We start from the raw sequence: 112,283 nt of genomic DNA on the forward strand, positions 1-112,283 counted from the left end.
ATCCTCCTGGAACGCCACGTCCACGACCGTGCGGTCGCCGACATCGCCACCAACCTCGGCGTGCGGCCCCACGCCGTGACCATGCGGTTGCGCCGGGCCGAAGAACGCCTCGCCGGCGCGTTCGCCGCAGCCCACGCCCAAGGCGTCAACGAACCCGAGTGCCGCAGCACCCGCGCCGCCATGCACGACTACCTCAAGGACCGGCTGCTCCCCCGCCGTCGCGCCCGGTTCGAGGTCCACATGGACGGGTGCGCCGAGTGCACCAGGGCGTTCGTCGACGTCCGCGAGGTGTCCTGGATGCTCCGCGACCTCGGACAGCACGTCATCGCGGGGGCGGTCGCCACCGGAGCCCTCGGCGCTGCGGTCGGCGGAGCAGCGGCCGGGGCGGCGGGTGGAGCAGCGGGCGGAGCGAGCGCGGGCGGGGCAGGCGCAGCGGGGGCGGGCGCGCCGCGCCCGTTCGGCAAGAAGGAGGCGGCGATCGCCGCGGGTGTGCTCGCGGCGCTCGCCCTCGGGGGTGGTGCCGCCGCGCTCGTCGCCAATCAGGCTGATCCGCCAGCGGCTGAGTCTGCTCCGGTTCCGGGCGCTGGTGGGGCTGGCGGTGGCGGTGCTGGTGGCGGTGCTGGCGGTGCTGGTGCTGGCGGTGAAGGCGCTGGTGGTGGCGAGGGTGCTGGCGCGGGCGACGAGGGCGCAGGCGGCGGTGCTGTTGGTGAAGGTGCCGGTGCTGATGGCGCTGGCGGTGAGGGCGATGGTGTTGATGGTGGCGGCGAGGACGTTGCTGGCACCGGCGAAGGTGCTGGGACCGGTGGTGCCGGCGAGGGCGCCGGTGGTTCCACTGAGGGCGATGGTTCCAGTGAGGGCAGCGATACCGGCGGCGGCGGCGATGCCAACTCCGGCACTGGTGGCGGCGCAGAGGGCGGCACTGGTGACGATGGCGTGAGCGAGGGTGATGGCGCAGGTGACGCGGGTGCGGGTGACGGTGGCGCGGGTGACGGTGGCGCGGGTGCAGGCGACGGAACAGGCGGGTCCGGCGACACGAGCAGCGGTGGTGACGGCGGTGACGGCGGTGGCGGTGGTGGCGGCTCAGCGAACGGTACGAACAGCCCGCCCGAAGGCGGAGCTGGGCCTGACTCTCGACCCGGGACCAACTCCTTCGAGGGCGACGGCACTGAGGGTGGCGGTGCCGACGGTTCCGGAACCGCCAACGACCCGCTCCCCGATATCGGCGCGACGGTGACCGACTGGCTCGCCGAGTTTGGCATCGGCGGGGAGCCGTCCGACGAGCAGGACAGCGGATCGGACAACCCCGGAACCAGCTCCGCCGACGGCGGTGACACGGGCGGGAGCGACGGGAACGGCGAAGACGAGGGCGGGAGCGGTTCGGGCAGCGATAACGCCGGCGGGCGGTCCGCTGCAGGAGGCGATCCGAACAGCGGTGGCCGGGACGGAACTGGCGACGGCACTGGCACCGGCACCGGCACCGGCACCGGCACCGGCACCAACGACGGCAGCACGACCGCCGACGGCGCGGAGATCGGCATCGGGGCCGAGGTGACGAACTGGCTCGGCAAGCTCGGCGCCATCGGGATACCCGGCTTTCTGCTGATCGTCCTGATCCTGTGGCTCTGGGAGCGGTGGACCCGCGCAGAAGAGGGCTAGGGGCTCGGTCCACAGCGGCGACGACGAGCGCGACGACCGCCTCGGCAGCTGTCCCGTCACCGGTTCTCTGGGCGGGGTCCGCTGTTCCGGAAGGTGCCAGGTAGGCCGGAATATGTTCGGCTGGAGACCGGTTCTGCGGGCTGTGCTGGATGTTCAGCCAGCCTGGGTGACCTAGACAGCAAGGGGACAACATGCGCATCGATCTGACCGGCAGGACCGCGCTCGTGACCGGCTCGACCCAGGGCATCGGCCGCGCGATCGCCGCCACGCTCGCCGACGCGGGCGCCCGGGTGGCGATCAACGGGCGCCGCGCGGAGGGCGTGGCGGACACCATCGCCGAGCTCCGGGCGGAGTCCGCGGACCGCGAGCTGGTCGCCGCGGCCGGCGACGTCACCACTGCGGACGGCGCCGCGGAGGTGCTCGCCGCCACCGGCGACGTCGACGTCCTGGTCAACAACCTGGGCATCTTCGGCAGCGTGCCGCCGCTCGAGATCGACGACGACGAGTGGCGCAGGTACTTCGACGTCAACGTGCTCGCCGCCGTCCGCCTGATCCGCTCCAGCCTGCCGGGCATGACGGCGCGCGGCTGGGGGCGCGTGCTCAACATCGCGAGCGACTCCGCGATAGTCATCCCCGCCGAGATGATCCACTACGGCGTCTCCAAGACGGCGCTGCTGGGCGTCTCCCGCGGCTTCGCGAAGGAGGCCGCGGGCACCGGCGTCACGGTCAACTCAGTCATCGCCGGCCCGACGCACACCGGCGGGGTCGAGAAGTTCGTCTACGAGCTCGTGGACCCGGCCCTGCCCTGGGACGAGGCCCAGCGCGAGTTCATGCGGCTGCACCGCCCGCAGTTGCTGCTCCAGCGGCTCATCGAGCCGGAGGAGATCGCGAACATGGTCGCCTACCTCAGCTCACCGCTCGCCTCGGCGACGACGGGCGCCGCCGTCCGGGTCGACGGCGGATACGTGGACTCGATCCTCCCCTGACTCCCCTCGGGCAACCCGGACACCGGCCCGGCCCGGCGCCTCAGCCGAGCCGCTCCCGCAGCCAGCGGTGCGCCCGGCCGAGATAGGCCACCGACACCTCGGCCTCCGCGCCGAGGGACTCGAAGGCGTGCGGGCCGCCAGGGACCACGTCGAACGTGGTGGGGACGCCGTCGGCCGTCAACCGTTCCGCGTACGCCTTGTTCTCGTCGTGGAAGAGGTCGATGTCGCCCGTGCCGATCCACGCGGGCGGGAGGCCTGTGAGGTCCGGGCGCCGCGAGGGAACCGCGTGGTCGGGCACCTCTGACGCGCCTGCTGTGCCGAGGTAGGCACTCCAGCCCGTCCGGTTGGAGCGGTTGTTCCAGAGGATGTGCCGGACCGCGTCCAGCTCGCGGTTCGCGGCGGTCCGGTCGTCGAGCATCGGGCAGAACAGCCACTGCGCCACCGGCTGGGTGCCGCGCTCGTCGTGGATGCGCTGCACGAGCGCCGCGGCCAGTCCCCCGCCTGCGCTCTGACCGCCGACCGCGACACGCTCGGGGTCGATCCCGTGCGCGGCCGCGTTCTCCTGCAACCAGTCCCAGGCGTCCAGGCAGTCGTCCAGCGGCAGCGGGAACGGATGCTCGGGTGCCAGCCGGTATTCCGCCGAGACGACGACCACGCCGAGCTCCTGAGCGGTGGCGAAGCACGCGCGGTCGTCCTGGGCCGCGGAGCCCATGACGAAGCCCCCGCCGTGGATCCACAGCAGCGCGGCACCGGATCCCCCACCCGCTGGGGTGTAGACGCGTACGCCACCGGCGTTGCCGAACCGGACCTTCTCCAGGGTCATCCCCGCCGGCGCCCTGCCGTCGGGGATCTGCAGCGGCAGGCGTTGCAGGAGCCTGAGCAGCGCCGGGCTGCTCGCCGGCGTCGTCCGCATGAACCAGTAGGCCCGCCGGAGCTCCGGGTTCACCTCGGAGAGCTTCATGTCGTCGCTCCGATCACAACAACCACTTCGTCAGCCATGGTGCTCCCTCGTGACTATCGAGACTTCGCGTCTCGTAAGTGCAGCGTAGCCCATAGGATCGGCACATGACAGCCACGAGGACCGGGCGCCCGCGGAGCGAGGCGACGCGGCTGGCCATCCTCCAGGCCGCCGCGACCCTCACCACGGAGCTGGGCTACGACCACGTCACGATCGACGCGATAGCGTCGCGCGCCGGGGCCGGCAAGCAGACGATCTACCGGTGGTGGTCGGCCAAGTCGATGGTCGTCGCGGACGCCGTCATCGAAGGCCTCCTCCGACTCCCCGCCCTGGACCTCCCCGACACCGGCGACCTGAGCGCCGACCTCAAGGCGTGGACCACCGCGTCGGCAGCCAAGATGGGCGACTCCCGCTTCCTGCAGGTGGTCCGCGCGCTGGTCACGGCGGCGACGGGCCCCGAGCAGGACGCGAGCCGGCTCTACGAGCACATCATGCGGCCGACCTACGAGCCCCTGGTGGCCCGGCTCAGGCGGGGGCAGGACGCCGGCCAGCTGAGCACCGCCGTCAGCGCCGAGTCAGTCGCCGACGCACTGCTCGGCACCCTGCTCTTCCGGGCGCTCGCCCGGCTCCCGATGCCCGAGACGATGACGGGGATCATCGACGCCCTACTAGCTCCCCCTCCCCCGCCGTCCTCCTCGTAGCAGTACTTCGAAATATTTCGAACGCACTACCCCATCGCTGCCCCTCGCCAACGGCAGTGTTCTCTTCGTCGAAAACGTTGCCCATCCGGCCGCCGCTGGGCTAGATTCGAAGGCGTGCCAGCGAAATATTTCGAAAGAACTGCGGGCAAGCGGCCCACCCTCGCGGACGTCGCCGGGTCCGCCGCCGTCTCGATGCCGACGGTGTCCAAGGTGCTCAACGGACACTCCGACGTCGCCGTGGAGACCCGCGCACGGGTCAAGGCGGCGATCGAGGAGCTCGGCTACGTGCGCCGCGGCACGCGCGGACCGCTGGCCCAGCGCAGCATCGAGGTGATGGCGGACCAGCTCACCACCCCGTACGCGATGGAGGTGCTGCGCGGGGTGACCGACGCCGCCGAGACGGCCGACGCCGACATCGTCATCAGCCGCTTTCACCGGGCGGCGCCCGACACCGGCTGGCTGGCGCCGGGCGACTGGGCACGCCGTCTGTCGAGCGCCGGTCGCACCGGGGCGATCATCCTCACGGCGGAGCTCAGCCCCGAGCACGTCTCCGGGCTGAGCCAGGAGCACCTGCCCGTCGTGGTCATCGACCCGCTCGACCTGACCAACCCGGACGTCCCGAGCGTCGGATCGACGAACTTCACCGGCGGCATGTCGGCGACAGAACACCTGCTCGGCCTCGGCCACCGGCGGATCGCCGCGCTCGGCGGGCGCCCGCAGTCGGTCGCGGCGACCGCCCGCGTGCACGGGTTCCGGGCCGCGCTCGCCTCGGCGAACGTCCCCGTCGACGAGGAGCTCGTGGAGTTCACGGGCTTCGACTACGACTCCGGCTTCGCGGTCGCCGACCGCTGGTTCCGGTCCGGCCTCCGGCCGACCGCGATCTTCGCGGCCAGCGACACCCAGGCCATGGGGGTGCTCGCGGCGGCCCGCCGGCACGGGCTCGACGTGCCGCGCGACCTGAGCGTCGTCGGCTACGACGACACCTACCTCGCGGCGTGGTCCACGCCGCCGCTCACCGCGGTCCGGCAGCCGCTGTGGGAGATGGGGCGCGTCGCGCTGGACAGCGTGCTGGCCCTGGCGGCCGGCCAGGAGCCGGTCTCGCGCCACATCGAGCTCGCGACCGAGCTGGTGGTCCGCGGCTCGACCAGCCCACCCGCCGACAGCCCACCCGCCGACAGCACGCCCGCCGAACAGTAGCCATTCCACCAACGAGGGCACGACCCGGCTCAACGGAGACCGGCGTGCCCAGAACGGAGGTCAGAGTTGACCACGGAACAGACCACCACGCCTGACCGGACGGCGTCCGGCGGCACCGGGAAGCCGGGCGGCACCGACCAGCCGGACAGTCGCCTCCTCGCGGCCGACTGGCCGATCGCGGCCAGCACCCTGCCGTTCCCCGCGGTGACGCCGGACGGCCGGTCCGCACAGGACGACCCCGCTGTGTGGCACGAGGTGTTCACCGACATCGCCGACGCCGGGTTCGACCACGTCGACCTGACGGACTCCTGGTTGCGGCCGGGAGACCTGGACGGTCCAGCGCTCGACCGGCTCGCCGGCACGGCGCGGGACCTCGGCCTCGGCCTGGCCTCGGTCTCGGCGATCCGGCGCAGCGTGATCGACACGAAGGACGGCGACGCCAACCTCGCCTACAGCCACCGCACGATCGACGCGGCGGCCGCGCTGGGCATCGGCGTCGTCTCGGTGGGCCTGCACCAGGCACTGACCCCGCAGCAGAAGGAACAGCTGTGGTTCTGGACCGCTCCCGGACACCACGACGACCCGGACGACTGGCCCCTGGCCGTGGCCCGCTTCCAGGAGCTGGGCCGGCATGCCGCCGAGGTGGGCGTGCTGCTGTCCCTGGAGATGTACGAGGACACGTTCCTCGGCACCGCCGACTCCGCCGTCCGCCTGATCGAGGACATCGGCCTGCCCGAGGTGGGCCTCAACCCGGACATCGCGAACCTGGTCCGCCTGCACCGGCAGGTCGAGCCGTGGCAGGAGCTGGTCGAGAAGACGCTCCCCTTCACGAACTTCTGGCACGTCAAGAACTACTCGCGCGACGAGGACCTGGAGCGTGACGCCTACTTCGCCGTGCCCGCCCCCATGCAGTTCGGCCTGATCGACTACCGGTCGGCGTTCCGCACGGCGCTGGCGAACGGCTTCCAGGGCGTGATCTGCACGGAGAACTACGGCGGCGACGGGCTCAGCGTCTGCGCGGCCAACCGCGACTACCTCCGCCGGCACGTGCTGCCCAAGCGGCACGGCTACGCGCTCGGCACCAGCCGGGTGCGCCAGCCCGGCCTGACCGGAGCGGCCCGATGACGCGGGTGCTCGACACCGCCGAGGGCTTCGTCCAGGACGCCCTGGCCGGGTTCGCCGCCGTGCACGGCGACCTGGTCCGCAGGGTCGACGGCGGTGTGGTGCGGGCCGACCCACTGCCGGACGGTCACGTCGCGGTCGTCGTGGGTGGCGGGTCGGGGCACTACCCGGCCTTCGCCGGAGTGGTCGGCGCGGGGCTGGCCGCCGGCGCCGTCTGCGGCAACGTCTTCACGTCGCCGTCGGCGGGACAGGCCTACCGGGTCGCCCGCGGGGCCGACGCCGGGGGCGGCGTGCTGTTCAGCTACGGCAACTACGCGGGCGACGTCCTGCACTTCGGCGCGGCGCAGGAGCGGCTGCGCGCCGAGGGGATCGACACGCGCACCCTCCTGGTGACGGACGACATCGCGAGCGCCCCGGCCGACCGGATCGCCGACCGGCGTGGCATCGCGGGCGACTTCGTGGTGTTCAAGGTGGCCGGCGCGGCCGCCGAGCGGGGCGACTCGCTCGACGAGGTGGAACAGCTCGCGATCGCGGCGAACCACCGGACGCGGACCCTGGGGGTGGCATTCGGCGGGTGCACCTTCCCCGGAGCCGACGGCCCGCTGTTCACGGTCCCCGAGGGCATGATGTCGGTGGGGCTGGGCATCCACGGGGAGCCGGGGATCCGGGACGTGCCGATGGGCTCGGCAGACGAGATCGCCGAGATCCTGGTGTCCGAGCTGCTGGCAGACGTGCCTGAGGACCGTGGCGACCGGGTCGCCGTCCTGGTCAACGGGCTGGGGACCGTCAAGTACGAGGAGCTCTTCGTGCTCTACGGCCAGGTCGCCGCGCGGCTCGGCCACGCGGGCCTGACCGTCGTCGAACCGGAGTGCGGCGAGCTGGTGACGAGCCTGGACATGGCCGGTGTCTCGGTGACGCTGTTCTGGCTCACGGACGAGCTCGAGGAGCTCTGGCGGGCTGCCGCGTACACGCCCGCGTACCGCAAGGGGCGCGTCGAGCGGCACTCCTTCCCCGGCGGGGCCGACGGCGCACGTGCCGCCGCGAGCGCCGACCCGGCGCCGTCCGGCTCCGAGCCGATCGAGACCGCCTCGCCCGCGTCGGTCGCGCGGGCCGACCGCGCGCTGGTCCTGCTGGCGGCGATGCGGGTGACGCTCCACGAGCACGAGGACGAGCTGGGCCGCATCGACGCGATAGCGGGCGACGGCGACCACGGCGTCGGCATGCGCCGCGGGATCGACGCGGCGCTCGACGCGGCGACCGCTGCCCGGGACTCCGGCCTGAGCACTGTGCTGCGAGCCGCGGGCGAGGGCTGGAGCGAGATCGCCGGCGGCACGTCGGGCGCCCTGTGGGGCGCGGCGCTGACGTCGCTCGCGCCCGCGCTCGACCGGGACGACGTGAGCGTGGCCCACGTCGCGGCCGCCGCCCGTGCCGCCCTGGACACGGTGGTGCGGCTGGGCCGGGCGACGGTGGGTGACAAGACCATGGTCGACGCGCTCGTGCCGTACGTCGAGCGGCTGGAGGCCGCTGCGGCCGCCGGTCTGCCGCTGGTCGATGCGCTTGCCGCTGCGGCCGCGGACGCCACGGCGGCCGCTCGGGCGACCTCCGAACTGCGGCCCGCGCTCGGCAGAGCCCGGCCGCTCGCCGAACGGAGCCTCGGCCATCCCGACGCCGGTGCCACCTCGTTGGCGCTCGTGCTGACCGCCGTCACCCAGACCGCCATCACGCAGACCAGCATCACGCAGACCAGCATCACGCAGACCAGCATCGCTCAGACCAGCATCGCCCGGACAGAAGGACGTACCCCATGACCGACCGGTTGCGCCTCGTCGTCGGCAGCGACGACGCAGGCTTCGAGTACAAGGACGCGCTGAAGGCGCAGCTCCTGGCCGACCCGCGGGTCGAGTCGGTGACCGACGTCGGGGTGAGCGGCGAGGAGCACACGGACTACCCGCACGTCGCGGTCGACGCCGCCCGCCGGGTCGCGGCGGGCGAGGCCGACCGGGCCCTGCTGTTCTGCGGCACGGGCCTCGGCGTCGCCATCGCGGCGAACAAGGTGCCGGGCATCCGCGCGGTGACCGCGCACGACAGCTACTCGGTGGAACGGGCCGTCCTGAGCAACAACGCCCAGGTGCTGACCATGGGGCAGCGCGTGATCGGGCTGGAGCTCGCCAAGCGGCTCGTCTCGGAATGGCTCGGGTACCACTTCGACGAGGCCTCGCCGTCGGCCCGGAAGGTGGCGTCCATCGGAACGTACGAGGAGGAGAACGCATGAGCGAGCACATCGCGATCGTCGGGTCGGGGTACATGGGGGGCGGCATCGGGCAGGTGCTCGCGCTGGCGGGCAACGAGGTGCGGCTCGCCGACGTCTCGGCGGAGGTAGCGGCGGGCAACCTGGAGCGGATCCTGCGGGAGACCGCGGAGTTCGAGAAGGAGGGCCTGTTCCCGGAGGGCGCCACCGAGACGGTCCGGGCCCGGCTGAGCGCCGCGGCGTCCGTCGAGGAGGCGGTGGAGGGCGCCCGGTTCATCGAGGAGGCGGTGCCGGAGATCCTGGAGCTCAAGCACGCGACGCTCGCCCGGATCAGCGCGGCCAACCCGACGGCGATCATCGGCAGCAACACGTCGACCATCTCGATCACGCAGCTCGCCGAGCAGGTCAGCGCGCCCGAGCGGTTCCTGGGCGTGCACTTCAGCAACCCGGCGCCGTTCATCCCCGGCGTCGAGCTCATCCCGCACGCCGGGACCTCCGAAGCGGTGCTCGAGCCGGTCGAGGCGCTGCTGGCGCAGGTCGGCAAGCGCAGCGCGCGGCTGACGGACGCCACCGGGTTCGTGCTCAACCGCCTGCAGTACGCCCTGTTCCACGAGGCGACCAAGCTCGTAGACGAGGGCGTCGCGTCGGTCGAGGACATCGACATGATCGCCCGGACCACCTTCGGGTTCCGGCTCCCGTTCTTCGGGCCGTTCGCGATCGCCGACATGGCAGGGCTCGACGTCTACGCGTTCTGCTATCGCTCGCTGCAGACGACGTTCCCCGAGCGGTTCGCGACCCCGCCGATCCTCCAGGAGCGGGTCGACGCGGGACACCTCGGCACCAAGAGCGGCGGCGGTTTCCGCACAATCGACCCGGAGCGGACGGCGGAGCTGGTCGCCTACCGCAACAAGGCCTACGCCCGCATGCAGGACCTCCTGACCGACCTAGGCCCCTCCCCCCTGGACGACTGACCGCTGAGTGCTGGGTATTCGCCCTTTCTGACGGCGCAGAAGGGCAAATACCCAGCACTCAACGGTCTCGGGCGGGCTACTTCTTGGCGGCCGTGGCCTCTTGGCGGTGGTCGGCGCGGTCTTCCCAGAAGGTCGCGTTCTCGATGCCGAGCCGCCGCGGGTCGAACTGCGGGTCCAGGCCCCGCTTCTTCTGCTCGCGGTAGTCCTTGAGCGCCTTCAGGGCGGGGCCCTGGAGGAAGAGGATGCCGATGATGTTCAGCCAGGCCATCGAGCCCACACCGATGTCGCCGAGGCCCCAGGCCGCGCCGGCGGTGGTCACGGCGCCGTAGGCCACCGAGACGAGCACCAGCGCCTGCAGCACCCGCAGCAGGCCCCGCGCGACGAGACGGTTCTTCATCTTGCGGGTGAGGTAGGTCAGGTTCGTCTCGGCCATGTAGTAGTACGCGACGATCGTGGTGAACACGAAGAACGCGAGCACGATGGCGATGAACGACGGGCCGGCGCCCGGGAACACCGAGTCCAGGCCCTGCTGCACGAAGCCCGGACCGGGCTCGACGTCGACGCTCAGGCCGCCGTGGCCCTCGTGGATCGTCTCGCTCGGCCAGGTCTCCCCGGCGAAGGTGTTGAACATGCCCGTCGAGATGATGATGAACGCGGTAGCGGAGCAGACGAACAGGGTGTCGACGTACACCGCGAAGGACTGCGCGAAGCCCTGCTTGGCGGGGTGCGAGACCTCGGCGGCGGCAGCGGCGTGCGGTCCGGTGCCCTGGCCGGCCTCGTTGGAGTAGATGCCGCGCTGCACGCCCCACCGGACGGCCAGACCGAGGATCGCTCCGAACACCGGCTGGACACCGAACGCGCTGCCGAAGATCAGCTCGAACACGCGGGGGATCTCGCTGAAGTTCATGAAGAACACGATGGCCGCGATGAGGATGTAGAGCAGGGCCATGGTGGGAACCACGATCACGGCGAAGTGCGCGATGCGCTTGACGCCACCGATGACGATGAAGGCCAGCAGGATCACCAGGCCGACGGCGGTGACCCAGGTGGGCACGCCCCACGCGGTGTTCATGGCCGAGGCCATGCCGTTGGCCTGGACGCCCGGCAGGAAGAAGCTCATCGCGAGGATGGTGACCGCCGCGAAGACGATCCCGTAGGTCAGCGACAGGCCACGGGCCTTGTGCTTGTACGCCTTCTCGAAGTAGTACGCCGGGCCACCGCGGTACTCACCGGTGTCCGGGTCCTTCTCCTTGTAGATCTGGCCGAGGGTGCACTCGATGAACGAGGTGGCTGCGCCGAGGAACGCCGAGGTCCACATCCAGAACACCGCACCCGGGCCGCCGAAGGCGATGGCCGTCGCGACGCCGCCGATGTTGCCCATCCCCACGCGACCCGCGAGCGACATCATCAGCGACTGGAACGAGGAGGTGCCGTTCTCCGACTTCTCGCCCCTCTTGAGCTGGCTGAGCATGTCGGGGATGTGCCGGACCTGGAGGAACCCGGTGCGGAGGGAGAAGTACAGACCGGCGAGGAGGCAGAGGGCGATCAGCGGGATCGACCAGATCAGCTCGTTCGCGGCGACTATGCGGTCAGCGAAGCTCATAGGTGCTCCAGGGTCGGAGGATTCGGACATGCGCACGGGTGAAAAAGACCTGCCGCCCGCGGGCGGCACACTAACGTGCGCGCGCGTTCCGGCACGAACGCGCGCACACCCACGCCCGCCACCGCGCACCGGACCGCCGAAAGAAAGGTGAAAGTGGCGGTGAACTTCTCACCGCAAATCGGCGGATCGGGTGATGGACGTGCGTTGCGGGCCGCGGCTCGCAGGTTCAGCGCTTACGGTCATCTCATCCTGCCCGTCCGCCCGCAGCCCACCGCCCCCGAAGGAGCCCCGTGCAGCTGTTCGACCTGGTGCTTCTCGTGGTGCTGTTCATGGCCCTCATGGCGGGTCTGAGCCGTGGCCTCCTGGCCACGCTCGGCGGCCTGATCGGGCTCATCGTCGGCGGCGTCGCCGCCTTCTGGGCGGTCCCCGCCGTCAACGACCTGCTGCCCACCTCCGAGTGGCGCGGGCCGGTGTCCGTCGCCGTCGCCATCCTGCTGCCGCTGTTCTGCGCGTCCGTCGGGGCGGGGATGGGGCGGAGCCTGCGCCAGGGCGTGGACCGCACCTCGCTCCGCCCGCTCGAGCGGCTGCTGGGCGGGGTCGCGAACGTGGGCGTCGTCGCCCTCGCGCTCTCGTTCGTCGGCAACGCGGTGAGCGCCACCGGTGCCCCCGGCGTCGCCTCGGCGGTCTCGTCGTCCGCCGTCCTGCGCACGATCGACGAGCTGACGCCGCCGGCCGTGGGCCGGCCGCTCGCCGAGATGCGCTCCATCGTGCTCGACGACGGCCTCCCTCGCCTGAACATCCTGATGGTGCCGCGCGACACGCCGGTCGTGCCCGCCGTCGACCTCGACAACGACGCGCTGGAGGCCTCCGCACAGTCGGTGGCCCGGATCTCGGGCATCGCGTACGCGTGCGGCAAGAGCTCGACCGGGTCGGGCTTCGTCGTGGCGCCCGACCGCCTGGTGACCAACGCGCACGTCGTCGCGGGCGTGGACCTTCCGGTCGTCGAGCTGCCCGGCGGCGAGGTCCGGGAGGGCCGGGTCGTCTACTACGACCCCGTCGACGACCTCGCGGTGATCGCCGTCAACGGGCTGGCCGCCGACCCGCTCGACATCGCGCCGACCCTGTCGGTGGGCGACGACGCCGTCGTTCAGGGGTACCCCTACGGCGGCCCGTTCACCTCGGGCAGCGCCGGGGTGCTCAGCGTCAGCACCACCCGCGTGCCGGACTCGTACGGGCGCGGCGCCAACGACCGCGAGGTCTACTCCCTGGCCGCCGAGGTACGCCCCGGCAACTCGGGCGGCCCGCTCCTGACCACCGGCGGCGACGTGGCCGGCGTCATCTTCGCGCGCGACGTCTCCGAGGAGAACATCGGCTACGCGATGACGAGCGCCGAGCTGCTCCCGGTCGCCGACCGGGCCACCGAGCTGGACACCGCGGTGTCGACGGGGCAGTGCGCGAGCTGACCGGCTGAGGAACGGTCGAGGAGAGTGTGACCGTGCCGCCGGGTCAGGCCGTCGCCCGGTAGACGAACCCGGCGAGCGGCGCGTGCACCTTCCAGCCCAGCGCCTCGTACAGGGCGCGACCCTCGGCGCTCGCGCCGAGCACGCCCGTCGAGGCACCCCGTGCGACGGCGCCGTTCGCCAGCGTGCGCATCACCAGGCTGCCCAGGCCGCGGCGCTGGTGCGCGGGATCGGTCTCCACCTGGTCGACGACGGCGCTCTCGCCGGTCACCGCGATCTGTCCGCGGGCGGCGACCGCGCCGTCGGTGGCGAGCACGCGGACGAAGGTCACGCCCGCCCTGGTCTCGGCGGTCAGCGCGTACCCGTCCGGGGCGCGCACCTCCGACGGACACAGCTGGGTGGCCATGAGGAAGGTCGGCGGCCCGGACGTCCAGCCGGGCGGGAGCCAGGACGCGACGAGCTCAGGGGCGACGAACGCCTTGAGCCACGTGTTCGGCACCGTGACCGATCCGGCGACCTTGCGGACGGCGGCCTCGGCGGCGGGCTCATCGGCGTCGAGCAGCACGTACCGCGCCACGTGGTGCGGCAGGCCGACGTCGATCCGGAAACCCTCCGCCTGCTCGACGGGCGGTTCGGTCCCCCGCGAGAGAGCCCAGCCGAGCACCCAGTGGCGTGCGAGCCGCTTCACCATCACTCCCCCTGCGTCCAGCGTGCGTCCGGCGCCGACCTGTCCGGCGGCAGCCCGATGCTACCGAGCGGTCGAGCGGTCGCCGTCCAGCATCTCCTCGAGCCGCCCGGCCTCGACGTTCGCCCCGAACGCCGGCGTGCCGGGCTCCATGCGGACTCCCTCGGCGAGCTTTCCGACGACCACCGGGTCGAAGCCCAGCGCGTCCACGAGCGCGGCCACCGCTGCGACGTCGGCCTGGTCGTCGCCGGCGATCCCTATCGCTTTGCGGCCGGCCGCGCCCGCCGGCCGGGCTCCGTCCTCGAGGTCGTGGTAGCCCATGTGGTTGAACGCCTTGACGACGCGCGCGCCCGGGAGCGCGGCCTGGACGAGCTCGCTCGTGGACTCCCCCGCCTGCAGGATCCCGTCGCGGGGCCCGTCGATCTCCCACCAGTGGTTCATCGAGTCGACGACGAGCTTGCCCTCCAGCACCCCGGCCGGGATCGACCGGTACTTGCCGAGCGGCAGGGCGAGGACGACGGCGTCCGCCTCGCTGGCCGCCGTCTCCCCGTCGACCGCACGGGCCCCCGGGGCGAGGACCTCCACGGTGAGCGCGATCCGGGCCGGGTCGCCGGAGCCCGCCACGAGCACGTCGTATCCGGCGGCGACGGCGAGGCGGGCCAGCACGGTGCCGACCTTGCCGGCGCCGAGGATGCCGAGGGTGCCGAGGGTGCGCACGGGAGCCTCCGCCATCAGGCCACCTCGACCTTCGCCGGCTGCTCGGCGAGCAGCTCGCGGACCATCGGGATGACCTGCGTGCCGTAGAGCTCCACGGCGCGCAGCCGGTCGCTCGCGCGCACCGTGCCCGCCGAGGAGTAGATGAGGTCGAACCGGCCGACGTCGAGGGCGCCGATGGCGCGGGCCATCTTGCGGGCGACGGTCTCGGGCGAGCCCACGTAGAGGGAGCCCTCGGCGACGTCCGCCTCGAACTCCTCGCGACGCACGGGCGGCCAGCCGCGCAGGGCGCCGATGCGGTCGCGGATCACCTTGTAGCCCGGGTAGAACAGCTCCATCGCCTTCTCGTCCGTCTCGGCGACGAAGCCCGGCGAGTGCATGCCCACCGGGTAGGAGGTGGTGCCGAGCTCCCTGGCCGCCCGGCGGTAGAGGTCGACGTACGGCACGAACCGCTCGGGCGCCCCGCCGATGATCGCGAGCATCAGCCGCAGCCCGTACTGGGCGGTGCGGATCACCGACTGCGGCGAGCCGCCGACGCCGACCCAGGTGGTCAGGCGGCCCGAGTCCGTCTTGGGGAAGACGTCCGCGTTCTCCAGCGACGGCCGCAGCTTGCCCTCCCAGGTGACCGGCTTCTCGTCGAGCAGCTTCACGAACAGGTCGATCTTCTCCTCGAACAGCTGGTCGTAGTCGCGCAGGTCGTAGCCGAACAGCGGGAACGACTCGGTGAACGAGCCGCGCCCGAGGATGACCTCGGCCCGCCCGTTGGACAGCGCGTCGACGGTCGCGAACCGCTGGAAGACCCGCACCGGGTCGTCGGAGCTCAGGACGGTCACACCCGAGGCGAGCTTGATCTTCGAGGTAGCGGTCGCGATGCCGGCCAGCACCGTCTCCGGCGTGGAGATCGCGAACTCGGGCCGGTGGTGCTCGCCGACGGCGATCACGTCGATCCCGATCTGGTCCGCGAGCACCGCCTCCTCGACGGTGGCGCGGATCGCCGCGCCGTGGGACATGACCTCGCCGCGGTCGTTCCGCGGCAGGTCCCCGAAAGTGTCGATGCCGAACTCGATGTCACCCATCTCGATGTCGCCCATGAGGACTCCTCCACGACTGCACTGCACATTTGATTGACGTGTCAATCATGTACCCGATATGGTTGACACGTCAACCAGTGGAGGTCACCGTGACGCAGGACACGCCGTCCCGCCCGAGCCGAGCCGGTACCCGGCAGTCGCCGACGGCGGACGAGCTGCGCATCTGGCGCGGGTTCATCGAGACCGCGCAGGCGCTGAACACGCGGCTGGCCAGCCGCCTGCACGAGGAGTCGGCGCTCTCGCCCGGCGACTACGCGGTGCTGCTCGCCCTGAGCGAGGCGTACGGGCGCCGGCTGCGCTCCTCCGAGCTCGCGGACGCCGTCGGCTGGGAGCGCAGCCGGCTGTCCCATCACCTCCGGCGCATGGAGGGGCGCGGCCTCATCCGCCGCGACGACTGCGCCGTCGACTACCGCGGCGCCGAGGTGGTGCTCACCGACGAGGGCGCCCGCGCCTTCCGGAGCGCCTCGGTGCCGCACCTGCGCGCGGTCCGCGAGCTGTTCGTGGACGCTCTGACCCCGGCCCAGCTCAACCAGATCGAGGAGCTGACGGCAGCCCTCCGAACCGCCCTCCGTTGAGTGCTGGGTATTTGTTGGGATCTGCGCCGCGGGCCAACAAATAGCCAGCACTCAACGAGGTGGCGGGGTCAGGGCGACCGCCAGCTCCTCCAGGAGGTCGTAGCCCTCCTGCATGCCGCCCTCCATGCCCGAGTCGATGATCAGGTCGCGCAGCTCCTTGCTGGAGGTGACCGTGCGGACCGTGAGCGTGGTGCGCCCGTCGTGCTCGCTGAGCGTGTAGTGGTTCAGGGTGGGCTCCGAGTCGCCGTCGGGCGCTCCCTCGTAGACCTCCGTCTGCACCATGCTCGCCGGCGCGTCGATCTCGCGGAACTCGCCGTGGAAGCCCACCTCGAACCCGCCGTCGGCCGTCATGACGTACCGCCACGTGCCGCCGACGCGCAGGTCGACGGACGCGCTCGTCACGGTCCCGCGCTGCCCGGCCCACCAGCGCTTGATGAGGTCGGGCTCGGTGAGCACCTTCCACACGAGGCGCCGCGGTGCGTTGAACTCCCGGGTGACCAGGATCTCGGTGTCGCTGGGCAGCGTCAGGACCGCACTGCCCTTGGTGGTGGTAGCCATGTCAATCTCCTCTTCCCTGTTCCTCTTCGGTTGCCGTTGATGACTCAGATGGCGCAGACCCCTCGGACACCGCTCGGGTGAGCTCGTCGAGGACGTCGTCGACCAGGTCGAACCGCTCGTTCCAGAGCCGCTCGTACCCGACCACCCAGTCGTGGACCGCGCGCAGCGGCGCGGCGTTCACGCGGTACAGGCGGCGGCGCCCGTCGTCGCGCACGTCCACCAGCCCCACCTCCCTCAGGACCCGCAGGTGCTTGGACACCTGCGGCTGGGCGAGCCCGAGCAGCTCGGTCAGGTCGCCCACCGCGAGCTCGCCGCCGGCCAGGGCGTCGAGGATCTCGCGACGGCGCGGCTCGGCCACCGCGTTGAACGCGTCGGTAGTGGTCGCTGCTCGTGCCATGGCTCAAACATATACCCATATAGGCATGTGTCAAGAGGCGGAGTGTCCGTGACGCCGGGTAGCGTGAGGGGCATGACGACGACCTCGGAGAATTCGCAGTACCTGCGCCTGCTGGGCGAGCAGGTGGGCCACGAGCTGGCCGCGCACCTGCAGTACGTGGCGATCGCTGTCTGGTTCGACAGCCACGACCTGCCGCAGCTGGCCGCGCACTTCTACCGGCAGGCGCTCGAGGAGCGCAACCACGGGATGATGATCGTGCAGTACCACCTGGACCGCGGCCTGCCCGTGCAGATCCCCGGGACCCCCGCGGTGCGCAACGACTTCGCCGACGTGATCGAGCCGCTCCAGCTCGCGCTGGACCAGGAGCAGCAGGTCACGCGGCAGATCGAGGCGATCTTCCGCGCGGCGCGCGAGGAGGGCGACGCCCTGGGCGAGCAGTTCCTCATGTGGTTCCTCGAGGAGCAGGTCGAGGAGGTCGCCGCCGCGACCACCCTCGTCACCGTCGCCAAGCGTGCCGGCGACAACCTGTTCGACCTGGAGAACTACGTGGCGCGCGAGACGATCGGCGACGCGGGCGAGTCCGCCTCAGCCCCGAGGGTCGCAGGCGGATCCCTCTGACCCACCTCACCCGTTGAGTGCTGGGTATTTGCCCCCTTTCTTGCTCGGGAAGGGCAAATACCCAGCACTCAACGGTCTGGGGTCGAGCGGGCGTAGCGGGCGGTCAGACAGCGGAGGTGGGCGACCAGCTCCGGCGGGCCGGTGACGTCGAAGTCGGCGTCGAGCAGTCCCAGGTGCGCACCGAGCGTCTCCACGGAGTCGGCGCCGGTGTCCAGCACGCACGTGTGCTCGTCGACGCGTTCGACGACGCCCACCGCCGGGCTGATCCGTTCGCCCACCACCTCGGCGGGGGCGTGCACGGTGACGCGCGCCCGGTAGCGCCAGGCGGCGGCGGAGACCCGGCTCGACACGTACGCCGCGACGTCGTCGGGCAGCTCGCGCGGAGCGAACCGCGGGCCGGTGGGGATGCGCGGCCGCATCCGGTCGACGCGGAAGGTCCGCCAGTCCTCCCGGTCCAGGTCCCACGCGAAGAGGTACCAGCGACGGCCCCAGCTGACCAGCCGGTACGGCTCGACGGCGCGCACGGTGGCCGCGCCGGAGTGGTCCGCGTAGTCGAACCGGAGCCGCTCACGGTCACGGCAGACGGCGGCGAGCGCCGTCAGGATCTCCGTGTCGACAGACGGTCCCGCGTCGTCGCGGGGTACCGGCACCGTATAGGTCTGCAGCGCGCTGACCCGCCGACGCAGCCGGGACGGCAGCACCTGCTCCAGCTTGGCCAGCGCCCGGAGCGACGCCTCCTCGATCCCCGCGATGGCGCCGCCCGTCGCCGTCCGGAGCCCGACGGTGACCGCTACCGCCTCGTCGTCGTCGAGCAGCAGCGGCGGCAGGTCCGCGCCCGCGCCGAGGCGGTAGCCGCCGACGTTCCCTCGGGTGGCCGCGACCGGATAGCCGAGGTCGCGCAGGCGCTGGACGTCGGTGCGTATGGTCCGCCCGCTCACCCCGAGCCGCTGGGCCAGCTCGGTACCGGTCCAGTCGCGCGGGAGCTGGAGGAGGGAGAGCAGGCGCAGGAGCCGCGCCGAGGTTTCCAACATGGCCCAAGATTCGCACGCCATGAGGAAGCAGATCTTCCTAATGGGCCGTCAGAGTTGAGACATGGACATCAACGAGAACAGCATCAACGAGTTCCGTATCGACATCCCCCAGGCCGACCTCGACGACCTCGACGAGCGTCTCGCCCGCGTGCGCTGGACCAACGAGCTGCCCGACGGCGGCGGCGACTACGGCGTCCCGCTCGAGTACCTGCAGGGCCTCGTCCGGCGCTGGCGCGAGGAGTACGACTGGCGCGCCTGGGAGGCGCGGCTCAACCAGTACCCGCAGTTCACCACGACCATCGACGGGCAGAACGTGCACTTCATGCACGTCCGCTCCCCCGAGCCGGACGCGACTCCCCTGCTGCTCACGCACGGCTGGCCGACGACGGTCGTCGAGTACCTGGACGTGATCGACCGGCTGAGCGACCCGCGGGCCCACGGCGGCGACCCGGCCGACGCGTTCCACCTGGTGATCCCGTCGGTGCCGGGCTTCGGCTTCTCGGGCCACACCACCGACAAGGGCTGGAGCCGGTACCGGATCGCGAAGGCGTGGACCGAGCTGATGCGCCGCCTCGGGTACGAGCAGTACGGCGCGCACGGCAACGACGGCGGCTCCCTCATCTCGCCGGAGGTCGGGCGCTGCGACCCCGAGCACGTCCTCGGGGTGCACGTGACCCAGATCTTCTCGTTCCCGTCCGGCGATCCCGCCGAGCTGGAGGGCCTGTCGCCGGAGGACCAGAAGAACGTCGAGTTCCTGGCGTGGTGGCTGGAGAACGGCGGCGCGTACGACAAGCTGCAGTCGACCGCCCCGCAGACGCTCTCGCACGCGCTGGCGGACTCGCCGGTGGGACAGCTCGGCTGGAACGCGCAGCTGCTCGGGCCGAACCTCGACCCCGACTACGTGCTCACGAACACGACGATCTACTGGCTCACCAACACGGCGGCATCGTCGGCGCGTCTCTACTACGAGGACTTCCACGCCACGGACAAGCCCAGCGAGCCGACCACCGTGCCGATCGGGCTGGCCAACTTCGCCTGGGACTTCCACTCGATCCGCGCGTTCGCCGAACGGGACCACAAGAACATAGTCTCGTGGAACGTGTACGAAACGGGCTCGCACTTCGCGGCGCACGACGCACCCGACCTGCTGATCGACGACATCCGCGGGTTCTTCCGCCGGCTGCGCTGAGCAGGGGCGACGGAGCGGGTGTCGCGTAGCCCACCCGAGTTGCGCGACACCCGACTCGTGGAACTGTTACCCAGCGGGTCGAAACACCAGGTCGAAACACCAGGCATCGAGAGGGACGGGTTCGCATGACGACCACGGGTGCTCCTCGGGTCGACCAGCTGCGCACGAAACCGGATGCCGAGCCCGATGCCGCGCCGGCCCCAAAGCCGGCCACCGCGCAACCGACCGCCATCGCCCAGCTCCGCTCCGCACTGGCCGACCTGGCCGACCCTGCCGAGGCTCATGGACGGTCCGCCGCCACTCGCACCCGGGACGTACGCCGACCCGAGTGCCGCGTCGCACGTGCCGCCCTGCACGACTACCTCCACGGGCGCCTGGCGCCCAGCAGGCGTCACCGTGTCGAGCTCCACCTGGACGGCTGCGCGGGGTGCACGCGCGCGTTCATCGACGTCCGCGAGGTCTCCTGGACTCTCCGCGGCCTCAGGCGACGGCTCGTCGCCGACGGTCACCGGGGCGGGCGGCACCGCGCACCCCGGGCCGGCGCCAACCCCGACGCACAGGGCTGAGCCGCCACACCGACGGACACGGCCACACGATCTCCAGGTTCGCCATCATGCCCATGTCCTCGTGCTCGGCATTGTGGCAGTGGAAGAGGAACCTGCCGCGATACCCGTCGAACCGCGTGATGATCTCGACCCCCTCGCCAGGTCGCAGGGAGACGGTGTCCTTGAGCCCCGCGTCGTGTGCCAGGGGCCGGCCGTTCCCGCGCGAGAGCAGCCGGAAGCCGACGAGGTGCAGATGGACGGGGTGGTGCACGTCCGCGATCAGCCGCCACACCTCGACGTCGCCGAGCCGGGTCGTGACGTCGGTGCGTGCCGGGTCGAACGGGAGCCCGTCGATCAGCCAGCCGTGGCCACCGTTCATCCGCCCCGCGCGGAACGCCAGGTCGCGCACCCGGACGGCGTCCGCGCGACGCCAGGTGGGCAGGTCGGTGGCGAGCGTGCCGGGGACGCGGCTGTCGTCGGCGGCCCGGCGGACCACACGGAACGCCATCACCTCGGCGGCACGTCCGGTGCCGACCCGGTTGACGAGCCGGACGCGGTTGCCGACCGGCACCGCGGAGAAGTCCACGACCACGTCGTAGCGCTCGGCCGGGGCCACGGGCAGACGCCGGTGGACGACGGGCGCGGCGAGCAGCCCCTGGTCGGCGCCCACCTGCACGAGGTCGAGCCGGCGCCCGGCGTCGTCGACGAGCTCCAGCTCGTAGTGCCGCGCGTTGGAGGCGTTGAGGATCCGCAAACGGTAGCGCACCGCGTCTACCTCGTGGACCGGCCACGGGGCGCCGTTGACCAGGACGACGTCGCCCACCACCCCGGCGAGAAAGGGCTCGTGCACCCCTGGCCGGTCCCGCAGCGTGGGGTCGAGCGACGGGTAGTCGAGGCGGCCGCCGGCGGAGAACGCACGGTCCGTGATCATCAGCGGCAGCTCGCGCGGCCCCGAGGGCAGGCCGAGCGCGTCCTCGACGTCGTCCCGCACGATGTGCAGGCCAGCCAGGCCGCGCCAGATCGCCGGAGCGGTGAAGTCCATCCGGTGGTCGTGGTACCAGAGCAGCGTCGCCCGCTGGTCCATCGGGAACGTGTAGTCGCGTGTCACGCCGGTCACCACCGCGCGTGGGTCGTGCATGCCGTGGCCACCGTGTGCGCCCTGTTCACCCTGTGCGTCCTGCACGCCCTGGCGCCGAGGGTGATCGGTGTGCGCGCCGGCGTCGGGCCAGCCCACCGGGAGCACGAGGTCGGTGGGATATCCGTCGGACTCGGCGGGAGTCCGCCCACCGTGGAGATGCACCACCGACGGCACGGGCAGCTCGTTGTGATGGGTCACCATGACCGGACGTCCGCGCCGCGACTCGATGGTCGGTCCGGGGAAGGTGCCGTCGTACGTCCACACGGGGGTGGCCACGCCAGGCAGGATCTCCGCCGTCGCCTCCCGCTGGGTGATCGCGTACCGGTCCACCCCGCCGGTCGTGCTGATCGGCCGCAGCACCTCCGGAACGGGCAACGGCACCTGGAACGACGGCGGCAGCGGGAGCGCGCTGCGCAGGAGCGCACCGGTGCTCGCTGGACGGCGCGCCTGCACCGCCGCCGTCGTCAGCCCCGTGGCCGCCATCAGCCCGAGCGCCCCGCCGATACCCAGCGCCTGCCGCCTGGTCACATCGAGGGCGGAGGCCTGGTTCTCGCCGCGCTCACGCATCGCGGACCTCCGGGTGCTGCTCGCGTGCAGGCTGCGCGGCGAGCGGCCGCCGAGAGAGCGGCCGGAGCCAGACGGCGATGAACTGCACGACCAGTCCGGCGACGGTCAGCACCCCCAGCGGGATGTGCAGCCAGAGCGCACCCTCCAGGCCGGCGAAGTACTGGACGGTCTCGGCGACGACGACCACCAGCGTGGTGCAGAACGGCCAGGCGCGCCGGAGCAGCACCCAGAGAACGATCCCCACGATCAGCTGGACGTAGCCGATGGTGGTGACCACGTCGGCGCCGACCGCATGCCGGCTCAAGGCCTCGAAGTCGCCGGTCAGGTACACGCCGGCGAACACCGGCTGGCCGATGATCGCGATCAGGTGCGCGCTGACGACTGCCCGGAGGACCCAGCCGACGGGCCTCGTGCCGGGCTCGATCCTGGGCTCGCTGCCAGGCTTGGTCCCAGCCTCGGCAAGGGCTGTTGGCGCACTGGTCACCATGCAAGTTCTCTTTCGCTCGGGCTACGTTCTGAAGACACGACACTATGATCTGAGCGTTATCTTTCCCACTACCAATATCGCTATGGTGTTATGACGCCGGAGGCATGATGGAGCTGAACTCCCTCGCCCACTTCCTGGTGGTGGCGCGCCTGGAACACCTCAGCCGCGCGGCCGAGGAGCTGCACGTGGCCCAGCCGTCGCTGAGCCGGACCATCGCCCGGCTGGAGGGCGAGCTCGGTGTGCCACTGTTCGACCGCAGCGGCAGGCTCCGGCTGAACGACGCGGGCAGGCTCTTCCGCGACCACGTCGAACGGGCTCTTGGCGAGCTGGAGGCCGGCCGGCGCGCCGTCACCGAGGCCGCGGGCGACGGTCTCGGCACCGTACGACTGGCCTCCGAGACGTTCCTGACCCTCACCGGGCCGCTGGCGACCTACAAGCGCGCCCACCCCGACATCGAGATCGAGCTCCGCTGGTCCGCGGCCGAGGACATGGCCCGCCTGCTGCGCGCGCAGGAGGTCGACCTGTGCGTCACGTCGCAGCCGATCCACGCCGAGGGTGTGGAGGCGGCCCTCCTGTTCGACGACGCAGTCGGGCTGGGCGTGCCGCTCGACCACCCGCTGGCGGGGCGCGCGTCGGTGACCATCGACGAGATCGCCGACCTGCCCTTCATCACCGGACGCGACGGGCACTGGATCCGCCGGCTGCTCGAAAGGCTCTTCGCCGCCCGGGACCGCACACCGCGGATCGTCTGCGAGAGCGACGAGCCGAGCGCCATCGCGGCCCTGATCAGCGTGGGGCTCGGCGTCGGCCTGGTTCCGGGCTTCGCCCGCCGCAGCGGCTCCGCCGTCCCCGGCGCCTGGATCGCCGTCGACGACCCGGACTGCCGGCGCAGGGTCACGGTGCACTGGGCGGCGGGCGCGCGCCTGTCGGGCGCCGCCCGCCTGATGCGGACCACGCTCACCGACTTCGACTGGAACCCCGGCGAGTCTGCCGAACGCACGTGACGGGTGGTCCCGTCACAACCGGCAGCCGTGCCACGTCAGGTCATCGTGACGAATTCACCGGACCGAAGGGACGACGAACGATGAACACGGGAAACGAAGTGATCGGCATCGTGGGCGGCGAGGTAGAGGGTGAGGCAGCCAGCGGGGCAGGCGAGGCGCAGATCCGACAGCAGGTGGACGTGCTGGTGGAGCGGATCGAGGCCAAGGATCTCGACGGACTGGGCCGGCTCTACGCGAGCGACGTCGTGTCCTTCGACGTCGAGCCGCCGCTGCAGCACCTCGGCCGGGACGCGAAGCTGCGGAGCTGGACGAGCGCCTTCACCTTCTTCCGCGACGTGCGCTACGAGCTGCGCGACCTGGCCTGCACGGTCGACGAGAACGTCGCCTTCGCGCACGGCTTCGGCAGGCTGAGCGGCACGCTGGCGAGCGGCACGGAGACAGGCACAGAGACGGACGGCATGTGGGTCCGGGTCACGCTCTGCTTCCGCAGGGTCGACGGCGAGTGGCTGATCACTCACGACCAGGTATCCGTGCCGTTCGACGTCCGCAGCGGCAGAGGCGTGGCGGACCTCGAGCCCTGACCGGCCCCCGCGAGGCTCACCCGGCGTTCTTGCCCTCTGCCGGGATGAGCCGCCACGCGACCAGGGCGGCGACCGCGGTCAGCACGGCCGCCACCACGCACGCGACCTGCAGGGAGGCGACGAACGCCTCCCTCGCCGCGTCCAGCACGTCCGCCCGGTCGCCCGCGACCGCTACCGCCGAGGCGAGCGAGTCGCTCGCCTGTGCCCGGTCGGCGGCGGTCAGGTCGGCGGGCAGAGCGACGCGCGCCTGGTAGCCCAGGGTGACGAGCGAGCCGAGCACCGCGACGCCGAGTGCGACCCCGAGCTCGTAGGCGGTCTCCGAGATCGCCGAGGCCCCGCCCGCCTTCGCGGGCGGTACTGCGGAGACGACGGCGTCGGTGGTCAGGGTCATCGCCAGCCCGACCCCCAGGCCGGCGGGCACGAGGGCGAGCGCGAGCCACGCGTAGTGGTCGGCGCCCTCGGCCACCGCGATCGCGACCATGCCGAGCGCCGTGACCCCGAGGCCGAGGGCGATGGCGGGGCCGCGGCCGAACCGCGTGATGGACCAGCCCACCACCACGACCACGACGATGGACGCGATGGTGGCCGGCAGCTCGGCAACACCGGCGACCAGCGGCGAGTACCCGCGCACGAGCTGCAGGTACTGCGAGAAGAAGAACAGCATGCCGGTGAGCGCGAAGATCGCTATCAGGTTCGCCGCAACGGCTCCGCTGAACGCGGGGATCTTGAAGAGCCCGACGTCGAGCAGCGGGCCGCGTCCGTCCGCGACCAGCCGGGCCTGACGCCGCACGAATCCGAGGCCGGAGAGCACCGCGAGCGCCAACACCCCGACTGCCAGCGCGTCCACGCCCTCGGAGGCCGCGTGCTTGATCGACCACACCAGAGGCATCACCGCCGCGAACGACAGCACTACCGACAGGACGTCGAGGCGTCCGGGCTCGGGGTCCTTCGCCTCGGGCAGCAGTACCGCGCCCGCGATGACCAGCACGATGACCACGGGGACGTTCACGAGGAAGACCGAACCCCACCAGAAGTGCTCGAGCAGCGCGCCGCCCACCAGCGGCCCGACGGCGGCGCCACCACCGGCCGCTGCCGACCACACCGCGATGGCCCGGCTGCGCTCGCGCGCCTCCGGGAACAGCGTGCGGATGAGCGAGAGCGTCGAGGGCATGATCGTCGCGCCCGCCACGCCGAGCAGGAGGCGGGCGAGGATCAGGATCTCGGCGCTCGGCGCGAAGGCGGCGAGCGCCGAGGCCGCGCCGAACGCCGTCGACCCGATGAGCAGGAGGCGCTTGCGCCCGACCCTGTCGGCCAGCGTGCCCATCGCGACGAGGAGCCCGGCGATGGCCAGCGAGTAGATGTCGCCGATCCAGAGCACCTGGGTGGCGGTCGGTGCGAGGTCGCGGGTCAGTGACGGGACCGCCAGGTAGAGGACGGTCCCGTCGATGGCGAGCAGGCCGACCGCGAGCACGAGGACGGCGAGCGCGGCCCACCGGCGGCGCGTGGAGAGGGCGGGAGATGAAGCGGTCACCCCACTACTGTACCGTCCAGCCGGTACAGTTCTTGTCGGCGGGATCTATAGTCCATGCCGAGCAGTGCGTGTCGAGAGCAGAGGGTGAGGTGCTGGCCGGTGGGTCGGACGGCGGGCAGGGACCCGGAGCAGACGCGCGCCGCGCTGCTGGACGCGGCGAGCCGCCTGGTCCGCGAGCGGGGGATCTCGACGACCCTTGACGACGTCGCACGCCGCGCCGGGGTCTCCAAGGGCGGGCTGCTCTACCACTTCGCGAGCAAGCAGGAGCTCCTGCTGGCGATGGCTGCCGACTGGCTCGAACGGTTCAGGGTCGCGGTGCTGGCCGCCGTCCCCCCGGACGACGACGCCCCCGGGCGCCTGGTGCGCGCCTACGTGCGGGTGTCGATCGAGGGTGCGCTGGACCCGGCAGCGTCGCGCGACGCGCTGGTGGTGATCGCGCACCTGTCGACGGTGGACGCGGTCACCGAGCTCGCACGCGCCGACGCGCAGCGCTGGCAGGAGGACCTGCGGGCGGACGGCCTCCCCGAGGACGTCCTCTCGCTCGTCCTCGCGGCCGCGGACGGCGTCAGCGCCCAGCCGGTCTGGGGCATGGAGCCCGCGCCGGAGGAGCTGACGCGGCTCCGCGAACACCTGCTCGCGCTGACACACGTCGACCGCTAGCGAACGCCGCCCGGCCCCTCAGCTGAGCGCGTCGGAACGACCGGCTTCGATACGGGACCACTGGGCGATGGGTCGTCCGTTCGTCACCCAGTGGTGCTTGCCGGGTTCTTCGCTCCAGGGCTGGGGCCAGCCCTCGGGCGAGTCCTCCCAGGTCTCCTGGCGTCCGTAGACGGTCATGTCCAGCAGCCCGTGGGTGGGGGTCATGACCTCGACGCCGCGACCGCCGGTGTAGTACGTCTCGAACACCCGCTCGCCGTCGCGGACGTAGCAGACGAGGTGGTGGACCTGCCAGTCGCGACCCTCCAGGAGCTGTGCCGCGGTCTTCTCGGCCGAGTACCACGGCATGTCCAGACCCAGGAAGTCGCGGTAGCGGACGCTCTCCTCGTACGGGCCCTTACAGAGGGTGGCGTACGTGATGTCGCGGGAGTGGAGGTAGGACAGCTCGCGCACCTGGCAGTTGAAGAACGTGCAGCCCTCGCACTGCTCCGCGGCGGGCCGGCCCGGCCACCAGGCGTGGAAGTAGGCGATGAGCTGCTTGCGGCCCTCGAAGACGTCGAGGATCGTGACCGGCCCGTCCGGACCGATCACCTCGATGCCGGCGTCGACCTCCACCATCGGCAGCCGACGCCGCGCCGCCGCGATCGCGTCCCCTTCACGGGTGTGCGCCTTCTCGCGTGCGAACAGTGCGTCCCGCGCCTCCTGCCAGGTCTTTCTGTCGACCACGGGCGGGAGGGCCGGGTCGGGTGTCTGGTCGTTCATGGTCGGCCTCCGAACAGGTCAGCCAGTGAGATCCACTGGTCACGGGTACCTACGGCGCGTTGCGTCATCATCGTCTCCCGTCGCCGCAGGGCGCGTCTCCCGAACGTCGCACACCAGCTCACGGCCACACATCCGCCCGGTGGCGTACCTCCGCCTACGCCCCTCGCCGTACACACTCACACCCGCCGCGTCGAGCCACCTCCCCCAGGTGTTACGGCGCCAGGCGCCCGGTCACCATGCGGCCGGCTCGACGACGCAGCCGTGCTACTTCCCCGCGTCCGTCTCGTCCTCGCCGCTACCGATCCAGGTGTCCGCCAGGGCTTCCGAACCGCGGGCCAGCAGCGCGACGTCGGCGCCGACCAGCACGAAGGACGCCCCCGCCTCCAGGTACGACCGGGCCACCGCCGGGTCGAAGGCGTTGACGCCGACGGGCTTGCCCGCGGCGCGCACCGCCTCGAAGGTCGCGCGGACGGCTGCGGTGACGTCCGGGTGCGTCTGCTGTCCGAGCACGCCCATCGAGGCAGCCAGGTCGGACGGGCCCACGAAGACGCCGTCGACCCCGTCGACGGCCGCGATCTGCGCCGCGTTCTCGACGCCGGTCGTCGACTCGACCTGCACGAACAGCGAGACGTGCTGGTCGGCGTCGGCCATGTAGCCCTCCACGCGGTTCCAGCGCGCGCCCCGGGACAGCGCGCTGCCCACGCCGCGGATGCCGCGCGGCGGATAACGCACCGCCCGCACGACGGCGGCCGCCTGCTCGGCCGTGTCGACCATGGGCACCAGCAGGTTCTGGGCGCCGAGGTCGAGCAGCTGCTTGAGCACCACCGCATCGTCCGACGGCGCCCGCACCACCGGCGTGACCGGGTACGGCGCCACCGCCTGGAGCAGCGCCGACGTCGTCTCCAGGCCGATCGGCGAGTGCTCGCCGTCGATCAGGAGCCAGTCGAGGCCGGCGCCCGCGCAGATCTCCGCCACGAGCGGGCTGCCGGTGCACACCCACATGCCGACCTGCGGCCGGTCCGAGCCGGCGATGCGGTCGCGGAACGTGGGCGGGAGGGTCAGACGAATCGGCACGAGACGGTCCCCAGCTCTCGGTAGTCGGCGAGCACGGTGTCGCCAGGCTCGATCCACACGGGCCGCGTGAACGAGCCGGCGAGGACGATCTCCCCGGGTTGCAGCGCGTCGTCGTGCTGGGCGAGCTTGTTCGCCAGCCAGGCGACCCCGGTGGCCGGGTGGGTGAGGACCGCGGCGGCCACACCGGACTCCTCGATGGTCTCGTTGCGGTAGAGCAGCGCCGAGACCCAGCGCAGGTCGGTCTCGCCGACGCGCACGGGGTTGCCGCCGTAGACCATGCCGCCCATGGCCGCGTTGTCGCTGATCGTGTCGACGATGGTGCGCCCGGACATCTCGATCCGCGACGACAGGATCTCCAGGGCCGGCACCACGTACTCGGTCGCGCGCAGGACGTCGAACACCGTGACGTCCGGCCCCTTGAGCCCCTCGCGCAGCACGAAGGCCAGCTCCACCTCGATCCGCACGTTCGAGAACCGCGAGTGCTCGATGACCGAGCCGTTGTCGAAGACCATGTCGGCGAAGATCGCGCCGTAGTCCGGCTCGGTGATGCCGGTGGCGGCCTGCATGACCTTCGACGTCAGCCCGATCTTGCGGCCCACGGGGCGACGTCCGGCCTCGATGCCGCGCCGGCGCCACGTGTTCTGCACCGCGTAGGAGTCCTCGACGGTCATGCCGGGGTACCGCGTCGTCAGGAGCGGCACGGTGGTGCGGTCGGCCTCCGCGCGGGCCAGCTCGTCGGCGATGGTGGTGATCGTCGCGTCGTCCAGCATGCGCTCCCCCGCCCCCGTCACAGCTGGTGCCCCAGCTTGTACTCGCCCTGCTTCCACGACGGCAGCACGTCGTCGTCACCTGCGCGGGCGGAGTCCTCCGGCCGCGTGTAGGAGAACCCGTCGGCGCCGATGGTCACCGCCATCTCGGAGGTGTCGGTCCGCGCGACGACCGGCTGGGGCTTGCCGTCCAGGTCCAGGACGAGCGACGCCTCGGTGTACCAGGACGGCACCACGGGGTTGCCCCACCAGTCACGGCGCTGGTTGTCGTGCACGTCCCAGGTCACCACCGGGTTGTCGGGGTCGCCCGTGTAGTAGTCCTGCGTGTAGATCTCCACGCGGTGCCCGTCCGGATCGCGCAGGTACAGGTAGAAGGCGTTGGACACGCCGTGGCGGCCCGGGCCGCGCTCGATGTGGTCGGACAGCCGCAGCGCGCCGAGCTTGTCACAGATCGCGATGATGTTGTGCTTCTCGTGCGTCGCGAACGCGACGTGGTGCATGCGCGGGCCGTCGCCGCCTGTCATCGCCGTGTCGTGCACCGTCGGCTTGCGGCGCATCCAGGCGGCGTACGTCGTGCCCTCGGCGTCCTGGATGTCCTCGGTGACGCGGAAGCCGAGGTCCTCCATGAACTTCACGGCGCGCGGCACGTCCGGCGTCACCTGGTTGAAGTGGTCCAGGCGCACCAGTGCGCCGGGGGTGTGCAGGTCGTATCGCCACGCGAGGCGTTCGACGTGGTCGACGTCGTAGAAGAACTCGTACGGGAAGCCGAGCGGGTCGATCACCCGCACCGAGTCCCCGATGCCCTTCGTGAAGCCCTCGGCGCGACGCTCGACGCGACAGCCGAGCTCGGTGTAGAACGCGACCGCGCGGTCCAGCTCCTCGGGGCTGCGCACCCGGTACGAGAACGCGGCGACGGCGGCCACCGGACCCTTGCGCAGCACGAGGTTGTGGTGGATGAACTCCTCGAGGCTGCGCAGGTAGACCGCGTCGTCGTCCTCCTCGGTGACGACCAGGCCGAGCACGTCGACGTAGAAGCTCCGCGAGGCGGCCAGGTCGGTGACCACGAGCTCCATGTAGGCGCACCGCAGGATGTCCGGCGCGGGCGCCAGGGGCGTGGGGATCGGGTCAGCGGCGATGATGGGCGCGTCGCTGGTCACGACGGGCACGGTCGTGTCGGTCATCTTCAGGCTCCCTTGCCGAAAGTCGGGTTGTGCACCTTGCCGAGCGTGATGTGCACGGCCTGCTGGTCGGTGTAGAAGTCGATCGAGCGGTAGCCGCCCTCGTGCCCGAGGCCGGACGCCTTGACCCCGCCGAACGGCGTGCGCAGGTCGCGCACGTTGTTCGAGTTGAGCCAGACCATGCCCGCCTCGATGGCCTGCGAGAAGTTGTGCGCGCGCTTCAGGTCGTTGGTCCACACATAGGCGGCCAGCCCGTACCTCACGCCGTTGGCCAGCGCGAGCGCCTCTTCCTCGGTGTCGAACGGGGTGATCGCCACGACCGGGCCGAAGATCTCCTCCTGGAAGATCCGGGCCGACGGCGGCACGTCGGCGAAAACCGTCGGTGCCACGTAGTTGCCCGTCTCGAAGCCCTCCGGACGCCCGCCGCCCGCCACGAGCCGGCCCTCGCTCTTGCCGATCTCGATGTAGGAGACGACCTTGTCGTAGTGCTCGGGGTGCACCAGCGCGCCCACCTCGGTCCGCGGGTCCTGGGGGTCGCCCACCACGACCCGCTTCGCCTGCTCGGCGTAGCGCTCGACGAACTCGTCGTAGACCGCCCGCTCCACGAGGATGCGGCTGCCGGCGGTGCAGCGCTCGCCGTTGAGCGAGAAGACGCCGAAGATCGTCGCGTCGATCGCGGCGCCCAGATCCGCGTCGGCGAAGACGATGGCCGGCGACTTGCCGCCCAGCTCCATCGACAGGCCCTTCAGGTGCGGGGCGGCGTTGGCGAAGATGAGCTGGCCGGTGCTGCTCTCCCCCGTGAACGAGATCAGCGGCACGTCCGGATGCTTGACCAGGGCGTCACCTGCCTCCTCGCCGAGGCCGTTGACCAGGTTGAACACGCCGGCCGGGAGTCCCGCCTCCTCGAAGATGCCCGCCCACAGCGACGCCGAGAGCGGCGTGAACTCCGCAGGCTTGAGCACCACGGTGTTGCCCGTCGCGAGCGCCGGGCCGAGCTTCCAGGACTCCAGCATGAACGGCGTGTTCCAGGGCGTGATGAGGCCTGCGACGCCGATCGGCTTGCGGTTGACGTAGTTGATCTGCCGGCCGGGGACCTTGAAGGTGTCGTCCGCCTGCGCCACCACGAGGTCCGCGAAGAACCGGAAGTTCTCGGCGGCGCGGCGGGCCTGGCCCAGCGCCTGGGTGATCGGCAGGCCCGAGTCGAAGCTCTCCAGCTCGGCGAGCCGGGCGTCGCGGGACTCGACGATGTCCGCGATCCGGTGCAGGATCCGTGAGCGCTCGCGCGGGAGCATCCTGGGCCAGGGACCGTTCAGGAAGGCGTCGCGTGCTGCCGCGACGGCCAGGTCGACGTCGGCCTGCTTGCCCGCCGCCGCCTGCAGGTAGACGTCGTTGGTCACCGGTTCGAGCACGTCGAAGGTGTCGCCGTCGGCGGAGTCGACGAACTTTCCGCCGATGTAGTGCTGGATGCGGCCGGGCAGGTCGGCCGGCACGTGGCGGGGCGCCTGGTTGGTCGGCTCGTCGGTCACGGTGTCTCCCTGAGTGGTGTCGGGCGGGGCACTGATCTGTCGGCCCTGTCTGCCCTGTCGGCGCGGGCGTCCAGGAAGGCCTGCATGGTCGCCCAGCGGTGGTTGCGTGCGGCGATCTCGACCTCGAGCGGGTCGGCGCCGCCGGCGATCAGGTCGAGGATGTGGGCGTGCTCGGCCACGGAGTCCCTGGCCCTGCCGGGTACGAACGCGAACGTGGAGTCCCGCAGGCCGGACAGCTGGGCCCAGCCGCGGTGCACCATGTCGAGCAGCAGCTTGTTGGGGCACGACTCGAACAGCACCGAGTGGAACTGCCGGTTCAGCGCGGTGAACGCGTGGGGGTCGAAGTGGTCGAGCACCGCGCGCAGGTGGTCGTTCACCTCGGTCGCCCGCTGGAGGTCCGCGGCGGAGATGGCTCGTGCGGAGAGACCGGTGGCGGCCCCCTCGACGACGCCGAGAGCCTGCATGGCATCGACGTAACCGTGCTCGTCGACCATCGCGACCCGCGCGCCGACGTTCCGCTCGTAGGTGACCAGGCCCTCTGCCTCCAGCCGCCGGATCGCCTCGCGCACCGGCACGACGCTCATCGCCAGCTCGTCGGCGATGCTCTGCAGCACGAGGCGGTAGCCGGGGCTCAGCTCGTGGAGCGCTATGCGGTCGCGCAGGTAGTCGTACGCGAGCTGCGACTTGCTGAGCGCGCCGGCGAACGCGGTCTCGACGGCCGACGCCGTCCCGTCGCCGCCGGTCATCACGACTCCCCCTGCCCGTCGGGGGACGGGGCCCGAGATGTCTCGTACCGTGCCCGCCACTCGGCGTTCGGCGGGAAGAGCCCGTCCACCGGGTGGCCGGCGGCCACCTGCTGCGCGACCCACGTGTCCTGCTCCTCCTGGGCGATCGTCGCGTCGGCGACCTCCTCCGCCAGGTGCGGCGGCACGACGACGACGCCATCCGCGTCGCCCACGACGATGTCACCGGGCAGCACCGTCGCTCCGCCGCAGGCGACCGCGACGTCCGTGTCCCACGGGACGTGCCGGCGGCCGAGCACCGCCGGGTGCGGACCGCCCGAGAAGACGGGGAGCCCGGTCGCGGCCACGGCCTCGAAGTCGCGCACACCGCCGTCGGTGACCACGCCCGCCGCCCCGCGCACGTGCGCGCGCAGGGCCAGGACGTCGCCGAGGGTCGCCGACCCCTTCTCGCCGCGCGCCTCGATCACGATGACCTCGCCGGCGCCGACGGTGTCGAACATCCGCTTCTGGGCGTTGTAACCACCACCGTGCGCGGCGAACAGGTCCTCCCGGTTCGGCACGAACCGCAGGGTCCGCGCACGGCCGACGATCGTCGCGCCCGGCACGTTGGGCCGCACGCCCTCGATGATCACGTTGTCCAGGCCACGCTTGCGCAGCTGGGCGGAGAGCCCCGCGACGGGCGCACGCCGCAGCTTGTCCGCGAGCTCGTCGGTGAGCGCGAACGGCTCCTCCACGGCACCCGGCTCGGGCTCCGGCGTCAGGCCCGCCGCCTCGCGGCTCCCCCACGCCTCCGCCCGCTGCATGTCGTCGACCTTCGGTCCGGCGCCGACGTCGGAGAACGGCACGTCGCCCTGCACCACCGTCGTGACCAGGCGGCCCGACGTCGGCGCGCCGGGCGCCGCCGGGGCGTCCACCTCGACCTCGACGACGTCGCCCGGCACCACCACGCTCGATCCGGCGGGGGTGCCGGTGAGCACGACGTCACCGGTCTCGAGCGTCAGGTGCTGGGACAGGTCGGCCACGATCTGCGCGAACGGGAACAGCAGCGCGTCCTCGCCCGTGGTGTCCTCCTGCACGAGCTCGCCGTTGACCCAGGTGCGGACGCGCAGCCCGGCGGGATCGACCACGCGGGCGTCGATGAGCGCCGGGCCGACGGGCGTGTAGCCGTCGCGGCCCTTGGAGCGCACGTTCGAGCCCTTGTCGGCCCAGCGCAGGTCGTAGACGCCGAGGTCGTTGGCGGCGGTCACGGCGGCGACGTGGTCCCAAGCCTCCTCGACGGGCACGTGCCGGGCAGGCCTGCCGATGACCAGCGCGACCTCCCCCTCGAACGCGAGGAGCTCCGTGCCGGCCGGCCGCTCGACCACACCTCCGGTGGCGGCGAGCGAGCTCGTCGGCTTGAGGAAGTACGACGGCGCGGCGGGCCGTCGTCCGCGCTGCTCGGAGCGCGACAGGTAGGCGATGTGGACGGCGACGATCTTGCCCGGCCGCTCCGTGAGCGGACCGCTCGCCGCCGGCGTCCGCGTCGCAGCGGCCTGCGGTTCGGTACTTGCGTCGGTACCCATGAGCTCCCTTGCCCGTCGTTCCGCCGGTCTTCCACAGCTTCCGATGTGACCCCTGGCGCTTTGTATCTCAAATCGTATATGGTCCGTGGGAACCCGGCAAGGCCGCCCCGGCCGAGCCGCCCACCACCGGCCCGCCAACGACGGCAGGCCCGGATGACGAGGGAGTCATGCGATGTCACGCCTAGTCCCGGACGGACCCTCCGCGGCCCGCACCCCCGAGTCCCGCGAGCGCCGCCGCGTCGTCCTCGCGACCATCGTCGGCACGACGGTCGAGTGGTACGACTTCTTCATCTACGCCTCGGCCGCCGGGCTCGTCTTCGGCCAGCTGTTCTTCGAGCCTGCCGGTTCGAGCCTCGGCACGCTCCTGGCGTTCGGCTCGGTGGGCGTCAGCTTCCTGTTCCGCCCGCTCGGCGCGTTCGTCGCGGGGCACCTCGGCGACAAGTACGGACGGCGTGTGGTGCTCGTCCTGACCCTGGTCCTGATGGGCGTGGCCACCGCCCTCATCGGTCTGCTGCCGACCTACGCCCAGATCGGCGTCGCGGCACCCGTCCTGCTGGTGCTGCTGCGGATCCTGCAGGGCATCTCGGCCGGCGGCGAGTGGGGCGGCGCCGTCCTCATGTCCTGCGAGCACGCACCGGTCGAGCGGCGCGGCCTGTTCGGGGCCTCGCCCCAGATCGGTGTCCCCCTCGGCCTGCTGCTCGCGTCCGGGGTGCTGGGCATCATGAACGCCGTGGCGCCCGGCGAGGCGTTCCTCGCCTGGGGCTGGCGTGTCCCGTTCCTCCTGAGCGTCGTGCTGATCGGCATCGGGTACTGGGTGCGCCGGAGCGTCGAGGAGAGCCCGGTGTTCGTCGAGATCGCCCAGCGCGCGGAGACCACCCGCCAGCCGCTGCTGCAGCTCTTCCGCAGGCACACGCCGCTGGTGATCGTCGCCGCCCTCGTCTTCGCCGGCAACAACGCCGTCGGCTACATGACCACGGGCGGCTACATCCAGCGGTACGCGTCCGACCCGGCGGGTCCGGTGGGCCTCGACCGGGGTCCGGTGCTCTGGGCGGTGACGATCTCCGCCGTCGTCTGGCTCGTGTCCACGTGGTTCGCGGGCGCCGTGTCCGACCGCCTCGGCCGGCGCACCACGTACGCGATCGGCTTCGTGGTGCAGCTGGCCGGTGTGCTCGCCCTGTTCCCGCTGGTCAACGGCGGGACGTTCGGCTCGCTGCTGCTCGGCCTGAGCTTCCTGTCCGTGGGCCTCGGCCTCACCTACGGGCCGCAGGCGGCGCTCTACGCCGAGCTGTTCCCGGCTTCCATCCGGTTCTCCGGCGTCTCCATCTCCTACGCGATCGGGTCGATCCTGGGTGGCGCCTTCGCGCCGACGATCGCCACGGCCCTGGTCCAGGCGACGGGCACGACGACAGCGGTGACGATGTACCTGGCGGGCATGACGGTGATCGGGCTGGCGGCGGTCCTCATGCTGCGCGACCGCACCGGCATCCCGCTGGGGCCGGACCACGAGGAGCTGCAGGCCGCCAGCCCGGTCTACGGCCTCGCCAAGGCCTGAGCCGCACCACGAGCAGAACGGAAGAACGATGCAGTTCCACCATCACGGCTACGTGTCCGGCGACCCGCGCGTCCAGCCCGCCGCCGGCTACGGTCTCGAGCGCCCCGCCGAGCTGCCGGACGAGGTCGACGTGCTCATCGTCGGCAGCGGCCCGGCCGGCATGATCGCCGCCGCGCAGCTGGCGCAGTTCCCCGGCATCCGCACCCATGTCGTCGAGCGGCGGGCCGGACGCCTCGAGATGGGCCAGGCCGACGGCATCCAGGCACGCAGCGTCGAGACGTTCCAGGCGTTCGGGTTCGCGGAGCGCATCACCGCGGAGGCATACCGGATCACCGAGATGGCGTTCTGGAAGCCCGACCCCGCCAACCCGGCGAACATCGTCCGCGGTGCCGTCCCGCCGGACGACGCCCACGGGATCAGCGAGTTCCCGCACCTGATCGTCAACCAGGCGCGGGTGCTCGACTACTTCGCCGAGGTCGCGGCGAGGGCACCCGCCCGGGTGACCCCGGACTACGGGCTGGAATTCGTCGGGCTCACCGTCGCGGACCAGGGCACGCATCCCGTCACCGTCACCCTGCGACACACGACCGGACCGCAGAAGGGCGACACCCGCACGGTGCGCGCCGGCTACGTCGTCGGCTCGGACGGGGCGCACAGCGCCGTCCGGCAGGCGATCGGCCGCAAGCCGGTGGGCGACCGGGCCAACCACGCCTGGGGCGTGATGGACGTGCTCGCGGTGACGGACTTCCCCGACGTGCGCACCAAGTGCGCCATCCAGTCGCACGACGGCGGTTCCATCCTGCTCATCCCCCGCGAGGGCGGGTACCTGGCCCGCTGGTACGTCGACCTCGGCGAGGTGCCGCCGGGTGAGGGCGCCCGCATCCGCGCGACGTCGCTGGACGAGGTGATCGCACGGGCGAACCGGATCATCCACCCGTACACGCTGGACGTGAAGGACGTGCCCTGGCACAGCGTGTACGAGGTGGGCCACCGGGTCACCGACGGGTTCGACGACGTACCCGACGAGCTCACCGGCATCCGCACGCCCCGGGTGTTCCTCACGGGCGACGCCTGCCACACGCACAGCGCGAAGGCCGGGCAGGGCATGAACGTCTCGATGCAGGACGGCTGGAACATCGCCTGGAAGCTGGCCCACGTGCTCACGGGGCGGGCGCCGGAGTCCCTGCTGGCCACCTACTCGGCCGAGCGGCAGGTCGTCGCACAGAACCTGATCGACTTCGACCGGGAGTGGTCGCGCCTCATGGCCACGCCCCCCGAGGACCTGCCCGACCCGACCTATCTCGAGGACTTCTACGTCAAGACCGCCGAGTTCCCCTGCGGGTTCATGACGCAGTACCAGCCCTCCATGATCGTGTCCGAGCCGGTCCATCAGCACCTCGCCACGGGCTTCCCGGTGGGCAAGCGGTTCAAGTCGGCCCCGGTGGAGCGTGTCGCCGAGGGCAACCCCGCCCACCTCGGGCACCACGCCCGCGCCGACGGCCGGTGGCGCGTCTACGCGTTCGCCGACGCGGCGGCGCCCGGCGAGGCCTCGGCGCTGCGGGAGTGGGCCCAGTGGCTGGGCACGGCACCCGGGTCGCCGCTGCTGCGCCACACCCCGGCCGGCACGGATCCGGACTCGGTGCTCGACGTCAAGGTCGTCTACCAGCAGGACCACTTCGGCGTGGAGTTTTCCGACGTGCCGGAGGTCTTCAAGCCCCGGGTCGGCCCGTTCGAGCTGGTCGACTACGAGAAGGTGTACGCGACCGACCCCGCGCAGGACATCTTCGAGCTGCGGGGCATCGACCGGGGCGGGGTGGTGGTCGTCGTGCGGCCGGACCAGTACGTTGCCGCTGTGCTCCCCCTGAGCGCGACGGACGAGCTCAGCGCGTTCTTCGCCGGGGCACTGCTCCAGCCGGACGCCACGCCCCGAAACACGAACCTGCCCACGAACGCGCCGACGAAGGAGAACACATGACCGACACCCGCGAGTCCGACCTGCTGGACTCCGTCCCCGACGGGCTGCTCATCGGCGGCGAGTGGCGGCCCGCCGCGGCCGGCGCCACGCTCACGGTCGAGGACCCGGCGACCGGCAAGACGATCAAGTCCATCGCGGACGCCGGCGCGGAGGACGGCATGGCCGCGCTCGACGCCGCCGTCGACGCCGCGGCCGCGTGGGCCGCCACGCCCGCCAGGGCCCGTGGCGAGATCCTCCGCCGCGCGTTCGACCTCCTCCAGGAGCGCAGCGAGGACTTCGCCCTGCTGATGACCCTCGAGATGGGCAAGCCGCTCGCGGAGGCCCGCGGCGAGGTCGCGTACGGCGGCGAGTTCCTGCGCTGGTTCTCCGAGGAAGCCGTGCGCATCACGGGCCGCTACGGGCCCAACCCCGAGGGCTCCGGCCGCATCATCGTCAGCCAGCACCCCGTGGGGCCGTGCTTCCTCATCACGCCCTGGAACTTCCCGCTGGCCATGGCCACGCGCAAGATCGCGCCCGCCCTCGCGGCCGGCTGCACCGTGGTGGTCAAGCCCGCGGCACTGACGCCGCTGACCACCCTCTACCTCGCGAGGCTGCTGCAGGACGCCGGTCTGCCCGACGGCGTGGTCAATGTGATCACGACGTCCAGCTCCGGCGCCGTCTCCGAGCCCATCATCAGCGACCCGAGGCTGCGCAAGCTGTCCTTCACGGGCTCGACGCCCGTGGGCCAGAAGCTCCTGGCGCAGGCGGCGCCGGGCGTGCTGCGCACCTCCATGGAGCTGGGCGGCAACGCCCCCTTCGTGATCTTCGACGACGCCGACCTGGACCAGGCCGTCAAGGGCGCCCTCGCGGCGAAGTTCCGCAACATCGGGCAGGCGTGCACGGCCGCCAACCGCTTCATCGTGCACTCCTCGGTCGCCGGCGAGTTCGCCCGCAGGGTGACCGCCGCGGTGAACGACTTCGTGATCGGCCGCGGCACCGAGTCCGGCGTGACCATCGGCCCGCTGGTGGACGACAAGGCAGTCGCGAAGGCCGAGGCGCTGGTCCAGGACGCGGTGGCCCGGGGCGCTGAGCTAGCCACCGGCGGCTCGCGCATCGACGGGGCTGGCAGCTTCTTCGAGCCCACGGTCCTGACGGGCGTCACGCCGGGCAGCGACATCCTGCGCGAGGAGATCTTCGGCCCGGTGCTCGCCATCGCCACGTTCGACACGGAGGACGAGGCGGTGGCGCTGGCCAACGACACCGAGTACGGGCTGGTGAGCTACGTCTACACCGAGAGCCTGTCGCGCGGCCAGCGCATGATCGAGCGCCTGGAGACCGGGATGATGGGCCTCAACGTCGGCGTCGTCTCCAACGCGGCGGCGCCCTTCGGCGGCTGGAAGATGTCGGGCCTGGGCCGCGAGGGCGGCGCCGAGGGCATCCACGAGTACCTCCAGACCAAGTACACGCTGACCCCGGCCTGACCACCGCCCCACAGCTGTCGCGAAGTAGAGCGCCTGTCCGAGTCTCCCTGGGCACTCCAGCGAGACTCGGACAGGCGCTCTACTTCGCGGTCGCCATGGGACGGGTAGCTACTGGACGTCGACCCAGTAGCTGTTGGTGTTCAGCTGGCCGTTACCGGTGAAGACCTCGGTACCCGCCTGAACGCTGCTGAGGTACTTGCTGTTGCTGATCCACCCCCGGTTCACGAGGTTGCCGGTGAAGTCCCGCAGGTTGAGGTTCACCGAGTTGGTGTTCGAGGTGCGGACGAACGAGAACACGTTCCACCCGTTGCCGTTGCCGGCGTCGATCCAGCCGCGGTACAGGTCCCAGGTGCCGCCGCCGATGTTGACGGTCGCCTGACGGGTGCCTGCGGGGCCTGCGCCGCCCGACTTGTACGGCCAGATCATGATCTCGTCGGTGGGGTTGCTCGACGCCCCGGGGTTCGACTGGTTGTGCAGCCAGAGGTCGTAGGCGACGTTCATGGTGCCCGAGCCGGTCACGCCGTAGTCCCACGTGGTCGGGACGCTGCGGTTGGCGCTCAGCTGCACCGGAAGCTCCGTGCCCGAACGCTGCCAGCCCCAGTGCCAGCCGAGGACGACGCTGGAGTAGCTCTTGACCGAGTTGGACTGCCCGCTCCACTCCCAGTTGGTGCCCCAGCCGATCGTGTCGCCCGACTGCCAGTTGTCCCACACGCACTGCCATCCGGAGCCGGACCCGCTGCCCCAGAGGTTGTTGACGACGTAGTACTTGCCCATCGCGATGTTGCCGCCGCTGGCGCAGGTGCTGGCGGCCTGAGCCGGCGCGGCGGTGGCCACGACGGGAACCACTGCGAGGCACAGCGCGGCGACGACGCCAGTGATCCGGTGTTTGATCGATGCGGTTCGACTCTGACGCATCTCGGTCCTTTCGGTCAGGTCTCGTCGGGCCCTCATTGGCGCGACGAAATCCGCTGAAAAGCGGGTGAAACCAATGATGGGGTGAAGTTTCAGAAATGTCCATCGTTTGGCATGAACTCGTCGAAGCGCTTCCGCGCGGAGAGCGGCTGAGAGGGCGTAGCTATACTTCGGAGCGTCAAGGCGGACGCACCGCCTGCGCTCGAAAAAGGGGCGCGCGGCAGCCCGCGAGCCGGGCCGCACGGGACACATACGGACCGCACCACTCATCCGTCACTGTTTCCCTGGAGGCCCCGTGCCCACCGTGTCCGCACACGTCGCCCGTACCGTTGCCCGCCACGTCGACCACGTCTTCGGGGTCATGGGTAACGGCAACGCCTGGTTCCTCGACGACCTCACACGCTCGACGCAGGCCAGGTTCACGGCCGTCCGCCACGAGGCGGGTGGTGTGGTCGCCGCCGACGCCCACTTCCGCGCGTCGGGCCGTATCGCCGCCGCCACCGCCACCTACGGCGCCGGGTTCACCAACGCGCTGACCGCGCTCGCCGAGGCCGCCGCGGCCCGCGTGCCGCTCGTGCTGCTGGCCGGCGACGAGCCGACGTCGGGCCCGCGGCCCTGGGACGTGGACCAGATAGCGCTCGCGGCCGCCGTCGGCGCCCGCACCTATACCGTCGGTCGTGCGGACGCCGCGGCCACGAGCGTCATCGCCATCGAGCACTCCCTGACCTACCGCGTGCCCGTCGTGCTGGCCATCCCCTACGACGTCGCCGCGCTGGAGGCCGGGCCCATCCCCGACGCGCCGGAGCCCACGGTCCCCGCGCCGATGGCCCCGACCGGGCCGTTCGACGCCGCCGCCATCACCGACCTCGCCAAGCACCTCGCCACCGCGGAGCGGCCGCTGCTGCTCGCCGGGCGGGGCGCCTGGCTCGCCGGCGCGGGTCCGGCGCTCGGCGATCTCGCGGAGGCGACCGGGGCGCTGACCGCCACCACCGCGCTGGGGCGGGGAATCTTCCCCGACGGCCGGTACGACCTCGGCGTCGCGGGCGGCTTCGGCGCCGAGCGGGCGATGGAGCTGGTGCGCGAGGCCGACGTCGCCGTCGTGGTCGGGGCGTCGCTCAACCAGTTCACCATGCGGTTCGGCGACCTGTTCGCGCCCGGCACCCGCGTGGTCCAGGTCGACACCGCGCCCGCCGCTACGCACCGGCACGTCGGGGGCTTCGTCCGGGGCGACGCCGCCCTCGTGACCCGCATCCTCCTCGACGAGCTGAACACCCTGACCGCCAAGCCGTCCGGCTGGCGCGAGACGGTGGACGTCGCAGCGGCCCGGCGCTACGACACCGGCCCCGCCGACGGGATCGCCCCCGACGGACGCCTCGACCCCCGCACCGTCGCACACCGCCTCGCCGACCTGCTGCCCGCGCAGCGCGTGGTCGTCTCGGACGGCGGGCACTTCATCGGCTGGGCCAACATGTACTGGCCGGTCGCCTCCCCCGACCGCATGGTGATGGTCGGCACCGCCTACCAGTCCATCGGGCTCGGCTTCCCCAGCGTCGCGGGCGCCGCGGCGGCCCGGCCCGACGACGCCGTCGTGCTCACCACCGGCGACGGCGGCGGGCTGATGGCGCTCGCCGACCTGGAGACCGCGGTGCGCACCGCCGGCGGGCGCGGCATCACCGTCGTCTGGAACGACGCCGCCTACGGCGCCGAGGTGCACGTCTACGGGCGGCAGGGCATCACGAAGGAACCGATGCTCATCCCCGAGACCGACTTCGCGGCGCTCGCGGAGGCGGTCGGCGCGGAGGGCGTCGTGGTCCGCTCCCTCGCCGACCTGGACCGCCTCGCGACGTGGGCCGCCGAGCCCGTCGCCGACCGCCGCTTCCTGCTGCTCGACTGCCGGGTCTCGGGGGACGTCGTCGCCCCGTACCAGGAGGAGATCCTGCGGGCGAACCGCACGCGTTAGCGCGGTCGCCGCCCCAGCGCGGCCAGCGTGTCAGGACCCGGCGTGCACGCGCCCGAGGAAGTCGCGCGCCAGCCCGACGACCTCGTCGAGGTTCGTCTCCAGCGCCCAGTGGCCGCCGTCGAGGAGGTGCAGCTCGGCGTCCGGCAGGTCGCGCAGGTAGGCCCGCGCCGACCCCTCGGGCATGTAGCCGTCCTGCGGGCCCCAGGCGATGAGGGTCGGGGGCCGGTGCTCGCGCAGGTACGCCTGGTAGCGGGGGAACCAGTCGAGGTTCTCGCGCAGCCCTTCCATCAGCCCGACCATGACGCCGCGGCGTTCGGGGGTCCGGAGCTGGGCCCACGCCACCGTCCACAGCTCGGGCGGGATGCGCTCGGCGAGCTCGTCCCGCACGTCGTTGAGGAACTCCTCGCGGAATCCCTCCTCGGTCACCGCGTTCTCCAGCACCGCGTGCCCCTCGGGCGTCGGGTTCTTCCAGTAGTCCCGCAGTCCCTGGTACTTCGGCCCCAGCTCGTCCTCGTAGATGTCGCCGTTCTGGATGATCAGCGCGGCGACCCGCTGGGGCGCCCGGATGGCGAGGCGCAACCCGATCTGGGAGCCGTAGTCGTGCAGGTACAGCGCGTACCAGTCCAGGCCCAGCCGGGTGCAGAACGCGTCGAGGAAGCCCGCGTACCCGTCGAAGGAGTAGTCGAAGGTCGCCGGACCGGGCGTGCCGCTGTACCCGAAGCCCGGGAAGTCGGGGGCGATCGTGCGCCAGCGGTCGGCGAGCGCCGGCATCAGGTTGCGGAACTCGTACGACGAGCAGGGATAGCCGTGCGGGAGCAGGAGCACGGGCCCGTCCGGGGGTCCGGCCTCTCGGTAGAACACCCGCACGCCGTCCAGGTCGAGCGTGCGGTGGCGGACGGCGCGGTCCGTGTCGGCGTGGTCGATGTCGGTGCGGTCGGTGGCTGAGGGTGATATCTCCATGATTCTCACCATCGCGAGCCACCGCGTGGCTCGCAACGGGGTGCGGGGGGCCACAATCGCGAGGCCCTGCCATGATGAACGGGTGACCGCCTACGACCTGCACGTCACTGAAGCCGACCCGGCCCGGGTCGTCACGGTCCTGCCCGGGAGCGGCTACACCGCCATGGGTCCCCTGCTCTGGTACGCGCGCAGCGCGCTGCGCGACCTGGGCTGGACGGTCCGCACCCTGGAGTGGGCGGCCAGGCCGTCCTTCGGCTCGGCGCGCGAGACGTACGCGGAGATCCTCGACGGCCGCGGTGCGCCGGGTGAGGACGCGCTGCACCTGGTCGTGGCCAAGTCCCTCGGCACGCTCGCCATGCCGATGGCGGTCCGCCTCGGCCTGCCGGGCGTCTGGCTCACCCCCGTGCTCACGAGCGAGCAGGCGCCCGACGTCCGGGAGACGGCCGCCGAGCTGGACGAGGACCACCTGCTGATCGGCGGCACCGCGGACCCCCTGTGGGACGGCGAGCTCGCGGACGGCTCGGAGGCCGACGTCCTCGAGGTGGAGGACGCCGACCACAGCCTCGAGGTGCCGGGCACCCGGGCCGAGAACCTCGCGATCCTCGATGAGGTCGTCAGCGCGATCGAGGAGTTCGCGGGTTCGTTCGGCGAGGAGTGACGGTCGCCCTGGCTAGCCCGCCGCCACGGGCGGGATGTTCTGGTTCAGGTGGAAGACGTTGTCCGGGTCGTAGCCGGCCTTGACCGCCGCGAGGCGCGCGAGCTTCGCGGGCGGGTAGGCCCGCTGGACGCCGGCCGCGCCGTCGTCGCCGAGCACGTTGACGTACACGCCGCTGGCGAAGGGTTCGAGGCGGGCGGCACTGGCCCGGGCCGCCGCGATGCTGTCGGCGTCCTCGGCCGGGTCGGTCCAGCCGGTGGCCGCAACGTACTCGAAGCGGGTGTCCCGCTGGCTGAACGCGGCGTCGTCGTCCGGTACGTCGGCGATGGCGCCGCCGTACGCCTGGAGACCTGCCCGGACGCCGGGTTCGGTGGCGAGCAGCGCCTCGATCGCGCCGAGGGACAGGTCGGTGACGTAGTGCCCCTTCCAGTAGCGCCGCACGGCGTGGCCCGCCGTGCTGTCCTCCCGGGTCTGGAGGTCCAGGTAGGACAGCTCCTCGACCCGGCGGTCCACTGGTGTGCCGAGTGCCGATTCGAGCTCCGCCGCGTGCGCCAGACCCTCCGCCGGGTCGCCGACCCACACGAGGCCGAGCGCGACCACGCCGTCGTGCACGCCGGCGGTGTAGGTGGCCGCCCGCGGGGCCTGGGCGGCGAGGTCGCGCCACCGGGCGACCGTCGGCGCTGCTCCCCCGACCGGGAAGTCGAGCTCGACGCTCAGCGCGCGGGTGCCGACGTCGTGCAGCCGGAACTCGAACTCGGTGACGACGCCGAAGTTGCCGCCCCCGCCGCGCAGTGCCCAGAACAGGTCGGGCCGCTCGTCGGCCGAGGCGCGGATTACCTCGCCGGCCGCCGTGACGACCTCGTAGGAGACGACGTTGTCGCAGGCCAGACCGCACTGCCTGGCCAGCCAGCCCATCCCGCCGCCCAGGGTGAGCCCGCCGACACCGGTGTGCGACACGTTGCCCGCCGTCGTCGCGAGCCCGTACGGCTGCGTCGCGGCGTCGAGCGCGCCCAGCAGGGCGCCGCCCTGCACCCACGCCCGTTTGCGCTCCGGGTCCACCCGGACCGCGCCCATCGGCGTGAGGTCGATCATGAGCCCGCCCTCGGGAACTCCGTGCCCGACGACGCTGTGGCCCCCGCAGCGGACACCGACCTCCAGGCCTTCCCGCCGCGCCAGCGCGAGCGCCGCCACCACGTCGCCGGCGTCCCGGCAGCGGACGATCAGTGCCGGCCGGTGGTCGACCATCGCGTTCCACACCGCGCGGGCCTCGTCGAACCCGGCGTCGCCCGGGCGCCGGACGTCGAGCCCTGACACCGCGGAGCCGTCGATCGTGTCCATGCTTCGCTCCTCCTCGAGCGGGGCCCCTCGTGCGGGCGCCCCGGTCCACAAGAGACCGTCCGAGGGCGGAGGACTCATCGCAGTCGGCTGCATCGGAATGGCCCGAATGACGTTGCCGCCGCCGGTCCCGCTTGGGACCATGGGGCCGTGACCGCGCCGACGATCGACGAGAGTCCGGATCCGCCCCTGCGTCTGCGCCCGCCACGGCATGCCGTGGACCCGCGCGCCGTCGGCTGGTGGTCGCTGCAGCTCGTGCTCTGGACGGCAGTGCCCGTCGTGATCCTCGGCGTGCTGGGCCTCCTGATCCCTCCCGCCCGCCTGTGGCTGCTCGTCCCCGCCGGGATCCTTGCCGTCCTGGGGGTGCTGGCCGCCGTCGCCCTCCCCCGGCTGTGGTTCCGCCACCACCGCTGGGAGGTCACCGAGCAGGCGGTCTACACGCGCACCGGCTGGTTCTTCCAGGAGTGGCGGGTCGCGCCGCTGTCCCGGATCCAGACCGTCGACACCGTCCGCGGGCCGCTGGAGCAGCGCTTCGGGCTGGCGACGCTCACGGTGACGACGGCCTCCGCGAAGGGGGCGGTGAAGGTCGAGGGGCTCGACGCCGAGACGGCCGCCGACCTCGCCGCCGAGCTCACCGTCGCCACGCAGGCCACGCCCGAGGACGCGACCTGAGCGCCGACGACCTGAGCACCGACAACCCAGCGGCCGGCGACCCGGTGGCCGACGACCCGGCGTGGGAGCGGTTGGACCGCCGGGCCTTCCTCGCCGGCGGCGTCTACACCGCGCTCCCCACCGCGGGCGCGGCGCTCATCACGGGCTACTGGCTGGCCGTCGGCAGCACCGTCGGCACGGCCCTGGCCTGGGTGCTGCCTGCCTTCGTGGTCATCACCGCCGCCGGGGCCGCGTCCGGCGAGTGGATGTGGCGCGTCACCAGCTACCGCGTCGATGCCGACCGGTTCCACGTGCACACCGGCACCATCTGGCGCAAGCGTCTCGCCCTGCGCCGGGAGCGGATCCGCTCGGTCGACCTCACCGCGGACCCGGTGCTGCGCGTGCTCGGCGCGGTGACCGTGCGCGTGGGCACCGGCGAGAAGGCGGGGGCCGAGGGCACCGTCACGCTCTGGCCGGTGCGCCGCGCGTCCGCCGAGGCGCTGCGCGCCACCCTGCTGGCGCACGCCGCGCGGCCGGACGCCGACGGCGGCGCCGACCCGGCCGACGGGTCGCTGGCCCGGTTCGACCGCGGGTGGATCCGGTTCGCCCCGCTGTCCTTCCTCACCCCGGCGCTGGGGGCCGCCGCGGGCGGCGGCACCCTCCAGGTGGCCGAGTGGTTCGGGATGCAGCAGCGGGTGTTCGACGTCGTCGGGTCGTGGTTCGGTCTGGCCCCGGTGCTGCTCGTCGCCCTCGTGCTCGGCGTCGCCCTGCTCCTCGTCGGCGGCGTGGCCACCCTCGCGCTCTGGGTCGAGACCTGGTGGAACCACACGCTGGACCGTCAGGCCGACGGCACGCTGCAGGTGCGGCGCGGCCTGCTCACCACCCGGTCGATCACGCTGGAGGAGTCCCGGCTCCGGGGGCTGGAGGTCGTCGAGCCGCTCGCCGCCCGCCTGGCCGGCGGCGCGCGCGTTGACGCCGTCGCCACCGGGCTCACCACGGACGACGAGGACAAGACGGAGAGCCGGACCCTCCTGCCCACCGCGCCGAAGGAGCTCGCCGACCAGGTGGCCGCGAAGGTCCTCCGCGAGCCGGCACCGCCGACGTCGGCACCCCTCACGGCCCACCCCGAGGCGGCCAGGGGACGCCGGCTGCGCTGGGCGCTCGGCACGGTGCTGGTGACCGAGGCGATAGTGCTCGCGCTCGGGGCGCTCCTCACGCCGGTGCTGCTCCACGTGGCCTGGATCAGCGCTCTCGTGCTCTTCCCCGTGGCGGTCGTGCTGGCGAACGACGCCTACCGCGCGCTGGGCCACACCTTCACCGGCGCGTACCCGGCCGGCTATCTGGTGGCACGCAGCGGCACCGTCCGGCGCGCGACGGTGGCGCTCCAGCGGCGCGGCATCGTGGGCTGGACCGTCCGGCAGTCGTGGTTCCAGCGCCGGGCCGGGCTCGTCACCGTCGTCGCCACCACCGCGGCCGGCACCGGCGCGTACGCCGTCCGCGACGCGGCAGAGGCGGACGGTCTCGCCCTCGCGGACGCCGCCGTCCCGGGCCTGCTGCGGCCGTTCCTGATCGGTGCCGACGCCGAGCCGGAGGTCACCCCGCTGAGCTGACGGCTCCACGGAGCCGACGGCTCAGTCGGGTCAGACGCCGACCTTCTGGCGCACCACGGCGACGGCCTTGCCCATGTTCACGCTCCAGCCGACGCCGAACACGCGGGGCCCGACGACGTGCTCGGCGTCGGGGTTCCACAGCCGTTCGCGGGCGCGCTCCAGGGTCGGGACGCGCAGCTCGTAGGGGACGACCGACGCGATCTTGCCGTGCCAGGTCCGCTCCTCCTTCGGCCTGCGCAGCTCCTTCACGACCGCCGCGGCCGTCAGCGCGATCGCGACCAGCGTGAGGAACTTCTTCAGCCCTCCGCCGCCGTGCGCCGCCTTCTCAGCATGGTCGGTGTGCTTCTTGCGACCCATCGTGGTGCCTCCCGTGCTCTTGGTACAGCCATGTCCGCCTGCACGACCATCCTGGGGCATGTGCCCGCCACTGGCCTCTGCAACGCGCGCAGGTGCTCAGCGGACCCGTACGGCGCCCGGCTGGATGGTGATGCCGACCCGGGTGGTCTCCCCGAGGTCCTCGCCGTCGATCTCGAAGACCCGCGGCTCCATGAGCTCGAGCCGCAGGCTCCGCACCCGCAGGTGCGTGGCGCTGTCGCTGCTCTCGGCCACCTTGCCGCCCGTCGCGAGGCGCTTGATCCCGTTGTCCCAAACCAGGTTCCGCATGGTGTCGAGCCAGCCGACCGCGCCGTCCGCGCTCAGGAGGAGCAGGTCGAGCTCACCGTCGGAGGGGTCGGCGTCGGGCAGCAGGTTGAAGCCGCCCTGGAGCATGCCGCAGTTGCCGACCAGCAGCGTGTGCACGCTGTCCCCGTCGTGCGCCTGTCCGTCCGCGGTGATCCGGACCTCGAGGGGGTCGCTCGCGGCGAGCGCGCGTCCCATCGACTCCACGTAGGCCAGCCAGCCGACCTTGTCCTTGAGGTCGTCGTCGGTCTCCGTGATCATGTGGGCGTCGAGGCCGAACCCTGCCATGACCGCGAACGCGTGGCGTTCGGGTCCGCCGGCGAGGTCGATCTCCAGCCAGCCCACGTCGATGGCCCGCGCCTCGCCGCCGAGCGCCCTGTTCAGGGCACCGGGGATGTCGTTCAGCGGCACGCCGAGGTTCCGGGCCAGGAGGTTCCCGGTGCCGAGCGGGACGATCGCCAGCTCGGTGCCGGTGTCCGCCTCCGCGAGCCGTTCGGCGACGGCCCGGACGGTCCCGTCGCCGCCGGCGACCACCAGCAGGTCGGCGCCCGCCGCGAGCGCCTGCGCCGTGACGCCCTGGCCCGCGTCGTCCTCGCTCGTCTCGAACCAGATCGCCTCGAAGTCCGACCCTGCCGCGGAGGTCGCCTGGTCCAGCCCGGACTCGAGGTCCCGCCTGGTCGTCTTGGACGGGTTCCAGATGATGCAGACGCGTTGTGCGGTCATATCCGCATGTTTCCACAGCCACCGGGTGCGCTCGACCGGAGTGTGCTGGTCACGGGTCCGGCACCGCCTCGGCGAACCGGCGCGCGAGCGCCCGGACCGCCTCGCGGAGCTCGGGCCCGCCCTCGACCCGGAACGGATAGGGCACGCTCGCCAGCCATTCCTGCGCGTACATCGCCGGGTTCCGCGTGCTGCCGACCAGCACGCACCCGTCGTCGACCGCTTCGAGGCGTCCCATCTGTGCGCCGACCCAGGGGGCGACGTCGGCGAGCGGGGCGTCGAACACGACGCGGGTGGTGAACTGCCATCCGGTGCCCAGGTGCTCCTCGAGCGCGGCCACGGGATCGAGGCCGTCGGGCGGCGTGAACCCCCGGTCGGTGTGCTCGACCGCGTGGACCCTGTCGACGCGGTAGGTGCGGGTGGCGCCCGCACGGTGGGAGTGGCACAGGAGGTACCAGCGCCCGTAGCGCACGACGACGGCCCACGGGTCCACCTCGGCGACCCACTCGCTCCCGGACTCGCCGCGGTAGGTGACCAGCACGCGCCGTCGGGCGGCGATCGCGGCGACCAGCTCGCTGGTGACCGTGGTGTCGGGGCGGGCGGCGAACCGGTCGGGTGCGGCGGACGCGTGCTCGCGCAGCGCGGCGGCCTGCCTGCCGACGTCCTCGGGCAGCGCCCGGATCACCTTGCCGAGCGCGGTGTCGACGAGGTCGTCGCCGTCGGCGTCGGGGTGGCCGTCGAGCACCGCCATGACCAGGCCGAGCGCCTCGGTCTGGGTGAACGAGACGGGCGGGAGCCGGGTCCCGCGTCCGAGGCGGTAGCCGCCGTGCGGCCCGCGGGCCGAGGAGACGGGGATGCCGGCCTCGCGCAGGATCTCGACGTAGCGCCGGGCGGCCCGCTCGGTGACGCCCAGCCGGTCGGCGAGCTCGTTCGCCGTCGTGCCGGGGCGGGTCTGCAGGACCTCCAGCGCACGGAGCGCACGCGCGGTGGGGCTGATCTCGGAGGGCACACGTGCAGGCTACGGCCATGTCCAGCGGTCAGGTCCGGAGGGCGTGTCCGGAGGGTGTGCCCGGCGCGCGTGCGAGTGAGTCCGGCACGGGTCACGGTGAAGGAACCCGACGAAAGGAGAGCCTCGTGGCCAGCATCACGAAGTCGATCGACGTGCATGTCCCCGTCCGCACGGTCTACAACCAGTGGACGCAGTTCGAGGAGTTCCCCCGGTTCATGGAGGGCGTCGAGGAGATCCGCCAGCTCGACCCGACCCATACCCACTGGAAGACGAAGGTGGGCGGGGTCGAGCGGGAGTTCGACGCCGAGATCACCGAGCAGCACCCGGACGAGCGGGTCGCGTGGACGAGCAGGACCGGGCCGCAGCAGGCCGGCGTGGTCACGTTCCACAAGCTCCAGGACGATCAGACGCGGGTCACCGTGCAGCTGGACTGGCAGCCCGACAACGCCACCGAGAAGGTGGGCAGCGCCCTGAACTTCGACGACCGCCGGGTCCAGGGCGACCTCGACCGGTTCAAGGAGTTCATCGAGTCGCGCGGCACCGAGACGGGCGCCTGGCGCGGCGACGTGAGCTGACCGTCCTGCGCTGAGACGTGCGATGACGGAATCGATGACCGTCCCGGACCGATGGGTCCGGGACGGTCATCGTGCGTGACGGCCGGTGTGCGCGTCCGTCAGCGCACGACCTCGAAGATCTGCTTCTGGACGCCGTTCTTGTACGCCTCGTGCTCGACGAGGCGGAGCTGCTGGGCCGCCTTGTCGGCGTCGCTGAACAGCGGCTTGCCCTGACCCAGCAGCACCGGGAACACGAGCAGGTGGTACGCGTCGATGAGACCCGCGTCCGCGAGCGCCCGGGTCAGGGAGACGCTGCCGTGCACCTGGATCTCACCGACGTCCGAGTCCTTGAGCTTTGCGACGTCGTCCAGCGAGCGCAGGATGGTGGTCTCGCCCCAGCCCTCGGTCAGGTCCGCCTCGGTGAGCGTCGTCGAGACGACGTACTTGGGCAGGGTGTTGTAGCGCACGAACTCCTCCATGTCGGGCCACACGGGCGCGAACATCTGGTAGCTGGCACGGCCCAGCAGCAGCGCGCCCGCCTCCTCCTGCTCGCGGCCCTTGAGCTCGTACGCCTCCGGTGCCGGGGCGACGGTCTTGAAGGTCCACGCGGTGTCGTGCAGCTCGGGGTCCCCGCCGGTGGGGTCGACCTTGCCGTCGAGCGAGACGAAGTGGGTGGCGACGATGGTGCTCATGGGGGTTCTCCTGGGTAGTGGTTCAGGTAGTGGTGGCCGGCTCGGCCCTCTGCCAACTCTGACGACGGGGGACGGAAAACTCATCGGCCCTCGATCCCGAAACAATCCGGAAGCAGAACGTCCGGAACTGGTTCTAGCGTGGTGCTCAACGGCATCCTGCCGCACTCACCACGGGAGAGAAATCATGGACATCCTGCTCATCGGTGGCCTCTGGCTCGACACGTCCGCCTGGGACGACGTGGTCCCCGAGCTCGAGGCGCTCGGCCACCGTGCCGTGCCGGTCGCGCTTCCCGGTCAGGGCGACGGTTCGACGACGGCGACGCTGGCGGACCAGGTCGCCGCGGTGCTCGCGGCGGTGGACTCGTCAGCCGGAAAGCCGCTCGTCGTCGGCCACTCGGCCGCCTGCACCCTGGCCTGGCTCGCCGCTGACGCGCGCCCGGAGAAGATCGCCGGCGTGGTGCTGATCGGCGGGTTCCCGTGGGACGACGGCAAGCTCTACGCCGACCTGTTCGAGATGACCGACGGCGTCATGCCGTTCCCCGGCTGGGGGCCGTTCGAGGGGCCGGACTCCGCCGACCTCTCCGACGAGGTCAAGGCTGCCCTGGCGGCCAAGGCGGTCCCGGTTCCCGAGGGGGTCGCCCGCGGCGTGGTGCACCTGACCGACGAGCGCCGGTTCGACGTGCCGGTCGTCGTCGTGTGCCCGGAGTTCACCCCCGAGCAGGCGAGGCAGTGGATCGACGCCGGCGACGTGCCGGAGCTCGCGCGGGCCAAGAACGTCGAGCTGGTCGACCTGGACTCGGGCCACTGGCCGATGTTCACCCGCCCAACGGCCCTGGCCACCCTGCTGGCGAACGCAACCCCCTGATCCCTCTGTTGAGTGCTGGCTATTTGCGCTATTTCCTTGTCTGGAGGCGCAAATAGCCAGCACTCAACGCTTCAGGCCGAGGGAGCGGAGCTCCAGGTCCGCAAGCTGGCGGACGGCGGCCGGGTCGCCGGCCCGCCACGCGGCCACCGGGTCGTCCGAGATGCGGGTCAGGGACCTCAGCGGCTGGTTCGCCAGGGCGCGCAGCGCCAGCAGCTGCGGGTCGGCGCCCGCGAACCGCCGGGCGGCGGTCGCGCGCCGGATGAACCGCACCCGGAACGGCACGTACAGCACGGCGAGCAGCAGCACCGGGATCAGGAACACCGCCAGCCCGACGAGCAGCGCGACGTCGGCCACCGTCTCGGCCTGGGACCGGCCGGCGGCGGCCAGGCTCTCGGCGGCGGAGGCCGCGCCGCGGAACGGCGCGGCCAGGTTGTCCCCCACGCCCGGGATGCCGCCGATCCGGCCCTCCACGTCGTGGAACCGTCCGGCCATCTCGTCGGCCGCCGACGCCGTCGCCAGGCCGGGCTGCCCGAGAGTCAGCGTCGCGTCGTGGGTCGTGCGGCCCGCCCAGGCCCAGCCCGCGATCCAGGCGAGCATCATCAGGTCACCGAGCACCTGACGGGCGCACCGGGCAGGCGCTACCGCGTACAACCTCATGGTCTGGTCCTCCGGACGTCGGCGAGTCGCACGCCGCACCGTAGCGGAACCGAGCCCGTTTCGGGAGCCACCGCGCGACCGATCTGTGGTTGCATACTCCCCGACTTTGTTTCCGACATTGCGGAGGTATTGCCCATGACCACCAACGACGAGCTCACCCGTACGTTTGCCGAGTTCGACGGCGACGGCGACGGCCGGATCACCGCCGACGAGTTCCGTCAGGCCATGGCCACCCGCGGTGAGGAGACCTCCGACAAGGACCTCGAGCAGATCTTCGGCAAGGCCGACAACGACGACGACGGCAAGATCAACCTCGCCGAGTTCACCGAGGCCTGGGACGCCTGAGCGCACGAACCGTGAGCACGGGAGCTGGCCATGGCGCGTGACGGCCTTCCCCTCGCCGACGACGGGAACTTCGACCAGGTGGTGCCCGCCGGCCCGGTGGCGCGGTCGTTCGCGTACCTCTGGGGGACGATCGGGCTGCTGGTCGGGCCCGCGCTGATCGTCGTCCTCGCCGTGGTCGGCGAGCTGCAGTGGCAGGGGATCGTAGGCGGCGTCGTCACGACCTTGGCGGTGGGTGGCATCAGCGCCGCGTCGCTCCTGGCCACCGTCCGGATGAAGCGGCGGACGGACCGGCTGGCGCGCAACGGCCGGCCGGCTACCGCGCACGTCGTCGGCTCCCGGACGGTCTCGATCGGCGAGGAGACCGGGACGGAGCTGACCCTGCGGATCAGCGGCCCGGACGTGCCGGAGTTCGAGACCACCCACCGCGGCACGGATCACCGCATCGGCGCCCTCGGCGACGAGTTCCCGGTGGTCGTCGACCCGTCCGACAACATCTTCATGATCCTGCCGCGCGGGTCGAGGGCCTGAGCAGGGACCTGGGCAGGGCCGCTCTCCCCGTTCCGCTCTACGCTTGCCTGTCAGCGTCCCCGGCGGAAAGGAGCCCCACGTGGCGTGGACGTCGCTCGCCCTGGACCTCCTGGGCGTCTTCTTCTTCGCGGTGTCGGGCTCGCTGCTCGCCGTCCGGCGCGAGTTCGACATCGTCGGCTCGCTTCTCCTGGGCACCTGCGTGGGCCTCGGCGGAGGCATCCTGCGGGACGTGATCATCGACGCCGGCGTCCCGCGCGCGTTCGACTCGCCGATCTACCTGGTCCCGCCGGTCGTCGCAGCCGTGGTCGTGTACTTCTTCGCCCACGCCGTTCAGCGCTTCCACAACCTCCTGCTCACCTTCGACGCCGCGGGCATGGCGCTCTTCTCCGTCACCGGCACGCTGGTGGCGCTCGCGGCGGGCATGAACCCGACGGCGGCCGCGATCCTCGGCGTGGTCACCGCCGTCGGCGGCGGCGTGATCCGCGACGTGGTCGCCAACGACGTGCCGCAGATCTTCCGCGCCCGCGGGCTGTACGCCATCCCCGCGCTGATCGGGGCCGCGCTGACCAGCCTCGCCTCCTGGGCGGGCTGGTTCGGGGTCGGCACCGGGACCGCGATCGCCGCGGTGGTGTTCGCCCTGCGGATGGTCTCGCTGCGGTACCGCTGGGGAGCGCCGCCCGCCGGCGGCCACCACGGCACGCCGCAGCTGCCGCCGGCGGTCTGAGCCGCTTCCCGGGATGCCGAATATGACCGAGATGCGAGTAACCGCGAACAGGGGCACTGTCGTATCAGCACGGCGCGACAATGTGCCGTGAGGAGGAAGGAGATCGATATGCCTACGTGGCTCATTCTCATCCTGGTCGGCGTTGCGCTCGTCATTCTGGGTGTCGCCACGGAGATCGGCCAGTTCCTCATCTGGATCGGCGCGATCGTCCTCGTGGTCAGCCTGGTCATCGGCCTGATGGGCCGCACCCGGACCTAGCGCCGGTACGCACCAGACCTCTCCAGGCCGCGATCTGCCAATGCCCCCGGCAGGTCGCGGCCTGGGCCGTCCCTACGACGTCAGACCAGCCCTTCCTTGCCCAGCACCTCCTGGGCGATGGTGAACGCGCGGTTGGCGCTCGGCACCGAGCAGTAGACCGCGGCCTGGAGCAGCACCTCCCCGATCTCGTCGACGCTCAGCCCGTTGCGCACGGCAGCGCGGACGTGCATGGCGAGCTCGTCCCAGTGGCCGCCCGCCACGAGCGCGGTGAGGGTGATCATGGAGCGGCTGCGCCGGTCGAGGCCCGGCCTGGTCCAGATCTCGCCCCACGCGTACCGGCTGACGAGATCCTGGAAGTCGGCGGTGAACGGCGTGGTGCCCGCGACGGCGCGGTCCACGTGCGCATCACCGAGCACCTCGCGCCGCACGGTGGTGCCGGCGTCACGGCGCTGGTCCTCACTGCGCTCGCTCTCACTGCGCTCGCCCTCGTCGGCTCCGACAGCATCGGCACGCTGGGTCATGCCGCCACCCACCCCTCCACCAGATCCCTGACCAGGGCGGCGATCGCCTGCGGCCGCTCGGCCGGCGCCAGGTGCGCCGCCCCGTCCAGCACCCTCAGCCGGGCCCCGGGGACCGCCTGCGCGATCTCCGCGAGCTGCGCGGGCGTCGTCGCCCGGTCCGCGGCGCCCGCTATCGCCACGACGGGGACGCCGACGACGCCGAGCCGCCCCCGCAGGTCGTGGCCGCCCAGCGCCCGGCACACCGCGGCATAACCGAACCGGTCGGCGGTCTGCAGGTCGGCCAGGAGCCGGAGGGCTACCTCCGGTGCACGGTCCAGGAACCCTGGCGCGAACCACCGTCCGGCCGCCGCCTCCACCTGGGTCGGGGTGCCCGCCCGCTGCACCAGGTCGGCGCGCTCGGCCCACCCCGCCGGTTCGCCGAACCGGGTCGCGGTGCAGATCAGCGCCGCACCGAGCACCCGGCCGGGCGCGTCCAGCAGCAGCCGCTGGCCGACCGCACCGCCGACCGAGACCCCCGCATACCAGAACGGCGCCCCAGCATCGCCGCGCCGGGCCTGTGCCCGCTCGACAACGCCGAGGACGACGGCAGCGAGGTCGCCGACGGTGAGCCCGTCGAGCTCACCGGGCGCAGGCGGCGGTGCGGTGCCGTGGCCGGGCAGGTCCCAGCCGACCACGTCGAGGTCAGCACCCAGCAGCCCCGCCACGTCCGACCAGAGCGCCGCTACCGACGTGCCCAGCGAGGGCCCGAGGACCAGCAGCGGGCGTGTCGCGTCGCGCAGCGTGAGCTCGACGGCGCCCAGCCGGGGCCGCGCGGTCACGGCTCCTCGCCCGCCCGGCGCCCGCGGGCAGGGCCGCCGGCGGAGTCGTCGAACCGGCCGAGCACCCGGTCCACGACCGCGGCCGCCGCCCCGACGTCGGGCGCCCGTCCGACGTCGGGCAGGCCGGCGCGCAGGTTCCGGTCGACGGCGTCGGTGTCCACCTCGAGACCCTCCAGGAGCTCTGCGACGGCGTGCGCCGATGCCACGGTGTGCCGGGCGAGCTGCTGAAGGGCGGGCCACTCGGCGTGCCACGCGCCGTCCGACCGCTCGTCGACGGCGAGGCCCGCGGCCGCCAGCACCTGCGCCGCCAGGTGCGGCGCGGCGATCGCCGAGCGCCGCACCAGGACCGACAGCACGGGGTTGCGCTTGTGCGCCATGGCCGACGACGCCCCGCGCCCCGGCGCGGCCGGCTCACGCAGCTCGCCCACTCCGGGCCGGACACCCTGCAGGACGTCGTTCGCCACCTTGCCGAGCACCACGCACACCTCCGCGAGCGCCGAGGCCAGCCGGACGAAGGGCGTGCGCGTGACGTGCCACGGGCCCGGCCCGACGGGGAGCCCGAGCTCGTCGCCCCAGGCCTCCACCAGCGCGAGCGGGTCGCAGTCGGCGACGGGGTCGCCGTCGGCCAGGTCGCTCACGCCCGACAGCTCGCCGGCCGCTCCGCCGTAGGCCAGCGGCAGGGCCTCTGCGGTCTCCGCGAGGAAGGCCCTGGCCGGGTCGAGGCCCTGGAGCCAGCCCGCGAACCGGGCGCCCAGCGTGGTCGGGACGGCGGCCTGGGCGAGGGTGCGGCCGAGCGCCGGCCGGCCGCGGTGGTCCTCCGCGAGGCGGGCCGCGGCGGTGACGGCCCGTCGGAGGTCGGCTCGGATGTTGCCCGCCGCGTCGCGCAGGACCAGCACGAGGGCCGTGTCGAGCACGTCCTGCGACGTCAGCCCGGCGTGCACGAGCGGGGCGAGGTCCGGTCCCGCCGCGTCCCGCAGCTCGGCGACCAGCGGGATCACCGGGTTGCCTCCGTCGGCGCTCGCGCGGGCCACCCGGGTGGCGAGGTCCAGCGCGGCGGCGTCCGGTCCGGCCAGGCGTTCGACGACGGCGTCCAGCCCGCCGCCGCCCCGGTGCCTCGCGAGGACGCGCACCCACGCCGCCTCGGTGCGCAGCATCGCCCGCAGCACGGCTACGTCGTCGGTCACCGCGGCCGGGGAGCCGGGGGCGAGGTCCGCTCCGGGGGTGAGCAGGCCGACGTCAGGCATCGATGCCGTCCCGTCCGGCCGCGGCGGCCGCCGCGCCCGTGTCGGGGGCGGGTGCGTCCGTGCGGTCGTACGTGAGGAACACGGTCTCCTCCTCCCCTGGTCGCCCGCCCTGGAGGCGGATGTCGAAGCGCAGCGAGCAACTGACGCCGTAGCGGAGCGAGCCGTCCGGCTCGTCGTGGGCGAACAACGTCGCCCGTCGCTCGGGTCGGAGCGAGCCGAGCAGCGCGTCCGGTTCCGACGCTGCGGCGTCCGGCAGGTAGGCGCGCGTGAACAGTCGGTCCTGGAGGCCGCGTGCGAAGACGGTCACGGCGAAGAACGGCGCCCGGCCCGGCTCCGTGGCGCCCGGGCGCAGCGTGCGGAACCAGTACCCGCCCTCGCGGTCGGTCTCGGCGCGGCCCCAGCCGGTGAAGGTGCCGTCGCGCAGGATCGAGCCGCTCCGGCGCACGACGGCGCCCGCCGGGTCGGCCTGCCAGATCTCGATCAGCGCGTCGGGAACCGGTACGCCCGCGCCGTCGTACACGGTCCCGTGCAGGCGGACGGCGCCCGGGGCGCCCGCCTCGACCAGCTCGTTGCCATGCGGATAGGGCAGCGCGTAGCCGAAGAAGGGGCCGACGGTCTGGCCGGGAGTCGGTGGGAGCAGGCGCCGTGCTGCGGGATCACTCATCGCCGTCCTCCGGTTCGGTCCAGGTGCGGCGCGACCCGGTCAGCACGATGTCCCAGCGGTAGCCGGTGGCCCACTCGTGCTCCGACAGGTCGTGGTCGTAGGCCGCCACGAGCCGGTCGCGGGCTCGGGCGTCCTGGATGGACTGGTAGATCGGGTCCAGGGCGAAGAGCGGGTCCCCGGGGAAGTACATCTGCGTGACGACGCGTTGCGTGAGCTCCCGCCCGAACAGCGAGAAGTGGATGTGCGCGGGACGCCACGCGTTGAAGTGGTTCCGCCATGGGTACGGGCCTGGCTTGATCGTCTGGAACCGGTACCAGCCGTCGTCGTCGGTCAGCATCCGCCCGATCCCGGTGAAGTTGGGGTCGATCGGCGCCGGGTGCTGGTCGCGTTTGTGCACGTACCGGCCCGCGGCGTTCGCCTGCCAGACCTCCACGAGCTGACGGCGCACCGGCCGGCCCTCCCCGTCGACCACCCGGCCGCGCACCACGATCCGCTCCCCGATCGGCTCTCCGTGGTGCTGGACCGTCAGGTCCGCCTCGAGCGCACCGATGTCCCGCTCGCCGAAGACCGGGGCGAACAGCTCGATGGTCTCCGGGTCGGCGTGGTGCAGGTCCTTGGTCGGGTGCCGCAGCAGCGAGCTGCGGTAGGGCGGCCAGTCGAGGCGTGGGCCGGACTCCGGCGTGGCGCCGCGGTCCAGGCCCTCCTCGTAGGCGCGATGGGCCGCCTCGATCTCGGCGCTGAGCTGCGCCTGCGGGTCGAGCGCGCGGGAGGCGTTCGTCGTCATCGTGTCCCCCTGTCGAGCCGGTCCTGGGCGGCGAGCAGCACCGGGGTGTTGTCGCCCGCGTAGACGTCGTACCCGCCCACCCGCTGCACCACCTCGAAGCAGACGCGGCCGACGCGCGGCGTGTAGAAGTGCCAGAACTCACCGGTCGCCGAACGGTCGAACATGAGCTGGTGCTCGCGCAGAAGGGTCAGTGTCGCCTCGTCGAGCCCGAACCGGGCCCGCAGGTCGTCGTAGTAGTTGTCCGGCACGGGCACCGGCCGGAGCCCTCGCTCCCGGGCCCGCCGGGCGACCGCTACGACGTCGGTGCAGGCCAGCGCTATGTGCTCGGGATGCGACACCCCGACCGGCGCGACGTTCAGCGAGAGGCGCACCGCGCCGCTCGGGGTGCGCATGACCTGGCTGCGGACCAGGCCCTGCGGTCCGGCGGCCTCGGTCGCCGTCGGCTTCTCGAGCCCCAGCACGCTGGTGTAGAACAGCACCGCCTCGTCGTGAGCGTCCCAGCCGTGCGAGACGTTGACGTGGTCGATCCCGGTGATCTCCCCCGCGCCGCCGGTCCGGCCGCGGTCGAACTCGGTGGCCCAGGCGGGCTCCTCGCCGTCCTGCGTCCGGTCGCGGCGGTCGTTGAGGAACACCTCCAGCCCGCTGGGTGCCACGAATCCGGCGAGGTCCTGCTCGCCGTCCTGGGTCCTGCGGGGTGCGGCGCGGACCGCCAGGGCGCGGGCCCGGTCGCCGGCCACCGAGGCGTCGGCGACGCCGAAGCCGATGCCCGCCAGGTGCGGGTCCAGGTCCCGCGCGTGCTGCTCGTTCAGCACGATCCGGGCGTCGCCGGACGACCACAGCCGGACCGGCTTGGTGCGGTGCTGGCCGCGGAAGGTGAGGCCGAGCTGGTCGAGCAGCACCTCGACGCCGCTCGTGTCCTCCGCCTTGATCTCCACGTAGTCGTACCCGCTGGGCACGTCGACGTCGGCGATCCGGTGGAGGCTCGCCCGGCCGCCGCCGTCGGCCGCTCCCCCGTGGGCGGCCGCCCCGCCGTCGTCGGCCAGGAGCCGGGCCGCCCGGTCCTCGAGCCAGACCAGGGAACGCAGCGCGTGCTCCGCCGTGCGCACGGTGTCGGTCTGCCGGAAGACGTCGTTGAAGACCTCCAGCGAGAGCGGGCCGGTGTAGCCCGCGCGGACCAGGTGGGTCACGAACCGGCCGAGGTCCCACACGCCCTCCCCCGGGAACAGGCGGTGGTGCCGGCTCCAGGAGAGCACGTCCATGCTGAGGTCGGGCGCGTCGGCGAGCTGGACGAAGAGGATCTTCTCGCCGGGGATGTCCTCGATCCCGGCGGGGTCGTGGCCGCGGGAGAGGATGTGGAAGCTGTCGAGGCAGACGCCGACGGCCTCGTGGTCGGCGAGCTGCGCGATCCGCCAGGAGCGGCGGTAGTCGTCGACGTACCGGCCCCAGGCCAGCGCCTCGTATGCGACCCGGATCCCGAAGGATGCGGCGAGGTCGCCCAGGCGGCGCAGCTGCTCGGCGGCGACCTGGTCGGAGCCGACGGTCGCCGTGCCCACGTTGCTGCAGACCAGCACGGTGCCGATCCCGAGGCGGCGCATGGTCGTGAACCGTTCCCGTGCCCGGCGCAGGTTTTCCTCCAGCAGGTCCGGGGTGACGCCCTCGAAGTCCCGGAAGGGCTGGTAGAGGTCGAGGCTCAGGCCGAGCCGGTCCGCGAGCGCCCGGATCTCCTCGGGGCTGCGGTCGTTGACGACGAGGTCGGGCTCGAAGATCTCGACGCCGTCGAACCCGGCGTCGGCGCACGCGTAGAGCTTGTCCTCCAGGCTGCCGCTGAGGCAGACGGTGGCGATCGACCTGTGCATGTCAGCCCTCCGTCACGAGCTGGTCGAAGTGGGCGTGCATCCGGTCGGTGTCGGGTTCGAGGCCGGTGATCAGGCGCAGGCTCTCCGCCGCCTGGCCGACGGCCATGCCTCCGCCGTCGAGCGTCGGCAGGCCGCGGGCCCTGGCGCGCCGGAGGAGCTCGGTCTCCAGCGGCCGGTAGACGACCTCGGCGACCCAGGCGCCTTGACGGAGCCGGTCGACGTCGAACGCGACGCCCGGGTGCTCGGCCATGCCCACCGGCGTGACGTGGACGACGCCGTCCGCCCGGGGCAGCCAGACGTCGAGCGAGCCGCCGCTGCCGCGCAGCGCACCCGAGAAGCGGTCGACCATCGCCTCGACCGCCGCCGGGGCGACGTCGTGCACGACGACCGGGTCGAACCCGAGGTCGAGCAGCGCCGACGCGGTGGCGAGCCCGGCGCCCCCCGCGCCGATCTGGAGCACGGTTCCGCCGGACCGGCGGTCACCGGATCCGCGGTCGCCGGACCCACGGTCACCGAGAAAACCCTCCAGAGCGGCGCGGAAGCCGGTGACGTCGGTGTTGTGCGCGGTGCGCCGGCCGTCGCCGAGCAGCACCAGGTTGGCGGAGCCGAGACGGCGCACGACCGGGCTGAGCTCGGCCACGTGACCCAGCACCGCCTGCTTGAACGGGTGGGTCACGTTGGCCGCGTCGAAACCGGCGTCCTCCAGCCGTCGCAGCTCGGCGCCCAGGTCCACCGCGCGGCGCCCGCTGAGGTCGACGGTCCGGTACTCGTAGTCCAGGCCGAGCCGCCGCGCCTCCGCCATGTGCAGCGCGGGCGACAGCGACGGCTTGATGCCGTTGCCGAGCAGGGCGACCCGGTAGCCGCGGCTCACGGCGCGCCCGTCCTCTGCGCTGCCGGCACCGGCTCTCGTGGTACCGGCGCTGGTGGTACCGGCGTCACTGTGCGGAGCCCCGGATGGCCTCGTAGACGGCCAGCGAGTCGCCCTCGAGGTTGGCGCGGAACCACTCGTCGGTCTGCTGCGCGAAGGCCTCCTGGTCGACGTCGTCGACGATCTCGACGGAGCCCTCCTGCTCCCACTTCTCGAGGATCTCCCGCTCGGCCTCCTCGACGCAGCCGGGCATCTGCTCGACCGCGGCCGCCACTGCCTCCTCGAGCGCGGCCCGCTGGTCGGCGTCCAGCTCCGAGTCGAAGGTCGGCGCGGCCACGATCAGGTTCGAGTTCTGGCCGTGGTCCGACATGCTCACGTAATCCTGCACCTCGACCAGGTTGCTCGCGTCGATGTTGGTCAGCGGGTTCTCCTGACCGTCCACCACACCCTGCTGCAGGGCCAGGTACAGCTCCTCGTAGGCGACCTCGGTGGCCTGGGCGCCGAGCGCCTGCGCGTTGAGCAGGTACTGCGCGGACCCCGGGAAACGCATCCGCAGCCCGTCGAGGTCGGCGGGCTCCCGGATCGCCTCGTTCGCGGTGAACTGCCGGGCGCCGGCCGACCACGCCCCGAGGATCGACACGCCTCCGGAGGCGGCCTTGAAGTCCTGCTCCAGCTGGTCGGCCGAGCCGTCGGTGAAGAACCGGACCAGGTGGGCGCCGTCGTCGAACACGTAGGTCGCGTCCACCACCCCGGCCGGCTCGTAGACGGCCGCGAGCGCCGAGGCGCCCTGGATGTCGATGTCGACGTCGCCGGACTGCACCGACGCGATCCGGTCGGCGTCCCCGCCGAGCTGGCTGTTGGGATACACCTCGACGGTGATGCCGACGTCGGCGGCCTCTGCCTCCTCCTTGATGACCTGCGCGCCGCAGGTGTGCTGCGGCTGGTCCTCGGTGTAGCTGTGGGCGAGCGTCAGCTCGACCTGGCCGCCGGCGGCGTCGCCGCCGGGGTCGTCACCGGAGCCGCACGCGGTCAGCAGCGCCAGGGGCAAGATCGCGGCCGCGCTCGCGGCGGTGGTCCTGGAGCGGTTCGGACGGAGGTTCATGGTGGGTCCTCTCGGTTCACGCCGACGTCGTCGTCGGCTGACGGTCCTAGGAGCTAGAGGCCGAGCTGCGCCGGCAGCCAGGTGGCGATGCCGGGAAAGAAGATGATCAGCAGGCAGCACAGGAGCAGCGGCACGAGGAAGGGCAGCGCTCCCCGGAAGACCTCGCCGACCGGGACCCGCTGAGTGGAGCTGAGGACGTAGAGCACGGTGCCGACCGGCGGCGTGAGCAGCCCGATCATGAGGGACAGGATCATCACGACGCCGAGCAGGATCGGGTCCACCCCGAGGCTGGTGGCGATCGGCATCAGGATCGGCACGACGAGCACCAGGGTGGCCGTCGCGTCGATCACCGTGCCGAGCAGCAGCATCAGGAGCATGACCAGCAGCAGGAAGACGGTGCCGTCGTCGGTGATGCCGAGCACGAGCTGCGCCAGGTCCTGCGGCACGCGCTCCTTGGCCAGGACGTACCCGAGCAGCGCCGCCGACGAGACGATGAGCATGATCGACGCGGTCGTCAGCACCGTCTCGACGAAGATCTTCGGCAGGTCCCTGACCTTCAGCCGGCGGTAGCCGAAGCCGAGAACCATCATGTACGCGGCGCCGACGGCGGCGGCCTCGGTCGGCGTGAACAGTCCGCCGAGGATGCCACCGAGGATGACCACCGGTGCGCCGAGGGGCAGCACCACCCGCTTACCGGTCTCGGCGACGCGCGCCCAGGAGAAGCCGACGTGCCGGATCTCGGGCTGCCTGCGCACCAGCACGAACACCACCGCGCACAGCCCGACGACCATCAGCAGCGCCGGCACCACCGAGGCGGCGAAGAGCGCGCCCGTCGATACCGAGGCCTGCCCGGCGAAGATCACCGCCGGGATGCTCGGCGGCATGACCGGCGCGATGAGCGCGGACGCCCCGACGACGCCGAGGCCGAACCTGCGGGAGTAGCCGGCACGCAGCATCGGCGGGATCTCGACCTTGCTCAGGGCGGCGGCATCGGCCACCGCGGAGCCGCTCATCCACGAGAACCCGAGGCTGACGCCGACGCTCACGTACCCGAGGCCGCCCCGGACCCGGCCGAACAGGGCAAGGGCGAAGTCGAAGAGGCGGTCCGCGATGCCCGCGTGGTTGGCGACCACGCCGAGCAGGACGAACAGCGGGACGGCCAGCAGGACGAAGTTGCTGGTGGCGTCGGTGACCAACCGCATCGGGAGGCCGAGCGACTGGCCCTCGACCAGGAGGTAGCCCAGGCCGGGGCCGAGGAAGGCGAACGCGACGGGGACCCGCAGGGCGAGCAGCGCCAGGATCGCGACGAGGAGCAGGAGCACCGTCATCGGGCGACCTCGCCCTCGTCGTGGTCGGGCGACGGCACACCGTTGCGGGCGACCTGCACCGCGCCGACCGCCGCCCGGACCGTCGTGCTCACCAGTCCGACCAGCACCACCGCGTAGACCCAGGACATCGGCAGCCCGAGCGCGGGCGATGTCAGGAAGCCGGCGGAGGAGACGAGCTCCCAGCACGCCCAGGTGAACGCGGCGGCGATCAGCGCGACCAGCACCATCGCGAGCGTCTGCACGACCCGCACCACGGCAGGGCTGGGCAGGCTGTCGACCAGCTGGAGCGCGATGTGGCCGTTGCGGGTGACCAGCACGCCGGCGGCCGCGAAGGTCAGCCAGATCAGCGCGAACTGCGACAGCTCACCGGTCCAGACGACCTGCGGCAGCGGCAGGTAGCGCTGCACCGCCTGGAACAGGATGAGCACGAAGATCATGGCCCCGGCGAGGCAGCCGATGGTCAGCTCGACGGCGGTGAGCAGCTGGATGAGCCGCTTGAGGCCCGGGTCTCTCATACGTCGTCCACGTACATCGTGACGGTCCCCTTCCGTCCGGCAGCACACGGCGGCGTGTGGTGCGGTCATCACCACACGTCGGCGTGTGGCGTCGTCACTGCGGCGACAGTAGAAACCGCCCGACAACTTGTGCAAGCAGTTGCCAAAATTGCCGCGCCTATGGCTAGATGCCCAGGTGCAGCCCACGATCTACGACGTCGCGAAGGCGGCAGGCGTGGCCGCGTCAACGGTCTCGCGCACCTTCAACAAGCCCGGCCGGGTCAACGAGGCGACCCGGCAACGGGTCCTCGACGCCGCGTCCGAGCTCGGGTACCAGCACAGCCCGCAGAACCGCGCACTGCCGGGCGGGCGGCACCGCACCATCGCGATGGTCCTGTCCGACATCACCAACCCGCACTTCTTCGAGCTCATCCGCGGCGCGGAGCAGCGCGCCCGGGCGTCCGACGTCACGCTCGTCATCGTCAACGCCGAGGAGTCGCAGCGGGTCGAGGAGGCTCAGATCCGCGACCTCGCCCCCACCGTCGACGGGTTCGTCCTGGCCGCGAGCCGGCTCGCCGACGACGACCTGGTCGCCCTGGCCGGCAGGCACCGCGTGGTCCTGCTCAACCGCGAGCTCACGGGCCTGACCAGCGTGGCGCTGGCCGTCGGCGCGGGCTGCCAGCAGATCCTGGAGCACCTGGCCTCGCTCGGGCACCGGAGCCTCACCTACTGCGCCGGGCCGCCCGGGTCCTGGATGGGCGCCGTGCGGTGGGCGGCGCTGAGCGCCGGGGCCGAGGAGCACGGCATGACCGCGCACCGGGTCGGCCCGTACACGCCGAACGTCGCGAACGGGGGCGTCGCGGCCGACGGTGCGCTGCGCACCGGCGCGACGGCAATCGTCGCGCACAACGACCTCCTGGCGTTCGGCGTCATCCGCAGGCTCACCCAGCGCGGCGTCCGCGTGCCCGACGACGTGAGCGTGGTCGGGTTCGACGACATCTTCGCCGCCGACTTCGTGCACCCGTCGCTGACGACGCTCGGCGGGCCGGGCGCGCATGCCGGCCGGCTGGCCGTGGAGCTCCTGATCGACCAGTTCGCCGGGCGCTCGGTGCGGGACGCCGAGCAGATCCGGCTGCCTACCGAGCTGGTGCTGCGCGAGTCGTCGGGTCCGGCGCCGCGGGGGTCCTGACGCCGCCCAGCTGCTGAAGATCCTCATGATCATCTTGACCGCGGGACACCGCCGGCCACAGATTCGATCCCGATTGGCCCGGCGCGGCATCCTCACGCCGTCGCGCACCGTAGCCCGGTGGCGGTCGCCCGGGCCGGACTGGAGTCATCGTGGAATCGAACCGCATGGAATCGAACCGGGTGGAACCGAACCGCGTGAGATCGAACCGAGCGACATCGAACCGAGGTCCGGGGCTCGACCGGCGAACCCTGCTCCTGGGCGCGACGGTGCTCGGCTCGGCCGCCGCCCTGGGCCTCGCCGCCCCGGCCCGAGCGGCGGTGCCGGGCTTCCCGTCCTTCACCCGCCTGGGCGCGGCCCTGGACAAGTCGGCGCTCGCCTACAACCCGACCGGCGAGCTCATCTTCCCGTCGATCCTGCACGTGGCCGGGCGGGTGCAGAACCCCCTGGGCGCCTGGTACATGTACTACGCCCCGCACGACGCGCCCGGCGGGATCTGCCTCGCGTACGCCGACTCCCTCGCGGGCCCCTGGCGGGAGCACCCGGGCAACCCGATCATCGCCCGCACCTGGTCGCCCCACTACTCGGTGAGCCACGTCTCGAGCCCGCACGCGGTCTGGAACGCCGCGGACCGGAGGGTGTACCTGTACTTCCACGGTGAGAACACCACCACCAGGGTGGCCACCTCCGCCGACGGGCGCGGCTTCACCTACGGCGCCACCGTGCTGACCACGGGGATGCTGCCGTCCAACGTCAGCGAGTCGTCCTACGCGCGGGTGTTCCCGCACCCGTCGCGGCCCGGCATGTACGTCATGCTGTTCATGGGCAACCAGGCCGGGACCCGGAAGATCTTCATCGGGTGGTCGCACCAGCTGGCCTCGGGCTGGCAGTTCAAGCCCGAGCCGCTGATCTCGCCCGCCGCGGGCGAGGGCGGCCAGCTCTCCGGAGCCCACTACTGGTCCCGGAACGGCGGCGGCCATGTGGTCTACCACAGCGGCAGCGGCGCGATCCACGTCGCTGACGTCGGCACGAGCTTCGACCGCGAGAACCACCTCGGCGTCCTGTACACCGAGCCGGTGGCGACCCGGGCCGCTGCGCCGAGCTTCGCCGAGGAGAACGGCAGGCTCCACATGTTCTACGAGGCGGGGCAGCGCGGGAACACCAACATCGCCGTCGCGCGGGCGAGCTGATCACGCTGCTCCGGCCCGGCTCGAGGGAGCGCCGGGCCGGAGCGGCGCCCCCTCGGACTCGCGGGTAGCACCGGCGTAGTCGCACAGTGGCGGTCAGCTGCTCCGTACCGGGAGCTCGGGTGGCTGCCAGCGCCAGGTGGGGTTGCCGTCCGGTGCGAGGCCCTTGCGCCAGACGGCGGCCGGCATGAGCCGGACCATTGCCATCAGGAGGCGCTGCCCGGCGCTGGAGGCGGTCCGGGCACCGTCACTCCGGGCACCACGGGCGGTGGCCTGGTCGCGCGGCCGACGTTCCGCGTCGTATCGGGCTAGTGCGACGTCGATCGTGGGTTCGGTCGCGAGGGTGTGGGCGAGCACCACCGCGTCCTCGAGGGTGTGCCCGGCGCCCTGCCCGCGGTCGGGGCTCATGGCGTGCGCGGCGTCACCGAGCAGCACCGCTCGCCCGCGGACGTAGGTGCGCAGCGGCGGAAGCTCACGGATGTCGGTGCGGATCACCGCCGCTTCCGGCGTCGCGCGGATCAGGTCGGGCACCGGCTGGTGCCAATCTCCGACCCGGTCCAGAGCGGCGGCCTTCTCGTCGTCGTACCGCACGCCTGCCGTGGGTTGGGACGTGAGGAGCGCCCAGTACGCCCGTCCTCGCGACACCGGGTGGATGAGGAGGAGGTCGCCGTTCCCCATGGTGACGCTCCCGGTGAGGTCGCCCGGCAGGCCCGCGACGTCGGTGACGCCGAGCCACGCGGTGCGTCCCAGATGGCGGGGCGGCTCGGCGTCGGGCCAGAGAACGGTGCGGACGGCGCTGTGGATCCCGTCCGCGCCCACCACCAGGTCCGCCCGGTGCTGCGCACCTCCCGCGACGACGGTCACGCCGCCGTCGTCCTGCCGCACGTCCGTCACCTCGGCATCCGTGTGCAGCCAGTCGGCGGGCACGGCGCCGAGCAGGACGCGGTGCAGGTCGGCGCGGTGGAACGCGAGCAGCGGCGTCGGGTCGCCGGGCCGGGCGCGCTGCAGGTAGCGGCCGTCGGACCGGCGCAGGTTGCTCGCCGAGCAGGTCGGCACGCCGACGGCGCGGGCCTCCGCCTCGACGCCGAGCTCGGCCAGAGCGCGCAGCGCGTTGGGCGCCTGGGACATGCCTGCGCCGACCTCGCCGAGCTCGGGAGCACGCTCCAGCACCGTGGCGCGCCAGCCGATCCGGCGCAGCGCCACTGCGGTGGCCAGCCCGCCGATGCCGCCGCCGACCACTATCGCGTGTCCGGTCATCGCTTCTTCTCCTCGTCGTCGTGCTCGGCAGCGCTGGTGGTGAGGGTCGCTGGGGTGAGCGGTGGGGCGGCGGCGAACGCCGCGGCCATCCACTCGAAGGTCCGGTGCGCCTGACGCACCCGGTCGTCGTTGCCCGGGCCGACCAGGGTGATGCCGTCGCGGCTGAGGTCGAGGAACGACGCCATGGCCTCGATCTGGCGCCGGACCACGATGGACCACGCGTCGTCGGCCATCCGGTAGTACGTGGTGCGGTTGCCCGGCCTGGTGCGAGAGCTCAGGAAGCCCATGGTGGTCAGCAGGCGCAGGTTCGACGTGAGGGAGGCGCGGCTGGCACCGATCGCGTCGCTGATCTGCCCCGCCGACTGCTCCGGCGGGTCGCACACCATCAGCCAGCCCAGCACCCGTCCGGCGATCGGAGGGACGCCGTCGCGGGCCAGATACATCGATACGCGCTCGACCCATTCGAGCAGGGGGTCCTCGGGTTCCATGCCACCTCCAATGTCAGTTGTTTCACTATCAACTGAAACTCGCGCGCGGTCAAGTGACCTGCCCTGCGGTAGACCACCGGGCGAGGGGCTACGGTGGCTCGGGCACCGAGGTGGTGAGGGCGCGACGCGTGACGTCGGGTGACGAAGAAAGGTGGCAGTGGTCGGATGAGGTTCAGCAGCTCGGTAGGTCGCGAGAAGAGCCGCGGTGCCGCGCTGCGGCGACGGCCTGGCCAGCTCGTGATCGTCGGCTTCGTCGGCGCGATAGCGGTCGGCACGCTGCTCCTGCTGCTCCCCGTCTCGGCCGCCGGTGAGCCGGCGTCGTTCATGGAGGCGCTGTTCACCGCGACATCGGCCGTGTGCGTGACCGGGCTGATCGTCACGGACACTCCAGTGTTCTGGTCCGGGTTCGGTCAGGCGGTGATCCTGGTGCTCATCCAGCTCGGCGGGCTGGGTGTGATGACTGTCGCGTCGCTGCTCGGCGTCCTGGTCTCGCGGCGCCTGGATCTCAGCTCCCGGCTGGTCGCCGCGGCGTCGACCCGCACCGTGGGCCTCGGGGACGTGCGCCGGACGCTGGTCCGTGTCGTCGTGATCGCGTTCGTCGTGGAGGCCGCCGTCGCGCTGGTCCTGACCGTTCGCTTCGCCGTCGCCTACGACGAGCGGCTCGGCCTGGCGCTCTGGCACGGCGTCTTCCATGCCGTCTCCGCCTACAACAACGCGGGCTTCGCCCTGTTCTCGCTGTCGCTGATGGACTTCGTGGCCGACCCGTGGATCTGTCTTCCGATCGCTGCCGCCACGATCATCGGCGGCCTGGGGCTGCCGGTGATCCTGGAGCTGCTGCGCGAACGGCGCCGGCCGGCGCGCTGGAGCCTGCACACCAAGATCACGCTGCTGATGACCGGGTTCCTGCTGGTCGGTGGCACCGGGTTCTTCCTGGTCACGGAGTGGGACAACGCCGCGACCATGGGTGCGCTGGACACCGGGGGCCGGGTCCTGGCCTCGTTCACGCAGTCCGTCCAGGCGCGCACTGCCGGGTTCAACTCGCTCAACACCGGTGAGATGCACACGGAGACCTGGCTGGGCACGATCATCCTGATGTTCATCGGCGCCGGCTCGGCGGGAACAGCCGGCGGCATCAAGGTGACGACATTCGCCGTACTGGCGGTGGTGATCTGGTCCGAGCTGCGCGGCGACCCCGACGCCAGCGCCTTCGACCGGCGCATCTCGCTGGCCACCCAGCGGCAGGCGCTGACCCTGGCCCTGCTGGCGGTAGCGATGGTGGTCCTCCCCTCCCTGTGGATGACGGCGTTGTCACCGTTCCAGGTCGACGAGATCTTGTTTGAGGTGACGTCCGCGTTCACCACCACCGGCCTGTCCACGGGGATCACCGCACAGCTCGCCTGGTACCACCAGGTAGTGCTCTGTGTCCTGATGTTCGTCGGGCGGCTCGGGCCGATCACGCTCGGCACCGCGCTGGTCCTCCGGGCCCGCGGGCGTCTGTACCGACTCCCGGAGAGTGCGCCGATCATCGGCTGAGACAGGGCTTGGCGAGCACAATGTTAGTGACTAACATTGTGGGATGGTCACGCCTCGCACCCTCCGCACCAGGGCCCGCATCCTCGACGCGGCGCTCGACCTCTTCGAGCGCCAGGGCTACGACGGCACGACGGTGAGCCAGATCGCGGAGGCCGCCGGCGTCACCCCGATGACGTTCTTCCGGCACTTTCCGACGAAGGACGCCGTGCTCGTCACTGATCCGTACGATCCCCTGATCGCCGAGGCCGTCGGCGCCCAGCCGGCCGGCCTTCCGCCGCTGGAACGCACGCGCCTCGGCCTGCTCGCCGCGCTCGGCGACATCACACCCACCGAGGACTCGACCGCGAGACGCCGTGTCGCTCTGGTCGCCACGTCCCCTTCGCTGCGCGCCGCGATGGTGATCGGCACCGAGGCCACCCAGGACGCGATCGTCGAGCGGCTCGTGGCCGACGGCGTCGATCGCCTCGACGCCGCGATCTCGGCGTCCGCCTGCCTCGCCGCCACCACTGCCGCTCTCCTGGCCTGGGGGTCCGCGCCGAGCGACGTCACCCTGGCCGACCTCGTCCGCCGCGCCCTGGCACAGCTCGCCCCGGCAGGAGCGGCTTCATGACCGCGCCCGCCCTGCTGCTCGACGACGTCTCCCACACCTTCGGCGGCCGAGCAGCCCTCGATCACCTCACGCTGACCGTCCTGCCCGGCCGGGTCACGGCCCTGATCGGCCTCAACGGCGCGGGCAAGACGACGGCGCTGCGCGCGCTGACCGGCCGCCTGCGCCCCACGCAGGGTTCGGCCAGGATCCTCGGCCACGAACCGGATGGCATGCCGGCCGACGTCGCCAGACGGTTCGGCCATGTGGTCGACACACCGCTCGTCTACCCGGAGCTGACCGTGACCGAGAACCTCCGCTGCGCCGCCCGCCTGCACGGCCTGGCCCGGCGGGCCGCCGGAGCAGCCGCCGCCGCCGTCGGGCGAACGGGGCTGGACCCGTGGCGCCACACCCGCGCCGGCGCGCTCTCGATGGGCAACCGCCAGCGCCTCGGGATCGCCGGGGCGACCCTCCATCGGCCCGCGGCGCTGATCCTCGACGAGCCGACGAGCGCCCTCGACCCGCAGGGCGTCGTCCTGGTCCGCGAGCTGGTCCGCGGCCTGGCCGACGACGGCGCGGCGGTCCTCGTCTCCAGCCACCACCTCGACGAGGTCGCCCGGGTCGCGGACGAGATAGTCGTGCTGCACGGCGGGCGCGACGTCGGGCGGCTGGAGCCCGGCGGCACGGACCTGGAGCAGCGGTTCTTCGCCATGGTCCTGGACGCCGACACCCGCACAGCGGACGCTCGCACAACCGGCACCCGGAGCCTGCCATGACCACCGGGTCCGCGCTCCGCGCCGCCCTGGCCGTCGAGACGCTCAAGCTGCGCCGTTCGACCGTCGCCCGTATCGCGACGGCGCTGCTCGTGCTCCTCGTTCCGCTCGGCAGCATCGGGATGGTCGCGCTCGCACGCTCACCGCAGGCCGTCGGCCCGACGGCGGCCAAGCTCGCCGACTACGCGACCGGCGATCTCGCGACGACGCACCTGCTGGTGTGCGCCCAGGTCCTCTCCGTCGCTGCCCTGGCCGCCGGCGGGTTCTTCGTCGCCTGGTCGTTCGGGCGCGAGCTGGAGAGCGGCACCGCCGGGGCACTGTTCGGGCTCGCGGTGCCGCGCGGCACCGTCGCCCTGGCCAAGTGCCTGGTCGCGCTGGCCTGGATCGCGTCGTGCGTGGTGCTGGCCGTCGCCCTGACCACCGCGGCCTCGGCGGTCGTCGCCGGGACATCGGGCGAGCCTTTCCCGGCCTGGGCCGGGGTGCGGGACGCCGTCGCCGCCGGGCTGCTCGGCGGCGGCCTGGCTCAGCCGTTCGCCTGGGTGGCGACCGTGACGCGCAGCCAGCTCGGCACGGTCGGCGCGCTGGTCGGCATGGTCGCGCTGACCCAGATCGTGGTGCTGCTCGGCGGCGGCACCTGGTTCCCCTACGCCGCGCCGTCGCTGTGGGCGGGCATGGGCGGAGCGGAGGCCGCAGCCGCCGTCGGCCCGCCGCACCTGATGCTCGCCGCGACGATGGCCCCGCTCGGCGCCGCGGCCGTCGTCCACGCCTGGCGGCGCCTGACCGACGTGTGAGGCGCCGACCGGGGCGGGTGGCTCAGTGGGTCTCGCGGTCCTTGGCGTCCCCGATGTAGCCCTCGACCACGTCGTCCACGCCGTCGAGGTTCATGTCGGCGTTACGGGCACGCCGGGCGTCCCAGCGCAGCGAGGCCGCACCGAGGATCGCGGCGAGCACCGAGGCGCCGAGGATCGCGATCTTCGCGCCGTCGGCGTGCTCGGCATCGCCGAACGACAGCTCGCTGATCAGCAACGACACCGTGAACCCGATCCCGGCCAGGAGCCCGACGGGCAGCAGGTCGCGCACGCCGATACCCGCGGGCAGCCGCAAGGGGGTCAGGCGCGTGACCAGGGCCGTGGCCCCGAGCACGCCGACGAGCTTGCCCAGCACGAGCCCGGCGGTGATCGCGAGCACGACCGGCTGGCCGAACATCGCACCGGGTCCGTCGCCGTCGACCAGGGAGACGCCCGCGGCGAAGAACGCGAACACGGGCAGTGCGAAGCCCTGGGAGAAGGGCCGGACCGCGTGCTCGAACGCGTGGGTGCGGGACTCCGGCTCGCCGCGCATCGCGATCGCCGGGACGGTGAAGCCGAGCAGCACGCCGGCCACCGTCGCGTGCACACCGGAGGAGTGCATCAGCGTCCACGCGACCGTCGCGAGGGGCAGCAGCACGAACCAGCGGGGCGTGCGCGAGCGGACGTGCCAGGCGAACAGCGCCACGCACACCAGCGCGCCGGCCAGCGGCCACCAGTGGATCGACTCGGTGTAGAACACGGCGATCACGATGATCGCCAGCAGGTCGTCCACCACGGCGAGCGTGAGCAGGAACGTGCGGATCGCGACCGGGAGGCCACGGCCGAAGATCGCCAGGACACCCAGAGCGAACGCGATGTCGGTGGCCGTCGGGATGGCCCACCCGTGCAGCGCGCCCGGGTCGCCCAGCGTGAGCAGCACACCGGCGTAGACCAGGGCGGGCACGGCCATGCCGCCCACCGCGGCGATCATCGGCACACCGGCTTCCCGCGGGTTGCGCAGGCTCCCCGCGACGAACTCGTGCTTGAGCTCGACACCGACCACGAAGAAGAAGATCGCGAGCAGCCCGTCGGCGGCCCAGGTAGCCAGTGACAGGTCGAGGTGGACGGGGATCGGGCCGAGGGTGGCGGGGCCGACCACGGCCTCGGACAGGGACGCGTACGCCTCGCGCCACGGGGAGTTGGCCCACAGCAACGCCAGGAGGGCCGCACCGATCAGGAGTGCACCGCCGGTGGTCTCCCGCGAGACCCAGGTACGCAGTCGTCGGGAGAAAGGGAGGGTGGGGGTGGTGTGGGGCACAAGGGTCCTCTCGGGCCGGTGGGGTCGTCCAAGCTGGACCGCCCGTCGGCGGTCCACGCCGACCAGACTTCCCGGCACACCTGTGGTCCACCCTACCTGGCTGCTCGGAGCGGGCCGTCAGGACAAGAGCTGGAGCCGGCGCTGGAGCAGCGCCGAGACGGGACGCCAGGACGCAAGGCGCAGCGGTAGGTCACGCACCCAGAGACTGAACCGGTCGGTGGGCGCGTAGAGACCCTTGATCTGGCGGCCGAGCTTCTGCTTGCGCTCGGCCTCGGGCCTGATCTCGGCGTCCCACTCGCGCAGCGCCACCGGCAGGTCGTCCGGGTGACGCTCGAGCGCCGCGCCCAGGGCGTCGGCCCCGGCGACGGCCAGCGCGGATCCGTAACCGGCGAAGAGGGTGACGCACCAGGCGGCGTCGCCCAGCAGGACGACCCGGCCCCGGCTCCAGCGGTCGACGACGATCTGGCTGATCGTGTCGAAGTACACCGACCCGGCTCGGGTCAGCTGGTCGAGCACGCTCGGCACGACCCAGCCCATGTCGCCGTATGCACGGGGCAGGGCGACCTGCGGGCCTTCGGCGAGCTCATCCATGGGCCGCTCGGTGCGGTAGCCGAAGAACGCCACCGCACGGTCTGCGCCGAGGCTGACGACAGCCAGCGTGCGGCCCGTGTCGGTGAGCGAGGCGGTCACGCCGGGTTCGATGCCGGCGGGCAGCGTGTCGAGCGCGAAGACGCCGGCCATGTGGTTCAGGTCCAGGCGCACGTCGTCCTCCGGTCCGAAGACGAGGCGCCGGGTCGCCGAGTGGAGGCCGTCCGCGCCGACGAGCAGGTCCGCCCGCTCGACGGTGCCGTCGGAAAGCGTGACGTCCACGCCGTCCGGGTCCTGCTCGACCCGGGCGATGCTCGTTCCGAAGCGGATCTCCACGGCACCCGATCCCTGGCCGGGCGCCTGGGCGGTCACCGCCCGGTAGAGGACGTCCTCGACATCGCCCCGCAGGAGGTTCAGCGACCGCTCGCCCACCAGCGCCCGGACGGTGCGACCAGGCACGGAGAACCGGGTGCGGCCGTCGGGCCGCACGTAGTCCATCCGGTCGGGTGTGATGTGCCGCTTCGCGAGCTCGGGCAGGATGCCCATCCGCTCGGCGGCGTCGTAGCCCACGCCCGCGAAGGCCACGGCGTACCCGCCCGAGCGGCGCGACGGCGTCCGCTCGACCACCAGGACGTCCCAGCCGGCCTGGTGCAACCGCAGCGCGGCGCTCAGCCCGGCGATCCCGGCTCCGATGACGACGGCGCGAGGGCGGTTCGTGCTCATGACCGGTCTCCTTCGTGAGTGGTCAGCCCTGTCGCCACCATGTCGACGAGCAGGTCCAGGGACTTGCGATAGGTGCCGGAGTCCCCGGCTGCGATGTGAGCAGTGTTGAACGGCATGAGCAGCACCGACTGCAGCACCCCGACGACGACGCGCGGGTCGTCACCGACCAGGTCGCCGCGCCGTTGCCGGTCGCTCACGTATGCCGTGAGCGCGGTGCCCGGGTTGCTGTCCCCCATGGCGGCGATCCGCTCCGGTTCGAGCCGCCCCGCGACGGCCGTCATCTCCTCCGGATGGGTCACCAGCCGGCGCCACAGCGGGTTCGTCTCGAACACCTCGAGCGTCGCGTGCAGGAACCGGCGCAGGCCCTCGCGCACGTCGTCGGTCGACAGCAGCGCCTGGTCGATGACCTGGTTCTTGACCTGCCCCGCCTCGTCCAGCATGAGCTGGAGGTAGAGCGCTTCCTTGGAGTCGAAGAACTGGTAGAAGGTGCTCTTCACGATCCCGGCCGGGGCCACCAGCTCCTCCAGTGCCGTCTTGCGCAGCCCTTGCCTCGTGAACAGCTCCCGGCCCGCTGCCAGCAGAGCCTGACTGATCCGGTCCCGCTCCTGTGTCGTGAATCCTCGTGGCACCGCAGGCCTCCTCTCGATGCGACCATGAAAACACATCCGCCATTTGTTTTGACGCGGACGATCGGCAGGTCTACTGTCACTACTGGTGTGCCGGGAAGCCTGGTCGGCGTTCATGTCGTCGACCCCGAAGGAGCTTTCCGATGAAGGCACTGATCATGACCCTGGGCACCCGCGGTGACGTCCAACCGTTCGTCGCACTGGCACAGGCGCTGGGCGCCGCCGGCCACGAGGCGGTCCTGTGCGCACCGCACCGCTTCGAGCAGCTCGCCACCGGGAACGGCATGCCGTTCGCGGGGGTCGACGACGGCCCGCTGCGCCAGCTCGACACCGCCGCCGACGCAGGCGAGGCGTTCGGCGGCGGCATCCGGACGCGGCTGCGCCAGGTCCGCGAGATGCCCTCGATGTTCGACCAGGTCCTGGCCGACTCCTGGCGGGTCGCCGCCCACGGCGCCGGCAAGGACGCGGACGTCGTCATCCACAACGGACAGATCCTGGCCGGCCAGCACGTCGCCGAGGCACTCGGGATCCCGGCCGTCCTGGGCCTGCCGCTGCCCATGTACGTCCCCACGCGCGAGTACCCCTGGCCGGGCCAGTCGCTGCCGTTCGGCCTGCCGGGCTGGCTGAACCGAGCCACGTTCGGCGGGATGCGACTGCCCGCTGCGATGTTCGGCCGCGTGATCGACCGCTGGCGCCGGGACACCCTGGGTCTCTCGCCCAGGCGGGGACGGCACGATCCGAAGCTGCGGCCCGACGGCGGTCCGGCCCCGGTCCTGCACGCCCACAGCCCGGCCGTGCTGGCTCGACCCGAGGACTGGCCGGCAGGGGCAGAGGTCACCGGGTATTGGTTCCTCCCGCCCGAGCCCGGGCTGCCGGACGCCGTCGAGCAGTTCCTGGCTGCCGGTCCCGCTCCGCTGTTCGCCGGGTTCGGCTCGATGTCCGGACTGGCCCCGGAGACCAGCACCCGGGCGGTGGTCGAGGCCGCGGCCCTGACCGGCCACCGGCTGGTGATGGCCACCGCCTGGGGCGGGCTCGACGCCGAGGCAGCGCGCGCCGCGGCCGCCGAGCGCGGCGTGGAGCTGCTCGTGGTGGGCGACGTGGACTATCAGCGGCTGTTCCCGCGGATGGCCGCCGTCGTGCATCACGGCGGAGCGGGCACCACCGGCACCGCGTTCATGGCGGGCCGGCCCCAGGTTGTCTGCCCGTTCGTGGCCGACCAGCCTTTCTGGGGGCGCGTGACCCACGCGCGTGGCGTCGCCCCGATGCCCCTGTCCCAGCGCAGGCTCACCGGGCCGGCGCTGGCCGAGCGGATCACCGAGGCGTGCGCGCCGGCGGCGACGGCCGCGGCTGCAGAGCTCGGGGCTCGCATCTCCCGGGAGCGAGGACTGGACCGGGCCGTCACCCTCATCGAGCGCACCGCCGAGGCCGGTCGCTGACCTTCGAGCCTGCGCTCGCAGCAGCGAAGGTCTACAGCGATGTACTACCGCCTAGGATCTCGCCTCTCTACAGTTCGCGCGGGAGCGCGCCGCCGTGAGAGCCGGAACAGTCCTGGGGGGACCTGTGCTTCGCATTCACTTCACTGCCACCGACCTGGTGCGCACCCGGGTCGGGACCCGGCTCGATCCGATGTGGGAGCTGGTCCTCAGCGTCCACCAGGTGGCCCGGCCCGAGTCGTACTTCGGCTCGTGGAGCAGGCTCGCCCGGCGCAGGCTCGTCCAGGCCGGGACGATCCGCGACGCGGAGCTGCTCGCGGTGCTGACCCCCGCGCGCGGCTACTTCCCCGACTTCCTGACGCCCGCGGCCCTGCCCACTCAGTTCGAGGCGGGCGTCGAGACCGTGCTGTCGACCAGCAAGCAGCGGCTGCGGGCAGAAGTCGGCAGGCTCGACGGCGGCAGAGGCGCCGGGCCGTGGCTCGACGACGTGGCGGCGGGCCGCCCAGCAGCACTGCACCGGCTCGGCGTCGCCATGCGGCGCTACCACGGGACGGTGATGACGCCGCACGTCGACCAGGCGGCGGAGATCACCGGGCGCTGGGTGGCCGGCCTGGCGCACCGGACGCTCGCGCACGGCGTCGACGCGGTCCTGAGCACGCTCGGCCCGAAGACCCGCTGGCGGGCGCCGGTCCTGGAGGTCGACTACCCCGTGACCCGGGACGTGCACCTCGATGGCCGCGGGCTGTCCCTCGTCCCGACCTTCTTCGGCATCAACCACCCGATCACCCTCGCCGACCCGGAGCTGCAGCCCGTGCTGGTCTACCCGGTCAGCCGCGAGCCGTTCTGGCGCCCCGACCGCCACCCCTCGGACCGGCAGCAGGCCGACGCCCTGAGCGAGCTGCTGGGACCGACCCGGGCGGCGGTGCTCCGGGTGCTGGACACCGAGCTGTCGACCACCGCCCTCGCGGCACGGACCGCCACCTCGCCGTCCAGCGTCAGCCGGCACACCGCGGTGCTCCGGCGAGCCGGGCTGATCACCACCTGGCGCAGCGGAACCAGCGTGCTGCACCTGCGCACCACCATGGGGAACGAGCTGGTCCACGGTCGCTGACAAGGCGCGGGCTCGTGGCAAGGCTTTGCAGCAGGGTGCATTTGGTTGCCGCGGACGGGCACATTTTCTACGTTGCGTCTGCCCGATTTCACCCTTTCCGACCCACGGAGACGCAGCCTGTCATGAGCCTTCCCCAGACCCGAGATCCTGTGCCATCGCGGCGCCGGCGGCGGGAACGTCGTAGAAAGCCCCTGTTCCGCGTGGTCGCCATCGGCGTGACCGCCGCCGTGAGCGGCGTCGCCCCCGTGCCGGTGCTCGACACACCGGACGCGGTGGCCCACTCGCACACGGAGTTCTGCTCGGAGCTCGTCGGCCAGTCCGAGGAGTACATCTACGAGGAGTTCCCCGAGGAGGGGGCGGAGCCCGTCGAGGCCGAGGCCGAGAGCTACACGTACGACACCGAGCTGGACGCGATCCTCGACTCCTACGTGGAGCCGACCAGGGAGTACCTGGACCGGGTGCCGGACGAGTGGGCGGCCGAGCCGATGGACAGCACAAAGCGCCTCGAGTGGAGCTACAAGACCCATCTCGCAGGGAACCCCGACGCCCGGTTGTCGTGGGACCAGTGGAAGGGTCTGTACGGGAGGGTCAACGACGACCAGAGCAGGGGCCTCGCCTACGAGCGGACGGCGCTCTCGACCCTGTTCCCGTTGGACACCGCCGACTGGCTGTGCCGGGACACCCGCCTGCAGAACGGCCAGACGACGAGCGCGGTGAACAACCGGACTCGCCAGTTCATCAACGTCTCCCCCGGAAACACGATCTCGACGGCCCGGCTCAACTCGTACAAGGACCTGACCACCGCCGGCTACAAGGCGCACCACGTCTTCAGCACCACGCCGAGCGCGACCACGGCGCAGCAGGTGCGTGCCTCCGGAGCCACCTACTCGGTCACGCGGGCGTCCGGGTCGAACCCGCCCCCGCCCCCGCCCAGTGGCGGCCGCGCACCGTTCAACCCACCTTGCCCCGCTGGGCGAGCATGCGCGCCGGCGAGGCCGACCGGCGGTGCCGTGAACTCCCTGGCGCGCACCTCGGGCACGAGCGCGAGCAACGCCGTGAACCTGCGCACCGCCGGCAACCAGCTCATGAACTCCTCGCCGCGCCAGTTCCGACCGCCGTTCCCCCTGGGTGGCATCGACTGGACATCCCTGGAGCTGCGCTACGTCTCCGACGACCCGAGCACGCAGGAGTTCGACTACGCGTTCTCTGCCGCCGAGATGCCGGAAGGCGCCGACCCCTCGTTCGGCGGCGAGGCGACGCTCAACCTGTCGTCGGACGCGCTGTTCACCTGGCTCGCCCTCGAGCGGGACCAGTTCTGGGTGAATCTCAACCCCGACCAGCCCGACACGATCATCGACGAGCAGTTCGCCACGACCGAGGCCGGCCGGGTCCTGCTCGAGTCGGACTTCCAGCTCAAGAGCACCCTCTACGACAACTTGAACCCGGAGACCGAGTCGGGGCGCGAGTTCTTCGAGTCGCTCGAACGCGGCCCGAACGGCGAGCTCTGCTGGGGCTCGCACCGCATGTGGATCGAGCCGCTGCCGGCGTCCGCGCGGGAGGACGGCGACCAGCTGTACATCCTGGACTCGCCGCTGAACGTCCAGATGGAGCCCTTCGAGGTCTCCACGCCTCCGGGGTCGGGACCCACCTGTGAGGAGCTCGTGCCCGAGGACGTCATGGATCGCAACCTCCAGCGGCTCATCGACAGCATGGTCCCGCTGATCGAGGAGGCGGTGAACACCGCCCCGGAGTACGCGGACCTGCGCCGCGTCTACACCGCCCGGATCGCCGCGGAGTGGCTGCGGCAGCGCGACGCCGTCCGGCCCGGTGCGTTCCACGACATCATCGACAGCGGCGACGTGTCGCACTGGCCCGTGCGGGAGGGCTGGGACCCGCAGGACGTGTACGACGAGTTCATCGAGGCGACGAAGACCGTCCAGTTCCGCTACGAGTACGAGCACGGCGGCATGGACTACTACATGGACGTCACCGGCGGCATCGCGTTCCCGGACGCCCCACGTGACCCGATGCCCGCGGCGCAGTTCGAGCGGGAGCACCCGACCCTCCCGGCGACCGTGCAGGACGCGAAGTTCGAGGCGAGATCGGACCGCGACGTCGACCCGGAGGCGGACGCCGGGACCGCCTGGCTCGGCGGCGGCACGCTGCCCGAACCGGACCCCGACCCCGACCCCGAGCCGACGCCCACCCCGACCGGCGACGGCCCGGGTGACGACGGGCCCGGCACCGACCGGCCCGGTGACGACGCACCAGGTGACGGCTCCGGCGACCGACCCGACACGAACGATCCCACCCCGGACGCCGCAGACCGTCCGGACGACGGCGAGCTGGCCGCCACCGGGTTCTCGGGCGGCTGGCCGATCTGGGCGGCGCTCGCGCTGGTGCTGGCCGGCGCGGCCCTGATCGTCCTGCGTTCCCGGCTGCACGCGAGACAGCAATAGCATCACCCGCCCTTCCCGCCGGCCCTCGTCGGCGGGAAGGGCGGCACCTGCTGCCGGCGCGGCCCTGCGGCTGGCACGGACCCAGCCCGGGTGCGGCATCGGGTGGAACATGCTCGCGGGTGTCGGCATGGTCGAGCCGGTGCACGGCACGTACCTCGGGGCGCGCACCGACGACGCGGCGCTGACCGCCGCCCACTACCTGTGCGAGAGCGGCGGCGACGTCACGAGCGACGACGGGTGGACCACCGCGCTGGCGGTCTACAACCGCTCGGTCTCGTACGCCAACGACGTGGCCGACCTCGCCGGGTCGTACGCGGAGCGGCCTCAGGCCTCGTGACGCACGCGCCGGTCAGCGCGAAGCGTCCATCAGCGTGCGCAGGACCGTGACGACGCCGTGCTCCGCCAGGGTCCCGGTGACCTCGTCCGCGGCATCGACGACGGCAGCGGGCGCGTGGCCCATCGCGACGCCGCGCGCCGCCCACGCGATCATCTCCAGGTCGTTGACCCCGTCCCCCACGGCCATGGTCCACCCGGGGTGCACCCCGATCCGCTCGCGGATCCGCTCGAGGGCCGTCGCCTTGCTCACGTCGCGCGGCGTGACGTCCAGCCAGTCGGAGCCGGCCGGGGTCGGCGTGACACCCAGCGCGCGCAGCGGCTCGATCAGGTCCAGGACGCCGGCGGCCCGGAGGATGACACGCGCCGCGGGCACGTTCCACAGCTCCGGGTCGGGGACGCTGCGCTGCTCCCCGTTCACCAGCCTCGGGTCGAAGAACCGGTTGACCCGGTAGCCCCAGCCGATCTCCTCGACGCCCACCTGGACGCCGGGGAGGGCAGCGCGAGCGAGGCGGACCACCGGCTCGACGTCGAAGGCGTGCACCGTCTCGAGCCGGAACCCGCCGGACAGGGCGGCGCCTACCCGCGCGACCACCGCGCCGTTGGACGCGACGACCCAGCCCGGGTCGATACCCAGCCGGCGGGCGACGGGCAGGACGCCGACCAGGGACCGGCCCGAGGCCAGCACCACCTCGTGTCCGGCCCGCCACACGTCCTCCACCGCCTCGACGGTCACGGCGGGAACGGTCATGCCGCCCGGCGACAGGGTGCCGTCGATGTCGAGCGCGACCAGGGCGCCGGCTTCGGCGCCCCTTCCGGTAAAGGTGCCAGGAACGGGCACAGCTGCCCGGTGCGGGTCGGTGGTGGACGGCGTCACGGTACCTGTCGTCGGCGTCATACCTCTCAGACGTACTCGGCGCCCGGATGTCACAGCACTTCCCGGATCGCTCGTCCCGCGGCCCTCAGAGGAAGGTCCAGTTCGGCATCCTGGAACCCTTCGGGAGCTGGGGTGCGCCCGGGCCGTACACCCAGTTGACGTCGGCCGGCCCGGCGAGCTCGCGCATCCCCCACGGCATCTCCTCCCCCTCCCGGAGGACAGGTTCCAGCCTGGTGATCAGAGCCCTCATGAAGTCGGTCCCGCCGCGCACGACGGCCTCGACCGGCATGGCGTCCGGCGAGACGCTCTCGCCGCCCGCGAACATTCCCGGCGGCGGGGAGACCGGCACGAACCACCCGTTCTCCAGGCGGAGCACCAGCACCCGGTAGCCGTGCCGGGTCGCCGCTCTCGTCGCGGAGCCGCCGGAGTTCCGGGTGCCGAACCAGGCGTCGGTGACGTCGCGGAGATCGACGGTCAGCTTGTCCCTCCGGCCGAGGTACAGGTGGTCCTCGGTCAGGCGAAAGTGCGCCCGGTCGATGAAGCGCACGATCTTCGGGTGCGCCCAGCGGACCGCCAGAACCACGGCGGCCACCCAGAGGACGATACCGACCACCCCGAACACGGGTTGCGCGGGGGAATCCCCGAACGCGACGAGCGGCAGCACGAGCACAATGGTGGCCGCCATGGCGCCGAGATTGCCGGCGGCGGCGTACAGCAGCCAGAACGCCGGCCAGCCGAACAAGCCTGGCCTCACCTGGGCGAGCGTCATGCGGATGATTATGACCCTATTTGCGCGCTATTTACACCCTATTTGCCTGTGATTTACTCGTGATCTTGCCCCCGCAGCCACGCGGTCATGCCGCCCTCGACCGACCGGGCGTCGAGCCCTGCCTCACGCAGCTGCCGCGCCACGCGGTCGGACCGGGCTCCGGACCTGCACAGCACGTGCACCGGGCGGCCCGCCGCCCAGGCCGTGACGTCGTCGACCACGGCGCCCGCCCGGTCCCCGGCGAAGGCGCCCGAGGGGACCGGCCGCGCGCCGGGCAGGGCGGCGAGCTCGATCTCCCAGGGCTCGCGCACGTCGAGCACGGCGGGCTCCGGACCGGCCGCGCGCAGCGCCGCCAGCTCCCCTACCGTGGTCCGCACACCGGCCGCCGCACCGTCCGAGGCCTCCGTGCCGTCCGGCAGCAACAGCCCGCAGAACACCGCGTACGGGTCGGTCTCGTCGGTCCCTGTGCCGGTGCTGTCGAGCAGCGCCGTCACGGGCTCCCGGGCCGGATCGCGCCGGACGGTGAGGTGCCGCCAGGTCAGGGCCAGGGCGTCGTACGTCGCGAGCCGCCCGAGCAGCGTCTCACCCAGCCCGGTGACGAGCTTGATCGCCTCGGTCGCCATGACGGACCCCAGGGTGCCGCACATCGCGCCGAGCACGCCGCCCGTCGCGCAGTCGGGCGAGGCGCCGGCCGGTGGTGGCTCAGGGAACACGTCCCGGTAGGTCACGCCCTCCACGCCGGCCGGTGGAGCGCCCCAGAACGTCGCGACCTGTCCCGTGAACCGGTAGATCGCACCCCAGACGCACGGGATGCCCAGCACCTCCGCGGCGTCGGAGAGGAGGTAGCGGGTGGCGAAGGCGTCGGTCCCGTCGAGCACCAGGTCGTAGCCGGAGAGCACGTCCAGCGCGTTGGCGGCGGTCAGCCGCTCCCGGTGCTCGACCACGCGGACGTGCGGGTTGACCTCCGCGACCGTCGCGTGTGCCGAGGCGGTCTTCGGCGACCCCAGGTCCGAGACGCCGTGGATCACCTGACGCTGCAGGTTCGACGTCTCGACGAGGTCGTCGTCCACGATGCCGAGCGTGCCGACGCCCGCCGCGGCGAGGTAGAGCAGGGCGGGGCTGCCGAGGCCGCCCGCGCCCACCACGAGCACCCGTGCGCTCGCCAGCCGGCGCTGCCCCTCGGTACCCATCCCCGGCAGCACCAGGTGACGCGCGTACCGGGCCAGCTCGTCGCGGTCCAGCTCGCGGCCGGGCTCGACGAGCGGCGGCAGCGCGGTCACAGCGCGAGGTCCAGGTTGTCGCCGACGGCGACCAGCCCCCCGACCGGGGACGACGCCAGCGCGCGCTCACGCCGCGGCGGCCGGCCGGCGCCGGCCGCCGCGTGCCCCGCCTCGACCGCGAGCCGCATCGCGTGCGCCATGCGCACCGGGTCGGCCGCGCGGGTCACGGCGGTCGCCAGCAGGACGCCGTCGCACCCGAGCTCCATCGCGAGCGCCGCGTCCGACGCCGTGCCGATCCCCGCGTCCAGGATCACCGGGACCGACGCCGCGCCGGCGATCGCCTCGATGTTGCGCGGGTTGGCGATGCCGAGCCCGGAGCCGATCGGCGAGCCCAGCGGCATGACCGCCGCGCAGCCGACGTCCTCCAGACGGCGCGCGGTGATCGGGTCGTCGTTGGTGTACGGCAGCACGGTGAATCCGTCGTCGACCAGGATCTTGGCGGCCTCGACCAGGCCGATCACGTCGGGCAGGAGCGTCACGTCGTCGGCGATGACCTCCAGCTTGACCCAGTTCGTCGCGCACGCCTCGCGGGCGAGCTGCGCGGTGAGCACCGCCTCGCGCACGGAGAAGCAGCCCGCGGTATTGGGCAGGGCGCGGATGCCCAGGCGCTCGAGCAGTCCCCAGACGGACGGGTCGCCGGCGGCTGCCGGGTCGGCCGACGGCCGGGGCCGGGACACGCGGCGCATCGCGACGGTCGTCAGCTCCGTGCCCGAGGCCACGAGCGCGTCCTCCAGGGCGAGCAGGCTCGCCGCTCCCCCGGTGCCCATGACCAGCCGCGATCCGAGCGTCGTGCCCGCGATGGTGAACGGTGTGTCGTTGGTGCCCAGCATGTTCAGCCTCCCTGCACGGCGGTGACTACCTCGACGCGGTCGCCCGGCCGGACGTACGTGGTGCCCCAGACGCTGCGCGGCACGACGGCGTCGTCCAGCGCGACGGCGACGCCGCGCGCCGCGCCGTCGACCACGAGGCCGGGCAGCAGGCGGGCGACCAGGTCGGCGATCGGCAGCGGCCCGTCGAGCGGGTACTGCTCGCCGTTGACGACGGCGGGGCCGGGTGCCGCGGGAGCCTGCGCCCCGGTGGTGGCGGATGCCGCGGACGGTGCTGTGGTCATGCTGTGCCTCCTCGTTCGGTCCTGGGTGTGGTCCCGGGTGTACTGCTGTATGCGTCGGCGAACCGGCGCGGGTCGGCGTACCGGGCAGCCGCCTCGACGGCGGCCCTGACCTCGGGCCCGCCGGGCGGTCCGCCTCCCGGCCCGTCCGCCGGCCGCCCCGCCCCGCCGAGCGCCTCGTCGACGGCGGCCGCCGTCAGCGGCGTGAGCAGGATGCCGTTGCGGTAGTGCCCCGTGGCCAGGTAGAGGCCGTCGGCCGCCCAGCCCAGGAGTGGTGCGTTGTCCGGGCTGCCGGGCCGGGATCGGGTGACGGCCTCCAGGAGGACGGCGTCGTCGAGCTCGGGCAGCAGGGCGCGGACGTCACGTAGCAGCGCGAAGACGTCGCCGGCGCGGGTCAGGTGATCGTCCTCGCGCTCGTCCGACGTCGCGCCGACGACCAGCTCGCGCCGCCCGTCGGGCCGCACCCGGCGGGGCACCGCGTAGACGGGGCGCCCCTGCACGGTGCCGCGCACCACCACGGCCGGCGACTGGTCGGCGGCGGCGTCCAGGCGCAGCGTCGTACCCGGTACCGGGCGGGTGGGCGCGCCCGCGAACAGGGCCGCGCTCGCGTGGCCGGCGGCCAGGACCACGGTCCCTGCGGGGTACGCGGTGCCCGCATCGTCGAGCGCGCCGACGACCGCACCGTCCGCCCAGGTCAGCGACATCGCGGCGCGAGGCACGAGCGTCGCACGCGCGGCGGCCACGGCGAGCGCCGCGTGCACCGCTCGCGGGTCCACCTGATGGTCGCCAGGGACCCACGCCGCACCCGCCACCCGGGGCCCGACGCCGGGCTCGCGCCGCCGCGCCTCGGCGGGCGTGATCTCCACGGAGCCGAGACCCAGCTCCCGGTGCAGGGCGAGCGTCCGGCGTAGCTCGACCAGGTCGTCGCCGTCGTAGGCGAGGGCGAGGGTCCCTGCGGTGTCCAGGCCGACGGCGCCCGGCGGCAGCCCCGCCGCACGTTCGAGCGCGTCAGCGAACTGAGGCCAGAGGGCGAGCGAGGCCGTGCCCAGCCGCGCCTGCGCCTCCTCCCCGAAGCCCGCCTCCATGACCGGCGCGAGCATGCCCGCGGCGGCGTGGGTGGCACCGTCGCCTGGCGAGGGATCCAGGACGACGACGCTCGCTCCGGCCTCCAGCGCACGCCAGGCAGCGGTCAGGCCGATGATGCCCCCGCCGACGACGAGGACGTCCCACGCGTGACTGCCCACGTGGCTGCTCGCACGGCTGCTCAAGTGTTCTCCCTTCGCTGGCATGACCCAGATCAGGTTCGACGGTCGGCGCCCTGCGCCCTCTCAGCCCCGTCCGGGGCTCCCGTGCACGCGACAACCTTAACCCCGCCCGGCAGCCGCTCCGGGACGCCTGCGCACAAGGCGACCGCCCGTCGGTGCGTCGACCTAGACTCCCGCCCATGGACCCCCGCACCCGGCTCGCCGACGCCCGCCTGTACCTGTGCACGGACGCCCGTCAGGACACGAACGACCTGGAACCGTTCCTGCACGCGGCGCTGGAGGGCGGCGTCGACGTCGTCCAGCTGCGGGACAAGTCCCTGGAGGCGGCCCGCGAGGTGGAGCTGCACGCGCTCGTCGCCCGGGTGGCGGCCGAGCACGGGGCGCTGTGGGCGGTCAACGACCGGGCCGACATCGCGCGGCTCACCGGCGCACCGGTGGTGCACATGGGCCAGGGCGACCTGTCCAGCGATGCGGTGCAGACCCTGCTCGGCGAGGGCCCCGTGCTGGGCCGCTCCACCCACTCGCTCGACCAGGCGCTGGCCGCCGAGGCCGACGCCCGCGTCGACTACTTCTGCGTGGGGCCCGTGTGGGCCACCCCGACCAAGCCGGGCCGCGCGGCCGTCGGCGTCGACCTGGTCCGCGACGTCGCCGCCAAGGACCCGGGCACGCCCTGGTTCGCCATCGGCGGGGTCGACGACGCCCGCCTCGACCAGGTGCTCGACGCCGGAGCGCGCCGCGTCGTCGTCGTGCGCGCCATCACGCAGGCGGACGACCCGCGGGCCGCCGCCGCCGGTCTGCGTCGCAGGATTACGAACGCGGACCGGTAGCGCGCGGCCCACGGGCCGTCGGTGGTCAGGCCGTCACGACGTGACGCGCTGCCAGACCTGGTTGGTCCCGCCGTTGCACGTCCACTGCTGCGCCTTCGCACCGTTCGCGGAGGAGAACGCGGCGATGTCGAGGCACTTGCCGCTGTTGCGGTTGACGAGCTGGACGTTCCCGCCGGTCACCGCCTGGACCCGCCACTGCTGGTTGGTACCGCCAGTGCACGTCCACTGCTGGACCGTCCCGCCGTCGGCGGTCGAGCTCGCGTTCACGTCCAGGCACCGGTCGCTGGCGCCGTTCGTGACCTGGACGTAGCCGCCGGCGACCGCCTGGACCTGCCACTGCTGGTTGGCGCCGCCGGTGCACGTCCACTGCTGGACGACGCCGCCGTCCGCGGTCGAGCTCGCGTTCACGTCGAGGCACTTGCCGCTGTTGCGGTTCACCAGGCGTTCGGGCCGCTGCTCGACCAGCGTCCAGTCCTGCGAACCGTCCGAGGCGGCAGCCTGGAGCGTGAGCTGGCCGCCCGCGGTCGCCCCGGTCAGGTACAGGCCGGTGCTCGCGGCCGCCTGCAGCCGGGTGTACCCGTCGCTGGTGGTCACGCGGTTCCAGATCCCGGACTCCGTGTCGTCCACCCACTGGCCGACCTTCTGGCCGGCCGACGGCGTCCCCGTCCAGATGCCAGCGGCCCGTCCGCCGGACTTGTTGAGCAGGGCCACCGCACCGTTGGGCTTCGTGACGACGTGCCAGAACTGCGTGTCGCCGTCGGACGCCGACCCGGCAGCCTCCAGGACGACGTCGGGGACGTCACCGTTGCCGATGTTCGCGTCGTTGCTGTGGTTGCCCGTGCCGATCACCTGGCCGGTCTTCCGGTTGACGAGCTGGTAGTACGCGCCCGCCGAACGGCCGAGGTCCACCTCGCCGTACCGGATGATCGCGTTGCTCGCCGGACCGCCCCACGTGCCCTGGAGGATGGACACCCGACCGGTCCGCGTGACGTACTGCAGGGACCTGCTGTAGCCGGCGCCGACCGTGGTCTGGTACTCGGTCCACTGGCCGGTGCTCGAACCGGTGCGGTTGACCCAGACGTTGCCGCTGCCGCTCGCGTTGTAGACGATCCGGCCGTCCGGCAGCGGGATCATGACCGGGCTGCCGCCCGTCGCGAGCCCTCGCGAACCGCTGCTGACGGGCAGCGTGTCCACTCCCGTCCCGTCGACGTCGCCGTCGGCGAAGAACCGCAGCGGGTCGCTCGCGACCTTGAACCGGGTGTTCGTCCCGCCTCCCCAGTACTCGAAGGTGAGCAGCCACTTGCCGTCCGACGTCGGTGCGATGGTGGTCATGCCGGGGCGGCCGCCGCCGATCACCGACTTCCCGCCGACGTTCTGCGTCGTGCCCGCGACGTCCACGACGGGGGCGCTCCACGCCGCGCTCGTGCCGTCCCACGTACGGTGGGCGAGGATCTGGCCGTGCGAGTCGGTGGCCGTGTCGTTCGCCGGGTCCAGCCGCGCGACGCCGGTCGCGGGGTCGTAGCCGAGGTAGTCGTTCTCGTCCGAGTAGTACGTGACCAGCTTGCCGTCACGCACGATGAGGAACGGCTCCCAGACGGGGTCGACCTGCCGGTACGTGTTGGCCGCCGCGACGTTCGTGCCGATCGCCCCGGCGCTGCCGCCCTGCCAGCCGCCCTTGGCGATGATGTTGACGACCTTCCACGTCACGCCCTGGTCGGCGGACGAGAACAGGGCGATCGCGAGGTCCTTGCGGTCGCCGTCGTTGTTCGGGACCCAGTTCGGGTCGGCCGCCTTGTGCTCGGTGTAGTAGTGGTCCTCACCGGTGACGAGGCTCGCCACCAGCAGCGTGCCCGCGGCGACGTTGCCGACGGTCTGCGGCATGACGTAGAGGTAGGGGCTCCCCCAGTTGCTCGTGTACTTCGCGTAGGCGGGGTCGCTCGAGAGCTCCGCCGGCGGACGGACGGACGAGAGCGACTGCCACGTGGTGCCGTCGTCGTCGCTCTTGTAGATCGGCAGGGTGCCGCCGGTCGCGGCGCCGCTCGTGGGATTGACGGTCGCCTTCTCGAACGCGGCGACCAGGCGCCCGCTGGGCAGCTCGGCGGACTTCGGGTAGACGGCGCAGTTGCCGCGACCCTTGAGGCACTGGTCCGCGTCGGTGAGCTGGTACACGATGCCGCCGGTCGGGCGGTACGCCTGTGCGATCGCGGTCGGCACCAGCGCCGTCACGAGCACGGTGAGAAATGCGGTCAGGACGAGCTTGGATCTGGACGTCATGCCCCCTCCTCGGGGATGTCATCGACCCGTGCACGGCACGGGATCTCCGTACGCGACGCCGTCCTTGGCGCCGCGCCTACTCCAGCCGCGGGGGCCCGACGTCGGCGTCGGGCCCCCGCGGCGCTCAGCGTCACTTGTTGACGCTGAAGCCTTGCGAGCTGCCGTAGGTGACGAGCTGCTCCTGCCAGGCCTGCAGGCCCGCGTTCAGGTCGCTCTTGTCGGTGTAGGCCGCGCCGACGGTGTCGGGGAAGACGCTGTTGGCGTACACCTGGAACGGCAGGTACTCCCAGCCCGGCGCGACGTTCTCCGAGGCCTCGACCAGCACCTCGTTGATCTGCTGGCCGCCGAAGTACTCGGGTTCCTCGGCGAGGAACTCGGGCGAGCTCAGGTGGGCCGTGGTCGAGGGGAAGCCGCCCTGCTCCAGGAAGACGTCGACACTCTCCTCGGAGCTGTTGAGCCAGCGCGTGAACGCCGCGGCGAGCGCCGGGGCGTCGCTCTGCTTGATGACGGACTGGGCGCTGCCGCCGTTCTCGGCGGTGATCGGCGAGCCGTCGTAGCTGGGCAGCGGTGCGACGCGCCACTTGCCGGCGCCGTCGGGCACTGAGCCCTCCAGGATCCCGGGCATCCACGCCCCGGTGACGATGCTCGAGATGGTGCCGTCGCCCAGCGCCTTCCACCAGTCGTCGCTCCAGGTGGGGATGTCCGCGAGCAGGCCAGGCTCCAGGAGCTGGTTCCACGTGTCGGCCCAGAGCTTGGTGCCCTCGTCCTGCAGGTTCACGGTCACGTCGGTGCCGTCGGTCTGGTACGGGCGGCCGCCGGCCTGCCAGATCAGCGGCTGCGCGAAGCCCGGGTCGCCGGCGTCGTTGGTGATGTACTTCGACGGGTCGGCGGTGTGCAGCTTCTCGGCGGCGGCAATGTAGTCGTCCCACGTCGTAGGGACGTCGATGTCGTGCTCGTCGAAGATCTCCTCGTTGTACAGCAGCACCATGGGGCCGGAGTCCTGCGGCAGGCCGTAGATCGCGTCGTCGGCGGTCACGGCCGACCAGGTGGAGGCCGTGTACTGGTCCTCCAGGTCGCCGAGACCGTAGCCCGACAGGTCGAGCAGGCTGTCCGAGAGCACGAACTGCTGCAGCGCGTAGTACTCGATCTGCGCGACGTCGGGAGCGCCCGAGCCGGCCTTGATCGCGTTCTGCAGCTTGGTGTACTCGTCGGTCGCGGTGCCCGCGTTGACGACCTCGACCGTGACGTTCGGGTACTCCTTCATGAAGGCCTCGGCCTGGGCCTCGCCCGACGGGGTCCACGTCCAGTAGGTGAGCTCGCCGCCTTCTTCGAGGGCGGCGTCGAGGTCGGCGGGCGAGCCGGCGGGCGCCTCGGCGCCCGGGGCGTCGGCCGCGCCACAACCGGCGAGGGTCAGGGCGGTCACCGCGGCGGCGGCGAGCGCCGCCGCGGCCTTGGTGCGGGGGGTGCGGGGTGATCTGGTCATGGTCTTTCCTTCACATCTTTGTGGTGGGGCTGGGACGGGATGTCGGACGGCGGGGTAGGCAGGGGCGGCGGGCGGGGCGTCAGTAGCGGCGGGTCACTGCTTGACGCTCCCGGCGCTGAGGCCGGACTGCCAGAAGCGCTGGAGGAGCAGGAAGATCACGACGATCGGCACGATCGTGATGAGAGAGCCGGTGACCACGAGGTTGAAGATCGGCTCGGCGGCGACGCCCGCCGCCTGCGCGCTCCACTGGTTGAGCCCGACGGTCAGCGGGTACCAGTCCGGGTCGGTGAGCATGATCAGCGGCAGGAAGTAGTTGTTCCAGGTCGCGACGACGGAGAACAGCGCGACCGTGACGATGCCGGGGGCCAGCAGGCGGATCGAGATGGTGAAGAAGGTCCGCATCTCCCCCGCGCCGTCGAGCCGGGCGGCCTCCAGGAGCTCCGTGGGTACCGAGTCGATCGTGTAGACCCAGATGAGGTAGAGCCCGAACGGGCTGATCAGCGACGGGATGATGATCGACCAGGGGGTGTTGGTCAGCCCGATCTGGCTGAACAGCAGGAAGGTGGGCACGGCCAGGGCGGTCCCCGGCACCGCCACGGCACCGAGCACGACGGCGAAGTACGCGCCGCGCCCGGGGAACCGGAACTTGGCCAGGCCGTAGCCGGCCAGCGTCGCGAGGAACGTCGCGCCGCCTGCGCCGACCACCACGTAGAGCAGGGTGTTGGCGAGCCAGCGCAGGAAGATGCCGTCGTCGTGGGTGACGGTGGCGACGATGTTGTCCCACAGGGCGAAGGAGTGCCCGAACGAGAGCCCGAACGTCGAGAACAGGTCGCCCTGGGTCTTGGTCGCGTTGACCACGAGCCAGACGATGGGCACGAGCGCGTACACGAGGAACAGGACCATGAGCAGCGTCATGGCGACCGACTTGCGCGGGCGGGTGACCGAGTACGGCCGGAGGGCCCTGCCGGTGCGGGTCGTGCCCGTACGGGCCCGGTCTGAGCGTGCGCTGGGATGGATGGTACGAAGACCGGTGGACATCAGCGGTCCTCCTTTCGAGAACCGCGCATCTGCACCACGTAGGCGATCACCGCGGTGATGACGCCCATGATGATCGCGACCGTGGCCGAGTAGTTGTACTGCTGCCCGGCGAACGACAGGTTGTACGCGTACATGTTGGGCGTGAAGCTGCTGGTGATGACGTTGTTCGCCAGCGGCTGCAGCACGTTCGGCTCGTTGAAGAGCTGGAAGCTGCCGATGATCGAGAAGATCGTGGCGATCACTATCGCCCCGCGGACGGCGGGCAGCTTGATGGCCCTGACGACCTGCCAGCCCCGGGCGCCGTCGATCTCGGCGGCCTCGTACAGCTCGGTGGGGATCGTCTTGAGGGCCGAGTAGAAGATCACCATGTTGTAGCCGACGAACTCCCACGTGACGATGTTGCCGATCGACGCGGTGATCCACTGGCGTGCGAACGGCTGGAGCACGTCGCTGCCGAGCCACTCGTTGATGCTCGCCGTCAGGCCGAAGTTGCCGCTGTACAGGAATCCCCACATGAGGACCGCGACGACTGCCGGTACCGCGTAGGGCAGGAAGACCACCACGCGGAACAGCCCCGTGGCGTACAGGCGCGCGCTGTCGATGGCCAGGGCCGCGACCATGGCGAGGACCAGCATGATCGGCACCTGGATCAGCAGGAACCCGAAGACCCGCCCGAAGCCCTCCCAGAAGCTCGGGTCCTGGAACGCCGTGACGTAGTTGCCGAGGCCGACGAACCGGTTGCCGCCCACGAGCTGGTTCTGGAACAGGCTCAGCCACAGCGCGTAGACCAGCGGCGTGATGAACACGAAGACGAACACGAAGGCAAACGGCCAGGTGAACAGCCAGCCCGTCCAGTCCCTCTTCCGGCTCATCGGACGGCCTCGCCGACGAGCGTCCGGCAGCCCCACGGCCCGAGGACGAGCTGCGAGCCGGTGACGTGCGCGGTGTCGGCGCCGGGGTCCCGGACGTCGGCAGCGAGGACGAGCTTCTCCTCGCCCCAGCCCCAGTTGAAGACGAACCAGACGCGTCGCCCGTCGGGCAGCGTGCCCGAGGAGACCGTGACGGCCGGGCCGCGGTCGCCCGTCAGCAGGTCGCCGATTCCCCGGGGAGCGGCCCACCGCACGACGGCGGTCGCGAGCGCGGGCGACGGGACCGTGCCGACGGTGGTGACCCGGCCGCTGCCGTGCGGGTGGGTGACCACCGCCGGGAAGTCGCCGAACCGCGGGTGCTCGTACGCGGCAAGGGTCTGGGCGCCGTCGGGGATCAGTCCGTCGACCCAGCGGCGTGCGGAGGCGTCCGCCTCCAGGACGAGCGGGCTGCCTCCGGTGGCCACCACCTTGAGGTCGGCATCGAGGTTGGAGAACTCCTCGTACCAGACGCCCGCGGCGTCGTGCAGGCCGTCGGGTGCGGTGGCGACACGGGCGCGCGCCTCGTCGTCGGCGTAGGCGGTGCGCGGCCCGAGGACCAGGTGGCCGCCCGCGGCGGCGTACTGGCGCAGCAGGTCCAGGTCGAGGTCGGTGGTGATGTACAGCCCGGCCGCGACGAGCACCGGGAAGCGGCGGGCCAGCTCCGGCGCGCCCAGCTCGTGCGCCTGTGGCAGGTGCAGGATGCGCGCCTGGCGTCCGGCGTCGGTCACGCCCCGGTAGAAGGAGTCGACGATCTGCTCGTACGACTCGTCGTCGGGCTGCCCGTCGGTGGCGAGCGGGGGCATGAACTGCAGGGCGAAGCGGCTCGGGTTCGACCAGAGGATCGCGACGTCGGCGTCGGGCTCGTACCCGTCGAGCGTGGTCCCGAGCCCAGCCAGCTCGTTGCCGATCTCCGCGATCTCGGCGTAGACCCGGCCCGGGCGGAGGCTGTGCGGCAGCACGCCGCCCCAGTAGGTCTCCGCGCCGTACGGCAGCGTGTGCCAGTGCCAGTACTCGATCATCGCCGCGCCGCGGGAGATGAAGGCATAGGCGGCCTGCTTGAGCTGGCCCGGGTAGGGCGGGTGGTTGGCGTGCGCCGCGTCGATGGCCTGTGCGTTGGTCTCGGTGACGAGGTAGCGGGCCTGGCGCGAGGAGTACATGCGGTCGGCCTGGCGCAGCAGCCCGGCCACGCCGGTCGTGTTCCAGTAGTTGGGCTGGGCGAGGTTGATGCCGGCGTCCAGGTGGTCCTGCATGCCGTAGTACGGGTTGCCGGACAGCACGTCCAGGTGCAGGCCGAGCTGCTCGTCGTCGAGCGCGCGACGGGGGTACTGCAGGCAGGTGGTGACGAACTGGCCGGGGCTGCGGTACTCGCCGACGATGGCTGCCTGCCAGGCGATGAACTCGTTCGTGACGTCCGCCTGGTAGCGGCGCCAGGCCAGGTCGTACTGGGGGAACGAGTTGCCGTCGGGCCGCCACAGCTCGTCCCAGCCGTCCAGGCGGTGGGACCAGTAGGTCAGTCCCCACTCCTCGTTGAGGGTCTCGACGTCGCGGTACTGCTTCTTGAGCCGCCGCACGAACCGCGTGAACGTCCCGTGGTTGTGGATCAGCTCAAGACCCGGCTCGTTGTCGACCTGGTAGCCGATCACCGCGGGGTGTGAGGCGTACCGGCCGAGGATCGCTCGGATCACCCGCTCCGCGTGATGCCGGAACGCGGGGTGCGAGTAGTCGACCTCCTGGCGGGCGCCCCACGGGATCGGCTCGCCCGTGCGCCGTTCGGCGGCGATCTCGGGGTAGGCGGTCTGCAGCCACGGCGGCACGGCGTAGGTGGGCGTGCCGATGATGACGTCGATCCCCCGGGCTCCTGCGGCGTCGAGCACCGGCGCGAGCCATTCGAGGTCGAGCTCGCCGTCACGCGGCTCCCACGTCGACCAGACCGACTCCCCGACGCGGATGACGTTGATGCCCGCCGCCACCATCAGGTCGAGGTCCTCCTGCAGTCGGCCGCGGCGGTGGTACTCCGGGTAGTACGCCACGCCGAAGAGCATGTGGCGGGGCGGATCAGGGTGGTTGTGCAAGTCCATGAGGCAGCTACTCCGTTGTCGTGCGCTGGAACCCGAGTGACGCTAGCGCCAAATGTGACCGGTCACAATGCTCCGAGACCAACTTGTTACCGGTCACATGCATCAGATCGGGGCTGGCGCGCCATACGGTGGGACGATCCGAGCTCGCCGACGAAGGAGACCGCATGCCGCACGGCACCGCACCGCTGGAGACCGGCGAGGCGCGGGACGCACCCCGGGACGACCTGTCGTCCGAGGTCACGCCCGGTGCCGGCGCGGTCGCCGCATCAGCCGAGGAGCTGGGGCGGCCCGCGACGATCCGCGACGTCGCGGCGCTGGCGCGGGTGTCGCACCAGACGGTGCACCGGTACCTGCAGGGTTACGAGGGCATCCGGCCGGCGACGCGTGAGCGCGTGGTCGAGGCGCTCGAAGCACTCGAGTACCGCCCCAACCTGACCGCTCGGTCGCTGACCACCGGCCGGTCGATGCGGATCGGCGCACTGACGCACGAGCTCGACCAGTTCGGCCCGAGCAAGATCATCCAGGGCGCCGCGCAGGCCGCCCGCGACGCCGGCTACGTGCTCGACATCCTGAGCCTCGACATGGGCGACCCCGAGGAGATCGACCAGGCGTTGCAGACGGTCACGCAGCACGACCTCGCCGGAGTGCTCGCCCTCGCCTCGACCGACCACATGGCGCAGGCGTTCGGCGCCGCGAACTTCCGGGTGCCCGCGTTCCTCGCGGGCGAGGAGGACGAGTTCGCGAGCCACCATCCCTCACAGCTCACCACCGTGGGATTCCCCGCCCTCATCGACCACCTGGCGGAGCTCGGCCACCAGCGCCTGCTGCACGTCGCCGGCCCCACCGCCTGGTCGGCGGCCCGCAACCGGGCCCGCGCCTTCGAGACCGCCGTCGCCGCCCACGGCCTGGTGTCCATGGGCGTCGTGCACGGCGACTGGACCGCACGCTCCGGATACGAGGCCATCTCGGCCCTGCCGGCCCGCCTCGATTTCACGGCCGTCGTCGTGGCCAACGACCAGATGGCGCTCGGAGCGCTCCTCGCCCTCCGGGAGCGGGGCGTGCGGGTACCCGAGGACGTGAGCATCACGGGAGTCGACGACATCCCCGACGCCGCATACTTCTCTCCCCCGCTCACGACCCTGCGGGTCGACTTCGTCGCCCAGGGACGCCGCGCCGTCGAGCACCTGCTGGCACGCATCGCCCAGCGTGAGCCCGCGGACGACGAGGCGCTGATCTCGCAGCTCGTCGTGCGCCGGTCCACCGGCCCGGCGGCTCCGTAGCGCGAGCGGTCGGCCGACAAGGTACACCCGTGGAGCAGGTGCCGTCCGTGGCCACGCCCCAGGTCCGGGTCCCTAGCCCGTGGTGTCGGTGACGGGTGTCAGAGCTCGTCCGCTGCGGGCCGGCTGCGCCGTCCGACGACGAAGCCGGCCGCGCCGCCGAGCAGGAGCGCACCGGCGCCGGACAGCAGCACTGCCGTCCCGGGCGCGGGGGTACCGCCCGGGGTGTAGGTCGTGTCCGACAGGGGCGCGTACGCGAACCAGCCGTTGGGCGCCGGACGGCTCTCGAACCAGGCGGCGGTACCCAGCAGCACAAGTCCGAGGACGACGAGGGCCGGAACGACGACACGTACGGCGCGCCCCCGACGGGGTACCGGAGGCGGGGTAGCTGTCATGTCGATCATCCTCCCGGCGCAGGTCGCAGGGGGCAACCGTCGTGTCCGATGCACCGACAACCGCCGCCCTAGACAACGCCGTCGTGGGACGTGACGGCCGACGAACCTCAGCTCAGCAGCGAAAGCAACGCCGGCGCGGCACCGTCGTCGTCGATAGTGCCCGTGGCCCGGTCCGCGTAGCACTGCACGTGGCTGGGGGCGTGGCCCATGACGACGGAGCGCGCGGCCCAGCGGAACATCTCGACGTCGTTCTGCCCGTCGCCGATAGCCGCCGTGTCCCAGGACTCCACGCCCAGCTCGGCCCGCACCTGCTCCAGCGCCGTCGCCTTGGACAGGCGGGGCGGGGTGACGTCGAGCCAGTCGGAGCGGGTCTCGATCACCGTCAGCCTCATGGCCCGCAGCACCGGCGCGAGGCCGAACGCGGCCGGCCCGTGGATCACCAGCCGCGGCGCCGGTTCCGCCCACAGCTCCTCAAGCACGCCCACGCTGTGCTGGTCACCGTTCAGCTCACCGTCGGGGAACGGGATGTTCACGCGGTACCCGACACCCACCACCTCGGTCGCGACCCGGATACCGGGCATGGCCTCCACCGCCACGCGCACGGCCTGCTCGGGCTCGATGCCGTGCAGATCGGTGATCTGGTACCCGCCACCCTTGAGGTGTGCCGTGACGGCACCGTTGCTCGCCACCAGCCACACGTCGTCGAGGCCGAGCTCGACGGCGGCGTCCAGCGCGCCGATCAGGGAACGGCCTGTCGCCAGGACGACGTGGTGCCCGGCCACTCGGACCCGCTCTATCGCGGCGCACACAGCAGCGGTGGGCGGCTGCCCGGTGTTGATCAGGGTGCCGTCGATGTCGCAGGCGACGAGAGCCGGCGCCATGAGGTCCAGGGGCCGCGTGGTCCGCTGCGGCGTCGGTGCTGAGGTCATGTTTTGGAGATTATTGACACCGACCCGGCTGAGGGCCGATCTTTCGAAAACTTGCTCTACTCCTCGTCGTCTTTCCGATTCAGGCGCCTCTCGATCGCTCGCGCAGCCCGAGTGAGATGCGCTTGCGCCTTACGGTCGTAGTCAGCGTCGAGCGCGAGGGTCTCGAACACCCTCATGTACAAGTCGATCTCCTGGGGCTGGGTGAGATCGAGTCCCGCCGAGAAGGTCTCGACAGAGACCAAGCGCTTGTCCATCACCCAAAAACCATGTTCAGGCGCCCTCGTGAGTCTCTTCTCGAACGGAATGATCCCCAACCGCACGTTCGGGAGCATCGACACGGACATAAGGCGGTCGATCTGCACCAGCATCGCCTGCGGTGAACACAGCGCGTTCATCAGAGCCGACTCGGTCATGACGAAGTAGAACTTTCGAACGGGCTGGTAGAGGACCACCTGCCGAGCCATCCGAGCCGCCACAGCCTCGTCCAGGTCCGCGCGCTTGCCCCAGACCTTGGCGCCCTCCTCCAGGCGCGTGCGCGCGTACTCGGGCGTCTGGAGCAGGCCGGGCACCATCGTGGGCTGGAAAGACCGAAAGACCCGCGTGCGAGCCTCGTCCCGCGCTGCTGCGTGCTGTGACGGGGCAAGGCCCGCACGCAGGATGTGCTGCCAATCCCGATGCCGCGTCTTGAGGGTGTGCAGGGAAGCCAGCAGGTCCTCGGCGACGTCTTCTGTGCTGGTAGCCCGACACCAGGAGCGGACGTCGTCGTCTGTCGGTGCCTGCCGGCCGTTCTCGATCTTGGACACCTTCGACGGTGGCCAGGAGAACGCCTCGGCGAGCTGCTGACCCGTGAGGCCAGCAGCTCGCCGAAGTTCCCGCAGGCGCGCACCTAGCTCGTTGCGCGCCGCCCGGATGTCAGAGCTGTTGGATGTGCTGTTTGGCAAAGTCGCCCCTCGGAACGGCGTGGTGCCAGGCGACGTCACGCCAATAGTTGTGCTCGACCACCACGGCCGGGTCCTCGATTAGCTCAAAGCCGAGAAACCTGTCGTTGTCCGTGAAATGCATCCTCGCGACCACCTTTGAATCAAGCAACCAGTAGTCATGATCCGGCAGATCGCCGGCCTGATCACGGCGAAGGTAACGAATGTCGTCGCCCGCCCGATTCGTTGCCTCCGCTTCGAGGACGCCCCACTCGTTGTACGTGCTCAATGGCAGCGAGACCACCCGGACTCGATGGAACCGCACTCCGGCGGCGGTCACCCGGCGCACGTACCTCAGCCAGTCAGACGTTCGGTCCCGGTCGATCCAGCCCGCTTCCGTGTATCGCCGCAGGTCCGCCTTTTCGCTCGGCTCGTTGTACGCCTCTCGAACCTCCAGCCGATACGCCGTGTGGTCGAACTCGTCGAACAGCTTGCCGAACTCGCGCCCAGGCTGGATCAGCTCGCTCGTCATGCCGGCTATCAGTCCATGTACTGCGCGGCGAACTCGGCCCGTGGGATCGCGTGGTGCCACGCGGCGTCGCGCTGGTAGTTGAGCTCGACAACCTCCGCCGGGTCCTCGACCAGCTCGAAGCCCAGCAGCTCGTCCTCATCGTTCCAGTGCATCTTGGCGACGGTCCGGGAGTCGAACATCCAGTAGTCGAACTCGGGCAGGCCCTGCGCGTCGTCGCGGGCGAGGTACCGGATGTCCTCACCCGCCTCGACGCTGTACCGCGTGACCCAGAGCGAGTAACGGGCACTGTCGGTCAATGGAAGCGACACCACACGAACACGACGGAAGATGCGCCCCGCGGCCTTCGCCTCCCGAATGGACGTGAGCCAGTCCTGGAACCACTCGAGGTCGGCCGTCCCGGTCGCAAGGAATTGAGCCATTGGCTCTCGTTCGAGCTGCGTGTTGTAGGTGTCCCGTACATGGAGCCGGTACGCGGTGTGCTCGAAGTTCTCGAACAAGTCGTGCCACCGCGAGTCGAGCGGGATGAGGCCGCTCAAGAGCAGGTCTCTTCGTGGTCAGAGCGGGCGTGAATCGTCATGACGTCCTCCGAGATCTCGATGGTCGTCCCATGATCGAGTACCCCACCGCCGTCAGCCAGGATCTTTCTCAAACTTGCTCGATGCGGTAGCCCGCCCCACCACCTCGCGGATGAGGTCGCGCCCGGGTCAACGGAAGACGCGGCTGATGCCCCCACCGAGGTGCGACAGCTGCATCCAGATCGAGAAGCGGGTCAGCGGACGCAGGAGCAGGGCAAGGAGCGGGCGGCGCGGCCGGTCGGCGTTGCGATCCCAGGCGAGCGCGAGGCGCAGCTGCGTGCCGCCGGCTGCGGGCTCCAGCTCGACCCTGATGCGCCGCGCGTTCGCCTGGGCGACGTCGGGATAGGTGAAGCGCCACTCGAGGTGGTGCCCCTCGTCGAGGGCGACCACCTCGACCTGCTGGGTCATGAGCTCAGGCTTGACCCTCATCGCCTTGCCGTCGGGACGCACGGTGCGCGTACGAGCCACCCAGGTGTCCCCCGCGCGCACCACCGACGGTCCGCTCTCGACGCTACCGATGCCCGGCTCCCACTCGGGCATCCGTGAGGCGTCGGCGAGCAGCTCCCAGACCCGCTCGACCGGAGCGGGAGCGAAGGCCGCGGAGACGCCCGAGAGCCTGCCCGGCTCGACGGTACGCAGCGGGGCGTGGGACGGGTAGCGCGCGGCCTCGTCGAGACCGGCGACCACAGCCTCGGGCGTGGTGCCGAGCCGGCGCAGGACGGCGGCGATCATGCCGCTCGGCTCGGCAATCAGCTCGCGCAGCACGGCCGCGGCGTCACCGCGCTTGTCGCCGGCGCCGGCGCGCTCGAAGATCTCGAGCGAAGGTTTGTCCCACTCGTAGCCGCCCGTCTCGTGGAACACGATCTTGCCGCCGGCGGGCACCTCGGCGTTGATGCCGAGCGAGCCCAGCTGCTCGGCGTGCTGCGCCGCAACCGCCTCCCGCACCGCGTCGAGGGTGACGCCCAGACCGCGCAGCACCTGGCCCGCGACCTGTTCGTTCACCGCGAGCGCCATGAGCAGGTGTCCGACGTCGGTGGTGCGCTGCCCGGAACGCGAGGCCTCTTCCATCGCGGCGAGCGACAGCGTGTGCGAGGTGGCCGCGGCACTGGCGAACTTGCTCATCTGCTCCTCCTGGGGACCGGGATGGTCTGGTCGATCTTCTTCGCGTACTTCTTGTGCACCGCCTGCCGGGTCACGCCAAGAGCCTCGGCGACCTCGAGCCAGGTCATTCCCGCACGCAGGCCGGCCTCGACCTGGCCGAGCTCGAGGCGTTCGGTGAGTGCCCGCAGCGAGGCGACGGCCCGCAGGCCCGCGCGGGGGTCGCTCGTGTCGGCCGCGACGTCCGCGACCCGTGTTGACTCCATGCCTATCAACCTACGTTGCTAACGCCAATCTAAGCAACCCAGGTTGCCAATGCGAGACGCTCCCGCCGCTCGATGGACAGACGGGTCATTCTGGGTAGTTCTACCCACCGATATTCGACGACTTTTCACCTTTGTACTCGGTAGGGTGCTCCGGTTGCGCCTGTGTGGCCGTCCGGGCGAGCAATCTTTCGTGGAATGAGGAGGACGCATGAGCCTGGTCTCACGCGCGTTGAAGAACCGTCGATCCGTCGTGTCGACCAGTGTGGTGACCCTGTTCGGGGTGGGGCTCCTGAGCTTCGCGCTCCTGTACGAGGGCGAGTCGACAGCCGACGTCGAGCTGAACGACTCGGGCGTCTGGGTGACGCGGACCGCACAGGGCGAGCTCGGCCGGTTCAACTACGACGCGAAGGCCTTGGACGGCGTCCTGCTGGCAGGCGCCGGAAGCTTCGACGTGGAGCAGGACGCACAGCATGTCCTCCTGAACAGCACGAGCAGGTTCTCCGCTAGCCCGGTGAACCCGGGGCAGCTGGTGCTCGACGCCACGATGAAGCTTCCCGCCGGCGCGCAGGTCGCCTCGGGCAGCGCAACCACCGCCGTCTACGACCCGGAGACGGGCAAGGCCTGGGTCCTTCCGTTCGCCTCGACCACCTTCGACGAGAACAAGCTCAAGCCCACGGTCAAGGCGGGGCCCGGCGGCAAGCTCGCCGTCGGCAACGACGGCACGGTACTCCTCGCCGTCCCGGGCGACGGCAAGCTCTACACGATCCCCACCACCAAGCAGGGCGTCGCCGAGCAGGTGGACGAGGTCGGACTCCCCCTCAGTGCCGACGCCGAGGTGCAGGTCTCGGCGGTGGGTGACGAACCAGTGGTGTTCGACCAGACGTCCGGCACCCTGGTGCTGCCGGGCGGCGACACGGTCAAGATCGCCGACGGCGCACAGGGCACGCTGCAGCAGCCGTCGAGCGAGACCGGCAACGTGGTGGTCGCGACCCTGAACGGCCTGGTCGTCCAGCCGCTGGCAGGCGGGACCTCCACCCTGCACTCCCTGACGGGCGGGCCGGCGAGTGTCGCATCGGCCCCGGTGCAGCTCGGCGGGTGCGTCTACGGCGCCTGGTCGGGGCCCGGTCAGGTCGTCCGGGAGTGCGCGGGCGAGACCAACGACGTCCGGCAGGCGCTGGAGGGCGCGGACGCGTCCACGAGCCTGGTCTACCGCGTCAACCGTGACGTCATCGTGCTGAACGACGTGGCGAACGGTCAGCTGTGGATGGCCGCCGACGACTTCGAGATGGTCGACGACTGGGACTACATGCAGCCCAAGAAGGGCGATGGCGACAAGACCGAGTCGGAGCAGACCACCGCGATGCAGGTCGACCACTTCGTGGCCGACCGGAACAAGGCCAACAACACACCCGTGCCCGAGAAGGACTCGATCGGCGTCCGGCCCGGCCGGACCACTGTGCTGAACGTCCTGGGCAACGACATGGACAAGGACGGCGACGTGATGACGGCCTCGGTCGTCACCCCGCCCGAGGGTGTGTCCGTCAACCGCGTGCTCGGTGGAGCGGCCCTGCAGGCCGACGTGCCGGACAACGCGACAGGCGAGACAACCTTCACGTACCAGGTCGACGACGGTCGCGAGAACGGCACGGCGACCACCGAGGCCACCGTGCGGGTGGTGCCGCTCACCGAGAACAACCCACCGGTCCAACCCGACGGCGAGCCCGTGCTGCAGGTGGGCCAGGACCGTCTGGCCAGCATGAAGGTGCTGCCCTACTTCCAGGACCCCGACGGCGACGACCTCTACCTCTCCGACGCGACCACCGCGAACCCGCTGGACGAGGTGCGGTTCCGTCCGGACGGCACCGTCGAGTTCCGTGACGGCGGCGGCGCCACCGGCCTCAAGGTGGTCGACATCCGGGTCGTGGACTCGGAAGGTGAGGCCTTCCAGGGCAAGATGCACGTGGACGTCGTCGCCGCGAACGTCGCGCCGGTGCCGGTCCAGGACCACGTGACCGTGCTGACCGGCGAGCCGGTCACCGTGAACCCGATGGTGAACGACCACGACGCCAACGACGACACCCTGCGGCTGACGAGCGTCGCCGAGGCAGCCGGCGCCAGCATCACGCAGAACACGCCGGCGGGGAACTTCAAGTTCCGGAGCGACCAGGCCGGCTCGTACGACGTGCCCTACTACATCTCCGACGGCGTCGAGCAGACGATGGGCCTGGTGCGGGTGGACGTGGTGGACCCGCCGGAGGAGGCGGGTGCGCCGGTGGCCGTCTCGGACCAGGTTCTGCTGCCGACCGGCGGCTCCGCCCTGGTCGACGTCCTGGCCAACGACACCGACCCGGCGGGCGGCGTGCTCGTGGTGCAGGGCGTGAACGTGCCCACCGGTGCTCCGGTGACCGTCTCGGTGCTGAACCATCAGATCCTGAAGGTCTCCGAGATCAAGCGGCTCGGCGAGCCCGTCCTCGTGACCTACCGGGTCGCGAACGGCTCGGGCACGGTCACGGGGCAGGTACGCGTGGTGCCCATCCCGACGTCCGCGCAGATGCGGCCGCCGGAGGCGGGCCCCGACGAGGCGACCGTGCGCGTCGGTGACGTGGTGACCATCCCGGTGCTGAAGAACGACAGCCACCCGGACGGTCTGGCGATGAAGGTCACCGACAAGCTGCAGGAGGCACCGCCGTCCTCGCTCGGTGAGGCCTTCGTCTCCGAGGACACCGTGCGGTTCAAGGCCGGCAACAAGGCCGAGACCGTCCACGCGGTCTACGAGGTCGAGGACGCCAACGGCCAGAAGGACTCCGCGCAGGTCACCATCACCATCAAGGACGAACCGGCGAACATCGCCCCGCAGTTGCCGGACATCGAGGCGCGGGTGCTCAGCACCGGCACGGTGCGGATCCCGCTGCCGCTGGACGGGATCGACCCCGACGGCGACCACGTGACGCTCAGCTCCATCTCGGCGGCGCCCAGCAAGGGCAATGCCAAGATCGTGGACGGGGCCATCGACTACCAGGCCTCCGACACCACGGGCTTCGACACCTTCAGCTACCAGGTCACCGACACGCGCGGCGCCATCGGCCAGGGTGTCGTCCGGGTGGGCATCGCGGCACCCCCGGCGAGCAACCAGGAACCGCAGGCGATCGACGACGAGACGACGGTCCGGCCGGAGCGCACGGTGGCCATCCCGGCGCTGCTCAACGACTCGGACCCGGACGGCGACCAGATCAGCCTGGTCGCCAAGGCCTTCGAGGGCACCAAGGAACTGAAGCCCAAGGCCGTTGAGGACGACGTCGTCGTCACCGCGCCCGGCGAGGCCGGCCCGTACTCGTTCTACTACGGCATCCAGGACCCCTATCAGGCGGGTACGAGCGGCGCGATCACGGTGAACGTCGACCCGGACGCACCGCTGCTGCGCCCCATCGCGTACGACGACGTGGTGACGTCCGACGACGTCGAGGGCGACACCAGCGTCACGGTGAACGTGCTCGACAACGACGCCGACCCGGACGGCGTGGGCGCCGACCTGGACGTGGCGGTCGACCCTGGCCTCAAGGGTGTGACGGTCACCGAGTCGAACGCGATCAGGGTCGAGCTCACCGAGGACGCCCAGGTCATCACGTACACGGTCACCGACATGGACGGCCTGGAGGCCAAGGCGTTCGTGCGGGTGCCGAGCAACCAGGCGCGGCCGCACATCAAGCCGGGCCTGGATCCGCTCAAGGCCTTCAGCGGTGACCCGCTCACCATCGAGCTCGAGGACTACGTGGTGGTCCGGGAGGGCCACAAGCCGCGGATCACCAAGGACAACACCGTCAAGGCCGTGGCGGGCAAGGTCGCGATGACCGACCACGACACGCTCGTGTACACCTCCGCGGAGGACTACGCGGGCGCGGCGTCGGTCAGCTTCGAGGTGACCGACGGCACCGGCCCCGACGACGCCAAGGGCCTGACCGCGGTGCTGACGCTGCAGATCGACGTCGTCCCCTCCAACAACCAGCCGCCGAAGATCACCGGTACCCCGGTGCTCGAGGTCGCGGCTGCCGAGAAGGCGACCGTCGACCTGTCGCGCTACGTCAAGGACCCGGACAAGGACCCGCTGGACTTCAAGGTCGGGAGCAAGAACGGCATAGAGATGACCGTCTCCGGCACGTCGGTGATCGGCGAGGTCGGGGCGGTCCCCAAGGGCACCGTCGTACAGCTCCCGATGACCGTCTCGGACGGCAGGAACCCGGCCGTCCGCGCCGAGCTGACCGTCAAGGTCGTGCAGTCCACCAAGCCGGAGGTCAAGACGACCGACGACAAGGTGCCGAACGCGCACCAGGGCAAGCCGTCGACCGTCCCGGTGCTGAAGAACGACACCAACCCGTTCCCCCAGACGCCGCTGAAGGTTGTCGCAGCGGCCAGCGAGGCGGGCGGGGGCAAGGTGTCGTTCACCGACTCCGAGGTGGTCGTCACTCCCGAGGACGACTTCACCGGCGTCATGACGGTGCGGTACACGGTGCAGGACGGCACCGGCGACCCGGACCGCCAGGTCGACGGCTTCGTGAAGCTCACCGTGCTGGGCAAGCCCGACGCTCCCCGTGCGCCCCGCATCGAGGAGGTACGTTCCGAGACCGTGGTGCTGAGCTGGGACCAGCCCAACAACAACGGCGCCGACATCACGAGCTACACGCTGCGGACCGACGGCGGTCAGGAGCACAGGTGCACCACGACCACCTGCACGTTCGACGGCCTGAGGAACAACGTGAAGTACACGTTCACGGTCGTCGCGACCAACGAGGTGGCCGACTCGGCGCCGTCACCGGCGTCCGCCGAGGTGCGGCCCGACGAGAAGCCGGACAAGCCGGAGCCGCCGACGCTCAAGTTCGGCGACCGGAAGCTGACGGTCTCGTGGAAGAACAAGGCGTACACGGACCGGTCCCCCATCGACTGCGTCACCCTGGAGATCAGCCCGCCGCCGGCCGACAACGTGACCCAGAAGACGTGCCAGACCAGCAGCCCGGTCGAGTGGACAGGGCTGCAGAACGGCACCTCCTACACGGTGCGTGTCCAGGCGAAGAACGACGCGGACCAGCCGTCGGACTGGAGCGACCCGTCCGCGGCGGAGACACCCGCCACGAAGCCCGACCAGCCGAACCCACCGACCGCCACCAGCTCGGACACTGCCGCCGGCGGTCAGATCACCGTCACATGGCAGGCCCCGAACAACAACGGTGACGCGATCAGGCAGTACTACGTGACCGAGTACCGGGACGGGGTCAGGACCAGGACCATGCCGGACAGCGACCTCGAGATGGTTGTCCAGAAGCTGAGCACCGAGTCGGCCTACAAGTACACGGTCGAGGCCGAGAACAAGGCGGGCAGGTCGCCGGTCAGCGCGGAGTCCGCCGAGACGGTGCCGTACGGCACACCGGACACGGTGGGCACTCCGACAGCCCGGCTGGGCTCGGAGACCAGCGGCCAGGTCGACGTGCAGTGGAACCGCATCAACGACTTCCGCGGCAAGGGCGGGTACTACAACGTCCGGGCGAACGGCGGGACCGCCCAGAACGCGGGGAACAACGCGTCGTACACCCACAAGAGCCTGAACAACGGGACGGCGTACACCTTCCAGGTACAGGCCTGCAACGCGAACGGCGCCTGCTCGGTCTGGTCGGAGTCGTCGAACCCGCCGCAGACGCCGTACGGTCCGCCGATCCAGCCGACGATCACCGCCACCCCCGGGATCGGGAACGTCTCCTTCAGCTGGGACGCGGACGGGGACAACGGCGTGCCGACCAGGGTCCAGGTGTCCGGGGCGGTCAGCAGCACGAGCAAGGCCGGCACCGCGACGGCGGACGGCAACCCCGGCCAGACCCTGGAGGCTTGCGTCAGGGTGACGGACGAGAACGGGGAATGGAAGGAGGCCTGCGACTCGGCGCAGGTCCTGCAGCCCAGGGCGTGGGTGACGGCGGCGAGCAGCGGACCGAACTCCAGCAGCCGCTACTGGATGGTGAACTGGGAGGGCTTCGACGCGAACAGCGAGGTCGCGTGCTGGGCGGGTGACACGTCGCGCATCGACAACGGGCCGAACTACTGGCACGACATCCACGAGGGGCATGCCAGGACCTGGGAGGGCAGCACCAAGTACCCGATGAACGGTGCCTCGGGCTCGAGACAGCTGTCCTGCTGGATGGGCTCGAGCTACAACGGGACAGAGGTCGCGTTCATGGTCGACGGTGTCCGGTACGAGACCAGGACCTGGAACGTCCGCTGATGACTGACCGGGGCTCGCGCGGCTACCGCGCGAGCCCCGACCGGTGCCGCCCCAGCGGGATCACGAGCGGCGTGCCGCTGCGGGGGTCGGTGATCACGTCGCACGGCAGGCTGAAGACGTCCTCGACGATCTGTGCGGTCACCACCTCGTCGGGGGTGCCCTCGACGACTATGCGACCGTTCTTCATCGCGATGAGGTGGTCGGCGTAGCGGCAGGCGAGGCTCAGCTCGTGCAGCACCATGACTATCGTCTTGCCGCGGTCGCGGTTGAGGTCGACGAGCAGGTCGAGCACCTCGATCTGATAGTTCACGTCCAGGAACGTCGTCGGCTCGTCGAGCAGGAGGATGTCGGTGTCCTGCGCGAGCGTCATGGCGATCCAGACCCGCTGACGCTGCCCGCCGGAGAGGTCGGCGACCCGGCGGGACACCAGATCGGCCGTTCCGGTGGCCGCCAGCGCCTCGTCGACGGCGGCGTCGTCGGCGGGGGTCCAGCGGCGGAACCAGCCCTGGTGCGGGTATCGGCCGCGGCCGACCAGGTCGCCCACCGTGATCGACGACGGCGCGACCGGCGACTGCGGCAGCAGGCCGACCAGGCGCGCGAGGTCGCCGGACCGCATGCTGTGCACGGGAACGCCGTCGAGCAGCACCTGCCCCGCACGCGGGGCGAGCAGCCGGCTGAGGCCGCGCAGGAGCGTGGACTTGCCGGAGGCGTTCGCGCCGATGATCGCCGTGATCGCGCCGGAGGGTATGTCGGTCGACAGCTCGCGCACGATGTCGGCGCCGTCGTAGCCGAGCGTGAGCCCGGCCACCTCGAATGAATGATCGCTCACGCGCCCGCTCCCCTATCTCTCACTACGGCTGTCGGTAGGGCTGCTGTTCCGGATCAGCAGCCAGGCGATGTACGGGGCGCCGGTGAGCCCCGTGACGATGCCGGTGGAGATCGGGTACGGCAGCAGGTGCTGCGCGACGACGTCGGCCGTCTGGACGATGACCGCGCCGACCAGAGCCGCGGGCAGGACCCGGTCACCGGCCGGGCCGAGCAGGCGGCCGGCGATCGGTCCGGCCATGAGCGCGACGAACGCCAGCGGCCCCGCGGCGGCGGTCGCGAGGGCGACGAGCACGACGGCGCACCCGAGCTGCACGGCGGTCTCCGCCTGAGGGCGCACGCCCAGCCCCCTGGCGCCGTCGGCGCCGAGCTCCAGGACGCCGAGCCGGCGCGAGAGCGCCATCAGGACCGGGATGACGACGCCGCAGCCGATGGCCAGGCCGATGATCTCGCCCTCCCCCGCCATACCCACCGAACCCACGAGCCAGGTCATGGCGGCTCGCGCGTCGGAGATCTCGGCGCGGGACACGAGGTACCCGGTCACCGACTCCAGCAGCGCGGCCACCCCCACGCCGATCAGGATGAAGCGGTAGTCCGCGATGCCGCCACGCCACGCGAGCAGGTAGACGGCGGCCGCCGTGACGAGGGCGCCGACGAGGCTCGCGACCGACAGCCCGAACCCGCCCGCGCCGAAGAGCACGAGCCCTGCGACGGTCGCGCTGCTCGCACCGGCCGAGATGCCGATGATGTCGGGAGCCGCCAGCGGGTTGCGCAGTACGCGCTGGAAGATGCTGCCCGCTGCCCCGAGCGCGAGCCCGGCCAGCACGGCGGTGATCGCGCGGGGCAGCCGCAGCTCCCGCACGATGAAGTCGACAGAGGGCTCCGCGGACAGGCCGAGCACCGAGCGCAGGACCTCCGCCGGCCCGAGCAGGTAGCTGCCGAGCATCATCGAGCACATGAAGACGCAGGCCGCCACGACAGCGAGCGCCGCGGTGACGACGAGGGCACGGCGCGTGCGGGCGCGGCGTTCGAACCGGAACATCACAGCTCCACGCCGCGCCGCAGGCGCACTATCGTGATGAAGACCGGTGCGCCGACGATGCCGAGCACCACGCCTACCTGCAGCTCTCCGGGTGACGCCACGAGCCGGCCGACGATGTCGCAGAGCAGCAGCACGAGCGGCCCGAGCACGAGGCTGTAGGCGAGGATCCAGCGGTAGTCCGGCCCGGTGACGAGGCGGACGAGGTGCGGCACCATGAGGCCGAGGAACGCGATGGGGCCGCATGCGGCGGTCGCGGCTCCGCACAGGACCGCCACGACGGCGAACGTGATGACCCGGTTGCGGCGCACGTGCTGCCCCAGCGAGACGGCGAGGGCGTCGCCCAGCGCGAGCAGGTTGAGCTGGCGGGCCAGGAACATCGCGGCGATCAGCCCGATCACGATGTAGGGCCCGACCTGTAGGACGACGGGCCAGTACCGTCCGGCGAGCGCCCCGACCTGCCACACGCGCAGCTCCTCGAGCGCGTCCGTGGAGGAGAGCACGATCGCCGACGTGATCGACGAGCAGACGGCGGTGACGACCACGCCGGCGAGCGCCAGCTTGATCGGCGTCGCACCTTCCCTGCCGAAGGACGCGATCGTGTAGACGGTCGCGGTGGCGGCGCCCGCGCCGAGGAAGGCGAGCCAGACGTTCGCGCCGGCCTCCTGGTCGCCCAGGACGAGGATGCCCGTGACGACGGCGACGGCGGCGCCCGCGTTGATGCCCATGATCCCGGGGTCGGCGAGCGGGTTGCGGGCGACGCCCTGCAGGAGGGTGCCGCTGACCGCGAGGGCGGCCCCGGCGAGCACCCCGAGGACCGTGCGGGGCAGCCGCATGTCGAGGATGACCGTCAGGTCGCTCCCCGCCAGGTCCCCGACGTCGATGGTGCGTGAGCCGAGCATGACCGACGCGACGCAGACGGCGAGCAGCGCGCCGGCGGACAGGAGCAGCCCGCCGGCGATGAGTGCGTTGCTCCGCCGGGGGCGGGTGGCGACTGCCGTCATCAGTCGGTGAGGTTCTCGTCAGCCTCGTTGACGAAGTCGGTGAGGTTGCGCAGCTGCTCGGTGTAGTCCGGGTAGGTGTGCAGCCAGTAGGCGGGCCAGGACGTGTAGGCGCCTGCCGCGTAGGCGGTGATGTCCTTGGCGATCGGCTGCGCGTCCAGCGTCTCCTGGTTGGCCGGGTAGCTGCGGTCGTCGAAGAGCAGGACGTCCGGCTGGTACGTGTCGGCGTTCTCGAAGCTGAGGCTCTCCCAGTAGGGGAACTCGGGGTCTGGCTTCGCCGGGTCGATCACGTCCAGGCCCCACGACTGCAGGTCGAGCAGCTCGGGTGCGTACTCGGGCACGGCCACCGCGTAGGTGTCCTCGTACGGGCTGATCGCGAGCGCCGTCAGCCCGGGCTTCGCGGCGACGGCGGCCTCGAACTCCTCGACCGCCGTGTCGAACTCGGCCCGCTGCTCGTCGATCACCGAGGTGTCCGCCCCGAGCGACTCGGCCAGCTCGGCGTAGTCCTCGATCAGCCCGACTATCGAGTCGCCCTGCGCCGCGCCGACGACGGGTGCGAGCTCCGCGAGCTTCTTGCTGGACTCCTCGACGCCGTCCTCGAGGCCCGAGTACCCGCCCTCGGCCGGCCACCAGTCGCCCACGATGAGGTCCGGCGCGAGCCCCGCCGCCTTCTCGACGTCGATCTTGCCCCACTCCTCGCCGAGGATCTCGATGCCCTCGAAGTCGGCTCCCTGGAGGCCGACGTCGCTGTCGATGTCGCCGTCCGCGTAGATCCCGACGGGCTTGATCCCGAACTCCATGAGCACCTTCGCCGCGTAGGAGTGCGCGATGATCCGCGTGGGCACCTCGTCCGCGGTGTAGGTCTTGCCGTCGCCAGAGGTGTAGCTCCACGCTCCGTCGCCGGAAGCCGCTTCGTCGGGTGCGGCGCTGGTGCACCCGGTCAGCGTCATGCCGGCGGCGACCGCGGTGGCGAGCACGGTGGCGAGGAGCCGAGGTCGGCGCATGGCAAGCCCTCCAGGGGATCAGTAAAGAGATCGGGAGATAAAGCAAGCCTTACCTTATCTTGCCGGATTAGTCGGACCTGCCACCCCCGTCAGATCGCGTGCGCCACGAAGACCCACTCTTGGCCTCGGCAGTCCACTTTCTGCTGTCGGCAGATGAGGCTCACTCGGGCGAGCACGTCGAACGGGTGTGCGATAAGTTGGTGTCATGACGCGAACCGGTGAGCTGCCATCCCGAACGGCCGACGGGCCTGACCCGTCCGTGCCGTTCGACGGCGTGACCACCGACGCAGCCGGTGTCCGGGCTGTGCGTGAGCTGCTGGCGGGCATGATCCTGCCAGGCGGTACTGACACCGCGTCCTCGGTGTCGAAACTGGTGCAGGCGCAGTGGGTGGACCTGCTCGGTGAGCTCGAAGCGGTGAAGAACACCGTGACCGCGACCCAGGCGCGGCTGGCCGTGGCACTGGACGAGGCCACGAAGGCTGACGAGGCCGGGCAGGGCATCCGGGTGGAGCGGCGGGGTCGTGGTGTGCCGAACCAGGTGGGTGCGGCGATGCAGGCCAGCCCGCACGCCGGGGGTTCGTTCCTGGGCACGGCCCGGGTCTGGGTAACGCAGATGCCGCACACGTTCGACGCGCTGCGCACGGGTGTGCTCTCGTCGTGGCGGGCGACGCTCATGGTCCGCGAGACGTCGCACCTGTCGGTGGAGGACCGGGCTCGGATCGATGAGGAGATCTGTGGTCCCGCGGGCCTGGTGGCGTTGGCTCGGATGGGGACCAAGCGGCTGGTCGCACGCATCAAGGAGCTCGCCGGGAAGCTGGACGTGCACGCGTGTGTGAAGCGGAACGCGAAGGCCGTCTCCGAGCGGTGTGTCTCGGTGCGTCCGGCGCCGGACCTGATGGTCTACCTGACGGCGCTGGTCCCGATGCAGCAAGGGGTGCAGGCCTACGCGCAGCTGAAGGCGCGCGCGGACGCGGCCAAGGCCGCAGGTGATGAGCGGGGGGCCGGGCAGATCATGGCCGACACGTTGATCGAGCGGGTCACCGGACGCGAGCCCGGCCACGCCGACGACGTGCCTGTCACGATCAACCTCCTGGTCTCCGATCAGACGCTGCTCGCCGGGGGCGACGAGCCCGGGACGGTGATCGAGGGCGCTCCGGCGGGTGTCGGCACCGTTCCTGCCCCGGTGGTGCGGAACCTGGTCGCACACGGGCTCGACGCGGATGCCGCATGGCTACGGGCGATCTACGTCGACCCCCGGGGCAGGTTGCTGGCCACCACGTCGACGTCCCGGTTCCACCCGCAGGGCCTAGCCGGGTTGTTGCGGGCGCGGGAGCAGGGCATCTGTGCTTCGCAGTGGTGCGACGCACCCATACGGCACCTCGACCACGTCGTTCCGCACGCGGAGGACGGCGAGACCAGCCTGGCCAACGGGCAGGGCCTGTGCGCGCGCTGCAATCACGCCAAGCAGGCACCCGGCTGGGTGCAGAAGGCCACCGAGATCGACGGCCGGCACGCAGTCGAGACGACCATGCCAACGGGGCACACGTCTGTCTCCGTGGCGCCCGTTCCACCAGAACCGGTGACCCCCACGGGTCGTGTTCCTGTCTCCATGGCTCCTGTAGCACCGAAGCTGGTCGCCACCACCGGGCACGCAGCTGTCTCCGTTGTGCCCAACCCGGCAGAACCGGTCCGGGCGGAGACTCCGGGGTGGACCCCCGCAGTCGGGATGAGCGGCCCGCGCAACGGGCGCATCCCGCGCAGCCGCTACTCGATCGGCTGCCACACCCGCCGCGCCCGAGGCGCGATCAGCTACCGCCCACCCCTGCACACGGGCCCCGGACGGCGACTACCCCGGCACACTCGCTCAGCTGACCTCTCCTGGGCACATTTCCGTTGATGGTGAGCATGAGGCTGGCCCCGCGGATCTTCATGGCTGCGGGGGCGGAGCTCAGATCTCCGTGAAGCAGCCGCTCACCAGCACCGAGTACTGCAGCTCGACAAGAATCTCGAACGTCTCCCGGTATTCCGGATCGTCGGTCGCGCCGAGCACCGCGATGCTGTCGAGCAGGGCCTCGGCGTCCTCCCGATACGTGGAGCCCCGACGGGCCAGGTCCACGAGCGAGCGCTCCATGTCCGCGCTGATCTCCTCGCCGGCGCTCCAGCCGGCCCAGTACCCCAGGAAGGAGCCGCACAGGATGGCCATGTA

107 protein-coding genes and 1 riboswitch (1 of these 108 running past the window's edge) are annotated in these 112,283 nt (G+C 71.8%); of the genes, 43 read left to right on the plus strand and 64 right to left on the minus strand.

Annotated elements, in window-relative coordinates; genetic code table 11:
• Window positions 1-1,656 (plus strand): zf-HC2 domain-containing protein (locus ACFO6V_RS21560; protein WP_377139203.1); only part of this gene is annotated, 1,656 nt, incomplete at its 5' end.
• Window positions 1,657-1,847: 191 nt separating this feature from the next.
• Window positions 1,848-2,642 carry an SDR family NAD(P)-dependent oxidoreductase gene (locus tag ACFO6V_RS21565; protein WP_377139206.1) on the plus strand — a complete coding sequence of 265 codons (795 nt, stop codon included), beginning with the start codon at window positions 1,848-1,850 and terminating at the stop codon, window positions 2,640-2,642.
• 40 nt (window positions 2,643-2,682) lie between these two features.
• On the opposite strand, the gene ACFO6V_RS21570 is transcribed toward ACFO6V_RS21565, so the two are convergent.
• Window positions 2,683-3,603, minus strand: a complete 921-nt coding sequence (locus tag ACFO6V_RS21570) for an alpha/beta hydrolase (RefSeq protein WP_377139209.1) — start codon at window positions 3,601-3,603, stop codon at window positions 2,683-2,685.
• Between the two features lie 104 nt (window positions 3,604-3,707).
• Here ACFO6V_RS21570 and ACFO6V_RS21575 point away from each other — a divergent pair, with 104 nt between their 5' ends.
• From ACFO6V_RS21575 to ACFO6V_RS21600, 6 genes are all read left to right on the plus strand, one after another.
• Window positions 3,708-4,301, plus strand: coding sequence for a TetR/AcrR family transcriptional regulator (locus tag ACFO6V_RS21575; RefSeq protein WP_377139212.1), 594 nt, complete (start codon window positions 3,708-3,710; stop codon window positions 4,299-4,301).
• A gap of 114 nt (window positions 4,302-4,415) precedes the next feature.
• The gene (locus tag ACFO6V_RS21580) at window positions 4,416-5,498 is read left to right on the plus strand and encodes a LacI family DNA-binding transcriptional regulator (protein ID WP_377139215.1); all 1,083 of its coding nucleotides are present in this window, start codon (window positions 4,416-4,418) and stop codon (window positions 5,496-5,498) included.
• A gap of 174 nt (window positions 5,499-5,672) precedes the next feature.
• Complete coding sequence (locus ACFO6V_RS21585) at window positions 5,673-6,623, plus strand: sugar phosphate isomerase/epimerase family protein (protein WP_377139676.1); 951 nt, start codon at window positions 5,673-5,675, stop codon at window positions 6,621-6,623.
• Window positions 6,620-8,428 (plus strand): dihydroxyacetone kinase family protein, encoded by a 1,809-nt coding sequence (locus tag ACFO6V_RS21590; protein WP_377139218.1) that lies wholly within the window; start codon window positions 6,620-6,622, stop codon window positions 8,426-8,428. The genes ACFO6V_RS21585 and ACFO6V_RS21590 overlap by 4 nt, the downstream gene beginning before the upstream one ends.
• On the plus strand, window positions 8,425-8,892 hold the full coding sequence (locus ACFO6V_RS21595) for a ribose-5-phosphate isomerase (RefSeq protein WP_116674828.1): 468 nt from the start codon (window positions 8,425-8,427) through the stop codon (window positions 8,890-8,892). Before ACFO6V_RS21590 ends, ACFO6V_RS21595 begins: the two co-directional genes overlap by 4 nt.
• Window positions 8,889-9,839 carry a 3-hydroxyacyl-CoA dehydrogenase family protein gene (locus tag ACFO6V_RS21600; protein ID WP_377139221.1) on the plus strand — a complete coding sequence of 317 codons (951 nt, stop codon included), beginning with the start codon at window positions 8,889-8,891 and terminating at the stop codon, window positions 9,837-9,839. Before ACFO6V_RS21595 ends, ACFO6V_RS21600 begins: the two co-directional genes overlap by 4 nt.
• A gap of 76 nt (window positions 9,840-9,915) precedes the next feature.
• On the opposite strand, the gene ACFO6V_RS21605 is transcribed toward ACFO6V_RS21600, so the two are convergent.
• A complete protein-coding gene (locus ACFO6V_RS21605) occupies window positions 9,916-11,442 on the minus strand; it encodes an alanine/glycine:cation symporter family protein (protein WP_377139224.1) in 1,527 nt (508 codons plus the stop codon).
• Between the two features lie 290 nt (window positions 11,443-11,732).
• On the opposite strand from ACFO6V_RS21605, the gene ACFO6V_RS21610 reads away from it, so the two are divergent.
• Window positions 11,733-12,905 carry a MarP family serine protease gene (locus tag ACFO6V_RS21610; RefSeq protein ID WP_377139227.1) on the plus strand — a complete coding sequence of 391 codons (1,173 nt, stop codon included), beginning with the start codon at window positions 11,733-11,735 and terminating at the stop codon, window positions 12,903-12,905.
• A 43-nt stretch (window positions 12,906-12,948) separates the two neighbouring features.
• On the opposite strand, the gene ACFO6V_RS21615 is transcribed toward ACFO6V_RS21610, so the two are convergent.
• From ACFO6V_RS21615 to ACFO6V_RS21625, 3 genes are read right to left on the minus strand one after another with little or no spacing between them, the layout of a single operon-like run.
• On the minus strand, window positions 12,949-13,593 hold the full coding sequence (locus ACFO6V_RS21615) for a GNAT family N-acetyltransferase (protein WP_377139230.1): 645 nt from the start codon (window positions 13,591-13,593) through the stop codon (window positions 12,949-12,951).
• A gap of 57 nt (window positions 13,594-13,650) precedes the next feature.
• A complete protein-coding gene (locus ACFO6V_RS21620) occupies window positions 13,651-14,319 on the minus strand; it encodes an NADPH-dependent F420 reductase (RefSeq protein WP_377139233.1) in 669 nt (222 codons plus the stop codon).
• Entirely contained in the window at window positions 14,319-15,377 is a 1,059-nt protein-coding gene (locus tag ACFO6V_RS21625) for an LLM class flavin-dependent oxidoreductase (RefSeq protein WP_377139679.1), read from the minus strand. The genes ACFO6V_RS21620 and ACFO6V_RS21625 overlap by 1 nt, the downstream gene beginning before the upstream one ends.
• A 104-nt stretch (window positions 15,378-15,481) precedes the next feature.
• Here ACFO6V_RS21625 and ACFO6V_RS21630 point away from each other — a divergent pair, with 104 nt between their 5' ends.
• Window positions 15,482-15,967: a MarR family winged helix-turn-helix transcriptional regulator gene (locus ACFO6V_RS21630; RefSeq protein WP_377139236.1), complete on the plus strand. Its 486-nt coding sequence runs from the start codon at window positions 15,482-15,484 to the stop codon at window positions 15,965-15,967.
• Between the two features lie 51 nt (window positions 15,968-16,018).
• On the opposite strand, the gene ACFO6V_RS21635 is transcribed toward ACFO6V_RS21630, so the two are convergent.
• Together ACFO6V_RS21635 and ACFO6V_RS21640 are read right to left on the minus strand one after the other, a co-directional pair.
• Window positions 16,019-16,525 (minus strand): SRPBCC family protein, encoded by a 507-nt coding sequence (locus ACFO6V_RS21635; RefSeq protein ID WP_377139239.1) that lies wholly within the window; start codon window positions 16,523-16,525, stop codon window positions 16,019-16,021.
• 1 nt (window position 16,526) lies between these two features.
• Window positions 16,527-16,922, minus strand: coding sequence for an ArsR/SmtB family transcription factor (locus ACFO6V_RS21640; RefSeq protein WP_377139242.1), 396 nt, complete (start codon window positions 16,920-16,922; stop codon window positions 16,527-16,529).
• 72 nt (window positions 16,923-16,994) lie between these two features.
• Between ACFO6V_RS21640 and ACFO6V_RS21645 the strand changes: the two genes are divergently transcribed.
• Entirely contained in the window at window positions 16,995-17,540 is a 546-nt protein-coding gene (locus ACFO6V_RS21645; RefSeq protein ID WP_377139244.1) for a ferritin, read from the plus strand.
• A 68-nt stretch (window positions 17,541-17,608) separates the two neighbouring features.
• Here ACFO6V_RS21645 and ACFO6V_RS21650 read toward each other — a convergent pair whose 3' ends face one another.
• Window positions 17,609-18,571, minus strand: coding sequence for a helix-turn-helix transcriptional regulator (locus tag ACFO6V_RS21650; RefSeq protein WP_377139247.1), 963 nt, complete (start codon window positions 18,569-18,571; stop codon window positions 17,609-17,611).
• A 61-nt stretch (window positions 18,572-18,632) separates the two neighbouring features.
• Here ACFO6V_RS21650 and ACFO6V_RS21655 point away from each other — a divergent pair, with 61 nt between their 5' ends.
• Entirely contained in the window at window positions 18,633-19,760 is a 1,128-nt protein-coding gene (locus ACFO6V_RS21655; protein ID WP_377139249.1) for an epoxide hydrolase family protein, read from the plus strand.
• A 125-nt stretch (window positions 19,761-19,885) separates the two neighbouring features.
• A complete protein-coding gene (locus ACFO6V_RS21660) occupies window positions 19,886-20,326 on the plus strand; it encodes a zf-HC2 domain-containing protein (RefSeq protein WP_377139252.1) in 441 nt (146 codons plus the stop codon).
• On the opposite strand, the gene ACFO6V_RS21665 is transcribed toward ACFO6V_RS21660, so the two are convergent.
• Together ACFO6V_RS21665 and ACFO6V_RS21670 are read right to left on the minus strand one after the other, a co-directional pair.
• Window positions 20,241-22,010: a multicopper oxidase family protein gene (locus tag ACFO6V_RS21665; protein WP_377139255.1), complete on the minus strand. Its 1,770-nt coding sequence runs from the start codon at window positions 22,008-22,010 to the stop codon at window positions 20,241-20,243. The genes ACFO6V_RS21660 and ACFO6V_RS21665 overlap by 86 nt on opposite strands.
• Window positions 22,003-22,497 carry a hypothetical protein gene (locus tag ACFO6V_RS21670; RefSeq protein WP_377139258.1) on the minus strand — a complete coding sequence of 165 codons (495 nt, stop codon included), beginning with the start codon at window positions 22,495-22,497 and terminating at the stop codon, window positions 22,003-22,005. The genes ACFO6V_RS21665 and ACFO6V_RS21670 overlap by 8 nt, the downstream gene beginning before the upstream one ends.
• 107 nt (window positions 22,498-22,604) lie before the next feature.
• On the opposite strand from ACFO6V_RS21670, the gene ACFO6V_RS21675 reads away from it, so the two are divergent.
• Window positions 22,605-23,501 (plus strand): LysR family transcriptional regulator, encoded by an 897-nt coding sequence (locus ACFO6V_RS21675; protein ID WP_377139260.1) that lies wholly within the window; start codon window positions 22,605-22,607, stop codon window positions 23,499-23,501.
• Between the two features lie 80 nt (window positions 23,502-23,581).
• Complete coding sequence (locus tag ACFO6V_RS21680; RefSeq protein ID WP_377139262.1) at window positions 23,582-24,082, plus strand: YybH family protein; 501 nt, start codon at window positions 23,582-23,584, stop codon at window positions 24,080-24,082.
• A gap of 16 nt (window positions 24,083-24,098) precedes the next feature.
• Here the strand turns inward: ACFO6V_RS21680 and ACFO6V_RS21685 are convergent, their stop codons facing one another.
• The gene (locus tag ACFO6V_RS21685) at window positions 24,099-25,613 is read right to left on the minus strand and encodes an MFS transporter (RefSeq protein ID WP_377139264.1); all 1,515 of its coding nucleotides are present in this window, start codon (window positions 25,611-25,613) and stop codon (window positions 24,099-24,101) included.
• A gap of 99 nt (window positions 25,614-25,712) precedes the next feature.
• On the opposite strand from ACFO6V_RS21685, the gene ACFO6V_RS21690 reads away from it, so the two are divergent.
• Window positions 25,713-26,273, plus strand: a complete 561-nt coding sequence (locus ACFO6V_RS21690) for a TetR/AcrR family transcriptional regulator (RefSeq protein WP_377139266.1) — start codon at window positions 25,713-25,715, stop codon at window positions 26,271-26,273.
• 18 nt (window positions 26,274-26,291) lie between these two features.
• Here the strand turns inward: ACFO6V_RS21690 and ACFO6V_RS21695 are convergent, their stop codons facing one another.
• From ACFO6V_RS21695 to ACFO6V_RS21725, 7 genes are all read right to left on the minus strand, one after another.
• Window positions 26,292-27,032, minus strand: coding sequence for a DUF899 family protein (locus ACFO6V_RS21695; RefSeq protein WP_377139268.1), 741 nt, complete (start codon window positions 27,030-27,032; stop codon window positions 26,292-26,294).
• A 264-nt stretch (window positions 27,033-27,296) separates the two neighbouring features.
• On the minus strand, window positions 27,297-28,106 hold the full coding sequence (locus ACFO6V_RS21700; RefSeq protein ID WP_377139270.1) for an HpcH/HpaI aldolase family protein: 810 nt from the start codon (window positions 28,104-28,106) through the stop codon (window positions 27,297-27,299).
• A complete protein-coding gene (gene hpaH / locus ACFO6V_RS21705) occupies window positions 28,091-28,876 on the minus strand; it encodes a 2-oxo-hept-4-ene-1,7-dioate hydratase (RefSeq protein WP_377139273.1) in 786 nt (261 codons plus the stop codon). The genes ACFO6V_RS21700 and hpaH overlap by 16 nt, the downstream gene beginning before the upstream one ends.
• 17 nt (window positions 28,877-28,893) lie before the next feature.
• A complete protein-coding gene (gene hpaD / locus ACFO6V_RS21710) occupies window positions 28,894-30,054 on the minus strand; it encodes a 3,4-dihydroxyphenylacetate 2,3-dioxygenase (RefSeq protein WP_377139276.1) in 1,161 nt (386 codons plus the stop codon).
• A gap of 2 nt (window positions 30,055-30,056) precedes the next feature.
• On the minus strand, window positions 30,057-31,577 hold the full coding sequence (hpaE, locus tag ACFO6V_RS21715) for a 5-carboxymethyl-2-hydroxymuconate semialdehyde dehydrogenase (protein ID WP_377139279.1): 1,521 nt from the start codon (window positions 31,575-31,577) through the stop codon (window positions 30,057-30,059).
• On the minus strand, window positions 31,574-32,323 hold the full coding sequence (locus ACFO6V_RS21720; protein WP_377139281.1) for a GntR family transcriptional regulator: 750 nt from the start codon (window positions 32,321-32,323) through the stop codon (window positions 31,574-31,576). Before ACFO6V_RS21720 ends, hpaE begins: the two co-directional genes overlap by 4 nt.
• A complete protein-coding gene (locus tag ACFO6V_RS21725) occupies window positions 32,323-33,882 on the minus strand; it encodes a fumarylacetoacetate hydrolase family protein (RefSeq protein ID WP_377139283.1) in 1,560 nt (519 codons plus the stop codon). The genes ACFO6V_RS21720 and ACFO6V_RS21725 overlap by 1 nt, the downstream gene beginning before the upstream one ends.
• 172 nt (window positions 33,883-34,054) lie before the next feature.
• Here ACFO6V_RS21725 and ACFO6V_RS21730 point away from each other — a divergent pair, with 172 nt between their 5' ends.
• Genes ACFO6V_RS21730 through ACFO6V_RS21740 form a run of 3 tightly spaced genes read left to right on the plus strand, consistent with a single transcriptional unit; the run spans window position 34,055 to window position 38,869 of the window.
• Window positions 34,055-35,434 carry an MFS transporter gene (locus ACFO6V_RS21730; protein ID WP_377139286.1) on the plus strand — a complete coding sequence of 460 codons (1,380 nt, stop codon included), beginning with the start codon at window positions 34,055-34,057 and terminating at the stop codon, window positions 35,432-35,434.
• 28 nt (window positions 35,435-35,462) lie between these two features.
• Complete coding sequence (locus ACFO6V_RS21735) at window positions 35,463-37,409, plus strand: FAD-binding monooxygenase (protein WP_377139289.1); 1,947 nt, start codon at window positions 35,463-35,465, stop codon at window positions 37,407-37,409.
• Entirely contained in the window at window positions 37,406-38,869 is a 1,464-nt protein-coding gene (locus tag ACFO6V_RS21740) for an NAD-dependent succinate-semialdehyde dehydrogenase (protein WP_377139291.1), read from the plus strand. The genes ACFO6V_RS21735 and ACFO6V_RS21740 overlap by 4 nt, the downstream gene beginning before the upstream one ends.
• Window positions 38,870-38,977: 108 nt before the next feature.
• Here ACFO6V_RS21740 and ACFO6V_RS21745 read toward each other — a convergent pair whose 3' ends face one another.
• Entirely contained in the window at window positions 38,978-39,784 is an 807-nt protein-coding gene (locus ACFO6V_RS21745) for a GH12 family glycosyl hydrolase domain-containing protein (protein ID WP_377139294.1), read from the minus strand.
• A 292-nt stretch (window positions 39,785-40,076) separates the two neighbouring features.
• Between ACFO6V_RS21745 and ACFO6V_RS21750 the strand changes: the two genes are divergently transcribed.
• Complete coding sequence (locus tag ACFO6V_RS21750) at window positions 40,077-41,741, plus strand: thiamine pyrophosphate-binding protein (RefSeq protein ID WP_377139296.1); 1,665 nt, start codon at window positions 40,077-40,079, stop codon at window positions 41,739-41,741.
• A 30-nt stretch (window positions 41,742-41,771) separates the two neighbouring features.
• Here the strand turns inward: ACFO6V_RS21750 and ACFO6V_RS21755 are convergent, their stop codons facing one another.
• The gene (locus tag ACFO6V_RS21755; RefSeq protein ID WP_377139298.1) at window positions 41,772-42,701 is read right to left on the minus strand and encodes an alpha/beta fold hydrolase; all 930 of its coding nucleotides are present in this window, start codon (window positions 42,699-42,701) and stop codon (window positions 41,772-41,774) included.
• An 82-nt stretch (window positions 42,702-42,783) separates the two neighbouring features.
• Between ACFO6V_RS21755 and ACFO6V_RS21760 the strand changes: the two genes are divergently transcribed.
• On the plus strand, window positions 42,784-43,359 hold the full coding sequence (locus ACFO6V_RS21760; RefSeq protein WP_377139301.1) for a hypothetical protein: 576 nt from the start codon (window positions 42,784-42,786) through the stop codon (window positions 43,357-43,359).
• A 12-nt stretch (window positions 43,360-43,371) separates the two neighbouring features.
• On the opposite strand, the gene ACFO6V_RS21765 is transcribed toward ACFO6V_RS21760, so the two are convergent.
• Window positions 43,372-44,694, minus strand: coding sequence for an FAD-binding oxidoreductase (locus ACFO6V_RS21765; protein WP_377139303.1), 1,323 nt, complete (start codon window positions 44,692-44,694; stop codon window positions 43,372-43,374).
• Window positions 44,695-44,841: 147 nt separating this feature from the next.
• On the opposite strand from ACFO6V_RS21765, the gene ACFO6V_RS21770 reads away from it, so the two are divergent.
• Together ACFO6V_RS21770 and ACFO6V_RS21775 are read left to right on the plus strand one after the other, a co-directional pair.
• Window positions 44,842-45,363, plus strand: a complete 522-nt coding sequence (locus ACFO6V_RS21770; protein WP_377139305.1) for a PH domain-containing protein — start codon at window positions 44,842-44,844, stop codon at window positions 45,361-45,363.
• A gap of 44 nt (window positions 45,364-45,407) precedes the next feature.
• Window positions 45,408-46,952 (plus strand): PH domain-containing protein, encoded by a 1,545-nt coding sequence (locus ACFO6V_RS21775; RefSeq protein ID WP_377139307.1) that lies wholly within the window; start codon window positions 45,408-45,410, stop codon window positions 46,950-46,952.
• 30 nt (window positions 46,953-46,982) lie between these two features.
• Here the strand turns inward: ACFO6V_RS21775 and ACFO6V_RS21780 are convergent, their stop codons facing one another.
• The 3 genes from ACFO6V_RS21780 to ACFO6V_RS21790 form a co-directional block, all read right to left on the minus strand.
• The gene (locus ACFO6V_RS21780; RefSeq protein WP_377139310.1) at window positions 46,983-47,309 is read right to left on the minus strand and encodes a DUF5808 domain-containing protein; all 327 of its coding nucleotides are present in this window, start codon (window positions 47,307-47,309) and stop codon (window positions 46,983-46,985) included.
• A 96-nt stretch (window positions 47,310-47,405) separates the two neighbouring features.
• On the minus strand, window positions 47,406-48,353 hold the full coding sequence (locus ACFO6V_RS21785; RefSeq protein WP_377139313.1) for a diacylglycerol/lipid kinase family protein: 948 nt from the start codon (window positions 48,351-48,353) through the stop codon (window positions 47,406-47,408).
• Between the two features lie 49 nt (window positions 48,354-48,402).
• Window positions 48,403-49,359, minus strand: coding sequence for a helix-turn-helix transcriptional regulator (locus tag ACFO6V_RS21790; RefSeq protein WP_377139316.1), 957 nt, complete (start codon window positions 49,357-49,359; stop codon window positions 48,403-48,405).
• Between the two features lie 125 nt (window positions 49,360-49,484).
• On the opposite strand from ACFO6V_RS21790, the gene ACFO6V_RS21795 reads away from it, so the two are divergent.
• On the plus strand, window positions 49,485-49,934 hold the full coding sequence (locus tag ACFO6V_RS21795; RefSeq protein WP_377139319.1) for an SRPBCC family protein: 450 nt from the start codon (window positions 49,485-49,487) through the stop codon (window positions 49,932-49,934).
• A gap of 98 nt (window positions 49,935-50,032) precedes the next feature.
• On the opposite strand, the gene ACFO6V_RS21800 is transcribed toward ACFO6V_RS21795, so the two are convergent.
• Window positions 50,033-50,605: a dihydrofolate reductase family protein gene (locus tag ACFO6V_RS21800; RefSeq protein WP_377139322.1), complete on the minus strand. Its 573-nt coding sequence runs from the start codon at window positions 50,603-50,605 to the stop codon at window positions 50,033-50,035.
• Window positions 50,606-50,789: 184 nt separating this feature from the next.
• Here ACFO6V_RS21800 and ACFO6V_RS21805 point away from each other — a divergent pair, with 184 nt between their 5' ends.
• The gene (locus tag ACFO6V_RS21805) at window positions 50,790-51,470 is read left to right on the plus strand and encodes an alpha/beta fold hydrolase (RefSeq protein WP_377139325.1); all 681 of its coding nucleotides are present in this window, start codon (window positions 50,790-50,792) and stop codon (window positions 51,468-51,470) included.
• A 63-nt stretch (window positions 51,471-51,533) separates the two neighbouring features.
• On the opposite strand, the gene ACFO6V_RS21810 is transcribed toward ACFO6V_RS21805, so the two are convergent.
• The gene (locus tag ACFO6V_RS21810; protein ID WP_377139328.1) at window positions 51,534-52,127 is read right to left on the minus strand and encodes a hypothetical protein; all 594 of its coding nucleotides are present in this window, start codon (window positions 52,125-52,127) and stop codon (window positions 51,534-51,536) included.
• 135 nt (window positions 52,128-52,262) lie between these two features.
• On the opposite strand from ACFO6V_RS21810, the gene ACFO6V_RS21815 reads away from it, so the two are divergent.
• The 4 genes from ACFO6V_RS21815 (at window position 52,263) to ACFO6V_RS21830 (ending at window position 53,982) form a co-directional block, all read left to right on the plus strand.
• Window positions 52,263-52,472 (plus strand): EF-hand domain-containing protein, encoded by a 210-nt coding sequence (locus ACFO6V_RS21815; RefSeq protein ID WP_377139331.1) that lies wholly within the window; start codon window positions 52,263-52,265, stop codon window positions 52,470-52,472.
• 30 nt (window positions 52,473-52,502) lie between these two features.
• On the plus strand, window positions 52,503-53,000 hold the full coding sequence (locus ACFO6V_RS21820; protein WP_377139334.1) for a hypothetical protein: 498 nt from the start codon (window positions 52,503-52,505) through the stop codon (window positions 52,998-53,000).
• Between the two features lie 79 nt (window positions 53,001-53,079).
• Window positions 53,080-53,724, plus strand: a complete 645-nt coding sequence (locus tag ACFO6V_RS21825) for a trimeric intracellular cation channel family protein (RefSeq protein WP_377139336.1) — start codon at window positions 53,080-53,082, stop codon at window positions 53,722-53,724.
• A gap of 108 nt (window positions 53,725-53,832) precedes the next feature.
• Entirely contained in the window at window positions 53,833-53,982 is a 150-nt protein-coding gene (locus ACFO6V_RS21830) for a hypothetical protein (RefSeq protein WP_165827147.1), read from the plus strand.
• Between the two features lie 80 nt (window positions 53,983-54,062).
• Here the strand turns inward: ACFO6V_RS21830 and pcaC are convergent, their stop codons facing one another.
• The 10 genes from pcaC to ACFO6V_RS21880 all read right to left on the minus strand — a co-directional run bounded on the left by pcaC (window position 54,063) and on the right by ACFO6V_RS21880 (window position 63,682).
• Window positions 54,063-54,503, minus strand: coding sequence for a 4-carboxymuconolactone decarboxylase (gene pcaC / locus ACFO6V_RS21835; RefSeq protein ID WP_377139339.1), 441 nt, complete (start codon window positions 54,501-54,503; stop codon window positions 54,063-54,065).
• Window positions 54,500-55,321, minus strand: a complete 822-nt coding sequence (locus ACFO6V_RS21840) for an alpha/beta fold hydrolase (RefSeq protein WP_377139341.1) — start codon at window positions 55,319-55,321, stop codon at window positions 54,500-54,502. Before ACFO6V_RS21840 ends, pcaC begins: the two co-directional genes overlap by 4 nt.
• Window positions 55,318-56,565 carry a lyase family protein gene (locus ACFO6V_RS21845; RefSeq protein WP_377139343.1) on the minus strand — a complete coding sequence of 416 codons (1,248 nt, stop codon included), beginning with the start codon at window positions 56,563-56,565 and terminating at the stop codon, window positions 55,318-55,320. Before ACFO6V_RS21845 ends, ACFO6V_RS21840 begins: the two co-directional genes overlap by 4 nt.
• Complete coding sequence (gene pcaG, locus ACFO6V_RS21850) at window positions 56,558-57,229, minus strand: protocatechuate 3,4-dioxygenase subunit alpha (RefSeq protein ID WP_377139345.1); 672 nt, start codon at window positions 57,227-57,229, stop codon at window positions 56,558-56,560. Before pcaG ends, ACFO6V_RS21845 begins: the two co-directional genes overlap by 8 nt.
• Window positions 57,222-58,013, minus strand: coding sequence for a protocatechuate 3,4-dioxygenase subunit beta (gene pcaH, locus ACFO6V_RS21855; protein ID WP_377139348.1), 792 nt, complete (start codon window positions 58,011-58,013; stop codon window positions 57,222-57,224). The genes pcaG and pcaH overlap by 8 nt, the downstream gene beginning before the upstream one ends.
• Complete coding sequence (locus ACFO6V_RS21860) at window positions 58,010-59,869, minus strand: sugar phosphate isomerase/epimerase and 4-hydroxyphenylpyruvate domain-containing protein (RefSeq protein WP_377139351.1); 1,860 nt, start codon at window positions 59,867-59,869, stop codon at window positions 58,010-58,012. The genes pcaH and ACFO6V_RS21860 overlap by 4 nt, the downstream gene beginning before the upstream one ends.
• A 1-nt stretch (window position 59,870) precedes the next feature.
• Window positions 59,871-60,740, minus strand: a complete 870-nt coding sequence (locus ACFO6V_RS21865) for a shikimate dehydrogenase (protein WP_377139353.1) — start codon at window positions 60,738-60,740, stop codon at window positions 59,871-59,873.
• A gap of 64 nt (window positions 60,741-60,804) precedes the next feature.
• Entirely contained in the window at window positions 60,805-61,839 is a 1,035-nt protein-coding gene (locus ACFO6V_RS21870; protein ID WP_377139356.1) for a DctP family TRAP transporter solute-binding subunit, read from the minus strand.
• A gap of 53 nt (window positions 61,840-61,892) precedes the next feature.
• Window positions 61,893-63,167 carry a TRAP transporter large permease gene (locus ACFO6V_RS21875; protein ID WP_377139358.1) on the minus strand — a complete coding sequence of 425 codons (1,275 nt, stop codon included), beginning with the start codon at window positions 63,165-63,167 and terminating at the stop codon, window positions 61,893-61,895.
• On the minus strand, window positions 63,164-63,682 hold the full coding sequence (locus ACFO6V_RS21880) for a TRAP transporter small permease (RefSeq protein ID WP_377139360.1): 519 nt from the start codon (window positions 63,680-63,682) through the stop codon (window positions 63,164-63,166). Before ACFO6V_RS21880 ends, ACFO6V_RS21875 begins: the two co-directional genes overlap by 4 nt.
• A gap of 175 nt (window positions 63,683-63,857) precedes the next feature.
• On the opposite strand from ACFO6V_RS21880, the gene ACFO6V_RS21885 reads away from it, so the two are divergent.
• Window positions 63,858-64,850 carry a LacI family DNA-binding transcriptional regulator gene (locus ACFO6V_RS21885; RefSeq protein WP_377139363.1) on the plus strand — a complete coding sequence of 331 codons (993 nt, stop codon included), beginning with the start codon at window positions 63,858-63,860 and terminating at the stop codon, window positions 64,848-64,850.
• A 194-nt stretch (window positions 64,851-65,044) separates the two neighbouring features.
• Window positions 65,045-66,037: a glycoside hydrolase family protein gene (locus ACFO6V_RS21890; RefSeq protein ID WP_377139365.1), complete on the plus strand. Its 993-nt coding sequence runs from the start codon at window positions 65,045-65,047 to the stop codon at window positions 66,035-66,037.
• Between the two features lie 93 nt (window positions 66,038-66,130).
• Here the strand turns inward: ACFO6V_RS21890 and ACFO6V_RS21895 are convergent, their stop codons facing one another.
• On the minus strand, window positions 66,131-67,291 hold the full coding sequence (locus ACFO6V_RS21895; RefSeq protein ID WP_377139367.1) for an FAD-dependent monooxygenase: 1,161 nt from the start codon (window positions 67,289-67,291) through the stop codon (window positions 66,131-66,133).
• On the minus strand, window positions 67,288-67,779 hold the full coding sequence (locus tag ACFO6V_RS21900) for a GbsR/MarR family transcriptional regulator (protein ID WP_377139369.1): 492 nt from the start codon (window positions 67,777-67,779) through the stop codon (window positions 67,288-67,290). Before ACFO6V_RS21900 ends, ACFO6V_RS21895 begins: the two co-directional genes overlap by 4 nt.
• Window positions 67,780-67,944: 165 nt before the next feature.
• Between ACFO6V_RS21900 and ACFO6V_RS21905 the strand changes: the two genes are divergently transcribed.
• Genes ACFO6V_RS21905 through ACFO6V_RS21920 form a run of 4 tightly spaced genes read left to right on the plus strand, consistent with a single transcriptional unit; the run spans window position 67,945 to window position 71,462 of the window.
• Window positions 67,945-69,312 (plus strand): TrkH family potassium uptake protein, encoded by a 1,368-nt coding sequence (locus ACFO6V_RS21905; protein ID WP_377139372.1) that lies wholly within the window; start codon window positions 67,945-67,947, stop codon window positions 69,310-69,312.
• Between the two features lie 43 nt (window positions 69,313-69,355).
• Window positions 69,356-69,922 carry a TetR/AcrR family transcriptional regulator gene (locus ACFO6V_RS21910; RefSeq protein WP_377139375.1) on the plus strand — a complete coding sequence of 189 codons (567 nt, stop codon included), beginning with the start codon at window positions 69,356-69,358 and terminating at the stop codon, window positions 69,920-69,922.
• Window positions 69,919-70,674 carry an ABC transporter ATP-binding protein gene (locus ACFO6V_RS21915; protein ID WP_377139378.1) on the plus strand — a complete coding sequence of 252 codons (756 nt, stop codon included), beginning with the start codon at window positions 69,919-69,921 and terminating at the stop codon, window positions 70,672-70,674. Before ACFO6V_RS21910 ends, ACFO6V_RS21915 begins: the two co-directional genes overlap by 4 nt.
• On the plus strand, window positions 70,671-71,462 hold the full coding sequence (locus ACFO6V_RS21920) for an ABC transporter permease (protein WP_377139381.1): 792 nt from the start codon (window positions 70,671-70,673) through the stop codon (window positions 71,460-71,462). Before ACFO6V_RS21915 ends, ACFO6V_RS21920 begins: the two co-directional genes overlap by 4 nt.
• 22 nt (window positions 71,463-71,484) lie before the next feature.
• On the opposite strand, the gene nhaA is transcribed toward ACFO6V_RS21920, so the two are convergent.
• The 3 genes from nhaA to ACFO6V_RS21935 all read right to left on the minus strand — a co-directional run bounded on the left by nhaA (window position 71,485) and on the right by ACFO6V_RS21935 (window position 74,717).
• A complete protein-coding gene (nhaA, locus tag ACFO6V_RS21925; RefSeq protein ID WP_377139383.1) occupies window positions 71,485-72,777 on the minus strand; it encodes a Na+/H+ antiporter NhaA in 1,293 nt (430 codons plus the stop codon).
• A gap of 117 nt (window positions 72,778-72,894) precedes the next feature.
• The gene (locus tag ACFO6V_RS21930; RefSeq protein ID WP_377139386.1) at window positions 72,895-74,088 is read right to left on the minus strand and encodes an FAD-dependent oxidoreductase; all 1,194 of its coding nucleotides are present in this window, start codon (window positions 74,086-74,088) and stop codon (window positions 72,895-72,897) included.
• Window positions 74,085-74,717, minus strand: coding sequence for a TetR/AcrR family transcriptional regulator (locus ACFO6V_RS21935; protein WP_377139388.1), 633 nt, complete (start codon window positions 74,715-74,717; stop codon window positions 74,085-74,087). Before ACFO6V_RS21935 ends, ACFO6V_RS21930 begins: the two co-directional genes overlap by 4 nt.
• Before the next feature lie 140 nt (window positions 74,718-74,857).
• Here ACFO6V_RS21935 and ACFO6V_RS21940 point away from each other — a divergent pair, with 140 nt between their 5' ends.
• The 4 genes from ACFO6V_RS21940 to ACFO6V_RS21955 all read left to right on the plus strand — a co-directional run bounded on the left by ACFO6V_RS21940 (window position 74,858) and on the right by ACFO6V_RS21955 (window position 80,054).
• Entirely contained in the window at window positions 74,858-76,150 is a 1,293-nt protein-coding gene (locus ACFO6V_RS21940) for a glycosyltransferase (protein WP_377139391.1), read from the plus strand.
• Between the two features lie 124 nt (window positions 76,151-76,274).
• Window positions 76,275-77,258 carry an ArsR/SmtB family transcription factor gene (locus tag ACFO6V_RS21945; RefSeq protein WP_377139394.1) on the plus strand — a complete coding sequence of 328 codons (984 nt, stop codon included), beginning with the start codon at window positions 76,275-76,277 and terminating at the stop codon, window positions 77,256-77,258.
• Between the two features lie 200 nt (window positions 77,259-77,458).
• Window positions 77,459-79,717, plus strand: coding sequence for a hypothetical protein (locus ACFO6V_RS21950; RefSeq protein ID WP_377139395.1), 2,259 nt, complete (start codon window positions 77,459-77,461; stop codon window positions 79,715-79,717).
• Window positions 79,718-79,826: 109 nt separating this feature from the next.
• Complete coding sequence (locus ACFO6V_RS21955) at window positions 79,827-80,054, plus strand: lysozyme family protein (protein WP_377139396.1); 228 nt, start codon at window positions 79,827-79,829, stop codon at window positions 80,052-80,054.
• A 12-nt stretch (window positions 80,055-80,066) separates the two neighbouring features.
• On the opposite strand, the gene ACFO6V_RS21960 is transcribed toward ACFO6V_RS21955, so the two are convergent.
• The 6 genes from ACFO6V_RS21960 to thiO form a co-directional block, all read right to left on the minus strand.
• Window positions 80,067-80,948, minus strand: a complete 882-nt coding sequence (locus ACFO6V_RS21960) for an HAD family hydrolase (protein ID WP_377139397.1) — start codon at window positions 80,946-80,948, stop codon at window positions 80,067-80,069.
• Window positions 80,949-81,012: 64 nt separating this feature from the next.
• Window positions 81,013-81,696: a hypothetical protein gene (locus tag ACFO6V_RS21965; protein ID WP_377139400.1), complete on the minus strand. Its 684-nt coding sequence runs from the start codon at window positions 81,694-81,696 to the stop codon at window positions 81,013-81,015.
• A 53-nt stretch (window positions 81,697-81,749) separates the two neighbouring features.
• The gene (locus ACFO6V_RS21970) at window positions 81,750-82,976 is read right to left on the minus strand and encodes a ThiF family adenylyltransferase (RefSeq protein ID WP_377139403.1); all 1,227 of its coding nucleotides are present in this window, start codon (window positions 82,974-82,976) and stop codon (window positions 81,750-81,752) included.
• Complete coding sequence (locus tag ACFO6V_RS21975; RefSeq protein WP_377139406.1) at window positions 82,973-83,806, minus strand: thiazole synthase; 834 nt, start codon at window positions 83,804-83,806, stop codon at window positions 82,973-82,975. Before ACFO6V_RS21975 ends, ACFO6V_RS21970 begins: the two co-directional genes overlap by 4 nt.
• Before the next feature lie 2 nt (window positions 83,807-83,808).
• Window positions 83,809-84,087 (minus strand): sulfur carrier protein ThiS, encoded by a 279-nt coding sequence (gene thiS / locus ACFO6V_RS21980; protein ID WP_377139408.1) that lies wholly within the window; start codon window positions 84,085-84,087, stop codon window positions 83,809-83,811.
• On the minus strand, window positions 84,084-85,352 hold the full coding sequence (gene thiO / locus ACFO6V_RS21985; protein ID WP_377139410.1) for a glycine oxidase ThiO: 1,269 nt from the start codon (window positions 85,350-85,352) through the stop codon (window positions 84,084-84,086). The genes thiS and thiO overlap by 4 nt, the downstream gene beginning before the upstream one ends.
• Window positions 85,342-85,445, minus strand: a riboswitch (TPP riboswitch). It overlaps the preceding gene by 11 nt.
• Window positions 85,446-85,528: 83 nt before the next feature.
• Here thiO and thiE point away from each other — a divergent pair.
• A complete protein-coding gene (gene thiE, locus ACFO6V_RS21990) occupies window positions 85,529-86,176 on the plus strand; it encodes a thiamine phosphate synthase (protein WP_377139412.1) in 648 nt (215 codons plus the stop codon).
• 33 nt (window positions 86,177-86,209) lie between these two features.
• Here the strand turns inward: thiE and ACFO6V_RS21995 are convergent, their stop codons facing one another.
• The 5 genes from ACFO6V_RS21995 to ACFO6V_RS22015 all read right to left on the minus strand — a co-directional run bounded on the left by ACFO6V_RS21995 (window position 86,210) and on the right by ACFO6V_RS22015 (window position 93,957).
• A complete protein-coding gene (locus ACFO6V_RS21995; RefSeq protein ID WP_377139414.1) occupies window positions 86,210-88,450 on the minus strand; it encodes an RICIN domain-containing protein in 2,241 nt (746 codons plus the stop codon).
• A gap of 130 nt (window positions 88,451-88,580) precedes the next feature.
• A complete protein-coding gene (locus ACFO6V_RS22000) occupies window positions 88,581-89,933 on the minus strand; it encodes an ABC transporter substrate-binding protein (protein ID WP_377139417.1) in 1,353 nt (450 codons plus the stop codon).
• A gap of 93 nt (window positions 89,934-90,026) precedes the next feature.
• Window positions 90,027-90,971 (minus strand): carbohydrate ABC transporter permease, encoded by a 945-nt coding sequence (locus tag ACFO6V_RS22005; RefSeq protein WP_377139420.1) that lies wholly within the window; start codon window positions 90,969-90,971, stop codon window positions 90,027-90,029.
• Window positions 90,971-91,843 (minus strand): carbohydrate ABC transporter permease, encoded by an 873-nt coding sequence (locus ACFO6V_RS22010; RefSeq protein ID WP_377139423.1) that lies wholly within the window; start codon window positions 91,841-91,843, stop codon window positions 90,971-90,973. The genes ACFO6V_RS22005 and ACFO6V_RS22010 overlap by 1 nt, the downstream gene beginning before the upstream one ends.
• Window positions 91,840-93,957: a beta-galactosidase gene (locus ACFO6V_RS22015; RefSeq protein ID WP_377139425.1), complete on the minus strand. Its 2,118-nt coding sequence runs from the start codon at window positions 93,955-93,957 to the stop codon at window positions 91,840-91,842. The genes ACFO6V_RS22010 and ACFO6V_RS22015 overlap by 4 nt, the downstream gene beginning before the upstream one ends.
• Before the next feature lie 164 nt (window positions 93,958-94,121).
• Between ACFO6V_RS22015 and ACFO6V_RS22020 the strand changes: the two genes are divergently transcribed.
• A complete protein-coding gene (locus ACFO6V_RS22020; protein ID WP_377139427.1) occupies window positions 94,122-95,237 on the plus strand; it encodes a LacI family DNA-binding transcriptional regulator in 1,116 nt (371 codons plus the stop codon).
• A 98-nt stretch (window positions 95,238-95,335) separates the two neighbouring features.
• Here the strand turns inward: ACFO6V_RS22020 and ACFO6V_RS22025 are convergent, their stop codons facing one another.
• The 7 genes from ACFO6V_RS22025 to ACFO6V_RS22055 all read right to left on the minus strand — a co-directional run bounded on the left by ACFO6V_RS22025 (window position 95,336) and on the right by ACFO6V_RS22055 (window position 99,946).
• Window positions 95,336-95,629, minus strand: a complete 294-nt coding sequence (locus tag ACFO6V_RS22025; protein ID WP_377139430.1) for a hypothetical protein — start codon at window positions 95,627-95,629, stop codon at window positions 95,336-95,338.
• 107 nt (window positions 95,630-95,736) lie between these two features.
• Window positions 95,737-96,558, minus strand: a complete 822-nt coding sequence (locus tag ACFO6V_RS22030; RefSeq protein ID WP_377139432.1) for an HAD family hydrolase — start codon at window positions 96,556-96,558, stop codon at window positions 95,737-95,739.
• A 56-nt stretch (window positions 96,559-96,614) separates the two neighbouring features.
• Window positions 96,615-97,538 (minus strand): helix-turn-helix domain-containing protein, encoded by a 924-nt coding sequence (locus tag ACFO6V_RS22035; protein WP_377139435.1) that lies wholly within the window; start codon window positions 97,536-97,538, stop codon window positions 96,615-96,617.
• Entirely contained in the window at window positions 97,471-98,007 is a 537-nt protein-coding gene (locus ACFO6V_RS22040) for a DUF6879 family protein (protein ID WP_377139438.1), read from the minus strand. The genes ACFO6V_RS22035 and ACFO6V_RS22040 overlap by 68 nt, the downstream gene beginning before the upstream one ends.
• An 8-nt stretch (window positions 98,008-98,015) precedes the next feature.
• Entirely contained in the window at window positions 98,016-98,543 is a 528-nt protein-coding gene (locus ACFO6V_RS22045; RefSeq protein ID WP_377139440.1) for a DUF6879 family protein, read from the minus strand.
• Between the two features lie 168 nt (window positions 98,544-98,711).
• Window positions 98,712-99,704, minus strand: a complete 993-nt coding sequence (locus ACFO6V_RS22050) for an SRPBCC family protein (RefSeq protein WP_377139443.1) — start codon at window positions 99,702-99,704, stop codon at window positions 98,712-98,714.
• Complete coding sequence (locus ACFO6V_RS22055) at window positions 99,701-99,946, minus strand: hypothetical protein (protein WP_377139445.1); 246 nt, start codon at window positions 99,944-99,946, stop codon at window positions 99,701-99,703. Before ACFO6V_RS22055 ends, ACFO6V_RS22050 begins: the two co-directional genes overlap by 4 nt.
• A 208-nt stretch (window positions 99,947-100,154) precedes the next feature.
• Here ACFO6V_RS22055 and ACFO6V_RS22060 point away from each other — a divergent pair, with 208 nt between their 5' ends.
• A complete protein-coding gene (locus tag ACFO6V_RS22060) occupies window positions 100,155-106,208 on the plus strand; it encodes an Ig-like domain-containing protein (RefSeq protein WP_377139448.1) in 6,054 nt (2,017 codons plus the stop codon).
• A gap of 22 nt (window positions 106,209-106,230) precedes the next feature.
• Here ACFO6V_RS22060 and ACFO6V_RS22065 read toward each other — a convergent pair whose 3' ends face one another.
• From ACFO6V_RS22065 to ACFO6V_RS22080, 4 genes are read right to left on the minus strand one after another with little or no spacing between them, the layout of a single operon-like run.
• Entirely contained in the window at window positions 106,231-107,037 is an 807-nt protein-coding gene (locus tag ACFO6V_RS22065) for an ABC transporter ATP-binding protein (RefSeq protein WP_377139450.1), read from the minus strand.
• A gap of 12 nt (window positions 107,038-107,049) precedes the next feature.
• Window positions 107,050-108,075, minus strand: coding sequence for a FecCD family ABC transporter permease (locus ACFO6V_RS22070; protein WP_377139453.1), 1,026 nt, complete (start codon window positions 108,073-108,075; stop codon window positions 107,050-107,052).
• Complete coding sequence (locus ACFO6V_RS22075; protein WP_377139456.1) at window positions 108,075-109,076, minus strand: FecCD family ABC transporter permease; 1,002 nt, start codon at window positions 109,074-109,076, stop codon at window positions 108,075-108,077. The genes ACFO6V_RS22070 and ACFO6V_RS22075 overlap by 1 nt, the downstream gene beginning before the upstream one ends.
• A complete protein-coding gene (locus ACFO6V_RS22080; protein WP_377139458.1) occupies window positions 109,076-110,077 on the minus strand; it encodes an ABC transporter substrate-binding protein in 1,002 nt (333 codons plus the stop codon). The genes ACFO6V_RS22075 and ACFO6V_RS22080 overlap by 1 nt, the downstream gene beginning before the upstream one ends.
• Window positions 110,078-110,402: 325 nt before the next feature.
• On the opposite strand from ACFO6V_RS22080, the gene ACFO6V_RS22085 reads away from it, so the two are divergent.
• Entirely contained in the window at window positions 110,403-111,974 is a 1,572-nt protein-coding gene (locus tag ACFO6V_RS22085) for an HNH endonuclease (RefSeq protein ID WP_377139682.1), read from the plus strand.
• Window positions 111,975-112,025: 51 nt separating this feature from the next.
• On the opposite strand, the gene ACFO6V_RS22090 is transcribed toward ACFO6V_RS22085, so the two are convergent.
• Window positions 112,026-112,283: the 3' portion of a hypothetical protein gene (locus ACFO6V_RS22090; RefSeq protein WP_377139461.1), read on the minus strand. 147 nt of this gene lie beyond the right edge of the window; 258 of the gene's 405 nt are visible here — the last part of the coding sequence; the start codon falls outside the window, past its right edge; it ends in the stop codon at window positions 112,026-112,028.

It is taken from the genome of Promicromonospora alba (genome assembly GCF_042654905.1).
Lineage (GTDB): Bacteria > Actinomycetota > Actinomycetes > Actinomycetales > Cellulomonadaceae > Promicromonospora > Promicromonospora alba.

Coding starts and splice junctions, on each gene's coding strand:
- ACFO6V_RS21565 (WP_377139206.1), top strand. CDS start 1,848: ATGCGCATCGATCTGACCGGCAGGACCGCGCTCGTGACCGGCTCGACC.
- ACFO6V_RS21570 (WP_377139209.1), bottom strand. CDS start 3,603: ATGAAGCTCTCCGAGGTGAACCCGGAGCTCCGGCGGGCCTACTGGTTC.
- ACFO6V_RS21575 (WP_377139212.1), top strand. CDS start 3,708: ATGACAGCCACGAGGACCGGGCGCCCGCGGAGCGAGGCGACGCGGCTG.
- ACFO6V_RS21590 (WP_377139218.1), top strand. CDS start 6,620: ATGACGCGGGTGCTCGACACCGCCGAGGGCTTCGTCCAGGACGCCCTG.
- ACFO6V_RS21595 (WP_116674828.1), top strand. CDS start 8,425: ATGACCGACCGGTTGCGCCTCGTCGTCGGCAGCGACGACGCAGGCTTC.
- ACFO6V_RS21600 (WP_377139221.1), top strand. CDS start 8,889: ATGAGCGAGCACATCGCGATCGTCGGGTCGGGGTACATGGGGGGCGGC.
- ACFO6V_RS21605 (WP_377139224.1), bottom strand. CDS start 11,442: ATGAGCTTCGCTGACCGCATAGTCGCCGCGAACGAGCTGATCTGGTCG.
- ACFO6V_RS21615 (WP_377139230.1), bottom strand. CDS start 13,593: ATGGTGAAGCGGCTCGCACGCCACTGGGTGCTCGGCTGGGCTCTCTCG.
- ACFO6V_RS21620 (WP_377139233.1), bottom strand. CDS start 14,319: ATGGCGGAGGCTCCCGTGCGCACCCTCGGCACCCTCGGCATCCTCGGC.
- ACFO6V_RS21625 (WP_377139679.1), bottom strand. CDS start 15,377: ATGGGTGACATCGAGTTCGGCATCGACACTTTCGGGGACCTGCCGCGG.
- ACFO6V_RS21635 (WP_377139239.1), bottom strand. CDS start 16,525: ATGGCTACCACCACCAAGGGCAGTGCGGTCCTGACGCTGCCCAGCGAC.
- ACFO6V_RS21640 (WP_377139242.1), bottom strand. CDS start 16,922: ATGGCACGAGCAGCGACCACTACCGACGCGTTCAACGCGGTGGCCGAG.
- ACFO6V_RS21645 (WP_377139244.1), top strand. CDS start 16,995: ATGACGACGACCTCGGAGAATTCGCAGTACCTGCGCCTGCTGGGCGAG.
- ACFO6V_RS21650 (WP_377139247.1), bottom strand. CDS start 18,571: ATGTTGGAAACCTCGGCGCGGCTCCTGCGCCTGCTCTCCCTCCTCCAG.
- ACFO6V_RS21655 (WP_377139249.1), top strand. CDS start 18,633: ATGGACATCAACGAGAACAGCATCAACGAGTTCCGTATCGACATCCCC.
- ACFO6V_RS21660 (WP_377139252.1), top strand. CDS start 19,886: ATGACGACCACGGGTGCTCCTCGGGTCGACCAGCTGCGCACGAAACCG.
- ACFO6V_RS21665 (WP_377139255.1), bottom strand. CDS start 22,010: ATGCGTGAGCGCGGCGAGAACCAGGCCTCCGCCCTCGATGTGACCAGG.
- ACFO6V_RS21670 (WP_377139258.1), bottom strand. CDS start 22,497: ATGGTGACCAGTGCGCCAACAGCCCTTGCCGAGGCTGGGACCAAGCCT.
- ACFO6V_RS21675 (WP_377139260.1), top strand. CDS start 22,605: ATGGAGCTGAACTCCCTCGCCCACTTCCTGGTGGTGGCGCGCCTGGAA.
- ACFO6V_RS21680 (WP_377139262.1), top strand. CDS start 23,582: ATGAACACGGGAAACGAAGTGATCGGCATCGTGGGCGGCGAGGTAGAG.
- ACFO6V_RS21695 (WP_377139268.1), bottom strand. CDS start 27,032: ATGAACGACCAGACACCCGACCCGGCCCTCCCGCCCGTGGTCGACAGA.
- hpaH (WP_377139273.1), bottom strand. CDS start 28,876: ATGCTGGACGACGCGACGATCACCACCATCGCCGACGAGCTGGCCCGC.
- hpaD (WP_377139276.1), bottom strand. CDS start 30,054: ATGACCGACACGACCGTGCCCGTCGTGACCAGCGACGCGCCCATCATC.
- ACFO6V_RS21720 (WP_377139281.1), bottom strand. CDS start 32,323: ATGACCGGCGGCGACGGGACGGCGTCGGCCGTCGAGACCGCGTTCGCC.
- ACFO6V_RS21725 (WP_377139283.1), bottom strand. CDS start 33,882: ATGGGTACCGACGCAAGTACCGAACCGCAGGCCGCTGCGACGCGGACG.
- ACFO6V_RS21730 (WP_377139286.1), top strand. CDS start 34,055: ATGTCACGCCTAGTCCCGGACGGACCCTCCGCGGCCCGCACCCCCGAG.
- ACFO6V_RS21735 (WP_377139289.1), top strand. CDS start 35,463: ATGCAGTTCCACCATCACGGCTACGTGTCCGGCGACCCGCGCGTCCAG.
- ACFO6V_RS21740 (WP_377139291.1), top strand. CDS start 37,406: ATGACCGACACCCGCGAGTCCGACCTGCTGGACTCCGTCCCCGACGGG.
- ACFO6V_RS21745 (WP_377139294.1), bottom strand. CDS start 39,784: ATGCGTCAGAGTCGAACCGCATCGATCAAACACCGGATCACTGGCGTC.
- ACFO6V_RS21755 (WP_377139298.1), bottom strand. CDS start 42,701: ATGGAGATATCACCCTCAGCCACCGACCGCACCGACATCGACCACGCC.
- ACFO6V_RS21765 (WP_377139303.1), bottom strand. CDS start 44,694: ATGGACACGATCGACGGCTCCGCGGTGTCAGGGCTCGACGTCCGGCGC.
- ACFO6V_RS21780 (WP_377139310.1), bottom strand. CDS start 47,309: ATGGGTCGCAAGAAGCACACCGACCATGCTGAGAAGGCGGCGCACGGC.
- ACFO6V_RS21785 (WP_377139313.1), bottom strand. CDS start 48,353: ATGACCGCACAACGCGTCTGCATCATCTGGAACCCGTCCAAGACGACC.
- ACFO6V_RS21800 (WP_377139322.1), bottom strand. CDS start 50,605: ATGAGCACCATCGTCGCCACCCACTTCGTCTCGCTCGACGGCAAGGTC.
- ACFO6V_RS21805 (WP_377139325.1), top strand. CDS start 50,790: ATGGACATCCTGCTCATCGGTGGCCTCTGGCTCGACACGTCCGCCTGG.
- ACFO6V_RS21810 (WP_377139328.1), bottom strand. CDS start 52,127: ATGAGGTTGTACGCGGTAGCGCCTGCCCGGTGCGCCCGTCAGGTGCTC.
- ACFO6V_RS21815 (WP_377139331.1), top strand. CDS start 52,263: ATGACCACCAACGACGAGCTCACCCGTACGTTTGCCGAGTTCGACGGC.
- ACFO6V_RS21820 (WP_377139334.1), top strand. CDS start 52,503: ATGGCGCGTGACGGCCTTCCCCTCGCCGACGACGGGAACTTCGACCAG.
- ACFO6V_RS21830 (WP_165827147.1), top strand. CDS start 53,833: ATGCCTACGTGGCTCATTCTCATCCTGGTCGGCGTTGCGCTCGTCATT.
- pcaC (WP_377139339.1), bottom strand. CDS start 54,503: ATGACCCAGCGTGCCGATGCTGTCGGAGCCGACGAGGGCGAGCGCAGT.
- ACFO6V_RS21845 (WP_377139343.1), bottom strand. CDS start 56,565: ATGCCTGACGTCGGCCTGCTCACCCCCGGAGCGGACCTCGCCCCCGGC.
- pcaG (WP_377139345.1), bottom strand. CDS start 57,229: ATGAGTGATCCCGCAGCACGGCGCCTGCTCCCACCGACTCCCGGCCAG.
- pcaH (WP_377139348.1), bottom strand. CDS start 58,013: ATGACGACGAACGCCTCCCGCGCGCTCGACCCGCAGGCGCAGCTCAGC.
- ACFO6V_RS21860 (WP_377139351.1), bottom strand. CDS start 59,869: ATGCACAGGTCGATCGCCACCGTCTGCCTCAGCGGCAGCCTGGAGGAC.
- ACFO6V_RS21870 (WP_377139356.1), bottom strand. CDS start 61,839: ATGAACCTCCGTCCGAACCGCTCCAGGACCACCGCCGCGAGCGCGGCC.
- ACFO6V_RS21875 (WP_377139358.1), bottom strand. CDS start 63,167: ATGACGGTGCTCCTGCTCCTCGTCGCGATCCTGGCGCTGCTCGCCCTG.
- ACFO6V_RS21880 (WP_377139360.1), bottom strand. CDS start 63,682: ATGAGAGACCCGGGCCTCAAGCGGCTCATCCAGCTGCTCACCGCCGTC.
- ACFO6V_RS21895 (WP_377139367.1), bottom strand. CDS start 67,291: ATGACCGGACACGCGATAGTGGTCGGCGGCGGCATCGGCGGGCTGGCC.
- ACFO6V_RS21900 (WP_377139369.1), bottom strand. CDS start 67,779: ATGGAACCCGAGGACCCCCTGCTCGAATGGGTCGAGCGCGTATCGATG.
- ACFO6V_RS21905 (WP_377139372.1), top strand. CDS start 67,945: ATGAGGTTCAGCAGCTCGGTAGGTCGCGAGAAGAGCCGCGGTGCCGCG.
- ACFO6V_RS21910 (WP_377139375.1), top strand. CDS start 69,356: ATGGTCACGCCTCGCACCCTCCGCACCAGGGCCCGCATCCTCGACGCG.
- ACFO6V_RS21915 (WP_377139378.1), top strand. CDS start 69,919: ATGACCGCGCCCGCCCTGCTGCTCGACGACGTCTCCCACACCTTCGGC.
- ACFO6V_RS21920 (WP_377139381.1), top strand. CDS start 70,671: ATGACCACCGGGTCCGCGCTCCGCGCCGCCCTGGCCGTCGAGACGCTC.
- ACFO6V_RS21930 (WP_377139386.1), bottom strand. CDS start 74,088: ATGAGCACGAACCGCCCTCGCGCCGTCGTCATCGGAGCCGGGATCGCC.
- ACFO6V_RS21940 (WP_377139391.1), top strand. CDS start 74,858: ATGAAGGCACTGATCATGACCCTGGGCACCCGCGGTGACGTCCAACCG.
- ACFO6V_RS21955 (WP_377139396.1), top strand. CDS start 79,827: ATGCTCGCGGGTGTCGGCATGGTCGAGCCGGTGCACGGCACGTACCTC.
- ACFO6V_RS21960 (WP_377139397.1), bottom strand. CDS start 80,948: ATGACGCCGACGACAGGTACCGTGACGCCGTCCACCACCGACCCGCAC.
- ACFO6V_RS21965 (WP_377139400.1), bottom strand. CDS start 81,696: ATGACGCTCGCCCAGGTGAGGCCAGGCTTGTTCGGCTGGCCGGCGTTC.
- ACFO6V_RS21975 (WP_377139406.1), bottom strand. CDS start 83,806: ATGCTGGGCACCAACGACACACCGTTCACCATCGCGGGCACGACGCTC.
- thiS (WP_377139408.1), bottom strand. CDS start 84,087: ATGACCACAGCACCGTCCGCGGCATCCGCCACCACCGGGGCGCAGGCT.
- thiE (WP_377139412.1), top strand. CDS start 85,529: ATGGACCCCCGCACCCGGCTCGCCGACGCCCGCCTGTACCTGTGCACG.
- ACFO6V_RS21995 (WP_377139414.1), bottom strand. CDS start 88,450: ATGACGTCCAGATCCAAGCTCGTCCTGACCGCATTTCTCACCGTGCTC.
- ACFO6V_RS22000 (WP_377139417.1), bottom strand. CDS start 89,933: ATGACCAGATCACCCCGCACCCCCCGCACCAAGGCCGCGGCGGCGCTC.
- ACFO6V_RS22005 (WP_377139420.1), bottom strand. CDS start 90,971: ATGTCCACCGGTCTTCGTACCATCCATCCCAGCGCACGCTCAGACCGG.
- ACFO6V_RS22010 (WP_377139423.1), bottom strand. CDS start 91,843: ATGAGCCGGAAGAGGGACTGGACGGGCTGGCTGTTCACCTGGCCGTTT.
- ACFO6V_RS22015 (WP_377139425.1), bottom strand. CDS start 93,957: ATGGACTTGCACAACCACCCTGATCCGCCCCGCCACATGCTCTTCGGC.
- ACFO6V_RS22020 (WP_377139427.1), top strand. CDS start 94,122: ATGCCGCACGGCACCGCACCGCTGGAGACCGGCGAGGCGCGGGACGCA.
- ACFO6V_RS22025 (WP_377139430.1), bottom strand. CDS start 95,629: ATGACAGCTACCCCGCCTCCGGTACCCCGTCGGGGGCGCGCCGTACGT.
- ACFO6V_RS22030 (WP_377139432.1), bottom strand. CDS start 96,558: ATGACCTCAGCACCGACGCCGCAGCGGACCACGCGGCCCCTGGACCTC.
- ACFO6V_RS22040 (WP_377139438.1), bottom strand. CDS start 98,007: ATGACGAGCGAGCTGATCCAGCCTGGGCGCGAGTTCGGCAAGCTGTTC.
- ACFO6V_RS22050 (WP_377139443.1), bottom strand. CDS start 99,704: ATGAGCAAGTTCGCCAGTGCCGCGGCCACCTCGCACACGCTGTCGCTC.
- ACFO6V_RS22055 (WP_377139445.1), bottom strand. CDS start 99,946: ATGGAGTCAACACGGGTCGCGGACGTCGCGGCCGACACGAGCGACCCC.
- ACFO6V_RS22060 (WP_377139448.1), top strand. CDS start 100,155: ATGAGCCTGGTCTCACGCGCGTTGAAGAACCGTCGATCCGTCGTGTCG.
- ACFO6V_RS22070 (WP_377139453.1), bottom strand. CDS start 108,075: ATGTTCCGGTTCGAACGCCGCGCCCGCACGCGCCGTGCCCTCGTCGTC.
- ACFO6V_RS22075 (WP_377139456.1), bottom strand. CDS start 109,076: ATGACGGCAGTCGCCACCCGCCCCCGGCGGAGCAACGCACTCATCGCC.
- ACFO6V_RS22080 (WP_377139458.1), bottom strand. CDS start 110,077: ATGCGCCGACCTCGGCTCCTCGCCACCGTGCTCGCCACCGCGGTCGCC.
- ACFO6V_RS22085 (WP_377139682.1), top strand. CDS start 110,403: ATGATCCTGCCAGGCGGTACTGACACCGCGTCCTCGGTGTCGAAACTG.